This is a genomic window from Nonomuraea sp. B12E4 (genome assembly GCF_039871825.1).
In the GTDB taxonomy this organism is placed as follows: Bacteria; Actinomycetota; Actinomycetes; order Streptosporangiales; family Streptosporangiaceae; genus Nonomuraea.
The window spans coordinates 1-112,577 of the sequence record NZ_JBDPME010000007.1 but is presented as its reverse complement, the minus strand read 5'-3'; the positions used below and the strand labels follow the sequence as shown (position 1 = coordinate 112,577).

General features: G+C 71.2%; 108 protein-coding genes, 1 rRNA gene and 2 pseudogenes (1 of these 111 running past the window's edge). 42 read left to right on the top strand and 69 right to left on the bottom strand.

Features of this window, described 5'->3' with window-relative positions; all coding sequences use genetic code 11:
• The 11 genes from ABGB18_RS18295 to ABGB18_RS18245 all read right to left on the bottom strand — a co-directional run.
• Positions 1-1,811: the 5' portion of a DEAD/DEAH box helicase gene (locus ABGB18_RS18295; protein ID WP_347696713.1), read on the bottom strand. The gene continues 55 nt to the left of window position 1, outside the view; 1,811 of the gene's 1,866 nt are visible here — the first part of the coding sequence; the start codon lies at positions 1,809-1,811; its stop codon lies beyond the left edge, outside the window.
• Between the two features lie 303 nt (positions 1,812-2,114).
• Positions 2,115-2,477 (bottom strand): metal-sulfur cluster assembly factor, encoded by a 363-nt coding sequence (locus ABGB18_RS18290; RefSeq protein WP_347696712.1) that lies wholly within the window; start codon positions 2,475-2,477, stop codon positions 2,115-2,117.
• Entirely contained in the window at positions 2,474-2,914 is a 441-nt protein-coding gene (gene sufU / locus ABGB18_RS18285; protein WP_347696711.1) for a Fe-S cluster assembly sulfur transfer protein SufU, read from the bottom strand. The genes ABGB18_RS18290 and sufU overlap by 4 nt, the downstream gene beginning before the upstream one ends.
• Before the next feature lie 2 nt (positions 2,915-2,916).
• Complete coding sequence (locus ABGB18_RS18280; protein ID WP_347696710.1) at positions 2,917-4,173, bottom strand: cysteine desulfurase; 1,257 nt, start codon at positions 4,171-4,173, stop codon at positions 2,917-2,919.
• Entirely contained in the window at positions 4,170-4,916 is a 747-nt protein-coding gene (gene sufC / locus ABGB18_RS18275; protein WP_347696709.1) for a Fe-S cluster assembly ATPase SufC, read from the bottom strand. Before sufC ends, ABGB18_RS18280 begins: the two co-directional genes overlap by 4 nt.
• Positions 4,917-4,922: 6 nt before the next feature.
• A complete protein-coding gene (locus ABGB18_RS18270) occupies positions 4,923-5,240 on the bottom strand; it encodes a non-heme iron oxygenase ferredoxin subunit (protein ID WP_347696708.1) in 318 nt (105 codons plus the stop codon).
• A gap of 66 nt (positions 5,241-5,306) precedes the next feature.
• Complete coding sequence (gene sufD / locus ABGB18_RS18265) at positions 5,307-6,428, bottom strand: Fe-S cluster assembly protein SufD (RefSeq protein ID WP_347696707.1); 1,122 nt, start codon at positions 6,426-6,428, stop codon at positions 5,307-5,309.
• Positions 6,428-7,840, bottom strand: coding sequence for a Fe-S cluster assembly protein SufB (gene sufB, locus ABGB18_RS18260; protein WP_347696706.1), 1,413 nt, complete (start codon positions 7,838-7,840; stop codon positions 6,428-6,430). Before sufB ends, sufD begins: the two co-directional genes overlap by 1 nt.
• On the bottom strand, positions 7,837-8,535 hold the full coding sequence (locus ABGB18_RS18255; protein WP_347696705.1) for a metalloregulator ArsR/SmtB family transcription factor: 699 nt from the start codon (positions 8,533-8,535) through the stop codon (positions 7,837-7,839). Before ABGB18_RS18255 ends, sufB begins: the two co-directional genes overlap by 4 nt.
• A gap of 91 nt (positions 8,536-8,626) precedes the next feature.
• Complete coding sequence (locus tag ABGB18_RS18250) at positions 8,627-9,859, bottom strand: multidrug effflux MFS transporter (protein ID WP_347696704.1); 1,233 nt, start codon at positions 9,857-9,859, stop codon at positions 8,627-8,629.
• Positions 9,860-9,952: 93 nt separating this feature from the next.
• The gene (locus ABGB18_RS18245) at positions 9,953-10,729 is read right to left on the bottom strand and encodes a VOC family protein (protein ID WP_347696703.1); all 777 of its coding nucleotides are present in this window, start codon (positions 10,727-10,729) and stop codon (positions 9,953-9,955) included.
• 146 nt (positions 10,730-10,875) lie between these two features.
• On the opposite strand from ABGB18_RS18245, the gene ABGB18_RS18240 reads away from it, so the two are divergent.
• Positions 10,876-11,784 carry an ABC transporter ATP-binding protein gene (locus ABGB18_RS18240; RefSeq protein ID WP_347696702.1) on the top strand — a complete coding sequence of 303 codons (909 nt, stop codon included), beginning with the start codon at positions 10,876-10,878 and terminating at the stop codon, positions 11,782-11,784.
• The gene (locus ABGB18_RS18235) at positions 11,781-12,563 is read left to right on the top strand and encodes an ABC transporter permease (protein WP_347696701.1); all 783 of its coding nucleotides are present in this window, start codon (positions 11,781-11,783) and stop codon (positions 12,561-12,563) included. Before ABGB18_RS18240 ends, ABGB18_RS18235 begins: the two co-directional genes overlap by 4 nt.
• Positions 12,564-12,576: 13 nt before the next feature.
• Here the strand turns inward: ABGB18_RS18235 and ABGB18_RS18230 are convergent, their stop codons facing one another.
• Positions 12,577-13,755, bottom strand: a complete 1,179-nt coding sequence (locus ABGB18_RS18230; protein WP_347696700.1) for an MFS transporter — start codon at positions 13,753-13,755, stop codon at positions 12,577-12,579.
• A gap of 143 nt (positions 13,756-13,898) precedes the next feature.
• On the opposite strand from ABGB18_RS18230, the gene ABGB18_RS18225 reads away from it, so the two are divergent.
• The gene (locus tag ABGB18_RS18225) at positions 13,899-14,858 is read left to right on the top strand and encodes an EamA family transporter (RefSeq protein WP_347696699.1); all 960 of its coding nucleotides are present in this window, start codon (positions 13,899-13,901) and stop codon (positions 14,856-14,858) included.
• Between the two features lie 254 nt (positions 14,859-15,112).
• Here the strand turns inward: ABGB18_RS18225 and ABGB18_RS18220 are convergent, their stop codons facing one another.
• From ABGB18_RS18220 to ABGB18_RS18185, 8 genes are read right to left on the bottom strand one after another with little or no spacing between them, the layout of a single operon-like run.
• Positions 15,113-15,781 (bottom strand): GntR family transcriptional regulator, encoded by a 669-nt coding sequence (locus tag ABGB18_RS18220; RefSeq protein WP_347696698.1) that lies wholly within the window; start codon positions 15,779-15,781, stop codon positions 15,113-15,115.
• Between the two features lie 15 nt (positions 15,782-15,796).
• A complete protein-coding gene (locus ABGB18_RS18215; RefSeq protein WP_347696697.1) occupies positions 15,797-16,825 on the bottom strand; it encodes an ornithine cyclodeaminase family protein in 1,029 nt (342 codons plus the stop codon).
• Positions 16,822-17,823: a proline racemase family protein gene (locus tag ABGB18_RS18210; protein WP_347696696.1), complete on the bottom strand. Its 1,002-nt coding sequence runs from the start codon at positions 17,821-17,823 to the stop codon at positions 16,822-16,824. Before ABGB18_RS18210 ends, ABGB18_RS18215 begins: the two co-directional genes overlap by 4 nt.
• Before the next feature lie 13 nt (positions 17,824-17,836).
• Complete coding sequence (locus ABGB18_RS18205; protein WP_347696695.1) at positions 17,837-18,838, bottom strand: proline racemase family protein; 1,002 nt, start codon at positions 18,836-18,838, stop codon at positions 17,837-17,839.
• Positions 18,835-19,728 carry a dihydrodipicolinate synthase family protein gene (locus ABGB18_RS18200; RefSeq protein WP_347696694.1) on the bottom strand — a complete coding sequence of 298 codons (894 nt, stop codon included), beginning with the start codon at positions 19,726-19,728 and terminating at the stop codon, positions 18,835-18,837. Before ABGB18_RS18200 ends, ABGB18_RS18205 begins: the two co-directional genes overlap by 4 nt.
• A gap of 25 nt (positions 19,729-19,753) precedes the next feature.
• Positions 19,754-21,172: an NAD(P)/FAD-dependent oxidoreductase gene (locus ABGB18_RS18195; RefSeq protein ID WP_347696693.1), complete on the bottom strand. Its 1,419-nt coding sequence runs from the start codon at positions 21,170-21,172 to the stop codon at positions 19,754-19,756.
• Positions 21,169-21,411: a (2Fe-2S)-binding protein gene (locus tag ABGB18_RS18190; RefSeq protein WP_347696692.1), complete on the bottom strand. Its 243-nt coding sequence runs from the start codon at positions 21,409-21,411 to the stop codon at positions 21,169-21,171. The genes ABGB18_RS18195 and ABGB18_RS18190 overlap by 4 nt, the downstream gene beginning before the upstream one ends.
• Positions 21,408-22,580 (bottom strand): FAD-binding oxidoreductase, encoded by a 1,173-nt coding sequence (locus ABGB18_RS18185; protein ID WP_347696691.1) that lies wholly within the window; start codon positions 22,578-22,580, stop codon positions 21,408-21,410. The genes ABGB18_RS18190 and ABGB18_RS18185 overlap by 4 nt, the downstream gene beginning before the upstream one ends.
• A 99-nt stretch (positions 22,581-22,679) precedes the next feature.
• Between ABGB18_RS18185 and ABGB18_RS18180 the strand changes: the two genes are divergently transcribed.
• Together ABGB18_RS18180 and ABGB18_RS18175 are read left to right on the top strand one after the other, a co-directional pair.
• Positions 22,680-23,657 (top strand): COX15/CtaA family protein, encoded by a 978-nt coding sequence (locus ABGB18_RS18180; RefSeq protein ID WP_347696690.1) that lies wholly within the window; start codon positions 22,680-22,682, stop codon positions 23,655-23,657.
• A 61-nt stretch (positions 23,658-23,718) separates the two neighbouring features.
• A complete protein-coding gene (locus tag ABGB18_RS18175) occupies positions 23,719-24,417 on the top strand; it encodes an ElyC/SanA/YdcF family protein (protein WP_347696689.1) in 699 nt (232 codons plus the stop codon).
• On the opposite strand, the gene ABGB18_RS18170 is transcribed toward ABGB18_RS18175, so the two are convergent.
• Together ABGB18_RS18170 and ABGB18_RS18165 are read right to left on the bottom strand one after the other, a co-directional pair.
• On the bottom strand, positions 24,405-25,586 hold the full coding sequence (locus ABGB18_RS18170) for a PrsW family intramembrane metalloprotease (protein ID WP_347696688.1): 1,182 nt from the start codon (positions 25,584-25,586) through the stop codon (positions 24,405-24,407). The two genes, ABGB18_RS18175 and ABGB18_RS18170, sit on opposite strands and share 13 nt — an antisense overlap.
• Before the next feature lie 287 nt (positions 25,587-25,873).
• Complete coding sequence (locus ABGB18_RS18165) at positions 25,874-26,815, bottom strand: heme o synthase (protein WP_347696687.1); 942 nt, start codon at positions 26,813-26,815, stop codon at positions 25,874-25,876.
• Positions 26,816-27,071: 256 nt separating this feature from the next.
• Here ABGB18_RS18165 and tkt point away from each other — a divergent pair, with 256 nt between their 5' ends.
• The 6 genes from tkt (at position 27,072) to pgl (ending at position 35,263) form a co-directional block, all read left to right on the top strand.
• Entirely contained in the window at positions 27,072-29,180 is a 2,109-nt protein-coding gene (tkt, locus tag ABGB18_RS18160; RefSeq protein ID WP_347696686.1) for a transketolase, read from the top strand.
• A 5-nt stretch (positions 29,181-29,185) separates the two neighbouring features.
• A complete protein-coding gene (gene tal / locus ABGB18_RS18155; protein WP_347696685.1) occupies positions 29,186-30,277 on the top strand; it encodes a transaldolase in 1,092 nt (363 codons plus the stop codon).
• Complete coding sequence (locus ABGB18_RS18150) at positions 30,277-31,890, top strand: glucose-6-phosphate isomerase (RefSeq protein WP_347696951.1); 1,614 nt, start codon at positions 30,277-30,279, stop codon at positions 31,888-31,890. Before tal ends, ABGB18_RS18150 begins: the two co-directional genes overlap by 1 nt.
• A 1-nt stretch (position 31,891) precedes the next feature.
• Positions 31,892-33,493, top strand: coding sequence for a glucose-6-phosphate dehydrogenase (zwf, locus tag ABGB18_RS18145; protein WP_347696684.1), 1,602 nt, complete (start codon positions 31,892-31,894; stop codon positions 33,491-33,493).
• A 79-nt stretch (positions 33,494-33,572) separates the two neighbouring features.
• Positions 33,573-34,487 (top strand): glucose-6-phosphate dehydrogenase assembly protein OpcA, encoded by a 915-nt coding sequence (gene opcA, locus ABGB18_RS18140; RefSeq protein WP_347696683.1) that lies wholly within the window; start codon positions 33,573-33,575, stop codon positions 34,485-34,487.
• A gap of 2 nt (positions 34,488-34,489) precedes the next feature.
• The gene (gene pgl, locus ABGB18_RS18135) at positions 34,490-35,263 is read left to right on the top strand and encodes a 6-phosphogluconolactonase (RefSeq protein WP_347696682.1); all 774 of its coding nucleotides are present in this window, start codon (positions 34,490-34,492) and stop codon (positions 35,261-35,263) included.
• Positions 35,264-35,356: 93 nt separating this feature from the next.
• Here the strand turns inward: pgl and add are convergent, their stop codons facing one another.
• A complete protein-coding gene (add, locus tag ABGB18_RS18130; protein WP_347696681.1) occupies positions 35,357-36,379 on the bottom strand; it encodes an adenosine deaminase in 1,023 nt (340 codons plus the stop codon).
• A gap of 98 nt (positions 36,380-36,477) precedes the next feature.
• On the opposite strand from add, the gene ABGB18_RS18125 reads away from it, so the two are divergent.
• A complete protein-coding gene (locus tag ABGB18_RS18125; RefSeq protein ID WP_347696680.1) occupies positions 36,478-37,224 on the top strand; it encodes a class I SAM-dependent methyltransferase in 747 nt (248 codons plus the stop codon).
• Here ABGB18_RS18125 and ABGB18_RS18120 read toward each other — a convergent pair.
• From ABGB18_RS18120 to ABGB18_RS18110, 3 genes are read right to left on the bottom strand one after another with little or no spacing between them, the layout of a single operon-like run.
• On the bottom strand, positions 37,204-37,860 hold the full coding sequence (locus ABGB18_RS18120) for a TetR/AcrR family transcriptional regulator (RefSeq protein ID WP_347696679.1): 657 nt from the start codon (positions 37,858-37,860) through the stop codon (positions 37,204-37,206). The genes ABGB18_RS18125 and ABGB18_RS18120 overlap by 21 nt on opposite strands.
• 12 nt (positions 37,861-37,872) lie before the next feature.
• Positions 37,873-38,745 carry an oxidoreductase gene (locus ABGB18_RS18115; protein ID WP_347696678.1) on the bottom strand — a complete coding sequence of 291 codons (873 nt, stop codon included), beginning with the start codon at positions 38,743-38,745 and terminating at the stop codon, positions 37,873-37,875.
• A gap of 33 nt (positions 38,746-38,778) precedes the next feature.
• A complete protein-coding gene (locus ABGB18_RS18110; protein WP_347696677.1) occupies positions 38,779-39,543 on the bottom strand; it encodes a hypothetical protein in 765 nt (254 codons plus the stop codon).
• Between the two features lie 75 nt (positions 39,544-39,618).
• Here ABGB18_RS18110 and ABGB18_RS18105 point away from each other — a divergent pair.
• A pseudogene (locus ABGB18_RS18105) lies at positions 39,619-40,035 on the top strand (Clp protease N-terminal domain-containing protein); the annotation flags it as partial.
• A 165-nt stretch (positions 40,036-40,200) separates the two neighbouring features.
• On the opposite strand, the gene ABGB18_RS18100 reads toward ABGB18_RS18105, so the two are convergent.
• Both ABGB18_RS18100 and ABGB18_RS18095 read right to left on the bottom strand, forming a co-directional pair.
• Positions 40,201-41,226 (bottom strand): GNAT family N-acetyltransferase, encoded by a 1,026-nt coding sequence (locus ABGB18_RS18100; protein ID WP_347696676.1) that lies wholly within the window; start codon positions 41,224-41,226, stop codon positions 40,201-40,203.
• Positions 41,227-41,325: 99 nt separating this feature from the next.
• Positions 41,326-41,805 carry an anthrone oxygenase family protein gene (locus tag ABGB18_RS18095; RefSeq protein WP_347696675.1) on the bottom strand — a complete coding sequence of 160 codons (480 nt, stop codon included), beginning with the start codon at positions 41,803-41,805 and terminating at the stop codon, positions 41,326-41,328.
• 84 nt (positions 41,806-41,889) lie between these two features.
• On the opposite strand from ABGB18_RS18095, the gene ABGB18_RS18090 reads away from it, so the two are divergent.
• Positions 41,890-42,888, top strand: coding sequence for an AraC family transcriptional regulator (locus tag ABGB18_RS18090; RefSeq protein WP_347696674.1), 999 nt, complete (start codon positions 41,890-41,892; stop codon positions 42,886-42,888).
• A gap of 26 nt (positions 42,889-42,914) precedes the next feature.
• Here ABGB18_RS18090 and ABGB18_RS18085 read toward each other — a convergent pair whose 3' ends face one another.
• The 8 genes from ABGB18_RS18085 to ABGB18_RS18050 all read right to left on the bottom strand — a co-directional run bounded on the left by ABGB18_RS18085 (position 42,915) and on the right by ABGB18_RS18050 (position 50,479).
• Positions 42,915-43,442: an anthrone oxygenase family protein gene (locus ABGB18_RS18085; protein WP_347696673.1), complete on the bottom strand. Its 528-nt coding sequence runs from the start codon at positions 43,440-43,442 to the stop codon at positions 42,915-42,917.
• Between the two features lie 17 nt (positions 43,443-43,459).
• Positions 43,460-44,230 carry an ATP-binding cassette domain-containing protein gene (locus ABGB18_RS18080; RefSeq protein ID WP_347696672.1) on the bottom strand — a complete coding sequence of 257 codons (771 nt, stop codon included), beginning with the start codon at positions 44,228-44,230 and terminating at the stop codon, positions 43,460-43,462.
• Positions 44,231-44,250: 20 nt separating this feature from the next.
• A complete protein-coding gene (locus ABGB18_RS18075; RefSeq protein WP_347696671.1) occupies positions 44,251-44,892 on the bottom strand; it encodes a hemerythrin domain-containing protein in 642 nt (213 codons plus the stop codon).
• A 216-nt stretch (positions 44,893-45,108) separates the two neighbouring features.
• Positions 45,109-46,011 carry an alpha/beta hydrolase gene (locus ABGB18_RS18070; protein ID WP_347696670.1) on the bottom strand — a complete coding sequence of 301 codons (903 nt, stop codon included), beginning with the start codon at positions 46,009-46,011 and terminating at the stop codon, positions 45,109-45,111.
• Entirely contained in the window at positions 46,008-46,484 is a 477-nt protein-coding gene (locus ABGB18_RS18065; RefSeq protein WP_347696669.1) for an SRPBCC family protein, read from the bottom strand. Before ABGB18_RS18065 ends, ABGB18_RS18070 begins: the two co-directional genes overlap by 4 nt.
• A 70-nt stretch (positions 46,485-46,554) precedes the next feature.
• On the bottom strand, positions 46,555-48,045 hold the full coding sequence (locus ABGB18_RS18060) for an FAD-binding protein (RefSeq protein ID WP_347696668.1): 1,491 nt from the start codon (positions 48,043-48,045) through the stop codon (positions 46,555-46,557).
• Positions 48,042-49,586, bottom strand: coding sequence for an NAD(P)/FAD-dependent oxidoreductase (locus ABGB18_RS18055; RefSeq protein WP_347696667.1), 1,545 nt, complete (start codon positions 49,584-49,586; stop codon positions 48,042-48,044). Before ABGB18_RS18055 ends, ABGB18_RS18060 begins: the two co-directional genes overlap by 4 nt.
• Positions 49,583-50,479 carry a class I SAM-dependent methyltransferase gene (locus tag ABGB18_RS18050; RefSeq protein WP_347696666.1) on the bottom strand — a complete coding sequence of 299 codons (897 nt, stop codon included), beginning with the start codon at positions 50,477-50,479 and terminating at the stop codon, positions 49,583-49,585. The genes ABGB18_RS18055 and ABGB18_RS18050 overlap by 4 nt, the downstream gene beginning before the upstream one ends.
• 187 nt (positions 50,480-50,666) lie before the next feature.
• Between ABGB18_RS18050 and ABGB18_RS18045 the strand changes: the two genes are divergently transcribed.
• The 5 genes from ABGB18_RS18045 (at position 50,667) to ABGB18_RS18025 (ending at position 54,619) form a co-directional block, all read left to right on the top strand.
• The gene (locus ABGB18_RS18045) at positions 50,667-50,924 is read left to right on the top strand and encodes a hypothetical protein (RefSeq protein WP_347696665.1); all 258 of its coding nucleotides are present in this window, start codon (positions 50,667-50,669) and stop codon (positions 50,922-50,924) included.
• Positions 50,925-50,929: 5 nt separating this feature from the next.
• Positions 50,930-51,913 (top strand): beta-ketoacyl-ACP synthase 3, encoded by a 984-nt coding sequence (locus ABGB18_RS18040; protein WP_347696664.1) that lies wholly within the window; start codon positions 50,930-50,932, stop codon positions 51,911-51,913.
• Positions 51,910-52,656 carry an SDR family NAD(P)-dependent oxidoreductase gene (locus tag ABGB18_RS18035; protein WP_347696663.1) on the top strand — a complete coding sequence of 249 codons (747 nt, stop codon included), beginning with the start codon at positions 51,910-51,912 and terminating at the stop codon, positions 52,654-52,656. The genes ABGB18_RS18040 and ABGB18_RS18035 overlap by 4 nt, the downstream gene beginning before the upstream one ends.
• 45 nt (positions 52,657-52,701) lie before the next feature.
• On the top strand, positions 52,702-52,917 hold the full coding sequence (locus ABGB18_RS18030; RefSeq protein WP_347696950.1) for a carboxyl transferase domain-containing protein: 216 nt from the start codon (positions 52,702-52,704) through the stop codon (positions 52,915-52,917).
• 565 nt (positions 52,918-53,482) lie between these two features.
• On the top strand, positions 53,483-54,619 hold the full coding sequence (locus tag ABGB18_RS18025) for an ATP-binding protein (RefSeq protein WP_347696662.1): 1,137 nt from the start codon (positions 53,483-53,485) through the stop codon (positions 54,617-54,619).
• A gap of 81 nt (positions 54,620-54,700) precedes the next feature.
• Here the strand turns inward: ABGB18_RS18025 and ABGB18_RS18020 are convergent, their stop codons facing one another.
• Positions 54,701-58,045, bottom strand: a complete 3,345-nt coding sequence (locus ABGB18_RS18020) for a BTAD domain-containing putative transcriptional regulator (protein ID WP_347696661.1) — start codon at positions 58,043-58,045, stop codon at positions 54,701-54,703.
• A 350-nt stretch (positions 58,046-58,395) separates the two neighbouring features.
• On the opposite strand from ABGB18_RS18020, the gene ABGB18_RS18015 reads away from it, so the two are divergent.
• The 12 genes from ABGB18_RS18015 to ABGB18_RS17960 all read left to right on the top strand — a co-directional run bounded on the left by ABGB18_RS18015 (position 58,396) and on the right by ABGB18_RS17960 (position 69,120).
• Positions 58,396-59,607 (top strand): aminotransferase class I/II-fold pyridoxal phosphate-dependent enzyme, encoded by a 1,212-nt coding sequence (locus tag ABGB18_RS18015; RefSeq protein WP_347696660.1) that lies wholly within the window; start codon positions 58,396-58,398, stop codon positions 59,605-59,607.
• Positions 59,607-60,824: a beta-ketoacyl-[acyl-carrier-protein] synthase family protein gene (locus ABGB18_RS18010; RefSeq protein WP_347696659.1), complete on the top strand. Its 1,218-nt coding sequence runs from the start codon at positions 59,607-59,609 to the stop codon at positions 60,822-60,824. Before ABGB18_RS18015 ends, ABGB18_RS18010 begins: the two co-directional genes overlap by 1 nt.
• Positions 60,821-61,729, top strand: a complete 909-nt coding sequence (locus ABGB18_RS18005) for a MaoC/PaaZ C-terminal domain-containing protein (protein WP_347696658.1) — start codon at positions 60,821-60,823, stop codon at positions 61,727-61,729. The genes ABGB18_RS18010 and ABGB18_RS18005 overlap by 4 nt, the downstream gene beginning before the upstream one ends.
• Positions 61,722-63,317 (top strand): AMP-binding protein, encoded by a 1,596-nt coding sequence (locus ABGB18_RS18000; RefSeq protein WP_347696657.1) that lies wholly within the window; start codon positions 61,722-61,724, stop codon positions 63,315-63,317. The genes ABGB18_RS18005 and ABGB18_RS18000 overlap by 8 nt, the downstream gene beginning before the upstream one ends.
• Complete coding sequence (locus ABGB18_RS17995) at positions 63,314-63,577, top strand: acyl carrier protein (protein ID WP_347696656.1); 264 nt, start codon at positions 63,314-63,316, stop codon at positions 63,575-63,577. Before ABGB18_RS18000 ends, ABGB18_RS17995 begins: the two co-directional genes overlap by 4 nt.
• Positions 63,578-63,580: 3 nt before the next feature.
• Positions 63,581-64,597, top strand: a complete 1,017-nt coding sequence (locus ABGB18_RS17990; protein WP_347696655.1) for a hypothetical protein — start codon at positions 63,581-63,583, stop codon at positions 64,595-64,597.
• Positions 64,590-65,402, top strand: a complete 813-nt coding sequence (trpA, locus tag ABGB18_RS17985; protein ID WP_347696654.1) for a tryptophan synthase subunit alpha — start codon at positions 64,590-64,592, stop codon at positions 65,400-65,402. Before ABGB18_RS17990 ends, trpA begins: the two co-directional genes overlap by 8 nt.
• Positions 65,399-65,773, top strand: coding sequence for an ectoine synthase (locus ABGB18_RS17980; protein WP_347696653.1), 375 nt, complete (start codon positions 65,399-65,401; stop codon positions 65,771-65,773). The genes trpA and ABGB18_RS17980 overlap by 4 nt, the downstream gene beginning before the upstream one ends.
• Before the next feature lie 27 nt (positions 65,774-65,800).
• Positions 65,801-66,940: an acyl-CoA dehydrogenase family protein gene (locus tag ABGB18_RS17975; RefSeq protein ID WP_347696652.1), complete on the top strand. Its 1,140-nt coding sequence runs from the start codon at positions 65,801-65,803 to the stop codon at positions 66,938-66,940.
• Positions 66,937-67,623, top strand: a complete 687-nt coding sequence (locus ABGB18_RS17970; protein WP_347696651.1) for an N-(5'-phosphoribosyl)anthranilate isomerase — start codon at positions 66,937-66,939, stop codon at positions 67,621-67,623. The genes ABGB18_RS17975 and ABGB18_RS17970 overlap by 4 nt, the downstream gene beginning before the upstream one ends.
• Positions 67,620-68,309, top strand: a complete 690-nt coding sequence (locus tag ABGB18_RS17965; protein WP_347696650.1) for an indole-3-glycerol-phosphate synthase — start codon at positions 67,620-67,622, stop codon at positions 68,307-68,309. Before ABGB18_RS17970 ends, ABGB18_RS17965 begins: the two co-directional genes overlap by 4 nt.
• Positions 68,310-68,415: 106 nt before the next feature.
• Positions 68,416-69,120, top strand: coding sequence for an alpha/beta fold hydrolase (locus tag ABGB18_RS17960; protein ID WP_347696649.1), 705 nt, complete (start codon positions 68,416-68,418; stop codon positions 69,118-69,120).
• Here ABGB18_RS17960 and ABGB18_RS17955 read toward each other — a convergent pair.
• Complete coding sequence (locus ABGB18_RS17955) at positions 69,095-69,730, bottom strand: 4'-phosphopantetheinyl transferase superfamily protein (protein WP_347696648.1); 636 nt, start codon at positions 69,728-69,730, stop codon at positions 69,095-69,097. The two genes, ABGB18_RS17960 and ABGB18_RS17955, sit on opposite strands and share 26 nt — an antisense overlap.
• Positions 69,731-69,803: 73 nt before the next feature.
• On the opposite strand from ABGB18_RS17955, the gene ABGB18_RS17950 reads away from it, so the two are divergent.
• The gene (locus ABGB18_RS17950) at positions 69,804-71,405 is read left to right on the top strand and encodes an amidohydrolase (protein WP_347696647.1); all 1,602 of its coding nucleotides are present in this window, start codon (positions 69,804-69,806) and stop codon (positions 71,403-71,405) included.
• Positions 71,406-71,641: 236 nt separating this feature from the next.
• On the opposite strand, the gene ABGB18_RS17945 is transcribed toward ABGB18_RS17950, so the two are convergent.
• From ABGB18_RS17945 to gap, 5 genes are all read right to left on the bottom strand, one after another.
• The gene (locus tag ABGB18_RS17945; protein WP_090942943.1) at positions 71,642-71,986 is read right to left on the bottom strand and encodes an RNA polymerase-binding protein RbpA; all 345 of its coding nucleotides are present in this window, start codon (positions 71,984-71,986) and stop codon (positions 71,642-71,644) included.
• A gap of 74 nt (positions 71,987-72,060) precedes the next feature.
• Positions 72,061-72,291 carry a preprotein translocase subunit SecG gene (gene secG / locus ABGB18_RS17940; RefSeq protein WP_090942947.1) on the bottom strand — a complete coding sequence of 77 codons (231 nt, stop codon included), beginning with the start codon at positions 72,289-72,291 and terminating at the stop codon, positions 72,061-72,063.
• Between the two features lie 99 nt (positions 72,292-72,390).
• Complete coding sequence (gene tpiA / locus ABGB18_RS17935; protein WP_347696646.1) at positions 72,391-73,173, bottom strand: triose-phosphate isomerase; 783 nt, start codon at positions 73,171-73,173, stop codon at positions 72,391-72,393.
• Positions 73,174-73,253: 80 nt separating this feature from the next.
• Complete coding sequence (locus ABGB18_RS17930) at positions 73,254-74,453, bottom strand: phosphoglycerate kinase (protein ID WP_347696645.1); 1,200 nt, start codon at positions 74,451-74,453, stop codon at positions 73,254-73,256.
• A 76-nt stretch (positions 74,454-74,529) separates the two neighbouring features.
• Positions 74,530-75,534 (bottom strand): type I glyceraldehyde-3-phosphate dehydrogenase, encoded by a 1,005-nt coding sequence (gene gap, locus ABGB18_RS17925; RefSeq protein ID WP_347696644.1) that lies wholly within the window; start codon positions 75,532-75,534, stop codon positions 74,530-74,532.
• A gap of 231 nt (positions 75,535-75,765) precedes the next feature.
• Between gap and ABGB18_RS17920 the strand changes: the two genes are divergently transcribed.
• Positions 75,766-76,341, top strand: coding sequence for a hypothetical protein (locus tag ABGB18_RS17920; RefSeq protein ID WP_347696643.1), 576 nt, complete (start codon positions 75,766-75,768; stop codon positions 76,339-76,341).
• Positions 76,342-76,698: 357 nt separating this feature from the next.
• Here ABGB18_RS17920 and whiA read toward each other — a convergent pair whose 3' ends face one another.
• From whiA to ABGB18_RS17885, 7 genes are all read right to left on the bottom strand, one after another.
• Positions 76,699-77,679 carry a DNA-binding protein WhiA gene (gene whiA / locus ABGB18_RS17915; RefSeq protein ID WP_185103354.1) on the bottom strand — a complete coding sequence of 327 codons (981 nt, stop codon included), beginning with the start codon at positions 77,677-77,679 and terminating at the stop codon, positions 76,699-76,701.
• A gap of 71 nt (positions 77,680-77,750) precedes the next feature.
• The gene (gene yvcK / locus ABGB18_RS17910; protein WP_347696949.1) at positions 77,751-78,695 is read right to left on the bottom strand and encodes a uridine diphosphate-N-acetylglucosamine-binding protein YvcK; all 945 of its coding nucleotides are present in this window, start codon (positions 78,693-78,695) and stop codon (positions 77,751-77,753) included.
• Between the two features lie 116 nt (positions 78,696-78,811).
• Positions 78,812-79,723 (bottom strand): RNase adapter RapZ, encoded by a 912-nt coding sequence (rapZ, locus tag ABGB18_RS17905; RefSeq protein ID WP_347696642.1) that lies wholly within the window; start codon positions 79,721-79,723, stop codon positions 78,812-78,814.
• Between the two features lie 31 nt (positions 79,724-79,754).
• A complete protein-coding gene (uvrC, locus tag ABGB18_RS17900; protein ID WP_347696641.1) occupies positions 79,755-81,683 on the bottom strand; it encodes an excinuclease ABC subunit UvrC in 1,929 nt (642 codons plus the stop codon).
• A gap of 292 nt (positions 81,684-81,975) precedes the next feature.
• Complete coding sequence (locus ABGB18_RS17895; RefSeq protein WP_347696640.1) at positions 81,976-82,449, bottom strand: Rieske (2Fe-2S) protein; 474 nt, start codon at positions 82,447-82,449, stop codon at positions 81,976-81,978.
• Positions 82,450-82,521: 72 nt separating this feature from the next.
• Positions 82,522-82,983, bottom strand: coding sequence for a Rieske (2Fe-2S) protein (locus ABGB18_RS17890; protein WP_347696639.1), 462 nt, complete (start codon positions 82,981-82,983; stop codon positions 82,522-82,524).
• A 111-nt stretch (positions 82,984-83,094) separates the two neighbouring features.
• Complete coding sequence (locus ABGB18_RS17885; protein WP_347696638.1) at positions 83,095-83,502, bottom strand: Rieske (2Fe-2S) protein; 408 nt, start codon at positions 83,500-83,502, stop codon at positions 83,095-83,097.
• Positions 83,503-83,876: 374 nt separating this feature from the next.
• On the opposite strand from ABGB18_RS17885, the gene ABGB18_RS17880 reads away from it, so the two are divergent.
• Positions 83,877-84,533 carry a DUF2306 domain-containing protein gene (locus tag ABGB18_RS17880; protein WP_347696637.1) on the top strand — a complete coding sequence of 219 codons (657 nt, stop codon included), beginning with the start codon at positions 83,877-83,879 and terminating at the stop codon, positions 84,531-84,533.
• A gap of 136 nt (positions 84,534-84,669) precedes the next feature.
• Here ABGB18_RS17880 and uvrA read toward each other — a convergent pair whose 3' ends face one another.
• Complete coding sequence (gene uvrA, locus ABGB18_RS17875; protein WP_347696636.1) at positions 84,670-87,510, bottom strand: excinuclease ABC subunit UvrA; 2,841 nt, start codon at positions 87,508-87,510, stop codon at positions 84,670-84,672.
• A gap of 216 nt (positions 87,511-87,726) precedes the next feature.
• On the opposite strand from uvrA, the gene ABGB18_RS17870 reads away from it, so the two are divergent.
• The 3 genes from ABGB18_RS17870 to ABGB18_RS17860 all read left to right on the top strand — a co-directional run bounded on the left by ABGB18_RS17870 (position 87,727) and on the right by ABGB18_RS17860 (position 89,169).
• Entirely contained in the window at positions 87,727-88,014 is a 288-nt protein-coding gene (locus ABGB18_RS17870; protein ID WP_347696635.1) for a maleylpyruvate isomerase N-terminal domain-containing protein, read from the top strand.
• A gap of 133 nt (positions 88,015-88,147) precedes the next feature.
• A complete protein-coding gene (locus ABGB18_RS17865) occupies positions 88,148-88,516 on the top strand; it encodes a hypothetical protein (RefSeq protein ID WP_347696634.1) in 369 nt (122 codons plus the stop codon).
• Complete coding sequence (locus ABGB18_RS17860) at positions 88,513-89,169, top strand: MBL fold metallo-hydrolase (protein ID WP_347696633.1); 657 nt, start codon at positions 88,513-88,515, stop codon at positions 89,167-89,169. The genes ABGB18_RS17865 and ABGB18_RS17860 overlap by 4 nt, the downstream gene beginning before the upstream one ends.
• Before the next feature lie 84 nt (positions 89,170-89,253).
• On the opposite strand, the gene ABGB18_RS17855 is transcribed toward ABGB18_RS17860, so the two are convergent.
• From ABGB18_RS17855 to ABGB18_RS17795, 13 genes are all read right to left on the bottom strand, one after another.
• A complete protein-coding gene (locus ABGB18_RS17855; protein WP_347696632.1) occupies positions 89,254-89,529 on the bottom strand; it encodes a hypothetical protein in 276 nt (91 codons plus the stop codon).
• 36 nt (positions 89,530-89,565) lie between these two features.
• Complete coding sequence (gene pssA / locus ABGB18_RS17850; RefSeq protein WP_347696631.1) at positions 89,566-90,390, bottom strand: CDP-diacylglycerol--serine O-phosphatidyltransferase; 825 nt, start codon at positions 90,388-90,390, stop codon at positions 89,566-89,568.
• The gene (locus ABGB18_RS17845; RefSeq protein WP_347696630.1) at positions 90,377-91,018 is read right to left on the bottom strand and encodes a phosphatidylserine decarboxylase; all 642 of its coding nucleotides are present in this window, start codon (positions 91,016-91,018) and stop codon (positions 90,377-90,379) included. The genes pssA and ABGB18_RS17845 overlap by 14 nt, the downstream gene beginning before the upstream one ends.
• Before the next feature lie 107 nt (positions 91,019-91,125).
• Positions 91,126-92,109 carry a TerC family protein gene (locus ABGB18_RS17840; RefSeq protein WP_347696629.1) on the bottom strand — a complete coding sequence of 328 codons (984 nt, stop codon included), beginning with the start codon at positions 92,107-92,109 and terminating at the stop codon, positions 91,126-91,128.
• A 198-nt stretch (positions 92,110-92,307) separates the two neighbouring features.
• Positions 92,308-93,438, bottom strand: a complete 1,131-nt coding sequence (locus tag ABGB18_RS17835; protein WP_347696628.1) for a glycosyltransferase family 4 protein — start codon at positions 93,436-93,438, stop codon at positions 92,308-92,310.
• A 213-nt stretch (positions 93,439-93,651) separates the two neighbouring features.
• Positions 93,652-95,274, bottom strand: a complete 1,623-nt coding sequence (locus tag ABGB18_RS17830) for a lipid II flippase MurJ (protein WP_347696627.1) — start codon at positions 95,272-95,274, stop codon at positions 93,652-93,654.
• A 340-nt stretch (positions 95,275-95,614) separates the two neighbouring features.
• Entirely contained in the window at positions 95,615-96,472 is an 858-nt protein-coding gene (locus ABGB18_RS17825) for a hypothetical protein (RefSeq protein ID WP_347696626.1), read from the bottom strand.
• Positions 96,473-96,475: 3 nt separating this feature from the next.
• Complete coding sequence (locus ABGB18_RS17820; RefSeq protein ID WP_347696625.1) at positions 96,476-97,453, bottom strand: copper transporter; 978 nt, start codon at positions 97,451-97,453, stop codon at positions 96,476-96,478.
• Positions 97,450-98,646, bottom strand: a complete 1,197-nt coding sequence (gene steA / locus ABGB18_RS17815; protein ID WP_347696624.1) for a putative cytokinetic ring protein SteA — start codon at positions 98,644-98,646, stop codon at positions 97,450-97,452. The genes ABGB18_RS17820 and steA overlap by 4 nt, the downstream gene beginning before the upstream one ends.
• A 73-nt stretch (positions 98,647-98,719) precedes the next feature.
• Positions 98,720-100,429: a DNA repair protein RecN gene (gene recN / locus ABGB18_RS17810; protein WP_347696623.1), complete on the bottom strand. Its 1,710-nt coding sequence runs from the start codon at positions 100,427-100,429 to the stop codon at positions 98,720-98,722.
• A 94-nt stretch (positions 100,430-100,523) separates the two neighbouring features.
• Entirely contained in the window at positions 100,524-101,423 is a 900-nt protein-coding gene (locus ABGB18_RS17805; RefSeq protein ID WP_347696622.1) for an NAD kinase, read from the bottom strand.
• Positions 101,420-102,229, bottom strand: coding sequence for a TlyA family RNA methyltransferase (locus ABGB18_RS17800; protein ID WP_347696621.1), 810 nt, complete (start codon positions 102,227-102,229; stop codon positions 101,420-101,422). The genes ABGB18_RS17805 and ABGB18_RS17800 overlap by 4 nt, the downstream gene beginning before the upstream one ends.
• Positions 102,226-102,495 carry a hypothetical protein gene (locus tag ABGB18_RS17795; protein WP_347696620.1) on the bottom strand — a complete coding sequence of 90 codons (270 nt, stop codon included), beginning with the start codon at positions 102,493-102,495 and terminating at the stop codon, positions 102,226-102,228. The genes ABGB18_RS17800 and ABGB18_RS17795 overlap by 4 nt, the downstream gene beginning before the upstream one ends.
• A 127-nt stretch (positions 102,496-102,622) precedes the next feature.
• Between ABGB18_RS17795 and ABGB18_RS17790 the strand changes: the two genes are divergently transcribed.
• The gene (locus ABGB18_RS17790; RefSeq protein ID WP_347696619.1) at positions 102,623-102,970 is read left to right on the top strand and encodes an SCP2 sterol-binding domain-containing protein; all 348 of its coding nucleotides are present in this window, start codon (positions 102,623-102,625) and stop codon (positions 102,968-102,970) included.
• Positions 102,971-103,163: 193 nt separating this feature from the next.
• Positions 103,164-103,685 (top strand): annotated as a pseudogene (locus ABGB18_RS17785) (ATP-binding cassette domain-containing protein); the annotation flags it as partial.
• A 39-nt stretch (positions 103,686-103,724) separates the two neighbouring features.
• Here ABGB18_RS17785 and ABGB18_RS17780 read toward each other — a convergent pair.
• Entirely contained in the window at positions 103,725-104,696 is a 972-nt protein-coding gene (locus ABGB18_RS17780) for an HAD-IIA family hydrolase (protein WP_347696618.1), read from the bottom strand.
• Between the two features lie 152 nt (positions 104,697-104,848).
• A complete protein-coding gene (locus tag ABGB18_RS17775) occupies positions 104,849-105,271 on the bottom strand; it encodes a tetratricopeptide repeat protein (protein WP_347696617.1) in 423 nt (140 codons plus the stop codon).
• Between the two features lie 110 nt (positions 105,272-105,381).
• Here ABGB18_RS17775 and ABGB18_RS17770 point away from each other — a divergent pair, with 110 nt between their 5' ends.
• Positions 105,382-106,893 (top strand): DUF1015 domain-containing protein, encoded by a 1,512-nt coding sequence (locus ABGB18_RS17770; RefSeq protein ID WP_347696616.1) that lies wholly within the window; start codon positions 105,382-105,384, stop codon positions 106,891-106,893.
• A gap of 477 nt (positions 106,894-107,370) precedes the next feature.
• On the opposite strand, the gene ABGB18_RS17765 is transcribed toward ABGB18_RS17770, so the two are convergent.
• The gene (locus ABGB18_RS17765) at positions 107,371-107,820 is read right to left on the bottom strand and encodes a single-stranded DNA-binding protein (protein WP_347696615.1); all 450 of its coding nucleotides are present in this window, start codon (positions 107,818-107,820) and stop codon (positions 107,371-107,373) included.
• Positions 107,821-107,930: 110 nt separating this feature from the next.
• Between ABGB18_RS17765 and ABGB18_RS17760 the strand changes: the two genes are divergently transcribed.
• Positions 107,931-108,857 (top strand): MBL fold metallo-hydrolase, encoded by a 927-nt coding sequence (locus ABGB18_RS17760; protein WP_347696614.1) that lies wholly within the window; start codon positions 107,931-107,933, stop codon positions 108,855-108,857.
• Positions 108,858-109,137: 280 nt separating this feature from the next.
• Here ABGB18_RS17760 and ABGB18_RS17755 read toward each other — a convergent pair whose 3' ends face one another.
• Positions 109,138-110,283: a hypothetical protein gene (locus ABGB18_RS17755; RefSeq protein WP_347696613.1), complete on the bottom strand. Its 1,146-nt coding sequence runs from the start codon at positions 110,281-110,283 to the stop codon at positions 109,138-109,140.
• 1,347 nt (positions 110,284-111,630) lie between these two features.
• Between ABGB18_RS17755 and ABGB18_RS17750 the strand changes: the two genes are divergently transcribed.
• Complete coding sequence (locus tag ABGB18_RS17750; protein ID WP_347696612.1) at positions 111,631-112,407, top strand: class I SAM-dependent methyltransferase; 777 nt, start codon at positions 111,631-111,633, stop codon at positions 112,405-112,407.
• Positions 112,408-112,458: 51 nt separating this feature from the next.
• Here ABGB18_RS17750 and rrf read toward each other — a convergent pair.
• Positions 112,459-112,575: ribosomal RNA gene (gene rrf / locus ABGB18_RS17745) — 5S ribosomal RNA — on the bottom strand.
• Positions 112,576-112,577: the final 2 nt, after the last annotated feature.

The window sequence follows — 112,577 nt, the reverse complement described above, 5'->3', positions numbered from 1 at the left end:
TCGTCCGTACGGCCGCCGCCGGAACGGTAGCCATCGCGGGGCGCGCGGTCGTCGGAGCGGTAGCCGCGGTCGTTGGGGCGGTCGCGGTCACCCGAGAACGGGCGGCCACGGTCGCCGGCGAAACGGCCGCCGCGCCGGTCGTCCTGCCGGTAGGGGCGCTCGTCGGAGCGGTAACCGCCCCGCTGGTCGTCCTGCCGGTACGGCCGCTCGTCGGAGCGGTAACCGCCGCGCGGCCGGCTGTCCCGGCGGCGGTCGTCGCCGACCGGGCGCGGCTCCTGCCCGGAGCGCCCGAACGGCCGCTCGCCCTCGGCGTGCCGCCGCGCCCCGAACCCGTGCTCCCCGTCCTCGTGCCGCCGGGGACGGCGCTCGCCGTCGAACTCGCGACGCGGCCGCCGCTCCTCACCGGAACCGGAACCGGAACCGGACCCGGACCCGGAGCCCGACCCGAACGGCCGCTCACCGCCCTCGTGACGGCGCGGACGCCGCTCGCCGTCGAAGTCGCGGCGCCCGCGGCGACCACCGCGGCGCTCGGAGGACCCGCCGTCGCGGCGCGGCCGCAGCGGCTTGCGGACGTCCGGCTCCCAGACGGGGATGGCCTCGCCGCTCGGCATGCGGGCCCCCGTCACCTCGGCGACCCGCGGGTGACCGGGGGTGGCCTTCAGCCGGAACGGGTGGATCCCGGCGCGCCGGGTGAGCGCGTCGGTCGAGCGGCGCTCGTTGGGCAGCACCAGCGTGACGACGGTGCCCTTCTCCCCGGCGCGGGCCGTACGCCCGCCCCGGTGCAGGTAGCTCTTGTGGTCCTGGGGCGGGTCCACGTGCAGCACCAGGCTGATGTTGTCCACGTGGATGCCGCGGGCCGCGACGTCGGTGCAGACCAGCACGTTGATCGCGCCCTCGCGGAACTCCGCGAGGATGCGGGTGCGCTGGTTCTGGCGCTTGCCGCCGTGCAGGCCGCCCGACTTCACGCCGACCCTGGCCAGTTGCTTGCACAGCCGGTCCACGCCGTGCTGGGTGCGCACGAAGATGATCGTACGGCCCTCGCGGTTGGCGATCTCGGCCGCGACGTCGAACTTGTCGTCGCGCGAGACCTGCATCACGTGGTGCTCCATGGTGTCGACCGGCGAGGTCGCCGGGGCCACGGAGTGCGTGATCGGGTCCTTGAGGAAGCGCTGCACCAGCTTGTCCACGTCGCCGTCGAGCGTGGCGGAGAACAGCAGCCGCTGCCCGTCGGCCGGGGTCTGCGCGAGCAGGTCGGTGACGACGGGGAAGAAGCCGAGGTCGCACATGTGGTCGGCCTCGTCCAGGACGCTGATCTCGACCTCGGCCAGCGAGCACTCGCCCTGCCTGATGAGGTCGCCGAGGCGGCCGGGGGTGGCGATGACGAGGTCGACACCACGCCGCAGGGCCTCGATCTGCTTGCCCATGGACATGCCGCCGACGACGACCTTCATACGCAGCCCCAGGCCGCGGCCCAGCGGCTCCAGCGCGTCGTGCACCTGGAGCGCGAGCTCGCGGGTGGGCACGAGAATCATCGCGCGGGGCCGTCCCGGGGCGGGCTTCACGCCCGCGAGGCGGGCCAGCGTGGGCAGGCCGAAGGCGAGGGTCTTGCCGGAGCCGGTCTGGCCGCGGCCGAGCACGTCGCCGCCGGCCAGCACGTCGGGGATGGTCGCGCTCTGGATCGGGAAGGGGCTGTCGATGCCCTGCCTGGCCAGTCCGTTGACGAGCGGCTTGGGCAGGCCCAGCAGCTCGAACTCGGAGGGGCCCGGTTCGGGGGAGACCTCGCTGAGCGAGGGCAGGACAGCGTCAAGCATGGTCACGAAAGTCGTGCCTTTCCGTCGAAGTGGCGCGTCACTTCTGCGAAAGGACGAGCCGGAACGTACGGCGCGCGCCGTACACGTGCAGGGGCACCCGCCGTCGGGGCGGGATCAAAAAATGAGGGGGATGCACCGGGCACCGGCCGCAGGCGGCGCGTGACGCGCGATGAGACGTCAGGTGCATCAACTGCCAACTCGGGGATGTTATCGGATATTCCCCGGACAGGTCCGGACCTTCCGAGACCCTCGCTGGCACGCTGAAACGGCCGACGTCTTACGCCAGCCGTACAGCGGAAAAGATCAGACGTTGAATCCTAGCATACGGAGCTGGTCACGGCCCTCGTCGGTGATCTTGTCCGGGCCCCACGGCGGCAGCCACACCCAGTTGATCTTGACATCGGACACCATGCCGTCGAGCGCGGAGTGCGCCTGGTCCTCGATGACATCGGTCAGCGGGCAGGCCGCGCTGGTCAGCGTCATGTCGATGGTGGCCACGGGCTGGGCGCCGTCGGCCGGGTCGAGGTTGAGCCCGTAGATCAGGCCGAGGTCCACGACGTTGATGCCGAGCTCGGGGTCGACGACGTCCTTGAGCGCCTCCATGACCTCCTCGACGCTCGTCTCACCGTCGAAGCCCGCGGTCGGGGTCTCCACTGGCTTGCTCATCGGACTGCACTCCTCACAACAGCGTCCTTGTAGGCCATCCAAGAAAGCAACGCGCATTTCACGCGCGCCGGGAACTTGGCCACGCCCGCGAACGCGACCGCGTCGCCGAGCACCTCCTCGTCGGCCGCCACCTGGCCCCTGCCCTGCATGAGCCGGGTGAACTCGTCCACCACGGAGAGCGTCTGCTCGACCGTCGAGCCGGTGGTCAGCTCGTGCAGCACCGAGGCGGCGGCCTGGCTGATCGAACAGCCCTGGCCTTCGTAGGAGACGTCGAGAACCTTGCCGGCGTCGTCCACCTTGACCCTGAGCGTGATCTCGTCGCCGCACGTCGGGTTCACGTGGTGGACCTCGGCGTCGTACGGCTCGCGCAGCCCCCGCCCCTGCGGGTGCTTGTAGTGCTCCAGGATCAGCTCCTGGTACATCGACTCGCCGATCATGGCTATGCGAACACCTTCTGAACGTGGTGGAGACCGCGCACCAGGGCATCGATCTCGCCCGTGGTGTTGTACAGATAGAACGACGCCCGGGTTGTCGCCGGTATTCCGAAACGCAGGTGCAGCGGGCGCGCGCAGTGGTGCCCGACGCGTACGGCGACGCCGAACTGGTCGTCCAGGATCTGCCCCACGTCGTGCGGATGTATGCCCTCCAGCGTGAACGACAGCGTGCCCCCGCGCCCCTCCAGGGAGTCCGGGCCGATGATCCGCAGGGTGGGCACCTCGCGCAGGGCCTCCAGCGCGTAGGCCGTCAGCGTGCGCTCGTGCGCCTCGATGACCTCCATGCCGACGTCGTTGAGGTAGTCGACGGCCGCGCCGAGCCCGATGGCCTCGACGATGGGCGGCGTGCCCGCCTCGAACTTGTGCGGCACCGGCGCGTACGTCGAGTGGTCCATCCAGACCGCCTCGATCATCTCGCCGCCGCCCAGGAAGGGAGGCATGGCCTCCAGCAGCTCGGCCCTGCCCCACAGGACGCCGATGCCGGACGGGCCGAGCATCTTGTGACCGGTGAAGGCCACGAAATCGGCGCCCAGCTCGGCCACGTTGACCGGGTGGTGCGGCACCGACTGGGACGCGTCGAGCATGATCAGCGCGCCCACCCGGTGGGCCAGGGCGGCCACCTCGGTGACCGGGTTGACGGTGCCGAGCACGTTGGACTGGTGGGCGATCGAGACGATCTTCGTCCGCTCGGTGATCATCGCCGGGTCGAGGTCGAGCCGGCCCTCCTCGGTGACGCCGTACCACTTCAGCGTCGCGCCCGTGCGCTGCGCGAGCAGCTGCCAGGGGACCAGGTTGGAGTGGTGCTCCATCTCGGAGATGACGATCTCGTCGCCGGGCCCGAGGGTGAAGCGCGGGTCAGTGTTGGCTGGGTTGCCGAAGGAGTAGGCGACCAGGTTGAGCGCCTCGGAGGCGTTCTTCGTGAAGACGATCTCGTCGCGCGACGGCGCCCCGACGAAGGTCGCGATCCTGTCACGGGCGCTCTCGTAGGCCTCGGTCGATTCGGCGCCGAGCACGTGCATGGCCCGTCCGACGTTGCTGTAGTGCAGCGCCAGGTGCTCGCGCATGGTCTCGATGACCTGGCTGGGCTTCTGCGAGGAGTTGCCCGAGTCGAGATAGACGAGCGGACGCCCGTCGGGCAGCTCGCGAGAGAAGACCGGGAAATCCTTCCTGATCTTCTCCACGTCCAAGCTGGAGGAAGTCATGCAGTCGCCTTCGTGTACTGCTCGTAGCCCTCGGCCTCGAGCTTCTCGGCCAATTCGGGCCCGCCCTCCTCGACGATCCGCCCGCCCGCGAAGACATGCACGAAGTCGGGCTTCACGTAGCGCAGGATGCGGGTGTAGTGCGTGATCAGCAGCACGCCGGTCTCGCCGGAGGCGCGGAAGCGGTTGATGCCCTCCGACACCACGCGCAGCGCGTCGACGTCGAGGCCGGAGTCGGTCTCGTCGAGCACCGCGATCTTCGGCTTGAGCAATTCGAGCTGGAGGATCTCGTGACGCTTCTTCTCGCCGCCGGAGAACCCCTCGTTGAGGTTGCGCTGGGCGAAGGCGGAGTCGATGGACAGCGCGTCCATGCCGTTCTTGAGGTCCTTGGCGAACTCGCGCAGCTTGGGCGCCTCGCCGCGGACGGACGTGACGGCCGAGCGCAGGAAGTTCGAGACCGACACGCCGGGGACCTCGACCGGATACTGCATGGCCAGGAACAGGCCCGCGCGGGCCCGCTCGTCCACGGACAGCTCCAGCAGGTCCACGCCGTCGAGCAGCACCTGGCCGCCGGTGATCGTGTATTTGGGGTGGCCGGCGACGGCGTAGGCGAGGGTCGACTTGCCCGAGCCGTTCGGGCCCATGATGGCGTGGGTCTGGCCGGACCGCACGGTCAGGTCGACGCCGCGCAGGATTTCCTTGTCCTCGACGGCGACGTGCAGGTCACGGATCTCTAGAGTGGACATGATTGCTTACGACTCCTTCGAGAGCGAGACGAGGACGTCGTCGCCGTCGATCTTGACTGTGTAGACGTTCACGGGCCTGGTCGCGGGCGGTCCGGTGGGCTTGCCGGAGCGGATGTCGAAGCACGAGCCGTGCAGCCAGCACTCCAGGGTGCCGTCGTAGACCTCGCCCTCGCTCAGCTTCACCTCGGCGTGGGAGCACACGTCGTGCAGCGCGAACACCTCGTCGCCCTTGCGGACGAGGGCCACGGGCGTCTCGCCGATCTCCACCCCGAGCGCTCCACCGTCGGGGATGTCGGCGAGACGGCACACTTTCTCGTAGGTCATGAGTCGCTCACCACTCCTCAATCGCCACGCGGGCCGCCGCGCTCACCGCGTCGAGTTCTGTCCTGGTCATCGTGCGAGTTCAGCCTCCACCGCGCTCAGCACGCGCTCGCGGATCTCCTCGATCTGGATCTTCTCGATGAGCTGGCCGAGGAAGCCCCTGATGACCAGGCGGCGGGCCTCGTCGTAGGGGATGCCGCGGGCCTGGAGGTAGAAGATGTGCTCGTCGTCGAGGCGGCCCGAGGCGGAGGCGTGCCCCGCGCCCGCGACCTCGCCGGTGAGGATCTCCAGGTTGGGCACCGAGTCGGCGCGGGCGCCGTCGGTGAGGATGAGGTTGCGGTTGAGCTCGTAGGTGTCGGTGCCCTCGGCCTCGACCCTGATGATCACGTCGCCGATCCAGACGGCGTGCGCCTCCTCGCCCTGCAGGGCGCCGCGGTAGTCGACGTTGCTCTTGCAGTTGGGCTGCGAGTGGTCGACCAGCAGGCGGTGCTCCAGGTGCTGCCCGGCGTCCACGAAGTAGACGCCCGACATGTCGGCGTCGCCGCCGGGGGCGGTGTAGGAGACGTTGGGCGACAGGCGTACGAGGTCGCCGCCGAGCGTCACCACGAAGCTGCGGAACGTCGCGTCCTTGGCGAGCTCGGCGTGGTGGTGCGAGACGTGGACGGCGTCGTCCTCCCAGTCCTGCAGGCTCACGACCCGGAGCGTGGCGCCCTCGCCGACCACGAACTCGATGTTGTCGGCGTAGACCGCGCTGCCCCGGTGGTCGAGCACGAGCACGGCCTCGGCCAGCGGCTCCACCTTGACCACGATGTGCCCGTAGGCGGCACCCGCGCCGGAACCGGTCAGCGTCAGGACGGTCGGCTTGGACGTGACGGCCTCGCGCGGCACCGTCACGACGGTGGCCTTCTCGAAGCTCTGCCACGCCTGGGCGCTCACCCGGTCGGTCGGCACGAACGCCTTGCCGAGGCGGGCGTCGTCGCGGCCCACCGTCTCGACGGTGACCTCGGGGGCCGCGTCGACATCGAGCCGGACGCTGCCCGCCGGCTCGGCCTTGCCGTTGTGCAGGCCCTTCAGGCGCGAGAGCGGCGTGAACCGCCACGCCTCCTCGCGCCCGGTCGGGACCTCGAAGTCGCCCAGGTCGAAGGAGGCCTTCTCGTGCAGGGTCGAGAGGGGCTTCTCGTTCAGGCCCATCAGCCGACGGCTCCTTCCATCTGCAGCTCGATCAGCCGGTTGAGCTCAAGGGCGTATTCCATGGGCAGCTCGCGCGCGATCGGCTCCACGAAGCCGCGCACGATCATCGCCATCGCCTCGTCCTCGTCGAGCCCGCGGCTCATGAGGTAGAAGAGCTGGTCCTCGCTGACCTTGGAGACCGTGGCCTCGTGCCCCATCTTGACGTCGTCCTCGCGGACGTCGACGTAGGGGTAGGTGTCGGAGCGGCTGACCTGGTCGACCAGCAGGGCGTCGCACTTGACGGTGCTGGCGCTGCCGTGGGCGCCCTCCTCGATCTGCACGAGACCGCGGTAGGAGGTGCGACCGCCGCCGCGCGCCACCGACTTGGAGATGACGCTGGAGCTGGTGTGCGGGGCCAGGTGCACCATCTTGGAGCCGGCGTCCTGGTGCTGGCCCTCGCCCGCGAACGCGACGCTCAGCGTCTCGCCCTTGGCGTGCGGGCCCATCAGGTAGACGGCCGGGTATTTCATCGTGACCTTGGAACCGATGTTGCCGTCGATCCACTCCATGGTCGCGCCCTCGTAGGCCACGGCGCGCTTGGTGACCAGGTTGTAGACATTGTTGGACCAGTTTTGGATGGTCGTGTAGCGGCAGCGGGCGTTCTTCTTCACGATGATCTCGACGACGGCGCTGTGCAGCGAGTCGCTGGAGTAGATCGGCGCGGTGCAGCCCTCGACGTAATGGACGTAGCTGTTCTCGTCCACGATGATCAGGGTCCGCTCGAACTGGCCCATGTTCTCGGTGTTGATCCGGAAGTAGGCCTGCAGCGGGATCTCGACCTCGACGTTCGGCGGCACGTAGATGAACGAGCCACCGGACCACACGGAAGTGTTGAGCGCGGCGAACTTGTTGTCGCCGACCGGGATGACGGAGCCGAAGTATTCCTTGAAGATCTCCTCGTGCTCCTTCAGGCCCGTGTCGGTGTCGACGAAGATGACACCCTTCTCCTCGAGGTCCTCACGGATCTTGTGGTAGACGACCTCGGACTCGTACTGGGCCGCGACGCCGGCGATGAGGCGCTGCTTCTCCGCCTCCGGGATGCCGAGCTTGTCGTAGGTGCTCTTGATGTCCGCGGGCAGCTCGTCCCAGGAAGCGGCCTGCTTCTCGGTGGAGCGCACGAAGTATTTGATGTTGTCGAAGTCGATGCCGGTGAGGTCGGAGCCCCAGGTGGGCAGCGGCTTGCGGTCGAACAGGCGGAGGCCCTTCAGGCGAAGGTCGAGCATCCACTCCGGCTCGTTCTTGAGCGCGGAGATGTTGCGGACGACCTCCTCGGACAGGCCTCGCTGGGCCGCCGCACCCGCGGCGTCCGGGTCGGCCCAGCCGAACTTGTAATTTCCCAGGCCTTCCAGCTCCGGGCGGTCGGTGACAGTCACCTTCCGGTCTCCTTGCTCTTGTCTCTATGTGCGGATTCGCCCAAACTCTGCGGGCTCACATGTGTCGTGCAGACCCCGTCGCCGTGGGCGATCGTGGCCAGGCGCTGCACCGGGGTGCCGAGCAGTTGCGCGAACGCCTCCGTCTCGGCCTCGCAGAGCTGCGGGAACTCCGCAGCCGCGTGGGCCACCGGGCAGTGGTGCTGGCAGAGCTGGTCGCCGCCCGACTTGGCCTTGCTGGCCGAGGCGGCATACCCCTCCGCCGACAGCGCCTGCGCCAGCACCTGCACGCGCTGGTCCGCGGGCACCGTCCGCATGACCGGCTCCAGCCGCCGCGACAGGCTGGAGACCTGCTCGCGGGCGAAGTCGGACACCGCTTCTCGCCCCATGCGCTCGGCCAGGAACCGCAGCGCGCTCCCGGCCAGGTCGTCATAGGCGTGCTCGAAGGCACTGCGGCCCGCATCGGTGATCGCGAACAGCTTGGCGGGCCGCCCGCGTCCGCGCTGACCGCGCGGGCGCACCGTGCGAGGCTCTATCATCCCGTCAGCCAGCAGCGCGTCGAGATGGCGGCGGACGGCGGCGGACGTCAGCCCGAGCCGCTCGCCCAGCGCGGCGGCCGCGACGGGACCATGCTCAAGGATCAGCCTGGCCACGCGGGCGCGGGTGCTGCGCTCGCTACCAGGATCGATCGACGGCATGTTTTTCACAACATCAGTGTGCCGTAATTCCTTCCCGGACCACAAACGGTTCGGAGCAGGGACGGAATGGAATTCATCACGCAGGCAAGCCTTACCTAAGTTGCGCCCTGCCCAGCAGGGCGAAGGTCAAGGCCGAGCAAAGGATGAGCCCGAGCATGAGACAGGCCATGGGCACGGCACTGGCCGATCCGACCAGCCCGACCAGCGGCGCCGCGGCGGCGCCCAGGGCGAACTGGAGCACGCCGAGCAGGGCGGAGGCGCTGCCCGCCACCTGCGCGGGCTGCGAGGCCAGCGCCAGCGCGCCGGTGCCGGGCAGCACCAGGCCCTGCCCGAGCATGATGACGAACAGCCCGCCCACGATGCCCCACAGGCCGAGCCCGATGAGCGCGGCCGACAGCAGCAGCCCGGCGCCCGCCATGCCGGCGACCAGCCCGGCGCGCACCAGCAGGGCCGGCGGCACCCGCCCCGACAGCCGCCCGCCGAGTTGCGCCATGGCGGTCAGGGCGAGCGCGTTGAGGCCGAAGATGAGCGAGTACTGCTGGGGCGTGGCACCGTACACCTGCTGGAGCACGAACGGGGAGCCGGAGATGTAGCCGAACATCGCCGCGAAGGCCAGCCCCGCGGTGAGCGCGCAGCCCATGAAAGAGCGGTCGCGCAGGAGCCGCCAGAACGTGGCCGCGGTGTGCTTGAGCCCGCCGCTCTCCCGCTGCCCGGGCGGCAGCGTCTCGCGTACGCCCGGCAGCGCCGCCAGCAGCAGGACGAGCCCGGCGGCGCTGAGCGCCACGAACACGCCCCGCCACGAGGTGAACTCCAGCAGTTGGGCCCCGGCGATCGGCGCGAGGATCGGCGCCAGCCCGCTGACCAGCATGAGCGTGGCGAAGATGCGGGCGATGGCGGCGCCGTCGTACAGGTCGCGGACCACGGCGCGGACGATCACCAGGGCGGCGCCGCCCAGGATGCCCTGGAGCAGGCGGCAGGCGATGAGCACCGGCACGGTGGGGGCGAACGCGCACAGCAGCGAGGCCGCCATGAACCCGGCCACGCCCACGAGCAGGGGCACCCGCCGGCCGCGTACGTCGCTCACCGGCCCGGCGATCACCTGGCCCACGGAGACGCCGATGAGGCAGGCGGTGAGGGTGAGCTGGACCTGGGCGGGGGCGCTGCCCATCTCCGCGGTGATGGCGGGCAGCGACGGGAGGTACATGTCGATGGACAGCGGGCCGATCGCCGACAGCGCGCCGAGGATCAGGAGTAACAGCCGACGGCGGGTCCTCCTCTGCTCGTCGGGCTCGACGGCGGCGGACGTGGCTGCTGCCACGGTCATCAGGGGCCCCTCTCCCTCGCAGGCTCGTTGGCCCACGAGGGCCGAGGGGAAAACTACTGTTTGGGTCTCCCTAATTCCCGGTTATCAGATATTTCAGTCGGATTGGTGGAGCTGGATGATGGAGAAGGCGGCGCCCTGCGGGTCGGTGAGTATGGAGAAGCGGCCGGGCGGCGCCTCCGCCCCGCAGACGGCCATGTCCGCGCCGGCCCGCTCGGCCGCGGCGGCGGTGGCGTCGAGGTCGGCGACCGCGAAGTAGGTCATCCAGAAGGACGGGGTCGACGGCGGGTAGTCGGCGGACATCTCCATCATGCCCGCGACGGTCCGGTCGCCCGCGCGCCACTCGGTGTACTTGGAGCCCTCGATCTCCAGCAGGTTGGGGGTCCAGCCGAAGACGGCCGCGTAGAAGCCCTCGGCGGTGGCCAGGTCGCGGGTGACCAGCTCGTTCCAGCAGAAGGAGACGGGCTCGTTGACCAGCTCGGCGCCGTGGTGGTCACCCGCCTGCCAGGCCGAGCAGAACGAGCCGTCGGGGCTCTGGAAGACCGTCATGGTGCCCTCGGCGAAGACCGGCGCCGGCTCCATGACGACGGTCCCGCCGGCCTTCCCGACCCGCTCGGCGAGGGCGACGGCGTCGTCGGTGGCGACGTACATGTTCCAGGACGAGGCGCCCGGCGCCCCCATGACCGGTCCGAGGCCCGCGACCCGCCTGCCCTGGTGGACGAACATGCCGTAGCCGCCGGCCTGCGGATCGCCGGCCATGTCGGCCTGCCAGCCGAAGATCTCGCCGTAGAAGCGGGCTGCAGCGCTGACGTTGGTGCTGGACAGGTCCACCCAGCACGGAACTCCGGGGTCGTACCCACTGCGTTGCGACATTGCCACCTCCTGTGACGTGGACTCACCCGCCAGAGTTTCACTGTTGACGCGGACTTTCCCGTGAATCTCCGGGTCATGGCCTGTCCATATCCGGCCATCGTCACCTGCGGGCCGGACCGGCCACCGGGGTCCCTAAACTCGTGACCATGGGATCCCCAGCCGTCGAGATCATCGACCTGGTCAAACGTTACGGCGGCAACACCGCCGTGGACGGCCTCACGCTCCGCGCCGGACGCGGGGCGGTCACCGCGGTGCTCGGGCCCAACGGCGCTGGCAAGACGTCCACGGTCGAGATCTGCGAGGGATTCCGCCGGGCCGATTCCGGCACGGTCCGGGTGCTCGGGCTCGCGCCCACGGCGGCCGAGCTGCGCCCGCGCGTGGGCGTCATGCCGCAGGGCGGCGGCGTTCCGCCCGCCATGCGCTGCGCCGAGTGGCTGCGGCTGGTCGCGCGCTTCTACGCCCACCCGCTCGACTCCCGGGCCCTGCTCCTCCGGCTGGGGCTCGCCGAGCACGCCCGCACCCCGTGCCGGCGGTTGTCGGGCGGGCAGCAGCAGCGCCTGTCGCTGGCCGCGGCCGTCATCGGGCGGCCGGAGCTGGTCTTCCTCGACGAGCCGACCGCCGGGCTCGACCCCCAGGCCAGGCACGCCTGCTGGGACCTGGTGGCCGAGCTGCGCGGGGCGGGCGTGTCGGTGGTGCTGACCACGCACCACATGGACGAGGCCGAGCGGCTGGCCGACCACGTCGTGATCCTCGACGGGGGGCGGGTGGTGGCCGAGGGCACCCCGGCCTCGCTGACCGGGGCCGAGCGGCAGCTCAGGTTCCGGGCCCGGCCCGGGCTGGCGCTGGAGGAGCTGCTCAACGCGCTCCCGGCGGGCAGCGCGGCCAAGGAGTCGCCCGCCGGGCACTACATCATCGAGGGCCTGGTGGCTCCCGAGCTGCTGGCGACGGTGACGGCCTGGTGTGCGGCCGAGGGCGTCACGGCCGACGACCTGCGGATCGAGCGGCGCACCCTCGAAGACGTCTTCCTGGAGCTGACGGGCAGGGAGCTGCGATGACGACGACCGGCGGCACCGCGCTGGACTTCACCCCCGCGCCCGGTGCGGCGCCCTTCCCGCGGATGGTGCTCGCGCAGGCGGGCGCGGAGGTCCGCGCGATGCTGCGCAACGGCGAGCAACTGCTGCTCACGCTGATCATCCCGGTGCTGCTGCTGGTCGGCTTCTCGCTGGCGCCGCTGATCGACATCGGGGCCGGCCGGCGGGTCGACTTCCTGGTCCCCGGCGTGCTGGCGCTGGCCGTCATGTCCACCGCCTTCACCGGGCAGGCCATCGCGACGGGCTTCGAGCGCCGGTACGGGGTGCTGCGGCGGCTCGGCGCCACCCCGCTGTCCAGGGCCGGGCTCATGCTGGCCAAGACGGCGGCCGTGGTGGCCGTGGAGGTCATCCAGGCGGCCGTCATCGTGGGCGTGGGCCTGGCGCTGGGGTGGCGGCCGCACGGGTCGTTCCTGAGCGCGGCCCTGCTCGTCGTGCTGGGCACGGCCGCGTTCAGCGGGCTGGGGCTGCTCATGGCGGGCACCCTGCGGGCGGAGGCGACGCTGGCCGCGGCCAACCTGGTCTACCTGGTGCTGCTGGGGGCGGGCGGGGTGGTGTTCCCGCTGTCGAAATACCCGGCGGGGGCGCAGCCCGTCCTGGAGGCGCTGCCCATCTCGGCGCTGACCGGCGGGCTGCGTACGGTGCTCGCCCACGGCGGGGCGCCGCCGCTCGGCTCCCTGGCGGTGCTGGCCGCCTGGGCGGTCGTGACGCTGGCCCTGGTCTCCCGCACCTTCCGGTGGGAGTGACGGCCGCTCGCCCTCACCCGGGCAGCGGCTGGGGGTCCTCGTCCTTGCCGTAGCGGCGCCGGGTGAGGGCGGCGACCACGGTCAGCGGGACCACGGCGGCCGCCGCCAGCCCGAACAGCAGGGCATACCGGCCGGACTCGGCCAGCGGGCCCGCCGCCCACGACGAGACCGCGCTGCCCACGAACAGCGCCGAGGCGAAGAACGCGATGGTGGTGCCCCGGGCGCCGGGGACCACCGAGGTGGCCCAGGTCTGCAGAGAGGAGTGCAGGAACGACCAGCCGCTGCCGAGCACCAGCGCCGTCACGGTCACGGTGGCCAGGTTCACCTGCACCATGACGATCACGAACCCGGCGCACAGCTGGGCCCCGCCCGCGGCCATCAGCACGGGCGTGGACCAGCGGCTCGTCAGCCGCTTGACGACCTTGGAGACGAGCCACAGGCCCAGCCCGTACGCGGTGATGCCGAGGCCCGCGACGGCGGCGGCCACCCCGGTGTGCTGCAGCGCGGTGGCCAGGAACGGCAGGCAGCCCAGCATGATCGCCCCCTCGGTGAAGGCCAGCCCGAACACCAGCAGGGCCCACCGGTGCCCGAGCACCATGCCCAGGAAGCGGCGCACCCCGGCGTTCCGCTCGGCCTCGGCGCGGGGCGGCTCGGGCAGCGAGCGCAGCGGGAGCGCGCAGGCCAGCGCGCACAGGGCCGGGACCATGAAGGCCACCCGCCAGTCCAGCAGGTCGGCCACCACTCCCCCGAGTCCCGTGGCCATGGCGGTGCCGAGGGCGGAGACGCCCATCAGGTCCGTCAGGGCGCGCTGCCGCACGGAGGCGTGGAAGGTGTCGCCGACGTAGGTGAGGCTGGTGGGGATGACGGCGCCGAAGCAGGCTCCCGTCACGACCCTGGCCACCACCAGCGCCCCCAGGGCCGGCATGAGGGCCGAGGCCAGGCCGGCCAGCGCCGCACCGTACAGCGCGCCGCGCATCACGCGTACGCGGCCGTAGCGGTCGGACAGCAGCCCCCACAGCGGCTGGGTGAGCCCGTAGGCCAGGTAGTAGCCGCTGGCGGCGGTGACGGAGGCGGCCAGCGAGACCTTCAGGTCCATGGCGATCAGTACGAGCATGGGGCTGACGGCGAAGCGGTCGAAGGTGCTGACGAATGAGGCCACGGACAGGGCCGGCGGCGGGCGGGTGAGACTCACGGGAGGGGCGGGGGCTTTCATACGTCCTGGTGCGACTCGTCGAAGCGAATGATCTGATCAGAAGTAGTACCACTCTAAATCCGGACATGTCGCCCAGCTTGAGTAGGCTGTGCCGGTTGCCCTCACCTCAACAGAGGAGTTCCGTGACCGCCTTCGCCCTGGACGACCCCCTCGACCGCGGCCCCGGCCTGCCCCGGCCGGGAAGCCTCCTGCGCACCGCCGCCGACTCGATCCCGCCCTCCGGGCTCGTCCTGCTGGGAATCCTGTCGGTGCAGCTCGGCGCCGGGTTCGCCAAGGAGTTGTTCGCGGCGCTGCCGCCGAGCGCGGTGGTGTTCCTGCGCATCGTGGCCGGGGCGCTGATCATGGGGGCCGTCGCCCGGCCGCGGCTGCGGGGCCTGTCGTGGCGTTCCTGCGCGGTGGGGCTCGGCTTCGGCGTGACGCTCGCCGTGATGAACCTGTCCTTCTACGAGGCCCTGTCTCGGCTGCCGATGGGGATCGCGACGGCGATCGAGTTCCTGGGGCCGCTGGGCGTGGCGGTGGCGGCCTCGCGGCGCAGGATCGACCTGTTGTGGGTGGCGCTCGCCGCGTCGGGCGTGGCCCTGCTCACACCGTGGGGCCAGTCCGGCGGCACGGCGGCGGCGGTGAGCTGGGCCGGGATCGGGTTCGCGATGCTGGCGGGGGCCTGCTGGGCGGGCTACATCCTGCTGGCCGCGGCTGCCGGGCAGCGCTTCCCCGGGACGACGGGGCTGTCGTTCGCGATGATCGTGTCGGCCGTGCTCATCGCGCCGGTCGGGATCACGACGGGCGGGACGGACCTGCTGCGGCCGGAAACGCTGCTGATCGGGCTCGGGGTGGGGCTGCTGTCGTCGGTGATCCCGTACACGCTGGAGTTGCAGGCGCTGCGCAGGATGCCCAAGCACGCGTTCGGCATCCTGATGAGCCTGGAGCCGGCCGCGGCGGCGCTGATCGGGGTGCTGCTGCTGAGCGAGGTCCTGCACCTGCGGCAGTGGGCGGCGGTCGTCTGCATCGTGGCCGCCAGCCTGGGCTCGACCCGGATGGGCAGGCGGCGCAGGCGGCGCGCGGCCGGCGAGACGCCGGAATAACCGCCGCGCGCCCGTGGGATGGGGTCTCGGGCGCGCGGCGGGGGGCTCGGCCCTTGCGGTGGGCGGTGAGCCGAGCCCCGCGGAGGTCAGCGGAGTGCGGGTGTCCGTCTGACCAGGCTGCTGCCGCCACCGCGGTCGGGGGGGCGGCCGGTCCGATGAAGGACCAGGAGGTCCGGGGCCGCCGGCGGTCACCAGATCGGGCCCGCAAAGAGAGTATCGCTCCCGGAGAGTGTGTGATCCCGAAATATCGGAACTTAGTGCTCGGCCCAGATGCCGCGGACGTGGCCGATGTGCTCCGCCATGATGCGCCCCGCGGCCGCGCTGTCGCCGCCCTTGAGCGCGTCGAGCAGGGCGAGGTGCTCCCTGGCCGAGTCGCCCAGGGTGCCGCGCTGGGAGAGCTGCGACAGCCCGTAGAGCCTGGCCCTGTTGCGTAGATCACGCACCACCGTGACCAGGTGGGCGTTGCCGGACAGGGCCAGCAGCTCGACGTGGAAGCGCAGGTCGGCGTCCACGTGCGCGAGCAGGTCGCCGCGCTCGCTGGCGGAGACGATCTCCTCGGCGATCGGCCGCAGCCGCTCGAACTGCTCCGCCCGCGAGCTGTCGGCCAGCCGGGCGACCGTGGGCACCTCGATGAGATGGCGGATCTCGGTGAGCTCGTCGAGGTCGCGGTCGGACAGCTCGGTCACCCGGAAGCCCTTGTTGCGCACCGCCTCGACCAGGCCCTCCTTGGCCAGGTCGAGCATGGCCTCGCGGACGGGCGTGGCCGAGACGCCGAACTGCGCCGCCAGCACGGGCGCGGAATAGACCACCCCGGGGCGCATCTCACCGGTGATCAGCGCGGCCCGCAACGCGTGCGCGACCTGCTCGCGCAGACTCTGCCGCTCGCCCACCATCGGCAGGTCGAGCCGGTCCTCGGCAGCCATCCGCCCATTCCTTCCCTAAGTCCACGCCTCGAAAGCGGTGGCCGCGACCACCAGGTCCTCCCACGCCATGCCCGTGCTCTTGAACACCCGCGGCCCGGAACCGGTCGCCACCCCGCCGGAGATCAGCTCGGCGAGGTTGCCGGCGAGATGGCCAGTGGGGATCGTACCGTGACGCATCGGGATGATCACGTCACCGGCCTCCCGCATGGCCGTCGCCCTGGCCTCGACGACCACGGTGGCGCGGGCGACGAGGTCATCGTCGAGCTCGCGGGCGTCGGCCTCGTGGGAGCCGACCGCGACGACGGTGGCGCCGTCGCGGGCGAGCTTACCGGGGAACAGCGGTTCTCTCGCGGTCGTGCAGCACGCGACGAGATCCGCCCCTGCCACCGCCTCCGCCACCGCGTCGCTCAGCGGGCCTGCCGCCGCCCCTGCCGCCGCGTCCGTCGTCCTGCCGGTCGCCGCCCCTGCCGCCGGGTCCGGGCCGGCGGTCAGGGACCGGGCGGTCAGGCCCAGCGCGCGACAGCGTTCGGCGAGCGCCGCCGCCCGGCCCGGGTCGCGGCCGACGACCGTCACGTCGTCCACCGGCCGTACCGCCGCCAACGCGAGCACGTGCCCCCACGCCTGCGGCCCGCTGCCGAACACCACCAGCTTCCTGGCCGCCGGGTCGGCCAGGTGCCGGACGGCGAGCGCCGACACGGCGGGGGTGCGCAGCGAGGTGAGCGCGATCCCGTCCAGCGCGGCCAGCGGCGTCAGGGTGTCCCCGTCGAACAGCAGGTACGTCCCCTGGATCCGGGGCAGCCCGCGCCCCGGGTTGCCGGGGGCGATGGTGACCGCCTTCACCCCCGCGTACCGCCCGCCGCCGGGCCGGCCGACCGACGCGGGCATCAGCAGGAGCTGCCCGGCGGGCAGGTCCACGATGGGCCGCTGGGGCGTGTCCTCCGGGTCGAGCCCGGCCCGCAGCGCCTCCTCCAGGAGGTCCACGGCCCGCTCGACCGGCACCAGCCGCTCCACCGTGGCGGCGTCGAGGTAAGGCAACCCGGTCATCGCAGCGTGAACCCCGTCCCGATCGGGTCCTCCGGGTCGAGCTCGAAGGAGTGCCGCCCGGTGCGGTAGGCCATGCCCTCGATCTCGGGGACGATCCCGCCCGCGACGACCTCGGCCACCCGGGCGCGGAACACGCTGCCCACAATGCCGCTGTGCAGCAGCGGCCCGCGCAGCCCCGAGTCGTGCAGCAGCGCCAGCCGGGCCGAGGTGCCGGACCCGCAGGGTGAGCGGTCCACCTCCCCGTCGGCGAACACCGTGACGTTGCGCTGGTGGGCCATGCCGTCGGTGTCCGGCAGCTCGTCGTGGAAGATCACGCCGTAGACGCCGGACAGCCGGTCGTCGGCGGGATGCAGGGTGGCCGGGTGGCCCGCCAGGTCGGCCTTGATCCGGCGGGCGTGGCCGATGAGCTCGGTCAGGTGCACGGGCTCCACGGACAGCCCCAGGGACGCGGCCGGCACGGAGGCGTAGATCGCCCCGCCGTAGGCGAGATCGACCTTGACCCCGCCGGCCGGGACGTCGCGGGCGATGACGTACGACGGCACGTTGACGAACGTCACCGCCCGGACCCGGCCCCCGGAGCAGCGCACCCGGGCCGTGACGCGCCCGGACGGCACGTCCACGACCACGTCCGTCTCCCCGTCGGGGCCGGCTTCGATCAGGCCCTCGTGCACGGCGTAGGCGCCCAGCGCGATGGTCCCGTGGCCGCAGGCGGTGGAGAAGCCGTCCTTGTGCCAGAACAGCGCCCCGAACGCCGCCTGGGCGGTACCGTCCGGGGGGCCGCCGGATGGGTCGTCGGGCGGGACGAGGAAGCACCCGTACATGTCGGCGTGACCGCGCGGCTCGTGGCAGAGCAGCCGCCGCACGTCGTCCAGCTCGGCCATGGCGGTGACGCGGCGCGCCGCCACGTCGGCGCCGCGGATCTCGGGCACGCCGCCGGTCACGATCCGGAACGGCTCCCCGCCCGTGTGGTAGTCGACGGTCGTGATCACGGTGGTCATGTACGGGGCTCCCTCACAGCTCGAACCCGGCCGGGAACGGGTCGGTCGGGTCGAGGAAGTACTGGGCGGTCCCGGTGACCCAGGCGCGCCCGGTGATCGACGGCACGACCGCGGTCGCGCCGCCCACCGTGGTCTCCTCCAGCAGCCGGCCGATGAACCGGGTGCCGATGAACGACTCGTTGACGAAGTCCCGGCCGAGCGGCAGCTCCCCGCGGGCGTGCAACTGGGCCATCCGGGCGCTGGTGCCGGTCCCGCACGGCGAGCGGTCGAACCAGCCCGGGAAGATCGCCATGGCGTGCCGGGAGTGCTGGGCGTCGGAGCCGGGCGCGGCGAAATAGACGTGGTGACAGCCGCGGATGCGGTCGTCCTCACGGTGCACCGGCTCGTCGGTGGCGTTGATGGCGTCCATGGTGGCCAGGCCGGCGGCGATGATCTCGTTCTTCGCCTTGCGGTCGAAGGGCAGGCCGTAGGAGTCGAGGTCGACGATGGCGTAGAAGTTGCCGCCGTAGGCCAGGTCGTACGGGATCTCCCCGAACCCGGGCACCGTCACGGAGGCGTCGAGCCGGTCGCAGTAGGAGGGCACGTTGCGCAGCGTCACCGCCGTCGCGTGGCCGTCCTCGACGGCCACGTCCACCTCGACCAGCCCGGCGGGCACCTCCAGGCGCACGGTCGTGACCGGCTCCACGACCTCCACCATGCCGGTCTCGACGAGCACGGTGGCCACGCCGATCGTGCCGTGCCCGCACATCGGCAGCAGCCCCGACACCTCGATGAACAGCACGCCCCAGTCCGCGTCCGGCCGGGTGGGCGGCTGCAGGATGGCGCCGCTCATGGACGCGTGGCCGCGCGGCTCGGTCACGAGCAGGGTGCGGATGTGGTCGAGATGGTCACGGAAGTAGAGCCGCCGCTCGGCCATGGTCGCGCCGGGGATCACCCCGACGCCGCCGGTGATCACGCGGGTGGGCATGCCCTCGGTGTGGGAGTCAACCGCATGAAATACCCGCTTTGTCCTCATCGCAGCCCTTCTACCAGTGCCTTCTCCGTGGCAGCCCGCACGATCGCCGCCTGCTCGCCGGTCAGCGGCTGCCTGGGCTGCCTGCAGGGGCCACCGTAGCGGCCCGCGAGATCCATGGACAGCTTGATCGCCTGCACGAACTCGGTCTTGGAGTCCCAGCGCAGCAGCGGGTGCAGCTTGCGGTACAGCGGCAGCGCGGTGTCCAGGTCACCGGCAACCGCGGCCCGGTAGAGCGCGACGCTGGATTCGGGCAGCGCGTTGGGGTAGCCGGCGATCCAGCCCACCGCCCCGCCCACGGCGAGTTCGAGCAGCACGTCGTCGGAGCCGATCAGCACGTCCAGCCCGGGCGCGAGCTCGGCGATCTCGTACGCCCTGCGCACGTCCCCGCTGAACTCCTTGATCGCCACGATCAGCCCCTCCTCGTGCAGCCGGGCCAGCAGCGCGGGAGTCAGGTCCACCTTGGTGTCGTAGGGGTTGTTGTAGGCCACGATCGGCACGCCCGCGCGAGCGACCTCGCGATAGTGCTCGACGACGGCCCGCTCGTCGGCCCGGTAGGCGTTGGGCGGCAGCAGCAGCACCGAACCGCAGCCCGCCTCGCCCGCCTGCTCGGCCCACCGGCGCGACTCGGCCGCGCCGTACGCGCCGACCCCGGCCATCACGTTGGCGCCGCCGACGGTCGCGACGGCGGTCTCGATCACCTTGCTCCGCTCCTCCGGCGTGAGCGTCTGGTATTCGCCGAGCGAGCCGTTGGGCACGACGCCGTCGCAGCCGTGCTCGACCAGCCAGCGGCAGTGCTCCGCGTAGCCGTCGAGGTCGACCGACAGGTCCTCGTGCAGGGGCAGCGCGGTGGCCACCATGACGCCGTGCCAGGGTTTGCTGCGGGTGTCCATGAGAAAGTCCTCCAGGTCGTGAGGGTCAGTGAGCGGTCTTGTCGGTGGTGTCGCCTGCGGTGCCGCCCAAGGTGCCGTTCTGGGCGCCCGGGGTGCCGTGGCCCGAAGAGCTGCCTGGGGTGCCGTTCGCGGCGCCCGCGAGGTCGCTGAGGGCGCCCAGGGCGACGGGCTGGGCGATGGGCCGCCGGGGCGGCCGTTCGGGCTCGCCGGCCAGGCAGGAGACGGCGTAGCCGCAGATGCGGCCCTGGCACCAGCCCATGCCGGGCCTGGCCAGCAGCTTGATCGAGCGGGCGTCGGTGGCGCCGAGGTCGCGGGCCTCGCGTACCCGCGCCAGCGGCACCTCCTCGCACCGGCACACCAGGGTGTCGGCGCGCAGCCAGCCCTGCCAGCCGGCCTTGACGGGGTAGGCCCGCTGCAGGGCCGCGCCGAAGGCCCGGCCCCGGTCGCGCCGCCGGGTCAGCACGCCCGCGGCCGGGCGGCCGGCGATGGAGCGGCCGGCGAGGCGGCCCTCCAGCTCGGACTGCTCCCAGCCGCCCACCCCGGTGGGCTCGCCGGCGGCCCAGACCCCCGGCACGGTCGTGCGCTGGGCGGCGTCGACGCTCAGCACGGGGCTGCCGTCCACGTCCTGGCGGGTGCCGCAGCCGAGTTGCACCCCGAGCTCGATCTGGGGCACGAAGCCGTAGCCGACGGCCACGGTGTCGCACTCGACGACGCGGGTGGCGAGAACGTTCCAGTCCTGGTCGAGGCGGGCCACGGTGACGGCCTCGACCTCGCGCTCGCCGTGCGCGGCGACCACCGCCCGCCTCGTCCGATACGGCACCCGGTGCCGGACCAGCGAGGCCGCGTAGCCCGCCGCCTCGCCGGCCTTGCCCAGGGCCAGCAGCGGATGCCCGGCCAGGCCGAGGCCGCCGCCCGCCTCGTACACGCCGAGCACCCGCGCGCCCGCCCCGGCCAGGCCGGTCGCCACGGGCAGCAGGAACGGGCCGGTGCCGCCGACCACGACGCGCCTGCCGGGCACCACGCCGTTGCCCTTGAGCAGCGCCTGCGCGCCGCCCGCGGTGAACACGCCGGGCAGGTCCCAGCCGGGGAAGGGCAGCGGCCGGTCGTGCGCGCCGGTCGCGATCAGCAGCCGCCGCGCCCGTACGGCCACCGGCCCGCCGCCGGGGGCGTTGCAGTGCACGGTGAAGTCCCCCTCGCCGTCACGGGAGACATGCCACGCCTGGTGCCGCAGCAGCAGGTCGGCCCGCTCGCCGAGCATCCGCCCGAGCCGCAGGAACCGCGCCAGCCCGGATTCCGCGCTGGGTGCGGCCGTGTGCCGGAAGTACTGGCCGCCGAGCCGCGCGCCGGAGTCGACGAGCGCCACCCGCAGCCCGGCCAGGGCCGCCGTGAGCGCGCCCGCCACCCCCGCGGGACCGCCGCCGATCACCACCAGGTCGTACGTCACGACGTCGTCACCTCGTCACCGGGCGCGGCCTCCAGCATGCAGGCGCGTTCGGGAGCCCGCCCGTTGACGGAGATCAGGCAGTCGAAGCAGACGCCGATCCCGCAGAACAGCCCGCGCGGCCGCCCGCCGAACCGGGTGGTACGCCACGAGCGCACGCCGGCCGCGTGCAGGGCCGCGCCGATGGTCTGGCCGGGCACCACGGCCACCCGCCGCCCGTCGATCGTGATGTGGAACGTCAAAGGGACTCCTCCGAGAAACGATCCGGCCGGAAGGGTTGCAGGTCCAGGTCGGGCGCCTGATCGGTGAGGACCTGCGCGAGCAGGTGCCCGGTCGCCGGGGCGAGCCCGATCCCGGCCCCCTCGTGCCCGCACGCGTGGTAGAGGCCGGGCCGGCGCGGATCGGCGCCGATGACGGGCAGATGGTCCGGGCAGTACGGCCGGAACCCGCAGTAGGACCGGATGGCCCGCACGTCGCGCAGTGCGGGGAAGAGCGCGACCGCCTGCTCGGCCAGCCGGGCGAGCACCGGCACCGACGTCGTCCGGTCGAACCCGACCCGCTCCCTGCTGGCCCCGATGAGCACGGTCCCCGCGGGGGTGCCCTCGACGACGGCGGAGGTCTCCAGGCCCGCCGAGTCGCTGGCCACGTTCGTCACGTAGGCGGCGGTGTAGACCTTGTGCTTGATGAGCGGCTCGGGCAGGGGCTCGGTGACCAGGATGAACCCGCGCCTGGGCAGGACGGGCAGGGTCACGCCCGCCAGCGCGGCCACCTCGCCGCCCCAGGTGCCCGCCGCGTTGATCACCGCGCCGCCGAGCACGTCGCCGTGGGAGGTGCGCACGCCCGTCACCCGCTCGCCCGAGCGGAGGAAACCGGTCACGGAGACCCCCAGGCGCAGGTGCAGCGTGCCCCGGCCGAAGCTGTCCGCGCCGTCCCTCAGCAGGCGGGCGGCGGCCAGCATGGGCTGCACCTGCGCGTCCTGCGGGTAGTGGACGCCGCCGGCGAGCCCCTCGGCCAGGTTCGGCTCGTAGTCGCGCAGCTCGGACTCGGACACCAGACTGTGCTCCAGGCCCTGCTTGCCGGCCAGCTCCACGAGCGCTCGCTGGATCTCGCCGGTCTCGGCGACGACCAGCCCGCCCTTGGGCTCGAACTCGAACCCTCCGTGCCGCCCGGCCCCGGCCCGCCTGTCGTGCCGCTCGGCGAGCGAGCGCCACAGCCGGTTGGACAGCACCGCCAGCTCCAGCTCCGGCCCCGGCTCCTTGTCGGACACCAGTACGTTGCCCTCGCCGGAACCGGTCGTGCCGCCCGCCACCGGCCCCCGGTCGACCACGGTCACGTCCAGGCCCGCGCGCGCGGCGTAGTAGGCGCACGCCGCCCCCACCACTCCGGCGCCGACGACGATCACGTCGGACATCAACACCTCCCAACAGTAATATGTCACATACCTTGACGGCTTGGAAGCCCCGGGACGACCAGTGACGAGACCGGCTGCTCCCGCACGTACCATCGATGCGTGAAGCTACCCACCGACCACCCCAGCCCTCTCGTGCGTGGCCTGTTGTCCTTCTGGGCACCCACCGCGGCGTCGATGCGGGGCTGGGCCCTGGCCTCCGTGGTGGTCAACGCGGGCATCGCGGTGACCGGCGCGGGCGTGCGCGTCACCGGCTCCGGGCTCGGCTGCCCGAGCTGGCCGAGATGCACGCCGGACAGCTTCATCCCGGTCGCGCACCCCGAGGTGTCGATGCTCAACATGCTCGTGGAGTTCGGCAACCGGCTGCTGACGTTCCTGGTGCTGGCGGTCGGGGTGGGCTGCGTGCTCTCGGCGCTGCGGCTGGCGCCGCGCCGTCGCTCGCTGGTGCTGCTGGCGTGGCTGCAGCCGGTCGGCATCCTGGCGCAGGCGCTGTGGGGCGGGCTCGTGGTCAACACGATGCTCAACCCGTTCACGGTCGGCATGCACTTCCTGATCTCCACCGGCCTGATCGCCGCCTGCTGGATGCTCTACTCCCGGTCGGGCGAGGGCGACGGCCCGGTCCGGCGGGTCACCCACCGCGACATCCGCAGGCTCGGCCACGTGCTGCTGGCGGCGGTGTTCGTGCTGCTGGTGGCCGGGGTGACGGTGAGCGGCACCGGCCCGCACTCGGGCGACGACCGCGCCTCCCGCTTCGACCTGGACATCGAGGCCATGGCACGGCTGCACGCCGACCTGGTCTACATCGTGGTGGGGCTGACGTTCGCGCTGGTGTTCGCCCTGCACATCGGCAACTCGAAGGGGCCGGCCAGGCGGGCGGCGGCGACGCTGCTCGGGGTGGAGCTGGTCCAGGGCGTGATCGGCTACACGCAATACTTCCTGGCCGTGCCCGCCGCCCTGGTCCTGCTGCACGTGCTCGGCTCCACCCTGGTCTGGATCGCGGCCCTGCGGGTGGTCACCTCGTTGCGCACCCGGGCCCCGCAGCCCGACCACTCCCCCACCGAAGTTCCCGCCACCGTCTGACAAGATATGCCAGGGTATGGGGTGTTAAGTCGGCCACTCCCCCACCGTAAAGGTGTGTAATTTGCCCAAGATCGTCCGCCCCGATCGGAAGACGCTGCGCAGGGCCTACCAGGGACTGGTGGCACTCAGCGTGCTCACGCTCGCACCCATGACCTGGGCCTGGCTGGGCAGCACGGCCCACCGGGTGACGGCCGGGGCGGCGGGCTGGCTGAGCCGCGTCCCCGGCACGCAGGCCGCGCTGGTGCTCGGCGCGGGCCTGTACGACGGCACACATCCCTCGCCGATGCTGGTCAGCAGGCTCGACCTGGCCGCCGAGCTCTACCGGGCGGGCAAGGTGCACGCCCTGCTGCTGTCGGGCGACAACAGCCGCAAGGACTACGACGAGCCCACGGCCATGCGTGACTACCTGCGCGGCAAGGGCGTGCCCGACGCGATGATGGTGCTGGACTACGCCGGGTTCGACACGTGGGACTCCTGCGTACGGGCGCGCGAGGTGTTCGGGGCCGAGCGGATCACCGTGGTGACGCAGGAGTTCCACCTGCCCAGGGCCGTGACGTTGTGCCGGACGGCCGGGCTGGAGGCGTTCGGGGTGGGTGACGACTCGACCGTCAGGTTCGCCGCGGCCACCTACGTCTACGCCGCCCGCGAGTTCCTCGCCGCCGCCAAGGGCTTCGCCGACGCGCTGATCCTCCACTCCGACCCGGTCTACCCGGGACCACGCGAGGTCTCGCTCAGAAGGATCCTCGATCAGTCCGCGTAGCCGGGCGGCGGGGCGCCGGGGACGGCCCTGGCGTTGATGATCGGCATCGGGAAGTCGGCACGGGCGGTGCTCATGCACTCCAGCAGGGCCCGCTGCTCCTCGTGGAAGAGCTGCTCGTCGACCATGTGGCGGGCAGCCCGCTCGTGCAGCAGGCCCAGCTCGGTGGCGGCGAGCTGGTAGTCGCGCATCGCGCGCAGCCCGCGCTTGCCGCCGTAGGCCCGGGCCCACTGCCTGGCCTGGCGGCGCCGCGGGAACGCCGACAGCATGAAGATGTCGGCCTGGGTGACCAGCTTGGTCGGCTCGTAGGGCGGCAGGTAGCGCTGGATGAGCGCGACGATGCGGCGCCGGTCCCTGAACACCACGCCGATGAGCACGATCAGCACGACCAGCAGCACCAGGTAGGCCACGACCAGTCCGGGGAAGCCGCCGTAGGAGGCCAGGCCGTTCCACAGGCCGTGCAGGATCATCGCGCCCGACCAGCCGGCCAGCACGTAGAACACCCGCTCGGAGCCGCCGCGCTGGGCCGCGTAGGCCACCCCGACCCCGATCATGGAGCTGAACAGCGGATGGGCCAGCGGCGACAGGATGCCGCGCAGCACCACGGTGACGGCCAGGCCCTTGACCCCGGCCTCGGAGTTGAGCGCGGCGATGTAGTAGCTGACATTCTCGCTCATGGCGAAGCCGAGGCCGACCATGCTGGCGTAGATGACGCCGTCGGTCGGCCCGTCCAGCTCCGCCCGGCGGAACTTGAGCAGCCCCAGCAGCACCAGCCCCTTCATCGTCTCCTCCACCACGGGCGCGCCGAACGTGGCCGCGATGTTGCGGGCGCTGGCCTCCGAGAGCTTGGCGGTGTCGATGATGTAGTGCAGGTTGAGCGAGTTGATCACACCGGCGACCAGGACCGCGATGCCCGCGCCCCAGGCGAAGGCGAAGATCAGGTTGCTGCGCGGCTCCGGCTCCAGCCGGTCGAGCGTCAGCACCGCCGCCAGCAGCAGCGGCACCGGCGCCAGCGCCAGCATGAGGGCGATGAAGAACTGCACCGGGGCGCCGTTGAACAGGACGTCGAAGGAGAAGGAGACCAACGCGCACATGCCGGTGAGGACCAGCCCGAGGATCAACACGGAAGACGGGCGGTCCTTCAACACCCAGCGTGGATCACGGGTCGCCATAGGGTGACTTTAACGGATCAGAGTGCCGGGGTCCGTGTGGGTCTTCGCAGTGCCGGTCGACGCCGGGAATGCCGTGATCGACCTGCGGTGTCCTGTGCCCGACGGCGAAGCGCTCGTGCAGCAGGCCGGCGAGGCGGGTGCGCACGCCGTGGCAGTCGGGTAACGCCGGTCGGACCCGGCGGCCGGCCCGTGCCCGTGGCCCGCGCTCATACCGCCTCCCTGAGGTGCTCCCGGCTCAGGTCGAGCAGCATCCGGACGTGGGCGTCGCCCCCCGGCCAAGGGGACGATCAGGACAGCAGCGGGTCGATCGCCACGGCGAGGAAGAGCAGCGCCAGATAGGCGTTGGACCAGTGGAAGAAGCGCATGGGCCGCAGCGCGAGGCCGGTCTTGCCGGCGTTGAGCCGGGCCAGCAGCCGGTGCACCTCCCACAGGCACACGGCGCCGAGCACGGCCGCCACGATCGGGTAGAACATCGTGGTGCCCGCCACCGGCCACAGCGCCAGCGAGCACAGCACGGTCGCCCAGGTGTAGGCGATCGACTCCAGGACGACCCGCCGCTCGGTGGCCACCACCGGCAGCATCGGCACCTTGGCCGCCGCGTAGTCCTCCTTGTAGCGCATGGCCAGCGTCCAGGTGTGCGGCGGCGTCCAGAAGAACACCACCCCGAACAGCACCAGCGGCGCCCAGTCGAGCCGGTCGGTGATGCCCGCCCAGCCGATCATCACCGGCATGCAGCCCGCGATGCCGCCCCACACGATGTTCTGAGCCGTACGGCGCTTGAGGATCATCGAGTAGACCAGCACGTAGAACAGGATCGCCGCGGTGGACAGCGACGCGGCCAGGCCGTTGGTGGTCACCCACAGCCCGGCGGTGGACAACGCGCCGAGCACGATCCCGAAGATCAGCGCGCCACGCGGCGACACCTGATGCCTGGCCAGCGGCCTGCGGCGGGTGCGGCGCATCTTCTGGTCGATGTCGCGATCCACGTAGCAGTTGAGCGCGTTGGCGCTGCCCGCCGATAGGGTGCCGAACACCATGACCGAGATGGACGTCCACAGCGGCGGCAGGCCACCTGCCGCGAGGAACATCACCGGCAGCGTCGTGATCAGCAGCAGCTCGATGATCCGCGGCTTGGTGAGCGCGATGTAGGCCTTGATGATCATGCCTACCGAGCGCGGCGCCTCGGGCGGAGCGGGCGCCGTCGCCTGCCTGTTGGTCAGCACCGTCAAGGCGCTTCCAGCCTGTGCGGAGTCAACGCGTAACCTCTGATAAGAGCGGATCCATGGGCGGGCGCCGTGACGCCCCTGCGAACAAACAAACTGTAGTCGCAGGGTCGGCCGGTCCGGCCAATGGGGGGCTTGCGCCATACATGGACCCGCACGGGTGGAATGGGAATCGACGCCACGTCCACTCGGTTAGGGTCCCGTGTTGGGCGGGACCGCCGACCGGCGAAACAATGACAACTAGATTCCGGAGACCGAGCACTTGAGCACCGAACTCGTGCCAGCCCTCGAATGGGGCGACCTCGACAAGAAGGCCGTCGACGTCATTCGGGCCCTGGCGATGGACGCAGTGGAGAAGGCGGGCTCGGGGCACCCCGGCACCGCCATGAGTCTGGCACCCGCCGCCTACCTGCTGTTCCAACGCGTGATGCGCCATGATCCGACGGACCCGAACTGGCTCGGCCGCGACCGTTTCGTGCTGTCGTGCGGCCACACCAGCCTGACGCTCTACATCCAGCTCTACCTGTCCGGCTACGGCCTGACGCTGGACGACCTGCGGCGGCTGCGCCAGTGGGACAGTCTCACCCCCGGTCACCCCGAGCACGGGCACACGGCGGGCGTGGAGACCACGACGGGCCCGCTGGGCCAGGGCCTCGGCAACGCGGTCGGCATGGCGATGGCCGCCCGCCGCGAGCGGGGCCTGTTCGACCCCGACGCCGCGCCCGGCGCCTCCCCGTTCGACCACTTCATCTGGTGCTTCGTCAGCGACGGCGACATCGAGGAGGGCATCAGCCACGAGGCCAGCTCCCTGGCCGGCCACCAGAAGCTGGGCAACCTCATCGTCCTGTACGACGACAACCACATCTCCATCGAGGACGACACCCTGATCGCCAAGTCGGAGGACGTCGTCGCGCGCTACGAGGCCTACGGCTGGCACACCCAGAGCGTCGACTGGACGGCCACCGGCGACTACGTCGAGGACGTCGAGGCCCTCCTCGCCGCGCTGGAGGCGGCCAAGGCAGAGACCGACCGGCCCTCCTTCATCCGGCTGCGCACGATCATCGGCTGGCCCGCGCCCAACAAGCAGAACACCGGCAAGATCCACGGCTCGGCCCTGGGCGAGCCGGAGGTCGCCGCCACCAAGGAAGTCCTGGGCATGGACCCGGCCAAGACCTTCGACGTGCCGGACGCGGTGCTGGAGCACGCCCGCGACATCGCCCGGCGCGGCCGCGCCCTGCACGCCGAATGGGAGAAGGGCTACGCCGAATGGCGTCTGGCCAACCCCGAGCGGGCCGCCGAGCTCGACCGCATCTCCCGCCGCGAGCTGCCCAACGGCTGGGCCAAGGCGCTGCCGTCGTTCGAGGCCGGCGCGTCGATCGCCACCCGCAAGGCCTCCGGCGAGGTGCTGGGCGCGCTGGCGCCGGTGCTGCCCGAGCTGTGGGGCGGCTCGGCCGACCTCGCCGAGTCCAACCTGACCACGATGAAGGGCGAGCCGTCCTTCATCCCGGAGGAATACCAGACCAAGGACTTCCCCGGTAACCGCTACGGCCGCACGCTGCACTTCGGCATCCGTGAGCATGCCATGGGCGCCATCCTCAACGGCATCGCCCTGCACGGCGGCACCCGCCCGTACGGCGGCACGTTCCTGGTCTTCTCCGACTACATGCGCCCGTCGGTGCGGCTGGCCGCGCTGATGAAACTGCCGGTCACGTACGTGTGGACGCACGACTCCATCGGCCTGGGCGAGGACGGCCCGACCCACCAGCCGATCGAGCACCTGTGGGCGCTGCGCGCGATCCCCGGCCTGGACGTGGTGCGCCCGGCCGACGCCAACGAGACCGCCTACGCCTGGAAGGCCGTGCTGCAGCACACCGACCGGCCCGCGGCCCTGGCGCTGACCAGGCAGGGCCTGCCGGTCCAGGACGGCACCAGCGCCGAGGGCGTGGCCCGCGGCGGCTACGTGCTGCGCGAGGCCTCCGACGGCCAGCCCCGGGTCATCCTCATCGCCACCGGCAGCGAGGTGGAGATCGCGGTGAACGGCCGGGAACTGCTGGAGGCGCGCGGCATCCCGACCCGGGTGGTGTCGATGCCGTGTGTCGAATGGTTCAAGGGGCAGGACTCCGCATACAGGCAGACCGTGCTGCCGTCGTCGATCCGGGCTCGGGTGGCGGTCGAGGCGGGCATCTCGCTCGGCTGGCACGAGTTCGTCGGCGAGTGCGGTGAAGTGGTCGGTCTCGAACACTTCGGTGCCTCCGCCCCGTACAGGACGTTGTACGAGCAGTTCGGCCTGACGGCCGAGCGCGTGGCGGCGGCGGCGAAGGCGAGCCTGGCCAAGCTGGGGCAGGAAAAGGGCGAGACGACGGGAAACTGACAAAGATGAGTGAGATCCTGAACAAGCTGTCCGGCCAGGGCGTTTCCATCTGGCTCGATGACATCAGCCGCGAGCGCCTGCGCAGCGGCAACCTGGAGCAGCTGATCCGCGACAAGAACGTGGTCGGGGTGACCTCCAACCCGACGATCTTCGCCAACGCGCTCAGCAAGGGCGACGCCTACAACGCCCAGCTCCACGACCTCGCCGTGCGCGGCGTGGACGTGGGCGAGGCCGTGCGCGCCATCACCACCTACGACATCCGCTGGGCCGCCGACGTGCTGCGCCCGGCCTTCGACGCCACCGGCGGCGTGGACGGCCGCGTCTCGCTGGAGGTGGACCCGCGCCTGGCCCGCGAGAGCGAGAAGACGGTCGCCGAGGCGCGGTCGCTGTGGTGGATGGTGGACCGGCCCAACCTGTTCATCAAGATCCCGGCGACCCTGGAGGGGCTGCCCGCGATCACGCAGGCCCTGTCGGAGGGCATCAGCATCAACGTCACGCTGATCTTCTCCCTGGAGCGCTACCGCGCGGTCATGGACGCCTGGCTGGCCGGCCTCGAGGCGGCCCAGGCCAAGGGCCTCAACCTGGCCACGATCGACTCGGTGGCCTCCTTCTTCGTCAGCCGGGTGGACACCGAGATCGACAAGCGGCTCGACAAGCTGGGCAAGCCGGAGCTGAAGGGCAAGGCGGGCGTGGCCAACGCCCGGCTGGCGTACGCGGCCTACGAGGACGTGATGAACTCCGAGCGCTGGCAGCGCCTGCGCGCCGCGGGCGCCCGCCCGCAGCGGCCGCTGTGGGCCTCGACCGGCGTGAAGAACCCGGAATACTCCGACACGCTCTACATCGACCAGCTCGTGGCCCCCGGCACCGTCAACACGATGCCGGAGAAGACACTCGACGCGACGGCCGACCACGCCAACGTCACCGGCGACACCGTGCGCCCGTACTACGAGCAGGCCTGGAACACCATGGCCGCGCTCAAGGACGCCGGCGTCGACTACGACGACGTGGTGAAGGTGCTGGAGGACGAGGGCGTCGAGAAGTTCGAGGCCTCCTGGAACGAGCTGCTGGAGAGCGTCACCAAGAACCTGGTCCCGTGATGGACGTCTCCTACCGCGACGAGGCGGTGGCCTCGGCCGCCGCCTCCGTCGCGGGGCGCCTCATCGCCGACGGCGTGCCCGCGCGGCTCGCCGGCGGCGACCCCACGCTGTGGGGCGAGGACGCCGAGGCGGAGGCGGCGCTCAGGCTCGGCTGGCTGACGCTGCCCCGCCGCTCCCGCGAGCTGCTGCCCGAGCTGGGCAAGCTCGCCGGGCAGGCCCGCGCGCAGGGCCTGACGAACGTGGTGCTGGCCGGGATGGGCGGCTCGTCGCTGGCGGCGGAGGTCATCTGCGCCACCGCCGACGTGCCGCTCACCGTGCTCGACACCTCTGACCCCGAGCAGGTGCGCCGCGCGCTGGACGAGCGGCTCGACGCCACGCTCGTGGTCGTGGCCGGCAAGAGCGGCACGACCGTGGAGACCGACTGCCAGTTGCGGATCTACGAGCGGCTGTTCGCGGAGGCGGGCATCGAGCCCGCCGGCCGTGTCGTGGTCGTCACCGACCCGGGCTCGCCGCTGGCGCGCCGGGCGGCCGAGGCCGGCCACCACCTGGTGCTCGCCGTGCCCGACGTGGGCGGGCGCTACTCGGCGCTGTCGGCTTACGGGCTGGTGCCCGCCGCGCTGGCCGGCGCCGACGTGGAGCGGCTGCTGGACGACGCCGAGGAGATCCTGCCGCTGCTGTCGCGCGACACCGGCAACCCCGGGCTCGACCTGGGCGCGGCGCTCGGCGGCTCGGCGCTGGGCGGGCGCGACAAGCTGGTGCTCGAAGACCGGCTCTCGGCCGTCAACGGGCTGCCCGACTGGATCGAGCAGCTCGTCGCCGAGTCCACCGGCAAGCAGGGCAGGGGCATCCTGCCCGTGGTGGCCGCCGACCCCAACGGCACGAGCGACGAGCTGGTCGTGGCGATCGAGTCAGATCCGGGCGACGTGCGGGTGGACGGGCCGCTGGGCGCGCAGTTCCTGGTGTGGGAGTACGCCACCGCCGTGGCCGGGCTGCTGCTCGGGATCAACCCCTTCGACCAGCCGAACGTGACCGAGTCCAAGGACAACACCGCTGCCCTGCTGGCCCTGCCCGACCTGCCGACCGGCGCGCCGGCCTTCGTGGACGGCCCCGTCGAGGTCTACGGCTCGCCGACGGCCAAGGACCTGCCCGGGGTGTTCGCCGAGGTGCTGCACGCCATACCCGCCACCGGTTACCTGTCGATCATGGCCTACCTGGACCGGGTGGCGGCGTTCGACGCCCCGGTGCCGGAGGGGGCCGACTTCGAGCAGATGACCGACGCCTGGATGATGGCCGACGCGGCGACGCTGCGGGCGCTGCTCGCGTTGCGTACCGACCGGCCCGTGACGTTCGGGTGGGGGCCGAGATTCCTGCACTCGACCGGGCAATATCACAAGGGCGGGCCGCAGAACGGGGTGTTCCTGCAGATCACCGGTGCGGTGACGGAGGACGTGCCGGTTCCCGGCAGGCCCTACACGCTGGGGCGGCTCCAGCTCGCCCAGGCGCTCGGCGACCTGGAGGCGCTCGAAACCCGCGGGCGGCCGACCGTACGCCTGCACCTGACCGACCGCGCGGCGGGAGTCGCGCATCTGCTCGCAGCCGCACAGGAGGCTTGAGATGACAGAACCTGCAGCACCCGCGGAGGACGCCGTCACCGCCGCGGCCGCCGTCGCGGGCACCGCCACCACCGCGGAGGTGCTGGCCGCCAACCCGCTGCGCGACCCGCGCGACAAGCGGCTGCCCCGGGTGGCGGGGCCGTGCGTGATGGTGTTGTTCGGCGTGACGGGCGACCTGGCCAAGCGCAAGTTGTTGCCGGCGATTTACGACCTGGGCAACCGGGGGCTGCTGCCGCCCGGCTTCTCCCTGGTCGGCTTCGCCCGGCGGGATTGGAAGGACCAGGACTTCGCGCAGTTGACGCACGACGCCGTCAAGGCGCACGCCCGGACGCCGTTCCGCGAGGAGGTCTGGAAGCAGCTTCGCGAGGGCATCCACTTCGTGCCCGGCGAGTTCAGCGACGACGGCGCGTTCGACGCGCTGGCCATGGCTCTGGCCGAGATCGACGAGACCCGGGGCACGGGCGGAAACTACGCTTTCTACCTGTCGGTGCCACCGAAGTTCTTCCCCGTGGTGGTCGAGCAGCTCAAGCGCACCGGCCTGGCCGACGCGCCGGAGGGCTCGTGGCGGCGGGTGGTCATCGAGAAGCCGTTCGGCCACGACCTGCGCTCCGCGCACGAGCTGAACGAGATCACCACCTCGGCCTTCCCGGAGAGCTCGATCTTCCGGATCGACCACTACCTGGGCAAGGAGACCGTCCAGAACATCATGGCGCTGCGGTTCGCCAACAACCTCTATGAGCCCATCTGGAACCGCGGCTATGTCGACCACGTGCAGATCACCATGGCCGAGGACATCGGCATCGGCGGGCGCGCGGGCTACTACGACGGCATCGGCGCGGCCCGCGACGTGATCCAGAACCACCTGCTCCAGCTCCTCGCCCTGGTCGCGATGGAGGACCCCACCTCCTTCGACGCCTCGGCGCTGCGGCGGGAGAAGGAAAAGGTGCTCAAGGCCGTGCGACTGCCGGCCAACCTGGGGCTCAACACGGCGCGCGGCCAGTACTCCGCGGGGTGGCAGGGCGGCGAGAAGGTCGTCGGCTACCTTCAGGAAGAGGGCATCTCGGGTGACTCCACCACCGAGACCTACGCCGCCGTCAAGCTGGAGATCGCCAACCGGCGCTGGGCGGGCGTGCCGTTCTACCTGCGCACCGGCAAGCGCCTCGGCCGCCGGGTGACCGAGGTGGCGGTGGTGTTCCAGCGGGCGCCGCACCTGCCCTTCAGCAAGGACGACACCGAGATCCTGGGCCAGAACGCGCTGGTGATCAGGGTGCAGCCGGACGAGGGCATCACGGTGCGGTTCGGCTCCAAGGTGCCCGGCACGGCCATGGAGGTACGCGACGTCTCGATGGACTTCGCCTACGGGGAGTCGTTCCTGGAGTCGTCGCCGGAAGCCTACGAACGGCTGCTGCTGGACGTGATGATCGGCGACCCGCCGCTCTTCCCCCACCAGCGGGAGGTCGAGCTGTCGTGGAAGATCCTCGACCCGATCGAGGAGTTCTGGGCCACGCAGGGCCAGCCCGAGCCGTACGAGTCCGGGTCGTGGGGGCCGCCGTCGGCCGACGCGATGATGGCCCGCGACGGGCGCGTGTGGAGGAGGCTCTAGTGAGCGAGCGCCCGAGACCCACTGGTTTCACACCGGCCGGCACGCGATCGACTGGCCCGCGAACGACGAAGGAGGGGTCGTGACGACGTTCATGTTGTCGGACACGACGGCCGGGAAGATCTCGGCGCAGTTCACGCACCTGCGCCACCAGATGGGCGCGCCCGCCATCGGCATGGTGCTCACGCTCGTCGTGGTGTCCGAGGAGCGCCACCAGTACGACGCCCTGCGCGCGGCCACCGACGCCGCCCGCGAGCACCCCTCGCGCATCATCGTGGTGATCACCCGCGAGGCGGAGGAGCCGGTCCGGCTCGACGCGGAGCTGCGCATCGGCGAGTCCACCCCCGGCGAGGTCGTGGTGCTGCGGCTCTACGGCGAGCTCACCCAGCACGCCGACTCCGTGGTCAGCCCGCTGCTGCTGCCCGACACGCCGGTCGTGGTGTGGTGGCCGGGCGCCGCCCCGGACGCGCCGGCCAAGGACGCCATCGGCGCCCTCGCGCAGCGGCGGATCACCGACGCCAGGGGCTTCGACCACGGCGGCGTCAAGTCGCTGGTGACCAGGGCCAGGGGCTACGCCCCCGGCGACACCGACCTGGCCTGGTCCCGGCTGACGCCGTGGCGCAGCCTGCTGGCCGCCGCGTTCGACCAGCCGGTGGGCAAGGTCCGCAAGGGCGTGGTGGAGGCCGCCGCCGGCAACCCGAGCGCCTCGCTGCTGGCCGCCTGGCTGTCCGACCGCCTCGGGGCGCCGATCAAGGTCACCGAGTCGGCCGGGCCCGGCCTCACGGCCGTGCGGCTGCAGCTCAGCGACGGCGAGCTGGCCGTGACCAGGACCGACTCCCGGCTGGCCACCCTGTCGCGGCCCGGCCAGCCGGACCGGAACGTGGCCCTGGCCCGGCGGCAGACCTCGGAGCTGATGGCCGAGGAACTGCGTAGACTCGACAGTGACGAGATCTACGAAGCGGCGGTCAAGCGTTTCGCCAGGACGTACAAAGGATGACCGTGAGCGTTCCCACCGTGGTCGTGCACCGCGATGCCGACGTCCTGGCCAAGGCCGTGGCGGCCCGGATCATCACGCGCCTGGTCGATGTGCAGTCGGCCAAGGGCTCGGCGTCGATCGTGCTGACCGGTGGCACGGTCGGCCTCGCCACGCTCGCGGCCATCGCGGCGACACCCGCCCGCGACGCCGTGGACTGGCGGCGCCTGGACGTCTGGTGGGGTGACGAGCGCTTCCTGCCCACCGGCGACGAGGAGCGCAACGAGACCGGTGCCCGCCAGGCCCTGCTGGACCACGTGGACGTGGACCCGGAGCGGGTGCACGTCATGTCAGGCCCCGACGCGGGCATGACGGCCGAGGAGTCCGCCGACGCCTACGCCACCGAGCTGCGCAAGGCCGCCCGGCCGGAGGACCACGGGCCGGTGCCGAGGTTCGACGTGATGCTGCTCGGCCTGGGGCCGGACACGCACGTGGCCTCGCTGTTCCCGGGCATGCCCGCGCTCTACGACACGCGGCCGGTGGTGGCGGTGCACGGCTCCCCCAAGCCGCCGCCGACCCGCATCTCACTGACCCTGCCCACCATCCAGGCCGCGCGCGAGGTCTGGGTGGTGGCGGCCGGCGCGGAGAAGTCGGGTGCCGTACGCATGGCGCTGTCGGACTCCGGTCCCTTCCAGGTGCCCGCGGCGGGGGCGCGGGGCCGGGGGCGGACGCTGTTCCTGCTGGACCGGGCCGCGGCCGCCAAGATCCCCCTGGAGCTGGGCCGTCCGTCCTCCCCCTGAGTCGCCTTGACGCGGCTGGGCGAGCGGCGGGCGGCTCCCGGCCGGTCGCCGGGTTCGCTTGGGCGCCCGTCGTCCGGCCGTGGCCGTGGGTTCTCAGGCGCCGGTCGCGAGGAGATCGTCGATCTCCTTGAGCAGCGCCTGCTTGCGCTCTCCGGGCAGGTAGGAGGCCTGGACGCCGTTCCTGGCCAGGTCGGCCAGCTCCTTCCGGCCGAAGCCGAAGACGCCGGCCGCCACGCGGTACTCCTGGGCCAGCGTGGTGCCGAACATGGGCGGGTCGTCGCTGTTGAGCGTGACGTACAGGCCCGCCTCCAGCATCCGGGGCAGCGGGTGGTCGCCGATGGCGGCGACCTGGCCGGTGCAGACGTTGGAGGTGGGGCAGACGTCCAGGGGGAGCTGGGTGTCGCGCAGGTGGGCGACCAGGCGCTCGTCGGCCAGGCAGTTGATGCCGTGGCCGATGCGCTCGGCGCCGTAGCCCTCGATCACCTCCCAGATCGTCTCGGGGCCGGACATCTCGCCGCCGTGCGGGACGCTGTGCAGCCCGGCCGCGCGGGCGGCGGCGAAGGCGTCCCGGTAGGCGGCCTGGTACTTCACGCGTTCCTGCTCGATGCCGCCGATGCCGAAACCTACCAGCGCGGCGGGAGGTTCCTGGAGGGCGTGCTCGACGGTGATCCTGGCGGCCTCCTCGCCGTACTCGCCGGGGATGTCGAAGATGTAGGTCATCTCGACGCCGTGCTCGTCCAGGGAGCGGCGGGCGGCCAGGTCCAGCGCCTCGGTCACCTCGCGCATCGGCATCCCGACGATGTGGTGGGCGTAGGGGGTGACCTGGAGCTCGGCGTACCGGCCGCCCTGCCCGGACAGGTCCCTGGCCAGGCCGAGGACCAGGGTGGCCACGTCCTCGGGCTCGCGCACCAGGCTGTTGACGGTCCGGTAGATCTGGGCGAAGTGCGGGAAGTCGCGGAAGGTGTAGTAGCGCCGCAGTTCCTCCTCGCTCGTGGGGACCTCGCTGCCGGGGTGGCGGCGCGAGAGTTCCAGCACGGTCGGGATCGAGGCCGAGCCCACCAGGTGGACGTGCAGCTCGACCTTGGGCAGCGCATCGATGAAGGCGTCGAGGGTCATGGCGACGACCTTACGAGCGATATTTCCCGAAAAACCAGCTTTTGAGGCGTAATTTCACATCGAATTGTTAGGTTCTTGGGCTGGGTTACGCTAGGCGGGTGACCAACGCCGAAGCTTACGACCGCGGCTTCGCCCATCTCAGCTCCCACACCGTCGGCCCGCTCCTGGCCATCGCCCGAGACAGTCTCGCCCCCCGCCTGCTCGATGTCGGTTGCGGCACCGGCGTGGTCACGGCGGCGGCGCTCGCCCTGGGCGCCGAGGTCACCGCCGTGGACGCCGACCCCGTCATGCTGGAGCTGACCGCCCGGCGCCACCCGTACGCGACGATCCGGCCGGCCGTGCTGCCCGACCTGCCGTTCGAGAACGAGGTTTTTGACGCCATAGCCGGAAATTTCGTCATCAACCACGTGCCGGACACCGGCAAGGCGCTCAAGGAGCTGCGCCGCGTGCTGCGCCCGGGCGGGACGATCGCCCTGACCTGGTGGAAGGCCGACGAGATGACCGCCACCAACGTCTTCGCCGAGGCCATCGCCGCCGCCCGGATCCCCTATGAGCCGCCCTCCCGCCCGTTCACCGCCAACGACACGCCGCGACGTTTCATCGCCCTGCTGGAGGAGGCGGGCTTCACGCGGGCGGCCGTCGACACCGTGCGCTGGCGCCACCACGTGGACCTGGCGACCTGGTGGACCGACGTCGTGCAGGCGGGCGGCCCGCGCTTCGGGATGATCGGCAGGCAGCCGCCGGAGACCGTGGAGCTCATCAGAGCCCACTACACCCGCCTGGCCGCGCCCTACGCGCGGGAGGGCTTCCCGGTCTGCGCCTACTTAGCGCACGCCGTTCGCTGACCCATCCGGCGACCCGTCCGCCGGCCCCTTCACCGACCCATCCGGCGACCCAACCGCCGGCCCCTTCACCGACCACGCCTCGGTCAGCGGCATCAGCACGTCGTTCACGGACCGCTCGACGAAACCCACGTCGAACGGCGGCCCGGCGAAGATCATCTGGTGCCACACCAGCGCCTCGGCCACCGCGAAGAGCCGCCCGGGATCGACCGGCCCGGCCAGCTCCCCGCGGGCCAGGGCCCGCTCCAGCAGGGCCCGCACCCCGCCGAGATCCCTGGTCGGCATGTGCGCGCGCAGCGTCCGCGCCAGCTCCTGGTGGGACACCAGCGTCGAGGACAGCCCCATGATCAGCGTATGCTTGCGCTCCACCAGCTCGCACAGCCCGTGGAAGACCGAGGTCAGGTCGCCGCGGAGCGAGCCGGTGTCCGCCACCGGCGGCGTGTCCATGTCGAACCGCCGGCAGATGACGTCCACCACCAGCTCCGGCTTGCCCGCCCAGCGCCGGTAGATCGTGGCCTTGCTGGCCCTGGCCCGCTTGGCGATCTGGTCGACCGACATCCGGTCGTAGCCGACCTCCGACAGCAGCTCCAGCGTGGCATCGAGAATGGCCCTGTCGCGCTCGGGGTCGAGTGAAGCCAACGTGCGAATCCTTCAGTGGTAGGCGATCTCCTCGAATCGTACGCCCGTCAGCTCGGTGGACACCTCCCAGAGCCGCCGGGCGACCTCCTCGGAGCGGGCCTCGGCGGAGGGTGTCATCAGGTTGAGCTTGGGGCCGACGAACTCGCCGCCGTGGATGTCGGGTGAGGTCGCGGCGTAGAGCGAGGACACCGCCGCGGCCTCCGCCGACCTCAGGAACAGGCCCGCGAGGGGCCGCAGGATGCCCAGGTTGAAGAAATTGGTGGCGGTCGCGCCGGGGTGGGTCGCCGCGGTGGTCAGGTCCGCGCCGGCCCGCCGGGCGCGCCGCTGCAGCTCGAAGGTGAACAGCAGGTTGGCCAGCTTGGAGCGCCCGTACGAGCTCACCTTGCCGTAGCCGCGCTCCATGCCCAGGTCGTCGAAGTCGAGCCGGCCCATCCGGTGCGCGTCGCTGGAGACGTTGACCACGCGGGCGCCGGGGGCGGCGAGCAGCCGGGGCAGCAGCAGTCCCGTGAGCGCGAAGTGCCCCAGGTGGTTGGTGCCGAACTGCAGCTCGAAGCCGTCCTTCGTGAGCCGTCTGGGGATCATGCCGACGCCGGCGTTGTTGACCAGCAGGTCGACCCGGTCCACACCGGCGGCGAAGCGCCGGACGGAGTCCAGGTCGGCCAGGTCGAGCTCGCCGAACTCCACCTGCGCGCCGGGCACCGCCCGCCGGATCTCCTCGACCGCGGCGCGGCCCTTGCCGGGGTTGCGCGCGGCCACGACGACGCGGGCGCCGTGCCTGGCCAGCTCCAGTGCGGTGGGCAGGCCGATGCCGCTGTTGGCGCCGGTCACGATGGCCGCCTTGCCTGTCAGGTCGGCCATGTCGGCGGGGGTCCAGGATGCCATCATCACTCCCAGGTGTACGAAACCGTTTCGTACACTCTAGACCTCCAGCCGCCGCCGCGCGTGCCTTTCCTCGCGCTGCGTGACCTCCAGCCGCTGCCTGCTCTCGTCGAGCCGCTTACGCGCCTCGGCGAGCCGCCGCTCCAAACCGGCGACCTCCTCCGCGCGCTCGTCGTGCTCCTTCGTGGCCGCCGCCAGCGCCTCGCGCCACTCCCGGTGGGCGGCCTCGGCCTCGCGGCGTTCCCGCGCCCGCGCCTCCTCACGCGCCTCCTCGCGCCTCCTGGCCTCCTCCGCCGACTCCTCGGCGGACTTCCTGGCCGCCGCGGGCCGCCGCCGGGTCACCGGAGCCGGGGTGAAGCCGCTGTAGCTGAGCGGCTTGACCAGGCGCCCGGCGCGGACCTGCGCGGCCGCCTCGGCGTCCACCACGGCCGCCTCCAGGGTCTGGTCCACCTCGGCGCCCACCGCCGCCGACAGGTCGCCTGCCTGCCGCACGAGCCGGCCCAGCCTGGCCGTGACCTCCCCTCGGCGCCGGGTCAGCTCGGCCAGCGCCGCGGCGTCCTGCTCCTCCCAGGCCGCGCGCAGCCGCTCGCCCACCTCCAGCAGCCGGGCCAGCTCCTCGGGCTGTTCGCGGGCGACCCGGTTGACCGCCGCGGCGGACACCGTGGGCCTGCGGAGTTTCGCGATGTCGCGCGACAGCCGTACGTCGCCCGTCTCCTTGGCCGCGCGGGCCTCCGCCGCACGTGCGGCGGTGAAGTCCGACGGCGGCAGCGAGTAGAGCCTGTCGGCCACCTCGTCAAGATCCACACAGGACAAATACCCCACACAGCCGATTTTCTAGCGCATAGTGGAGGCAGCCCCCCAGTCGAACGGAGGCCCCTGGTGTTCGAACGTTTCACCGACCGTGCTCGGCGGGTCGTCGTCCTCGCCCAGGAGGAGGCGCGGACGATGAACCACAACTACATCGGCACGGAACACATATTGCTCGGCCTCATCCACGAGGGAGAGGGACTGGCCTCGCTGGTCCTGGAAAACTGCGGGGTGCGGCTCGACCACGTACGCGGGTTCGTCGCGCGCGAGGTGGGCAGCGGCGCCAAGTCGCCCGGCGGGCACATCCCGTTCACGCCGCGCGCCAAGAAGGTCCTGGAGCTGTCGCTGCGCGAGGCGCTGCAGATGCGCCACAACTACATCGGGACCGAGCACATCCTGCTGGGACTGATCAGAGAGGGCGAGGGCCTGGCCGCCCAGGCGCTCGCCGACGCCGGCGCGGACCTGGCCGACGTACGGCAGCGCCTGCTCGACCGCGTGGGCCACGGCTCGAAGGAACGACCGGCCACCGAGATGTTCTTCGGCGGCGGCGCCGGGCTGAACGAGCGCCTCGCGCAGATCCAGGAGAGCCTGGAACGCATCGAGCGCCACCTGGGCACCCTTCCGAGCAAGGGGGACGAGGAGCGGGACGAGGGCCTAGGCTGAGGCCATCGCGCCCACCGGCAGCCTGGCCTCGACCACGCCGGGGTCGTCGGTGTAGCCGAGTGTGGCGCCCAGGGAGACCAGCAGCCTGCGCATCGTCGCGTTGTCGGCCAGCATGGTGGCCTTGACCTCGGCGTATCCCAGGTCGCGGGCCGCCCGTACGACCATCCTGGCCAGCGCGGTGCCGAGCCCGCGCCCCTGCCAGCGGTCCTCGACGAGCAAGGCCATCTCGGCGATGCCGGGATCCGGGGTGAACACCAGGTTCGCCATCGCCACGACCTGCCCGTCGTGCCCGGCGACCAGCGAGTGCCCCCGGCTCCGGTCACAGAGCCGGTCGAACATCCGCGGCGGCAGCGCCGGCATCGAGGTGAAGTAGCGGAACCTGCGCGACTCGGGCGAGCACCTGTCGTGCAGGTCGCGGACGGCCTCGCGGTAGATCGCGGTGAGCGGGCGGATCGTGACCTCCACCCCGTCGGAGAGCTTGATCCCGCGCTCCGCCGCGGCGCCCTGGTCGAGGGCCGGCCGGGCGAGGCGGGTGAAGGCGGCCGCCCGGGCCGCCTCGGTCAGCGTGAACGGCAGCTCCGCGCGGCGCAGCCGCACCGCGCGGCGGGCCGCCACGGGCACGACGAGCTGGGTGGGGTCGGGAAGATCACTCACCGCCTCACCATAGATCCACCGGGCGTCGTCCGCGCGTAGCAACTCGGCCAGCAGCTCGGGCAGCCGCCACGGCATCGCCCGGAGCCGGGCGGCCAGCAGCAGCGCCCTGGTGGGCTCGTCGGTCAGCTCGTGTGCGGTGGCCGCCACCACCTGGACCCGGCGCCCGCCGGCAGCCTCCAGGGCCTCTCGCACGGTCTCGGCGCCGGCGGGGATGTCGGCGACGAACTCGTCCACGGTGCCGTCATGGTCGGACTGCACGCTCAGGCCGAGGATGTTGCCGCCCCTGGCGGCCAGGGCCGAGGCGAGTGAGGCCAGCCGCCCGGGCCGCTCGTCCACTGTGGTCCGGATGCGCAAGAATCCCATGGCTCCGAGCATGCCTGGCGGCTGTTACGGGACCACTAACGGCGTGTTTCCCGAGCCTATTTATCCTGATTTTTCACTTAAAACCAACATATTTCCGGTTCACTCCACCGTGAGCAGCGCCCAGCACAGGCAGGCGAACGCGGCCACGGACGTCAGCGTACGCAGCAGGTTCCAGCGCACCCATGGCCCCTCGAAACGGCGGCGCACCACCGCCCCGTCGGCCATGCGATCTGGCTGCCCGGCCGCGTCGAGGCGGTTGTTGAGCGGGATGTTCGCGCCGAACGTGATGAGCAGCGTCACCACGTACAGCACTCCCCCGGCCACCACGCCGGGAGCGAAGCCCCGCCCCGCCCGCCAGTCCAGCATCAGGACCACGCCGAGGAACACCGGGGCGCCGAGGAAGGCCAGGGCGAACCAGCCGTTCTGGATCGCGGCGTTGATCCGCTGCATGACCTCGATGAAGACGCGGTCGCCCGTGCGGCGCAGCGCGAGCATGACGCAGATGGTGAATGCGTAGAACAGCCCGGCGATCAGCCCCGTGGCGACGGTGGCGAGCACCAGCGTCACGTCGTACAGCATTGCGGGGTCCTTCCCTGAATCAAACACTTAGACGATTATTGCCAATATATGGCTATTCTATACGCAAGCGTCTACGATCAGATCATGGGCACACTGACTGACGACACGTTGACGGGCATGCTGCAACGGCCGCGGGCGCAGGGCGCCTTCCTGCTCAGGACGGTCATGGACCCGCCGTGGTCGTTGCGCATCGAGGACCGCGCGCCGCTGTCCCTGATCACGATGATCCGGGGTGAGGCCTGGCTGGTTCCGGCCGGCGGTGAGCCCGTGCCGCTGCGGCCGGGTGAGGTGGCCATCGCGCGGGGGCCGGAGCCGTACACGATCGGCGACTCGCCCGGCACGCCGCCGCACATCGTGATCCATCCCGGCCAGCGCTGCACCACGCTGCGCGGCGAGGAGCTGCGGGAGTCGATGAACCTCGGGGTGCGCACCTGGGGCGAGCGGCCCGACGGGGCGGCGCTGATGCTGAGCGGGACGTACCAGATGCACAGCGAGATCGGCAAGCGGCTGCTGGCCGCGCTCCCTCCCCTGCTGGTCAGGCCCGCGGAGGCCGGTGACACGGCGCTCATCTCGCTGCTGGCCGAGGAGACCGGCAAGGGCGAGCCGGGGCAGGCGCTGGTGCTGGACCGCATTCTCGACCTGATCCTGATCAGGATGCTGCGGTCGTGGCTGGCCAGCCCGGGCGCGGGCGCCCCCGCCTGGTACCGCGCACAGCACGACCCGGTGGTCGGGCCCGCGCTGCGCCTGATGCACGAGGGGCCGGACCACCCCTGGACGGTGGCGGAGCTGGCGGCCCGCACCGGGGTCTCGCGCGCCGGGCTGGCCCGTCGCTTCACCGAGCTGGTGGGCGAGCCGCCCATGAGCTACCTCACGGGATGGCGGCTCGCCCTGGCCGCCGACCTGCTGTGCGAGTCGGACACGACGATCTCGACGGTGGCCAGGAAGGTGGGCTACGGCAGCTCGTTCGCCCTGAGCGCGGCCTTCAAGCGGGTGCGCGGGATCAGCCCGCAGGACTACCGCAGGCGGATGCTCGCCGGCCCGCTCGGGGCGGGCGAACCCGACCGCCTGCTGGCCTACGCCTGACCCCGCGGGGCGGCCGGGCCGCTCGGTCACGCCCGCTCGCCCCGGCCCTGCAGCGTCAGGGAGCGGGCCAGGCAGGCCAGGGCCAGGGTGCAGGCCAGGCCGCGGACGTTGTTCGTGACGTTCCAGAGGCCCTCGAAGTTGTCGCGGGCGGCCGTGAAGTCCTCGGCGGCCTTGGCCAGCTCGTCGTTGAGCGGCACGTTGACGCCCATCGTGATGGCCAGCGCCACGATGTACAGGGCCAGAGCCGCCAAGGTCCAGCGGGCGGCGGCCCGCAGGCCCATCCGATACTGGGCGATGGCGGCGGCAACAGTGAGGACGAAAGCCCCGGAGAACGTCAGGCCGAAGAGGGGGTTCTCGATCGCCTGGTTGATCCGGTTCATCACCAGCACGAACGCACGATCGTCAGCCTGGGCCAGCCCCGGCATCACCGACACCGAGAAGGCATAGAACAATCCGGCCATCAACCCCATCGCCACCGTGGCCAGCCACAACAGAGGTGAGGCCCAGCCACGCTTGGGAGGAGCGGCCACCGGGCGCCGAGCAGTGTATGTCATGACGTCAGCCCTCTTTCTCATCGCAAGGTTTCTCGTTGCAAGGTTTCTCGTTGCAAGGTTTCTCGTTGCAAGGTTTCCCGGCGCAAGGTTTCCCGGCGCAGGGTTTCCCGGCGCAAGGTTTCCCGGCGCAGGGTTTCGCGTCGTGAGGGAAGGACGTTCACGTGGTCGCAGAGGGAGGCCACTTCGGCGCGGTCGCGTCCGGCGTAGATGAGGGCCAGGCCGTCGTCGCGCAGCCGGGCCAGGGTGAGCAGCAGGCGCTCCCTGCTGTGTGGGTCGATGCCGCGCCCGGGCTCGTCCAGGACGAGCAGCCGCGGCCGGCCGAGCAACGCGACGGCGAGGCTGAGCTGGCGCAGGACGCCGCCCGGGCAGGCGCCCACCGGGGTGTCGGCGTGGCGTTGCAGCCCGGTCAGGGCCAGGACCTCGCCGACGTGGTCCTCGCGCTGCTCCTGGGGGACGCGCGCCAGCCTGGCCCAGAAGCGGACGGTCTGGGCGACGGTGAGCGAGGGGACCGTGGCCACGTTCTGGGCGACGTAGCCGATGGACCTCCGCAGCGGGTGGATCTCGTCGATCGGGCGGCCGTCCAGCAGCACGCTGCCGCGATCGGCCGCCATGAGCCCGCTGGCGATCCGGATGGCGGTGGTCTTGCCCGACTGGTCGTCGCCGGTGAGGCCGTGGGCCTGGCCGGCGTGCACGTCGAAGGACATGTCGTCGATCACCAGTTGCGTGCCGAAGCTGTGGCGGATCCTGCGGCAGGACAGAACGAGGTCACTGTTGGGCGCGGTGCGCATGCGTCCTCCATGATCGGATGTCACCACCAGCGCCTCGTGTGGTAATAGCGCCAGTGCAGCACCGTGGAGCCGAGCAGCCGGACCGGCGGCGGCACGGTGGCCGAGACCTTGGCCGCGGCCGCGGGGTCGGCCTCGTCGAGCATCCACGGATACAGGAAGGTCAGGACCCCGAACGGGGCGCGGGCGAGCACGCGCCGCTCGATGGACAGGTATTCGGGGGCGCCGATCCGGCCGAAGGCCGGGAACACCAGGGCCTCCTCCAGCCGCAGGTGCTCCAGGACGAGGTCCTCGAACCAGCGGGCGGCCGGCAGCAGCGAGGGGCGGTGCCCGCCGGGGGCCAGGACGCCCGTCATGGCCTCCATGGCCTGGTCGAGTGCCACGTGGTCATGGGCCATCGCCTTCTCGTCGGCGGCGAATCCCGGTACGCGGCGGCGCAGCTCCGGCCAGACCACGTTGTCCTCGCTGCGGTGATGCCAGTCGATGACCTCGCGGACCTGCCGCCACCAGTCGGCGACCCGGGGAAGCGCCTCCTCCGGCAGGGTCGGGGCGAGAGTGACGAGCCTGCGGGCGTCGCGCCGCATCGCCACGTGCATGAGAGCGAAGCCGAGCAGGTGGTCGGGCAGCCCCGCCACACCGTGCTCGCTTGACGTCGGGATGTTCACGTCAGCATCTCCCTGGTGTCCGTAAGCGGTCCGGCCCCTTTCTGTCATGATGATCAGTCAAGCCCGGCGGCCCGAGATGATCCATAGTCAGGAGGCTCAGCCGCATGCGCGGTCGTCTCAGGCCCGGTCTCAGGCCCGGTCCCAGACCCCCGTCTCCGGCCCCATCTCAGGCCCTGTCTCAGGCCCTGTCTCAGCGCCCTGTCTCAGCGCCCTGTCTCAGCGGTCCGCGAGTTCGGTGACCGCCATGACGATCCGGCCGGGGGCCTCCAGCGGCAGGGTGTGCCCCGCGCCCGGCACCCGTTCGAACCGGGCGTACGGCAGCGCGGCGGCGACCGCCTCACCCAGCTCCGGATCGATGATCTTGTCGGCGTCACCGGCCAGGACGAGCGCGGGAACGGTCACCGAGGCCAGCTCCCGCCGCAGGTCCATCCCTCGCGAGCAGGCGAAGCAGGCGGCGCGCACCTCTCCGGGAAGGTCGGCGAACATCCGCCGGTTGGCCTCCGCCGCGGCCTTGGGCGCCCCGGGCGCCATGGTCTGGCGGAGCAGGAGCCTGCCGAGCGCGGGCCGCTTCAGCGCCCAGCCGAACAGCGGGTTGCCCATCATCTTGACCTCGCCGTCGGGCGTGTCCTGGCCGTGCGCGGCGGTGCCGAGCAGCACCAGGCCGCGCAGCCGGGCGGCGGCCCGCTCCGGGTCGGCCGCCGCGTACGCCATGGCCGCGAATCCTCCGCCGGAGTGCCCGGCGACGACGACGTCTTCGGCGTCGCCGCCGGGCGGCGCGGCGGACAGCACCGTGGCGAGGTCCTCGGCGAGCCTGCGCACGCCGATGGGCTCGCGGCCCAGGGTGGAGGCGCCGTGGCCGCGCTGGTCATAGGTGACCACCGCGTGGCCCTGCCTGACCAGGCGCTCGGCCACCGGCCGCCACATCGGGCGGGCGGCCGCCCAGCCGTGGGCGAGCACGACCGTCACGCGGCTCGGCCCCTCCTGGGGGAGGAACACGCTGGTGGCGAGCCTGGCGCCGTCATCGGTGGCGACGAACCGAACGGCGGCCCCAGCGGTCCTGGCGCTCCCGGGGGCTCCGGCGGTCCCGGTTCCGGAGGTCCCAGCGGTCCCGGCGCTCACCGGGGGCTCCCGGCGAGCAGGGCGTTGAGGTTGGCGAAGGCGTCCTGGGTGGCCTTGGAGTGCTGCAGCCCGATGTCGGCGACCTTGGCCAGCAGCCGCAGCCCACCCTGGGGGGCGGCGCTGAAGCGCAGGGACAGGCGGGTGCGCCGCCCGCCGTCCACCGGGTCGAGGACGAACTCCGCGCTGCCGCGGAAGGCGCCGTCCACGTACTCGGTGGCCAGACGCCTGCCGGGGTCGACCGCGCGGGTGCGGCTGGTGAAGCGGAGCTTCATGCCGCCCTTGTCCACGCCCTTGGTGTGGACGGTCCACTGTGTCTCGCCGCCCACCTGGTCGGGCGGCACCGCGCCGGGCGCGAAGGTGTTGTGCGGGACCCACCAGCGGGCCGCGCCGCGCAGCTCCGCCACGAGCGCGGCCCACACGGCGTCGGGTGTGGTGTCGATGAACGCGTCGTCAATGAGGTCGTAGCCGTTCATGGGGCCTCCCTGCGGCCGGGCCCCGGCTGTCCGGTCACAGCGATGGCCCGGCCGGGTGTGAGAAGGACGGTCAGGCGAAGAAGCCCTGGCCGGGGGTGAGCACCCCGGCGGGGTCGTAGAGGCGCTTGGCCATGGCGAGCCGGTCCCAGTTCGCGCCGAAGTGGCGGCGCCACTCCGCGGCGGTCATGCCGGGGATCGCGCCGACGAGGTAGCGCTTGCCGCCGAGCGCGACCGCCCTGTCGTACAGGCGGCGGTTCTGCTCAAGCATGCGCTGGATGCCCTGCTCGCCGGGGTTCGGGAAGCGCAGCAGGTCGAACAGGTACGCCACCGGCTCCGACGGCATGGCGAACATCGGCCGGGTGAGCTTGCTCTTGAAGAACGGATAGAAGAGCAGGAACCCCCCGCCCAGGTCGGCGGCGGTCAGCTCGGCGGCCGCCGACTCGACGAACTCGCGCACCCGCGAGGCCGGGAGCACCAGGCTCAGCCAGGGCTTGGGCCCCTCCCAGTAGCCGCCCTCCTTCAGGAACGCCTCGAAGGGGTCGAGGCGGAAGGCGTAGTCGCGGTAGGCGTAGTCGTCGGCCGTGAGCGAGGCCCGGTCGTCACGCAGGCCCGCCAGCAGGGCGTCGCGGTCCGGCGTCTCGGAGGCCGCGTGGTAGGCCACCGCCTCGATCTTGTAGCGCCAGCCGGAGTCGTCGGCCTTGCGCACGATCTCCCCGGCCTGCCCGTCGAAGGTCCCCTCGGCCAGGATCTTCTCCCCGTCGGCGAGGTAGGTGGCCAGGTCGTCGTAGTAGAGGCCGAGCACCAGGGCCCGCTCGGGGGCGCGGACCAGCTTGACCTTCGCCCGCACGATGATCCCGACCTGGCCGCCGCCCGCGAGCGCGGCGTTGAACAGGTCCGGCCGGAGCGAGGCGGAGCACGTCAGGAGGCTGCCGTCGCCGACGACGATCGTGAGCTCCTCGACGAGGTCGCACTGCAGGCCGTACTTGGCCACCTGGCCGCCGATGCCGCCGACGCTGATGGTGCCGCCGACGGACAGGTGCAGGTAGTCGGTCAGCGCGGGCGGCGTCTTGCCCTTGGCCAGGGCGGCGTCGGTGAGCTGGGCCCAGGTGACGCCGGCGTCCACGTCCGCGCTGCGGTCGTCGATGCTGTGGATCGTGGACAGGGACTTGGCGTCGATCGCGATGCCGCCGTTGACGCCGGCCTGACCGTAGGAGGAGTGCGACTCGATGTCCGCGCCGCTGCCGGCCTGCCCGTTCATGGCGATCTTGATGCGGTTCTCGGTGGCGTAGGCCACCATCTTCTGCACGTCGCGGACCGAGCCGGGCCGGAACACGGCCTTGGGCGAGGTGGTGACCAGGCCGCCGAAGTCCTTGCCGAAGCTGCCGAGCACGTCGGCCGAGCTCTCCAGGGTGCCGTCCAGCCTCGGCACGCGGGCCAGGCCGGAGGCGTCCATGGTGGCGGCGCCGGCCTCGGTGACCCATAAGCCGCCGGCGACGCTCCAGCCGACCACGGCGGCCGCGCCGCCCTTGAGCAGGCCGCGCCTTGTCACCGCACCGGTCATCGAACTTCTCCTCTCATCGCCGGCGCCCCCGCGGAGGTCGCCAGCCGGTACGAAGCGGCGTCGAACCTCTTGGTCAGGCCGCGGAAACGCCAGGTGTAGGTGGGCCAGATGGAGGGGTTGGCGCCCTTGTCGTCGAGATACCAGCTACGGCACTGGCCGGCGTTCCAGACGGTGCCGGACAGGCGCTCCTCCAGCCGGTCGTTGAAGCCCTGCTGGGCGGCGGCACGTACCTCGACGCTGGCCAGGCCGCGCTTGTCCATCTGCCGCAGCGCGTCGATCACGTATCCGATCTGCGCCTCGATCATCACGGTCTGGGACGAGTGGCCCAGCGTGGTGTTGGGGCCCAGCAGCATGAACAGGTTCGGGAACCCGGCCACCGTGGTGCCCACGTAGGCCGACATGCGCACGCTCCACGCCTCGGCCAGCCGCACCCCGTTCACGCCCTGGACGCGCCGGGCGATCGGGCGGTCGGTCGCGCGGAACCCGGTGCCCAGGATGATGGCGTCGACCGGGCGCGCGTGGCCGTCCTCGGTGATGACGGCCCCGTCCTTGATCTCGCGGATGCCGTCGGTGACGACCTCGACGTTGGGCTGGGTGATGGCGGGATACCAGTGGTTGGAGAACAGCAGGCGCTTGCACGCCACCGAGTAGTCAGGGGTGAGGCGGGCGCGCAGCTCGGGGTCCTTGACGTGCTGCTGGAGGTTCTTGATCGCCATCCCCTTGATCGTCTTTTCGGCGATCTTGGGGCTGGACATCATGAAGGCCAGCACCTCGCGGCCCCACTTGTTGAAGTTGCGCCGGAAATTCTGGTAACCGGGCAGGGAACGCCGCCTCCACCGCTCGCCGGGTCCGATGACCTTGTCGGCCTTGGGCGCCACCCACGGCGGGGTGCGCTGGTAGAGGTCCAGGTGGGCGACCTCGGGCTGGATCTTCGGCACGAACTGGATGGCCGAGGCGCCCGTGCCGATCACGGCCACCCGCTTGCCGGTCAGGTCGTAGTCGTGATCCCAGGTGGAGGAGTGGAACACCCTGCCTTCGAAGTCCTTCAGGCCCGGGATGTCGGGGATCGCCGGGTCGCTGAGGTAGCCGGTGCCTGTGACGAGGACCTGGGCGGTGTACTCGCCCTGGCTGGTCTCGATGTGCCAGCACCGCCGCAGGTCGTCCCAGCGCGCGGCCAGCAGGTCGTGGCCGAAGCGGATGTAGGGCCGCACCCCGAACCGGTCGGCGCAGTCCCGCAGGTAGGCGAGGACCTCGTCGCGCTTGCCGAACGTCGTCGACCAGTTGGGGTTCTGGGCGAAGGAGAAGGAGTAGAGCAGTGACATGACGTCGCAGGCGCAGCCCGGGTAGGAGTTGTCCCGCCAGGTGCCGCCCACGTCGTCGGCCCGCTCGAAGACCAGGAAGTCGTCCATGCCCTCCTGCAGCAGCCGGATGGCCGTGCCGAGCCCGGAGAAGCCGGCGCCGATGACCGCGACCTTGACGTGGCGCAGGTCCCCGCCTCCGCCCGCCGCCCGCGCGGGGCGCTCGGAGTCGATCGTCGTCACCGGGTCTCTCCCTCCCGGCGCGTCAGCACCATCCGGAAGTTGTTGAAGATCCCGTCTTCGAGGGTGTAGGCGAAGATGTCGAGATACCGCTCGAAGCGCGCCACCACCTCCTCGTTCTCCAGCTCCACGGCCTCCGCGCGGCGCTCGGCCAGGTTCTCCAGCCAGGCCCGGCAGGCCCTGCTGAACGACTCCCGCTCGTTGCGGATCTCGGTGACCTCGAACAGCCCCTCGCAGGTGGCGGTGAGGTGGTGCAGGTGGGGGATGTAGCAGCCGGGGAACTCCTCCCGCTGCAGGAACTTCAGGTCATCGATGATCTGGCGGGTCAGCGGCGGGTTCTCGACCGTCATGACGTGCATGACCAGGCGGCCGCCCGGTTTGATCAGCCGATGGCACTGGGTGAAGAATTCGCGGAAGCGGGCCACCCGCTCGCGCGGGGTCAGGCTGGACAGCACGAAGTGCTCGAGCGCGTTGACGCAGAACGCCGCGTCGTAGGGCTCCTCGGCGCGGTGGTCCTCCCAGCTCTCGACCCGTACGTCGATCTTGGGGTTGCCGAGGCCGTCCACGAACTCCTTCTGCGTACGGCTCAGCGTGACGCCGACCGCCCGGTCGACGCCGTGCACGGTGGTCAGCCGGTCGAGCATGGTGCCCCAGCCGCTGCCGATGTCGAGCACCCTGGCCGCGCCCGCGGCGCCGGCGAGCTCGACGAAGGTGTCGAGCTTGCGCTCCTGCGCCGTCTCGTGCGCGGCGCGGAGGTCCTCGCCGTCCTCCCAGTACCCGCCGGAGTACATCATGGCCGGGCCGAGCAGGAGGCGATAGAACGCGTTGCTCACCTCGTAGTGGTGCCTGATCGCCTCGACCTCGGGGTTCACCGGCCTGTTCATGACCGTCGTCATCTCTCGCTCCGTCTCATCGCACGTCCGCTCCGTCTCGCGAGTCGGTTACGAGGTAAGCGGGACGTTCGCAACAGATCCGCAACACGGCCCGGCGTTGCGCGTTCGTTGCGCCGCCCGGGTTTTCATCCGATGGCGGGGCCGCGGCGAGGCCCGGCTTAGCGCAACACCAGTGAAGGAGCGAAAGCTGATGGAACTGCCCACCGTCGAAGACCTGGCGACCCAGCTGCAGGCCGTGTCGGGCGCCGAGGCCGTGGACGTCGACGCCGCCCTGCTGCAACTCGCGGACGTCGACTCCCTGGACCTGATGGAATGGCTGTACGCCTTCCAGAACCAGTACCCGCACATCCCGGCCGACGAGTCCCTGTTCAAGGACATGGACGACACCGTCACCCTGCGGACCCTGCACGGGCGACTGGTGGCGCTGACCGCTCAGCCGACCGGCTGAGCGCCATGAGCGGATTCGAGATCGCCGGCTGGGGCATGTCCGTGCCCGAGCAGGTGCTCACCAGCGTCGAACTGGCCGGACGGTTCGGCGTGGACGAGGAGTGGATCGTCAGCCGCTGCGGCATCCGCGAGCGGCGGATCGTGGGCGAGGGACAGACCACGGCCTCGCTGGCGGTGGAGGCGGGGCGGCGGGCGCTGGAACAGGCCGGGCTGACCGGCGCTGACATCGCCCACCTCGTCGTCGCGACCGCCACGCCCGAGCAGCCCTCCCCCGCGACCTCGGCGTTCGTCCACCACGACCTGGGCATCGCGGGCAGCGCGCACGACGTCAACGCCGAGTGCTCGGGCTTCGTGTACGCCTTCGTCCACGCGGTCGCGCTGATGGCCATGGACCCCAGGCCCATCCTGATCGTCGGCTCCGACACCCACTCGCTGACCGTCCGCCCGGACGACCGCGACCTGGGCATCCTGGTCGGCGACGGGGCGGGCGCGATCGTCCTCGTGCCGGGTCCCGACAACCCGCTGCTGTCGTGGAACCTCGGCGCGGACGGCTCGCGGGCGTCGAGCCTGAAGGTCCTGGCGGGCGGCAGCCGGATGCCCACCACGATGGAGACCGTCCAGAAGGGCCTGCACTACGCCGAGATCAACGGCAACGAGATCTACCTCAACGCCGTGCGGTTCTCGGTGCGGACCGTACGGGCCACGCTGGAGTCGGCCAAGGTCACGGCCGAGGAGCTGGACGCCTTCGTGCCGCACCAGGCCAACATCCGGATCATCAACTCGATCATGAGCCACTCCGGCATCGACCCCCGTTCGCTGGTCACCAACCTGGACCGGTACGGCAACACCGCCTCGGCCTCGATCCCGATCGCGCTGACCGAGGCGCTGGACGCGGGCCGCGTCCGCCGGGGCGACCTGGTGCTGCTCGCCGGGTTCGGCGCCGGCATGACCTGGGGCTCGGCGCTGCTCAGGTGGGGAGGCGCGGCGTGAACGGTGCCGGCAGCCGCCCCGAGAGCCCGATCGCCCTGGTCACCGGGGCGTCGGGCGGGCTCGGTCAGGACCTGGCGATCGAGCTGGACGCGCTCGGGTGCCGGGTCGCCGTCCACTACAACCGCTCCGAGGCCGAGGCCAGGGCCGTGGCGGACAAGCTGGGCAACGACTCGATGGTCGTGACCGGGGACGTGGCGTCCTGGGACGCGGTCAGCGAGATGTACCGGCAGATCAGCGACCGGCTCGGCCCGGTGGACGTGCTGGTCAACAACGGCGCGATCCGCCGGGACGGGCTCATGGCCATGCAGCGGCCCGTGGAGTGGAAGCAGGTCATCGACACCAACCTGGTCGGGACGTTCCACACCTGCCGGGTGGCCGTGCCCCACATGCTGCGGCAGCGGTGGGGGCGGATCGTCAACGTCGTCTCGCCGTCGGGCCTGATCGCCACGGCCGGGCAGACCGCGTACTCCGCGTCCAAGGCCGGCGTGATCGGCCTGACGCGGACCCTGGCCGCCGAGTGCGGGCGGCGCGGGGTGACGGTGAACGCGCTGTCGCCCGGATTCATGATCACGGCGATGACCAGGGACCTGTCCGCCACGGTCATGGACAACATCCGGGACAAGTCGCCGATCCCGCGCTTCGGCACCACGCAGGAGGTGGCGCGGGGCATCGGCTTCTTCCTGGACAGCGACTTCATGACCGGTCAGGTGGTCAGCATCGACGGAGGTGTCTCCGTCACGTGAACCCAGGGCGGCCCGCGCCCGCCGGGCCGCCCTTTCCGCAGGGAGATCGAGAACGCGGCCGACCCCGCGGGGGTGCGGGCGGCCAGGATCGCCGAGTACCGCGAGGAGTTGACGCATCCGTACTACGCCGCCGAGCACGGTCTCGTGGACGGCGTGATCGACCCGGCCGCGACGCGGGCCACGCTGGTGACGGCCCTGGGGATGCTGCGCACCAAGCGGGCGGAGCTGCCGTTGGGCAAGCACGGGAACCCGCCGCTGTGACCGCCCCCGCGGCCAGCCCGTGACCAGCCCGTGGCCACCGCTGTGACCGGTGCTGTCCTCGTCCTGCGGGGGGCGCCGGACGATGAGGAGCTGGCGGCGCTGGTGGCGGCGCTGGCGGCCGTGCGGGCGCGACCGGCGCCGGAGGCGGGGCGGGCGGAGGCCCGTCCGGTACAGACCGCGCGCCGGCCCGCCTACCGTCCGCCGACGTCCTGGGACTCCAACTGCCGGATTTACCCGCCCTTACGGGGCCGTGAATTCTGGCGTCGATAATCGACCCCGGGGCCGCGAAAGGCTCCGCCCTGCGGCTCTGGTAGCGTGTTTTACCACTTGCCCGGCGTTTCTTTACAACCCCTCCCGACTCGTTCCTGACCAGGCATGTCATATCGTCCCGACCCATGGACGCGTCTTCCGTGCACCGCCCCGGCATGCGTATGATCCGATCTTGGTAGGCCGGTATCACCAAACGTTCGCGTAACGGGGGACGGAATTGAGGAGTGATCGAAAAGCTTGCCGGCCATCTCGCCTCTCTGAGCCTCCGGCGGAGGCCGTTCCCGAGCGGTTCAGCATGCTGGCGTGCGAGCTGGACCCGCGGTTCGGCGACGGCGACGCGGAGCGCGCCCATGACGTGGCCCTCCAGTTCGGCGGCGTGCAGGTGGAGGTCGAGCTCGCACCCACCGGCCGGATCATCAGCGCGGTCTTCCCCAGCGTGGTGGACGCCGCGCTCGCCGCTCTGGAGACGGCCGCCGCGATGCCCCGCGCCGCGGCGGCGGGCATGCGCATCGCCGTGTGCACGACGGAGACCGTGGGCGGTGGCCTGCCCTCCCGGGCCGCGGCCCTCGCCTACGCCACCCGGTTGCTCGCGCAGGCCGAGCCGGGGCGGATGCTCCTGACCGCGCCGGCCGCCGTACTGGCGGGACCCGCGCTGCCGCCCGGCGTCGAGCTGCTCGACCAGGGGCTGCGGACGCTGGAGCCGGGTGGGCGGCCCGAGCGCGTCTACGTGATGGCCCGGGCCGGCGCGGGGTCACCCGACGAGGTGGCCGTATCCAATCTGGGCTGGGCCAGGCGGGCGGCGGCCGCGGCGGGCGGGGAGACGTACCAGATGGACAGCGTGCGCAAGGTGTGGCAGCACACGCAGGACGGCAGCGCCGGGATGGTGCTCGTCTCCGGCTCGTCGGCGGCCGTCAGGAGCGCCTTCGTCGCCGAGCTGGCGCTGCGGGTCCACGCCGAGGGCGCACTCGTCATGAACGGCCAGTGGGCGGAGCGGGCGCGGGCCCCGTACGGCGCCTTCCGGGAGGCGCTCGGCTTCTACGCCGCCGGCTCCAGCACCCGCCAGCTCGTCGCCGACCTGGAGGGCAGGGCCGACGACGTGGCCTTACTCCTGCCCGAGGTGGGAGCGCGGGTGGGCGGCTCCCACCTGGCCCGCTCCGGCGGCCACGCGGAGCGGGCGCGGGTGTTCGACGCGGTGGGGGCCTGGGTGCTGGCCATCGCCAAGCGCTCGCCCACCGCCATGATCCTTGAGGACCTGCACTGGGCCGAGTCCACCTCGGTGCTGCTGCTGGCCCACCTGTGGCACACGTGCCGCAGGCACCGCCTGATGCTGGTGGTCACGGGGGAGTCCGCGCCCGGCAACGCCATCGACCGCCTGGCGGACCTGGCCGCCTACATCGACGCCGACGCCCTGGAACGCGTCCGCCTCCCCTGACACCGCTCCGTGCAGACGGACCACACCGCTCCGTGCAGACGGACCACACCGCTCCGTGCAGACGGACCACACCGCTCCGGCTCAGGCGCTGCGTTTCACCCCCAGGCTGGTGAGCGTCCCGTCGGCCTCCGAGCGCAGCGCCTGCGCCCAGCGCCGGTCGCCGGTGCGGGCCCGGGCCTCCAGCGCCCGCGCCAGGTCGTGCTGGGCGATCGCCGTCCACGGGCGGGCGCGGTGCCCGGAAAGCTGCGACAGGGCGAACATCAGGTGCCGCTCGGCCTCGTCCCAGTCGCCCGTGACCACGGCCAGGCGACCCAGGTGGAAGGAGGCGGGACCGACGAAGCTGCGATACCCGACACCGCAGGTCAGATGGGCGTACGGGGTCAGCAGGCCGCGCAGCGCGTCGGCCGTGTCCGGGTCGCCGAGCTCGGCGGCGCACAGGGCGAGCAGTCCGACGTGGTGCAGCCACTCGCCGCCGGCGGGCAGGGGCTCGGCCCCGATGGCCAGCGCCCGCACGGTGAGCCGGCCGACACCCTTGTCGCCCTCCATCAGGGAGGCCAGCGACAGCTCCACCCCCTTCAGCGGCCCGTGGTGAATGGCCGGCCAGCAGCTCTTGCGCAGCCAGCGGGCGATCAGCAACTGCCGATGGGCCAGGCTCCCGGGTGCGGGGGTGATGCCGTGCGAGTCCGCCGCCGTGAACGGGGCGTCGTCCGGGCCGGGCCCGAGCCGGGTGCCGATGGCCGCCGCGTCCGTGAAGCGGCCCTGGGCGACGGCGGTGGCCACGGCGTGGTCGAGGAGCAGCGCGTCCCCGAGCGCGATCTCGTCCCCGTCGATCACCGCGGACGCCAGCGCGGCCAGCGCCTCCTGGCACGCCTGCGTCTCGCCGGCCATCTGGGCGGCCGCGGCCCGGTGGTGGGCGGCCACGACCCGGGCGCTGTGCTCGCCGGCGGCGGTGGCCAGCCGCAGCGCCTCCCCGGCCAGGACGAACCGCCGCGAGACGTGGTCGGGGCCCTCCAGCCGGCGCAGCTCGACGGCCATCGCGTCCAGCGCCCTGGTCACGGACGGGCCCGGCGTGGGCCTTTCGCCCAGCAGGTGCCGGCGGGCCAGGAGCCGGCCGCGTACCAGGTCGTCGATGGCGCCGGGCCGGGCCGCCTGCAGCAGCATCTCGATGAGCGCCGCGGACTCCGAGCGGAAGCGGGGGCGCAGGCCCGCGGCGTCGGCCAGGCCGAGCACGGCCTCGGCGGCGATGTCGAGGCGGCCCACGCGCATGGCCTGGATGGTGCCGTCGATGAGGTTCTGCTCGCAGCCGTCGTGTCCGGCGGCCAGTTGGGCGAGCCCGAGCCGGATCAGCGCCTCGGCGCCGAGCTCCTGGCTGGAGGCGGGCACGTGGTCGAGCGCCTGCTGGTGGAGGCGTACGGCCTCGGTCTGCGCGCCGTCCAGGCTGGCCCGCGCGGCGGCCCGCCAGCTCGACGTGACCGCACGCTGGTCGCCGCGCGGGGTGGCGCCGGCGGCGCGGTGGTGGGCGAGCGCCCGGCTGTAGGCGCCCAGGCGCAGGGGGCGCAGGTGCTCGATGGCGTCGGCCAGCCTGGCGTGCAGCCAGCGCCGCCGGGTGGGGCTGAGCTGCTCGTACACCGCCCGGCGCAGCACCTCGTGGGTGAAGCGGTACTCGTCGCCCTGCCAGCCGGGGACGACCTCGGTGAGGATGCCGCCGGCGACGAGCGCGTCCAGGCAGTCCATGGCGGCTTCGAGGTCGAGCGCGGCGGCCTCGGCGGCCAGATCCAGCTCGAACGAGCGCCCGGCGACCGCCGCGGCCCGCAGCAACTGCCGGGCCGGCCCGCCGAGCGGGGCCAGGCGGGTGGCGGTGTGCGTCAGGATGCTGGGCGGGAGCCCGTCGCGCCGCTCGCGGTGCCAGCGCAGCAGCTCCAGCAGCAGGTACGCGTTCCCGCCCGTCTCGTGGATCAGCTGGTACGGCAGCGGCACGTCCCCCGCCGGCAGGATCGCCCGGGACAGCGCGAGCACGTCCGACTCCCCCAGCCCGCCGATCCCCATCCGGCGCAGGAACCGCGCCTGCTCAAGATCCTGCACCAGGTCCGTGAACTCTCCCGCGTGCCGCGGCCGGCCGGTCGCGGTGGCCACGACCAGCAGCGGCAGCCCGTCCCCCGCGCGCATGAACGCGTGGCGGAGCACCTCCAGCACGTCCGGCCCGGACAGGTCCACGTCGTCCACGACCGCGAACACGGGCCGGTCGCGGGCCACCTCCACGAGCAGATCGGCGACCGCGAGGTACATCTTGTGCCGTTCCGCCGGGTCGAGCCCGGGATGCGCGGAGTCCGCCACCAGCGCGGCCAGTGTGGCGCGGGACCGCCGGCCGAGCTGGGGCAGTTGCTCGGCCGGGGTGGCGGCCAGGAAGTCCAGCAGTGCCTGCCGGAACGGCCGGCCCGGCGCCGAGCCGCGGTCGCACCGGACGTAGATCACGGTGGCCCCGGTCATGCCGGCCTGGCGGGCGGCCTGGCCGACCAGGCGGCTCTTGCCCGCGCCCGGCTCCCCCGTGACGAGCACCACGTGACCGGCTCCCTCCCTGGCCGCCGTCCACGCCTCGGCCAGGCACTTGAGCTCGGCGCGGCGGCCGGTGAAGGGCACGTCGGGGGCGGTCCTGCCACGCGACCTGCCGGACGGGTCCGGGGCGCCGAGCAGGTCCATGTAGACGGCCTGGGTCTCGGGCGCGGGATCGACGCCGAGCTCCTCGGCCAGGGCGCGGCGCAGGTGCTGGTAACAGCGCAGGGCCTCGCCGCGGTTGCCCGCCGCGGCGAAGGCGAGCATGAGGGCGCGGTACGCGCTCTCCCGCAGGGGCGCGGCCTTGACCGCCTCGTCGGCGAAGCGCAGCGCGTTGTGCTCGTCGTGCAGCGCGGAGGCGGCCAGGCTGGCGGTCTCCAGGGCCGAGACGAGCAGGTCGTGCAGGCGCTCGCGGACGGTGGTGACCCACTCCCCCTCGTGGTCGGGCAGGAACGGCTGACGCAGGACGGTGACGGCCTCGCCGGCCAGGCTCTGCGCCGCGGCGTGCCGGCCGGCCGCGTACGCCTCCACCGCCGCGTCGGCGGCCCGCTCGGCCTGTTCGACGTCCACGACGGCGTCGTCGGGGAGGCCGAGCACGTATCGCCCGCCCTGGGCCACCAGCGGGACGGCGTCGGGCCGCATGCTGCCGGCCACGAACGCCCGCACCCTGCTCACCACGCTGCGCAAGGCCGAGGCCCAGGTGTCGGGCAGGCCGCCCGGCCAGACGGTGTCGGCGAGCTGGTCGCGGCCGGTGCCGGACGAGCGTTCCAAGATCAGGCGGGCGAAGGCGATCTGGGCTTGCGCGCTGGACAGGTGCCTGGGCGCGGAACCGTCGCCGTCTTCGATGCTGACGAGACCGGCGAGCCTGATGAGCACGCGCGTCCCAGAAACATGAGCACTATTCAGGTCAGGTTTGTGAATATTCAACAGATTACGCACGACGGCCGGCCCCCATGACCAGTAGCGAGTGAGCCGCGCGGCTTCGTGGCGGCTCATGGCACGCGAAAACCCGTCCACGGCGGGATCACCGCCGCGGAAGGGGTGAGGTATTCGCGCCTTTACAGATGGAATCACCCGTTACCAGATGCATCAAGAGAAATTTCGATCTTTGATTGCCATTCATCATCTCTTTGCGCTCCCGTCCCGATGTTGCGCCTGCCTTGCGGTGGTTTGCGTACAAATCAACTGCCCAGCGCACCGCAGGAACCTGAATGAGGAGACGTACGGTGAACGCTTCTGGAGGATGGCACCGTCTTGAGCCGAAGCTGGCGGCGACCCGCCGGCGCGTGCGATCGCTGGAGTCGGAGCCCGATCGCCGCAACAGCTTCATGCCCTACCGGCCCGAGCAGTCCAGCCCGTACGTCACCCTCGACGGCGAGCGCCTGCTGATGATGTCCGGCTACAGCTACCTGGGCCTGAACGGGGACGAGCGGGTGGCCGGTGCGGCCAGGGCCGCCGTGGACACCTATGGCACCGGCGCGCACGGCGTGCGGGCCCTGGCGGGCTCGCTGCCGCTGCACGAGGAGCTGGAGGCGGAGGTGGCCGCGTTCGCCGGCCGGGAATCGGCGATGGTCTTCGGCTCCGGCTACGCCGCCAACGTCGGCACGATCGGCGGGCTGGTCGGCCCCGGCGACACGGTGTTCATCGACAAGTACGACCACGCCAGCATCGTCGACGGCTGCCAGCTCAGCGGCGCCACGGTCACCCGGTTCCGGCACAACGACCCCGGCCACCTCGACCGGCGGCTCCAGGCCGCCGACCCCTCGGGCGTGCGGCTGGTCGTGGTGGACAGCGTGTACTCGATGGACGGCGACATCGCGCCGCTGCCAGAGCTGCGCGAGGTGTGCGACCGCCACGAGGCGCTGCTCATGGTGGACGAGGCGCACGCGCTCGGCGTGGTCGGCGCCACCGGGCGGGGCGTCGAGGAGCACTTCGGCGGCCAGGTCAAGGTGGACGTCAAGCTGGGCACCCTGTCGAAGGCGATCCCCTCGATGGGCGGCTGGGTGGCCGGCCCCGCCGAGCTGATCGCCCACCTCCGGTACGCCGCGCGTCCCTTCCTGTTCTCGGCCGCCCTCGCGCCCGCGCAGGCCGGTGCCGCCCTGGAGGCCCTGCGCATCCTGGCCCGCGAGCCGGAACGCGTCGCCCACATCCAGCGGGAGTCCGCCCGGCTGCGCGAGACGCTCACCGCGGCCGGCATGAACACCGGAGACAGCCAGACCGCGATCGTCCCGCTCATCGCGGGCTCCGACGAACGCGCCTACGACTACGCCACCGCCTGCCGCAAGGCCGGGGTGGTCGGCCTGCCCGTCGTGTCGCCCGCCGTGCCCAACACGCTGGCCCGCCTGCGCATCGCCATCACCGCTCGCCACTCCGGCGCTGACCTCGACGTAGCCGTCGAGGCGTTCCTGCTGGCCGCCCGGCAGTGCCGGTTGATCTGATGAAGACCACGATCGTGATCACCGGTATGGGGGTGGTGACCCCCGCCGGGTGCACGCTGACCGACTTCTGGACCGGGCTGCTGGCCGGCCGGTCCACGGCGGCGCCGCTCGACCACTTCGACACGGGCCGGCACGCGGTGCGGTTCGGCTGCCGGGCGCAGGAGCCCGCCGGAGTGCTCGACGCCAAGCAGGCCCGCAGGATGGACCCGTTCGCGAGGTTCGGGGTGTCGGCCGCCCTGTCGGCCCACCGCGACGCGGGCGCCCCCGAGGCCGCTCCTGGGCGGGCGGCGATCGTGGTCGGCACCGCGGTCGGCGGGCGCTGGACGAGCGATGAGGAGAGCCGCAAGTACACCGAGCTGGGACCGCGCGGTGTGAACCCGCTGATGCCCCTCATGACCATGCCGAACGCGGCGGCCGCGCTGATCTCGATGCGGCTCGGCTGGCGGGGCCCCGCCCTGTCGCTCGCGAACACCTGCGCCAGCGGCGCCGACGCCGTCGGCCACGGCATGCTGCTGCTGGCCACCGGACGGGCCGACGTCGTGCTGGCGGGCGGCTGCGAGTCCACGCTCACCCCGGTCACGATGGCGGCCTTCGGCAACCTGAGCGCCGTCTCGACCCGCAACGACGCTCCCGAGCTCGCATCCCGGCCGTTCGACGCCGACCGGGACGGGTTCGTCATGGGCGAGGGAGCCGCGTTCGTGGTGCTGGAGCGGCAGGAGGACGCGCTGGCGCGCGGGGCGCGCGTGTACGCCGCCGTGACCGGCTACGCCGCCTCCTCCGACGCCTTCCACCTGAGCATGCCGGCCGAGGACGGCTCCGGCGCCATCGCCGCCATGACCGGCGCCATCGCCGACGCCGGGCTGAGTCCTTCTGACATCGTCCACGTCAACGCGCACGGCACCTCCACCCGGCAGAACGACCGGATCGAGGCCGCCGCGCTGGTGAAGGCGTTCCCCGCCGGGCCGCCGCCGGTGACCTCGACCAAGGGGGTGACCGGGCACCTCATGGGGGCGGCCGGGGCCGTGGAGCTGGTCGCGACCGTGCTGGCCGCGCGGGAGTCCACGGTGCCTCCGACGGCCAACCACGACAGGACGGAGCCCGGGATGGAGATCGACGTGGTCCATCGCGCGCCCCGGCCGATCGCCTCCGGCCCGGCGCTGAGCAACTCCTTCGGCTTCGGCGGCCACAACGCCTGCCTGGTGGTGGAGCCCCGATGAGCGCCCCGACCGTCACCCGGGCGATCACCGACACGGTGAGCGTCACCGCCGGCTCCCTGGCCGCCTACCGCGCCGCGGTCCGGGCCATGATCACCGGGGCGCCCGGCGCCGATCCGGCGTCGCCTGTTCACGCGTTCGTGCTCTGCCACGGTCCGGCGCAGCGCTTCATCGCCGGGCTGGCCGCCGCGTCGTCCGAGCCGCCCTCGGTGGTCCACCTGGCCCAGGAGATCCGCCTACGCCGGCCCGTGCCCGCAGCCGAGCCGATCACGGTGGGGATCGACCTGCTGGCGGCCCGCCGCGAGGCCCGTGGCACCCGGCTGGTCCTGCGCAGCACGCTCGCCGGCGGGACGGGCGCGCCGCTGTCGGAGCTGGCGACCACGGTGCTCCTGGTGGGAGCGGACGCGCCGGAGCCGTTCGGGGACCTGCCCCCGGCGCCGGCCCCGAAGCCCGGCCCGGGAGCCGGGGAGCGGGTGAGCGTCACCCACCACCTCACCACCGCCATGATCAGCCGCTACGCCGAGGTCTCCGGCGACCACAATCCCATCCACCTCGACCCGGAGGCGGCCGGGCGAGCCGGGTTCCCCGGTGTCATCGCCCACGGCATGAGCGTGCTGGCGCTGGCCTGCGAGGAGGCGATCGACCGCTACGCGGGCGGCGACCCGGCCCGCGTGCGCGGGATCGGCGGCCGGTTCTCGGCGCCGGTGCTGCCCGGGGAGCCGGTCGAGTTCGGGTTCCAGCCGGACGGCGAGGTGATCGGCTTCACCGTCAAGAGCCCGCGCGGGGTCGCGGTGAAGGCGGGCTTCGTCGAGCTCGCGGCGGAAGGGGATTTCGAAGGGCCCGCTGTGAGGGAGCCCGGGGCGGACTTCAGGGAGCCGGCGGTGGAGGGAGGTGCCTCCCATGCATGAGCCCCTGGGTCTCACCGCGGGCTTCCGGTGGCACGCCACGCACCGGCCGGACGCCCCCGCGATGGTCTGGCACGGCCGGGAGACCTCCTACGGCGAGCTGAGCGCCATGGCCGGGCGCGCCATGGCCGGCCTGGAGGAGCTGGAGCTGGGCGAGGGCGAGCCGGTCGGCCTGCTGGCGGCCAAGTCACCGGCAGCGGTCGCGCTGGTCCTGGCCTGCCTGCTGGGCCGCCGCCCGTTCCTGCTCCCCTCGCCCGCGCTGGCCGGGGAGACGCTGACGGAGCTGTTCGCCGCGGCGGGCTGCGCACACGTGCTGTCGCCCGACGCCGAGTCGGGCTTCACGCGGGCCGCCGACGCCGCCATGTCGCCCGGACCCGTGTCGCCCGGAACCGCGACCCCGGGAACCGTGGCCCCGGGAACCGTGCCCGCCGACGTGTGCTTCATGCTCACCACGTCGGGCTCCACCGGCCTGCCCAAGATCGTGCCGCTGCCCCGCGACGCGGTGGACCGCTTCGTGGCGTGGGCGGGCCCGGCGTTCGGCATCGGCCCCGGCAGGAACGTCCTCAACTACGCCCCGCTCAACTTCGACCTGTGCCTGCTCGACGTGTGGACGACGCTGGCGCACGGAGGCTGCGTCGTCCTGGTCGACCCGGAGCGCGCGGCCGACGGCCGCCGCCTGGCGGACCTGCTCGCCGCCCATCCGGTCCACGTGTTCCAGGCCGTGCCGATGTGCTTCGGGCTGCTGCCGGAGAACGCGGTGTTCGGCGAGGTCGAGCACGTGATGTTCACCGGCGACGCGATCCCCGAGCGCACGCTGGAACGGCTCCCCGGCCTGTTCCCCAAGGCCCGCCTGTACAACATCTACGGCTGCACCGAGACCAACGACAGCTTCGTCCACGAACTCGACGGCATCGGCTCCCCCGTGCCGCTCGGCGAGCCGCTGCCGGGGGTGAGCGTCCTCGTCGTGGACCAGGACGGCGGCCTGGTCGACGGCCCGGGTGCCGGGGAGCTGTACGTGTCCACCCCGTTCCAGACCCGCGGCTACCTGGGCCGCGCCGGCCGGTTCGGCCCCCACCCGCGGGGGCTGGACGACCGCGTCTACTTCCGCTCCGGCGACCTCGTACGGCGCGACCCCGACGGGCGGATCTTCCTCGTGGGACGCGCCGACTTCCAGGTCAAGGTACGCGGCGTCGCCGTCAATACCGCCGAGATCGAACAGGCCCTGCTGGAGCACCCGAGCGTGCTCGAAGCGGCGGTGGTCGCCGAGCCCGATGCGGTGGCGGGGCGCCGCCTGGTGTGCGTCGTGCGCCGCGCCCCCGCCAGCGGGCTCAACAGCCTGCGCCTGCGCGAGCACTGTGCGCGGCGCCTGCCCAAGGCCGCCATCCCGGCGGTGACGCGGATCATCGACGAGCCGCTGCCGAAGACCTCCACCGGAAAGGTCGACCGCAACGCGGCCGGCCGCCTGTATCAGTCATTCGAACGCCTGCCGGGCGACGGCACCACACGCCTGCCGGGCGACGGCACCACACCCCTGCCAGGCGACGGTGCCGACCACCTGCCGGGCGACGGCACTGAAGGAAGGGCGTCATGAACCACACCGACACGATCAAGCAGTTCCTCATCAAGGAGTTCCTCCCCGACATCACCCCCGACGAGCTCGACGCCGACCACGACCTGCTGACCGGCGGCGTGATCGACAGTCTCGGCCTGCTGAAGCTCATCGCCTGGATCGAGGGCGAGTTCGGCGTGGCGGTGGGCGACACCGACCTCGACCCGGACAACTTCCGCACGGTCGCGGCCATCGCCGCCTTCGCCGACTCCGCTCAGCGGCAGAGGCTCGCGGGGATCTAGGCCGTGCACGAAGCCATTGCCGCGCTGCTGGACGGGCGGGCCGAGGTGGACCTGGCGACCTGGCGGTCGCTGTGGGACCGGTTGGAGGCCGGCGCCCTCGACCAGGGGGAGGCCGTCGCCCTGCTGGCCTCGCTGGCCACCCGGCTGCCCGGCCACGAGACGCTGCGCGCCCTGCTGGACTCGATGCGCGAGCGGCGGCCCGCCCCCGCCGTGTCCTGGGCGGGCTCGGTGAACGTCGTGGGCACCGGCGGCGGGCCGAAGACGTTCAACGTCTCCACCGCGGCGGCGTTCGTCGCCGCGGCGGCCGGGGTGCAGGTGGTGAAGACGGGCTCGCGGGCGTACACGAGCGGGGTCGGCTCCATCGACCTGCTGGAACGGCTCGGCGTGCCCCTGACACGCTCGTACGAGCAGACCGGCGAGCTCCTGGAGCGCCGCGGAATCGCCTTCGCCGGCCCCTTCGTCTATCCCCCGGTCCTGACCAGGCTGGCCAGGACGATCGTGCCGCTCGGCATGCGCCCGTTCGGCGGCTTCCTGAACGCGCTCGGCCCGCTCCTGCCCGCGCTGCCGGTGACCGCGCAGGTGACCGGCGTGTCGCGGCGTGTCCCGCTGGACGCGCTGCGGCGGCTGGCGGGTCCCGGAATCTGGCTGTGCTCCAACGACGCCGGGGCCGACGAGCTGCTCCCGTTCGCCGACAACGTCGTCCACGCGGGCGGGAGAGAGATCCGGCTGGCGCGGGGCGAGCTGGTCCCGGGCGCGGGATCGCTCGCCGATCTCAGCCCCGCGCCGGACGTGGTGTCGCACTTCCTGCGGGTGATCTCGGGGACGGCCGGTGACGTCGCCACGCGTACGGTGTGCCTGAACGCGGCGGCGCTGGCGGTCGCGTCCGGGCACATCCCCGACTGGCGTACCGCCGTGGAGGCCGCCGAGGACGCGGTCGCGAGCGGAGCGGCCCGCGCGCTGGCCGACAGCATGCGGATCCGCCGCCAGAGCCTGCTGGTGGGGGCGAGCACCCGTGCCTGAGTTCTTCCCCCGGCGTGGGGATGGGCTGGCGGTGTTCCTCAACGCCGGAGACCCGCCGCTGGACGTCCTGCCCGAGCTGGTGACGATGCTGGACGAGAGCGGCGTGGACTGCCTGGAACTGGCCGTGCCCTTCCCGGACTCGGTCACCGACGGGCCGGTCGTGCGGCGGTCGGCCGACCGGGCGCTGGCGGCGGGCGTCGGCCTGGAGGAGACCCTGGCGGCGGTGGCGGCCGTGCGGCCGGGACTGGCCCGGCTGCGGATCGCCCTGCTGGCGGACTGGAGCCACTCCATCAGGGACACCGGCCTGGCCCCGGTCACCCGCCGGATCGCCGCGTCGGGCGCCGACGGGCTGCTCGTCCACGGGCTGCCGCCCCGGCTGCGCCCCGCCTACTACGAAGCCGCCGCCGAGGCGGGGCTGCCCATCGTCACCACCTGTTACCACGGCGTCTCGTCACCCGAGGTGCTGGCCGAGGCGGCCGCCCACGCCACCGCCTACGTCTATCTGGTCGCCGCCTACGGCCGCAGCGGCACCGGCCCCCGCACCGGGTACGCGGGCCTGGCGCCCACCGTTGCCGCGCTGCGACAGGCCACGTCCGCGCCGGTCGCCGTGGGTTTCGGGGTCCGTACCCGGGAGGACGTCAGCGCCGTGCACGCCTGCGGCGCCGACGCCGCCATCGTGGGCTCCGCCGTGGTGTCCCGCGTGGAGTCCGCGCTCGCCGGCGGCCAGGACGTGGTCGCCGCGGTAGCCGGCCTGATCAGCTCCCTGAATCCGTCCGAGGCAGTCACCCGAAGGAGACAGAAATGATCGTCCGCCATCTGGAGAACGTGCACACCGTCGACTGGGGCAACGGCCTGAGCCGCCGCTTTCTCGTCGAGTCCGACGGCGTGGGCTACAGCGTGACCGACACGATCGTGCGCGCGGGCACCAAGTCCCGCCTGGAGTACCGCAACCACCTGGAGACCTGCTACTGCATCGGGGGATCCGGCGAGGTGATCGACATGGACGGCAACTCCCACCCCATGAAGCCGGGCACCCTGTACTCCCTCGACGAGCACGACGCGCACTTCCTCGTGGCCAGCCCGCACGAGGACCTCAGGCTGGTGTGCGTGTTCACGCCGGCGTTGAAGGGCGACGAGGTGCACAGCCTCGACGGGAACGACTTCTCCCACTACTGATCCCCCCACCCACTGAGGAGCCAGGCGATGATCGAGTGGACCGCGGAGCAGGACGAGCTGCGCGAGGCGATGACCCGGTGGGGCGACGGCCTCAACGACGGCCACGTGGCCCAGGACGAGGAGGCGGTCTTCCCCTGGGACAAGTGGAAGCTCATCCAGCGTTCCGGCCTGCTCGGCCTGCCGTTCGACGAGCGGTGGGGCGGGCTCGGGCAGGACCTGCTCACCACCATGTACGTGCTGGAGGGACTCGGCGAGACCTGCAGGGACGGCGGGTTGAGCTTCTCGGTCACCACCAGCATGTGCAGCACCGGGGTGGCGCTGGCGGGCTGCGGCTCGGAGGAGCTGAAGGAGCGGTACCTGCCGGGGATCTGCTCCGGCGACCTGATCGGGGCGCACGCCATCACCGAGAGCGGCAGCGGCTCCGACGCCCTCCAGATGCTCACGACCGCCGAACGCGACGGCGACCACTTCATCCTGAGCGGGAGCAAGACGTTCGTGAGCAACGGGCCGGTCGCGGACGTGTTCGTGATCTACGCTCGTACGCATCCCGCCCGCGGTCCGCTCGGCGTCACCGCCTTCCTCCTCGAACGCGACACCCCCGGCCTCTCCCTGGGCACGCCGATCAAGAAGATGGGCCTGCGCACGTCGCCGATGTGCGAGGTCTTCCTGGACGGCTGCCGGGTGCCCGCGTCCCGGGTGGTCGGCCGGGTCGGAGGCGGGTTCCTGGTCCTGGACCACGTCATGAAGCGGGAGATCCTGCTGTCGTTCATCGTCAACGCCGGCGAGATGCGGCACAGGCTCGACCGCTGCCTCGACTACGCCAGGACCCGGGAGCAGTTCGGCAAGCCGATCGGCTCCCACCAGGCGATCGCCAACAAGATCGTCGACATGAAGATCGGCCTGGAGAACTCCCGCAAGTGGCTCTACGACACCGGCGAACGGCTCATGCGCGGCCACAACGTCACGGCCGACCTGGCCATCGCCAAACTCGTCACCAGCGAGAGCAACCTGGCCTCCAGCCTCGCCGCCGTGCAGATCTTCGGCGGCAACGGCTACATGTCCGAGTACGGGCTCGAGAAGGACGTACGCGCCGCCGTGGCGGGCACGATCTACTCGGGCACCAACGAGATCCAGTACAACCGCGTCGCCTCGCTGCTGGGCCTGTGAACACCGTGCTCAAGGTGTGCGGGGCCACCACGCCGCGGGAGGTCGGGCTGCTCGCCGCGGCGGGCGCCGACCTGGTCGGTCTGTGGCACGGCATCCCGGGCGGCCCCGCCGACCTGCCAGGGCGGCAGGTCGGCGCCCTGGCCGCGGCGGCGCGGGAGACCGGGCGCGCCCAGCCGGTGCTCGTGACGTTCCTGCACGGGGCGGGCGCGCTCGCCGCCGTCCTGGCGGAGTCCGGCATCGGCTGGGTGCAACTGCACGCCTTCCAGCCGCCCGCGGCGGTCCGCGCCCTGCGCGCGGCCGTCCCCGGGAGCGTGCGCATCGTCAAGGTCCTGCACGTACGCGACGGAAGCTGCCTGGAACGCCCCCTCATCCCCGCCTACGAGCGCGCGGGCACGGACCTGTTCCTGCTGGACGCCGTCACCGAGGACGGCCGGGTCGGCAGCACGGGGCACCGGCTCGCCCAGGAGGACGTCATCGCCGTGGCCGACCGGCTGACCAGGCCGTTCCTGCTGGCGGGCGGCATCACCGCGGACAGCCGGCCCGGCTATGACCTGGTCGCCGCCCATCCCCTCTTCCGGGGGATCGACGTGGACACGGCCGCCCGCGACCCGCATGGCGCGTTCCTGGCCTCCTCGGTACGGGAGATCGCGCGGCGCTGGCGAACCCGGGAGGAGAGCACATGAGCTTCATCGACACCCTGCTGGCCGCCGAGCGGCCCCTGATCATGGAGGTCAAGCGGCGCGACGCCGACGGCGGCGACCTGCTCGGCGGCAGGCCGGTCGGTGACGTCGTGGCCGCGTACGAGGCGGCGGGCGCGCCCTGCCTGTCGGTCGTCACGGGACGCTGGTTCGGCGGCGACCTCGACCTGCTGCGCGAGGTGGCGGACCTGACCGGCCGCCCGCTGCTGCAGAAGGACTTCGTCACCAGGCACGACCAGGTGCCGCGCGCGGCCCGGCTGGGCGCCTCCGCCGTGCTGCTCACCGCCGCGCTGCTGCCCCGCTCCAGCCTGCGTTCGCTGGTGGCCGTGTGCCTGGAGGAGGGGCTGACGCCGTTCGTCGAGGTGACCACCGAGGAGGAGATCGCGGCGGTGCCCGACGCCGACCGGTGCGTGATCGCCGTCAACAACAAGGACATCAAGGTGCGGGAACGCGACCAGGGGGACGTCGAGCGTTCCCTGAAGCTGCTGCCCGCGCTGGCCCGTAGTGGCACCCGCTGTCCGGTGAGCGCGAGCGGCATCGACGGCCCGCCCGTCGCCGCCCGGCTGCTCGACCACGGCTACGCGGGCCTGCTGGTGGCCACCGCGCTGCTGCGTGCCACCTCACCCCGGGCCTGGTCGGACGACGTGCACGCCCTGCGTACGACGTCTTGACGCCCCGAAGCCGGGAGATTTCAGATCTCCCGGCACGAAAGCAGGGCACGTACCGCGTTTCCTCCCCAAGGTCACGAACCTGGGTCTCCACGTTCAAGGAGGTTCGATGAAGCTGGTGTGCTTCCCGCCGGCCGGTGGCTCGGCGGCCTCGTTCCGGGCCTGGCGGGATCGGCTGGGGCTGCCGGTCCACGTGATCGACCGGCGCGGGCGGGGCGACGGCTCGCTCCTCGGCCTGGCCGCCGAGCTGGCCCCGGAGGTCGCATCCGGGCAGCCGTACGCGCTGGTCGGCCACAGCCTGGGCGGCCTGCTGGCGTACGAGATCGCCGCCCGTGTCGGCCTGGACGGGAGCCTGCCCCGGCCGGACTTCGTGCTGGTGGTGGGATCACGGCCGCCGCACCACTCCTCGGCGGCGGTGTTCGCCCCGCTGCTCGCGCTGGACGACGACGCCATGCTCGACGCGCTGGCCCGGATGGGCGCGGTCCACCCGATGCTGCGTACGAGCCCGCTGCGCCATCTGTTCACGCCCTCGCTCCGCGCGGACCTGCGGCTCATCGCGGGCTATCACCCCGACCTGGACGCCGGCCCGCTGCCGGTCGACCTGGTGGCCTGGCACGGCACCGAGGACCGCCTGGCCACGCCCGCCCTCGGCCGGGAGTGGAGCCGTTACACGAGGGCGGGCTTCGAGCTGGTCGAGTTCGCGGGCGGCCACTTCTTCCCCCAGGACCGGCTCACCGAGGTCGCCACAGCGCTCCACGCCCGGCTGTCGCCAGGGGGGAGCACCACGCTCAACGCGCCACCGTCACGACGGTGAGGATCAGTCCCTCACGCACCGACCACCGGCCACGGAAGACCTCGGGAGCGCGGCCGGAGGCGTCGAGCAGCATGCGGGCGGCGAAACCGCCCCCGGGCTCGATCTCGACGGCCGCGTCCCTGAAACCGGCCCACGTCTGCGTGAGCGGGAACCACGCCTTGTAGAGGGCCTCCTTGGCGCAGAACAGCACCCGGTCCAGCGGGGCCCGGCCCGGGAGCCGCGCCAGCATGTCGCGCTCCTCGGGGCCGGTGACGAGGCCGAGCACGCCCTCGGGGAGCGGCAGCGCGGGCTCGGCGTCGATGCCGACCGCCGCCAGGTGCTCCGCCCTCGCCACCACGGCCGCGCGATAGCCCCGGCAGTGCGTCATGCTGCCCACCACGCCCTCCGGCCACCGGGGGGCGCCGTTCTTCCCGCGCAGCAACGGCACCGGCGCCACGCCCAGCTCACCGAGCGCCCGGCGCGCGCACCCCCGCACGCTGGCGAACTGCCTGCGCCGCCGCTCCGAGGAGCCGGCCATCAGCGCCGCCTCCTCGGGAAACAGCTCGACGGGCAGCTCGTCGTCGAAGACCTCGGCCGCGCGCACCCCCGCAGGCAGCAGCTCCTCGATCACCGGCACACTTTAACGGAAGGATCCGCCCGCGAGATCACGCCGGCGGCGAGCGACCGCAGAAAGAGAGGCCCCGATGAACATCCTCTTCCGGGGAGGGCACGTCTTCACCCCGAAAGGTGTCCTGGCCGAGGCCGTGCTCGTCCGGGACGGCGTGATCGCGGAGGTGGGGCCGGAGCGCGAGCTCGCGCGCCTGCCGCACGAGACGGTGGACCTGAACGGGGGTTTGCTGGCGCCGGGGTTCGTGGACGCGCATGTGCATCCGGTTCAGGCGGGATTGGAACGCGCAAAGTGCGATTTGTCAGAGGATTTCGGCCTAGATGCATATCTGGCGAAGATCGCCGACTATGCCGCGAAAAATCGCGATAAAGAGTGGATAGATGGCGGTGGCTGGGACATGTCCGCCTTTCCTGACGGCCTCCCCCATCGTGACCACCTCGACTTCCTCGACCGGCCCGCCTACCTGATCCAGCGCGACCACCACGCCGCCTGGGTCAACACCCGCGCCCTCGAACGGGCCGGCATCACCAGGGACACCCCCGACCCGGCCGACGGCAGGATCGAGCGCGACGCCACCGGCGCCGCGACCGGCGTGCTGCACGAGGGCGCGATGGACCTCGTCGGCCTGCTCACCCCCCGCCCGACCCCGCAGGACCTCCTGGACGCCCTGGCAGACGCCCAGGCCCACCTGTTCTCCCTGGGCATCACCGGGTGGCAGGACGCCATCGTGGGCTCGTACGCGGGCTCGGACGACCAGTTGCCCACCTACCTGGCGGCGGCCCGCTCGGGCAGCCTGCGGGCGCGCGTGGTGGGCGCCCTGTGGTGGGACCGGACCCGGGGGTCGGACCAGATCGACGACCTGATCGCGCGCCGGGCCGCCGCCGAGGGCCTGGACCGCTTCCGCGCCGGATCCGTCAAGATCATGCAGGACGGCATCACGGAGAACTTCACCGCCGCCACGCTGGAGCCCTACTGCCTGTGCGGCGGCACGGGCCTGTCGTACGTGGATCCCGCCAAGCTCAAGCAGTACGTGGCCGAGCTCGACCGGCTCGGCTTCCAGGTGCACTTCCACGCCATCGGCGAGCGGGCCGTACGCGAGGCCCTGGACAGCTTCGAGGGCACCGATCCGGCCAACCGCCACCACATCGCCCACCTGCAGATCATCGAACCCTCCGACGTGCCGCGCTTCGCCGCGCTGGGCGTCACGGCCAACCTGCAGCCGCTGTGGGCCACGCACCACGCGCAGATGGACGAGCTGACGCTGCCGTTCCTGGGCGAGCCGCGCTCGTCGTGGCAGTATCCCTTCGCGGACCTGCTGGCGCACGGCACCCGCTGCTGCGCGGGCAGCGACTGGCCGGTCTCCAGCGCGGACCCGCTGCAGGGCATGCACGTCGCGGTCAACCGCACGGAGCCGGGCGGCTCGGTGCACGCCGGCTACCCGACCGCGCAGACCCCGTTCCTGCCCGGCCAGCGCATCGACCTGACCACGGCCATGACCGCGTACACGGCGGGCTCGGCCTGGATCAACCACTCGCCGGCCGGCACCATCGAGCCCGGCCGCCCAGCCGACCTGGCAGTACTGGACCGCAATCCGTTCGACCTACCACCGGCCGAAATCTGGACAACCCAGGTACGCATGACCTTCATAGACGGCAACCCAGTCCACGAACGCCCCTGACTCCCCCTGGGCCCACCCGGCCCTGGACCGGCCGACACGCCGCCACCGTCCGCACCGCCGCCACCCTCCGTGGCGGCACCGTCCATACCGGCGACACGCCCGGCCGGCACCCTTCGCCGGACCCTTCGATCCGCGCACCTGGTAAGGCCCCACCCGCGAAGACGCGCCCGGAACGGCCCCAGGCACGGCGAAGGGCCCCGGAGACGAGCACCCGGGACCCTTGGCCGACTTCCGAACTACCAGGGGGACTTGTTGTTGCGCAGGCGCTCCAGTGCCTCCTCGAGGATCGCCTTGCCGTCTTTGTCGCTCCTGCGCTCCTTCACGTAAGCCAGGTGCGTCTTGTACGGCTCGTTCTTAGGCGGGGCAGGCGGGGCCTCCTCGTCCTGTCCGGCTGGGAGGCCGCAGCGCGGGCAGTCCCACAGCTCGGGGACCGCCGCGTCACTGGCGAAACTGGGGCGCGTCTCGTGCATGTTGGCGCACCAGAACGAGACCCGCACTCTCGGAGCTGCCTCGCCGCGCTCGGCCTCCCCCATCGGGCCGGCGCCGACACGGCTGCCACGGATCGCGTTGCCACTACCCACGGATGAACTCCTCGCTAGATCGCCCCGCGTACGGACACGGGGGGAGAATCACTGTCACGCGTTAACTTGTTTGCTCAGGGCCTCATGAGAAGGCCGAGAGCGATGATGCAGACGAACCAGACGGTGCCCGTGATGACGGTCAGCCGGTCGAGGTTGCGCTCCACCACCGAGGAACCACCGAAGTTCGACGAGAATCCGCCGCCGAACATGTCAGACAGGCCGCCACCCTTGCCCTTGTGGAGCAGCACGAGCAGGATCATGAGACCGCTCGCCAGGATGAGGGCGATGGAGATTCCGATTTCCACGGTATGCCTGTTCCTTCAATGCTCTGTTACGCGTGACGATTCAGACTTGCCTTCTGAGGGTACGGCCTGTTGTCAAGTCGCACCCCCAGAACGACTCAGTTAGCCGGGCATATCGGAGAAACGGCAGATCTTGGTGAACTCCCCGGCGTCGATACTGGCACCGCCCACGAGCGCGCCATCCACATCGGGTTGAGCCATGATCCCTGCGATATTGCCTGACTTCACCGAGCCTCCGTAAAGGATACGGACCGCCGAGGCCACTTCGGCGTCGTAGAGCTCGGCGAGTCTGGCTCGCAGTGCCCCACAGACCTCCTGGGCGTCCTCGGGGGTGGCCACTTCGCCGGTGCCGATCGCCCACACCGGCTCGTAGGCCACTACAATCGATTTTGCCTGCTCGGCGGTGATTTTGCGCAGCGCGCCGTCGAGTTGTCCAAGACAGTGCGCGATGTGTCCGTCCGCTTGACGCACCAGCAGCCCCTCACCCACGCACAGGATCGGGGTCAGGGAGTTGCGCACGGCGGCCTGCACCTTGGCGTTGACCAGATCGTCGTCCTCGCCGTGGTATTGCCGGCGCTCGGAGTGGCCGACCACTACGTAGGTGCAGTCGAGCTTGGCCAGCATGACGCCCGATATCTCACCGGTGTAAGCACCGGCGTCGTGCTGGGAGAGGTCCTGGGCGCCGTAGGCGATCCTGAGCCGGTCGCCGTCGACCAGCGTCTGGACGCTGCGCAGGTCGGTGAACGGCGGCAGGACCGCCACGTCCACCTTGTCGAAGTCCTTGTCGTTGAGCGCGAAGGCGAGCTTCTGCACCAGCGCGATGGCCTCAAGGTGGTTGAGGTTCATCTTCCAGTTGCCGGCGATGAGCGGCTTGCGGGTGCTCACTGGTCGCTCACCACTCCTCGCTCGTGCCACGGAACGCCTCGTCCCTCGGTCTTCCGCGTCGGATCCGCTCCGTGCCCACTTCACTCCTCCAGCGCCGCGAGTCCAGGCAGGGTCTTGCCCTCAAGGTATTCGAGGCTGGCCCCGCCACCGGTGGAAATGTGCGAGAAACCGTCTTCGGAGAGCCCCAGCTTCCGTACGGCGGCCGCCGAGTCGCCGCCGCCGACCACGGTGAAGGCTCCCCCGTCGGCGGTCTGCGAGATCAGCGCCTCGGCCACCGCCCTGGTGCCGCCGGAGAACGCGTCGAACTCGAACACGCCCATGGGCCCGTTCCAGAACACGGTCTTGGCGTCGGCCAGCTTGGTCGCGAACAGCTCGCGCGTCCTGGGCCCGATGTCGAGCCCCTCCCGGTCGGCCGGGATCGCGGTCGCCTCGACCACCTCGTGCTCGGCGTCGGCGGCGAACGTGACCGCCGCCAGCACGTCCACGGGCAGCACGAGCTCCACGCCCCGCCGCACCGCCTCGGCGAGGAAGCCGCGCACCTGGTCGAGCTGGTCCTCCTGGAGCAGCGACTTGCCGACCTCGTGCCCCTGAGCCTTCAGGAAGGTGTAGGCCATGCCGCCGCCGATCAGGAGTCTGTCCACCCTGGTCAGCAGGTTGGCGATGACGCCGAGCTTGTCGGAGACCTTGGCGCCGCCCAGCACCACGACGTAGGGCCGCTCGGTCTCCTCGGTCAGCCTTTTCAGCACCTCGACCTCGGCCACGACCAGCCCGCCCGCCGCGTGCGGCAGCAGCTTGGGCACGTCGTAGACGCTGGCGTGGCGGCGGTGCACCGCGCCGAAGCCGTCACCCACGTAGAGCTCGGCCAGCCCGGCCAGCCGCCGCGCGAAGGCGCCGCGCACGGCGTCGTCCTTGGACTCCTCGCCCGGCTCGAAGCGCAGGTTTTCCAGCAGGGCCACCTGGCCGTCCTGCAGGGAGTCCACGGTGTCACGGGCACTGTCGCCGACCACGTCGGCGGCGCCGGACACGTCCTGGCCGAGCAGCTCGCCCAGGCGCCGGGCCACCGGCTTGAGCGAGTATTTCGGATTGGCCTCGCCCTTGGGCCGGCCCAGGTGGGCGCAGACGACGACCTTGGCGCCCTTGTCGATCAGCGCCTTGATCGTCGGCACCGACGCCCGGATGCGGCCGTCGTCGGTGATCGTCTCCCCGTCAAGCGGGACGTTGAGGTCGGCGCGCACGAGCACGCGCCGGCCCTTCACGTCAAGATCGTCGAGCGTGCGCATGCTCATGCTCCTGTTTCGGCGGGGCACGCGCCCCGAGAAGTCAGCCGGTGCGTTGTCCGCTCAATGCATGGCTGCATCAGAGGTCGCGGCCCACCAACTGGATCAGGTCGGCCAGGCGGTTGGAGTAGCCCCACTCGTTGTCGTACCAGCCGACGACCTTGACCTGGTTGCCGATGACCTTGGTGAGGCCGGCGTCGAAGATGCAGGAGGCCGGGTCGGTGACGATGTCGGAGGAGACGATCTCGTCCTCGGTGTAGCTGAGGATGCCCTTGAGCGGGCCCTCGGCGGCGGCCTTGACGGCGGCGTTGACCTCCTCGACGGTGACCTCGCGGCTGACGTCGACGGTGAGGTCGGTGGCCGAGCCGGTGGGGATCGGCACACGCATGGCGAAGCCGTCGAGCTTGCCCTTGAGTTCGGGCAGCACCAGGCCGATGGCCTTGGCCGCGCCGGTGGAGGTGGGCACCACGTTGAGGGCGGCGGCGCGGGCGCGGCGCATGTCCTTGTGCGGGCCGTCCTGCAGGTTCTGGTCCTGCGTGTAGGCGTGGATGGTGGTCATCAGGCCCTTTTCGATGGTGAAGGTGTCGTGCAGGACCTTGGCCATCGGCGCCAGGCAGTTGGTGGTGCAGGAGGCGTTGGAGACGATCGTGTGGCTGGACGGGTCGTAGGCGCCCTCGTTGACGCCCATCACGATGGTGACGTCCTCGTTCTTCGCCGGGGCGGAGATGATGACCTTCTTGGCGCCGTTCTCGGCGTGCACCTTGGCCTTGGTGGCGTCGGTGAACAGGCCGGTGGACTCCAGGACCACGTCGACGCCGAGGTCACCCCAGGGCAGCTTGCCCGGGTCGCGCTCGGCGAAGACCTTGATGGCCTTGCCGTCGACGGTGATCTCATCGCTCGCTGCCTTCACCTCGTAAGGGAGGCGGCCCAGGATGCTGTCGTACTTCAGCAGGTGCGCGAGCGTCGCCGTGTCGGTCAGGTCGTTGACCGCGACGATCTCGATGTCCTTGCCACTGGCGGCGACAGCGCGCCAGAAGTTGCGGCCGATGCGGCCGAAGCCGTTGACGCCTACGCGGATGCTCACAGGAACCGATCCCCTCGTTACCAGATCGCGGGCTGAAACCTCAACCACGAACCTTATCGGACCTGAATTGGTTTAGACCACTTCGGCCCCGTGCTGTGAATGACAGTTCACGAGACACGTTTTGCCCGATTCGAGTAAAGTGCCCGACTCGTCGTAGTAAGTTCAAGCAAATCTCTGGGGGCTGAGATGTCGCATAACAGGTCCGGCTTGCTTCCCGGACTACTCGTAGGCTTGCTCGCCGCGCTCATCTGCGCGGCCGCGCTGGGGGCTGCGGTCCTGTTCCAGGACCGCCTGCCGGGTGCCGCCACGTCGTTCGGCAACGGCCTGCCCCTCTCCCTCGCGCTGTCTCTCGTGATCGCCCTGGTGATCGCGTTCGCGATGGGCGCGGTACGCCCGCGCAGCATCGTCCTTCCTCCCCTGTCGGCGCTGTACGCGGGCGGCGCCGTGATCGCGGGCCAGATCGCCGGCTCGTCGATCATGACCGGCACGGCCCTGCGCACCCCACCCACCCAGCGCGCCCCGGCCGAGCTGACCGATGTCACGGTGCCCAACTTCACCGAGGGCCTCCCCACCGCCCTGTCCCGCTACCAGGCTCCCCTGACCGAGACCTGGGCGGCCTGGCTCTACATCGCGGTGGCCGCCCTGGCGGCGCTGGTCCTGCTCACGCTCCGCGTGGCCCGCGTACGCCGCACCCAGTCACCCCCGGCCGACCCGGAGCCCCCAGATCCCGAATACCGGGCCCCCTTCGAGCCCGCCCAACCACCGAAGACCGATCTCTTCACCCCCCGCAGACCCGCCCGCGACTAGCCCACGGCGGGGCGCGGCCAACATCACCAACTGGCCATACCCCACCCATCGCCGCGCCCACCCCCGCCCAAACCCGGCGCTCCCAGGTCCGGATGGCGCCACCGGTCCGATGCCTCTGTGGTCAACGAGTCACGGAACACCCGGCCCACAGTGCGCTCGTCACGGCGAGCGCCCCGTGAGCCTTCACGACCGGCCAGGACGGACGGCCACCCACGTCGGCGCGTGCGGCCCACCGTGCCCTGCCGTAAAAGACAGGTTTTGACAGCACCACGAAACCGTCGCCAGCCATCGGCGATCACGCGCCGGCACCAGAAACGGTTGCCCGCCATCGGCGATCAGCCCTCGAGGAACCGCCGATCAAGGAGCCAGCATGTCCACGGTGAGGTTGGCCTCGGTGTTGGGGATGCCCAGGTCGGAGGCCCGCTTGTCGGCCATGGCGAGCAGCCGCCGGATGCGCCCCGCGATGGCGTCCTTGGTCAGCGGCGGATCGGCGATCTGCCCCAGCTCCTCCAGCGATGCCTGCTTGTGCTCCACCCGCAACCGCCCGGCCACCACCAGATGCTCGGGCGCCTCCTCCCCGAGGATCTCCAGGGCGCGCTGCACCCGCGCTCCCGCCGCCACCGCGGCACGAGCCGAACGCCGCAGGTTGGCGTCGTCGAAGTTGGCCAGCCGGTTGGCGGTGGCCCGCACCTCGCGGCGCATCCGCCGCTCCTCCCAGGCCAGCACGCTGTCGTGCGCCCCGAGCCGGGTGAGCAGCGCGCTGATCGCGTCGCCGTCGCGCACCACGACCCGGTCGACGCCGCGCACCTCACGCGCCTTGGCGTGGATCTTGAGCCGCCGCGCCGAGCCCACCAGGGCCAGCGCCGCCTCCGGCCCCGGGCAGGTGACCTCGAGCGACATCGACCGCCCCGGCTCGGTCAGCGACCCGTGCGCCAGGAACGCCCCGCGCCAGGCCGCCTCCGCGTCGCAGGCGGCCCCCGCCACCACCTGGCGGGGCAGCCCGCGCACCGGGCGGCCGTGGTTGTCGATCAGGCCCGTCTGACGGGCCAGCGCCTCGCCGTCACGGTAGACCCGTACGACGTAGCGCGAGCCCTTGCGCAGCCCTGCGGGCGCGAGCACCAGCACCTCCGCCTTGTGCCCGAACACCTCGCCGATGTCCTTGATCAGTCGCCGTGCGGTGGCGTTGGTGTCGAGCTCGGCCTCGATCACGATCCGGCCGCCCACCAGGTGCAGACCGCTGGCGAACCGCAGCAGCGTCGAAACCTCCGCCTTGCGGCAGCACGGCTTCAGCACCGGCAGGCGGCTCAGCTCGTCTTTCACCACACCTGTCATGGCCATGCGTAAGTCCTCTCCCCCATTCAGACCGGCTCACGTCAGTCTCTCGCACCTTCGCGCCACGCCGACCAGGATCAACGCTTCTGGAGGAAAATCTCGTCCAGGACGGAGGCAAGACGTCGTGGGTCATGCTTGGGCGAGCCGTCGGCGGCGGCCACGTCCGCCATGACGAGCCGCGCGCCGAGCGCCGCCGCCGCCTTCTCCAGGGCTCCGGGATCGTCGACGATCCCGGTGTCGGCGAGTATGACGTCGATGGCCAGATCAGGAGCGTGCTGCCGGAGCACCTCCAGGTGTTGCTGGGGGGAGAAATCGTCGGTCTCGCCCGGCTGGGGCGCCAGATTGAGGGTGACGAGCCGCTTGGCCTTGGTCTCATGGAGGGCCCGGGCCAGTTCGGGCACCTTGAGGTGAGGCAGCACGCTGGTGAACCACGACCCCGGGCCGAACACCACCCAGTCGGCGTCCAGCACCGCCGCGACCGCCTCGGGCCGCGCCGGCGGGTCCTCGGGCACCAGCGAGATCGCCTGCACCCGGCCGGGCGTCAGCGCGCAGGCGACCTGCCCGCGCACGATCGAGATGACGCCGTCGAGCTCCACCTCGGCCACGATGTCGAGCGGCACCGAGGCCATCGGCAGCACCCGCCCGTGCGCGCCGAGCAGCCGCCCGACCCAGTCGAGCCCGGTCACGGGGTCGCCGAGCAACTCCCACAGCGCCACGATCAGCAGGTTGCCGACGGCGTGCCCGTGCAGCTCGCCCTCGCTGCGGAAGCGGTGCTGCACGACCTCGCTCCAGGTGCTGCCCCACTCGTCGTCACCGCACAGCGCGGCCAGCGCCATGCGCAGGTCGCCCGGCGGCAGCACGCCGAGCTCGCGCCGTAGCCGCCCGCTGGACCCGCCGTCGTCGGCGACGGTCACCACGGCGGTCAGCCGGTCGGTGACGACTCGTAAGGCGGACAGCGAGGCGAACAGCCCATGCCCGCCACCCAGCGCCACCACACGCGGCCCGATCCCCCCATCCAACAGGTACGACCCCTCAAGACGCGCCTGTTCAACGGACGACCCGCCATGATGCAGTCGTGCGCCGGGTGGGCCGTCGTTTAGCGGATGCGCCGACGCCGATGCCGAGAAGTGCTCATCCGTCACTCCCGCCCCACATCCCGGTGACTCACCTGGACCTCCATTTCGCGGTCGCGCAATCGGGCGGCGACCTGCTCGGCCATGGCCACGCTGCGGTGCTTGCCGCCCGTGCAGCCCACCGCGAGCGTCGCATAGCTCTTGCCCTCGCGCGCGTATCCGGCGGCGACCACCCGCAGGACCTCCTCATAGGCGTCGAGGAACTCCTTGGCCCCCGGCTGTCCGAGCACGTAGTCGCGGACCTGGGCGTCGAGCCCGTTCATCGGCCGCAGTTCGGGCACCCAGTGCGGATTGGGCAGGAACCGGCAGTCGACCACGAGGTCCGCATCCACCGGCAGCCCGTATTTGAACCCGAACGACACCACGTTGACCCGCAATCCCGGCCGGTCCTCCCCACCGAAGTACGCGACGATCTTGTTACGTAGATCATGCACGTTGTGGGACGAGGTGTCGATCACAAGATCGGCGTTGGCGCGTACTTCGCGCAGAATCCCCCGCTCGCGGGTGATCCCGTCGACCAGGCGGCCCTCGCCCTGCAGCGGGTGCGGCCTGCGGACATTCTCGAACCTGCGCACCAACTCCTCGTCGCTGGCCTCCAGGAACACCACCCGCACCCGCACGCCGCGCGCCTCGAGCTCCTCGATGGCGGCGTTGAGGTCGGTGGTGAAGGCCAGGCTGCGTACGTCGACGACGGCGGCCACCTTGTCGGCGGCCAGCTTGACCTTGCCCGCCTCCTCCGCCATGGCGAACAGCAGCCCGGGTGGCAGGTTGTCGATGACGAACCAACCCAGGTCCTCCAGCGCCTTGGCGGCGGTGCTCCGCCCCGCTCCGGACATGCCGGTGACGATGACGAACGCCCGCTCGCTGCTCGTCGTCTCGCTCTGCCCGCCCGGCTCGGCCGCCTCACTGGTGTTCATTTCAGTGCCCTCCCCGGGCCTCCTGGCGAGATCAAGGTGCCTCTCCCTTCAGCGTCGACACGATGACCTCGGCTATGGACGGACCGATGCCGGGGACCTCGCAGATCTCCGCGGCAGTGGCCTCGCGCAGTTTTTTCACGGAACCGAAGTGCTTGAGCAACGCCTGCCTGCGTGCCGGGCCGAGGCCGGGCACGTTGTCGAGCGCGCTCTCCTTCACCGTCTTCGACCTCTTGGATCGATGGTAGGTGATGGCGAACCTGTGTGCTTCGTCTCGCACGCGTTGCAGCAGGTAGAGGCCCTCGCTTGAACGTGGCATGATCACTGGCTGGTCGTCGCCCGGCAGCCAGACCTCCTCCAGCCGCTTGGCCAGCCCGCACACCGCCACGTCGTCGATGCCGAGCTCGTCGAGCGCCCGCTGCGCCGCCGCCGCCTGCGGCCCCGCGCCGTCGACCACGACGAGGTTGGGGGGGTAGGCGAACTTACGTGGTTTGCCCGTCTCGGGGTCGATCGGCCCGCTGGCGGCATCGTCGTCGGGGGCGAGTTCGCCGGTGGCGGAACGTTCTTCCAGGTAGCGGCGGAACCGGCGGAGGATCACCTCGTGGATCGAGGCGACGTCGCCCTCCTTGGTCTTGACGGCGAAGCGCCGGTATTCGCTCTTGCGGGCCAGGCCGTCCTCGAACACCACCATCGAGGCCACCACATTCTCGCCCTGCAGGTGGGAGACGTCGTAACACTCGATGCGCAGCGGCGCCTGGTCGAGGTCGAGGGCGTCAGCGATCTCCTGCAGCGCCCTGCTGCGGGTGGTCAGGTCGCTGGCGCGGCGGATCTTGTGCTGTGCCAGCGACTCCTTGGCGTTGCGCTCGACGGTCTCCATCAGCGCCTTCTTGTCGCCGCGCTGTGGCACGCGCACCTCGACGCGGGCCTGGCGCTGCTCGGTCAGCAGTTCGGCGACCGCCTCACTGTCGGGCGGCAGCGCGCCGACGAGCACCTCGCGGGGCATCGACTCGGGGCTGGCCTCGGCGTAGATCTGCAGCAGGAACTGCTCGACCAGGGCGCCGGGCGAGGTCTCCTCGACCTTGTCGACCACCCAGCCGCGCTGCCCGCGGATGCGGCCGCCGCGCACGTAGAAGACCTGTACGGCGGCTTCGAGCGGATCCTCGGCCAGCGCGATCACGTCGGCGTCGGTGGCCTCGCCGAGCACGACCGCCTGCTTCTCCAGGGCACGCTGCAGGGCCTGGACATCGTCACGGAGCCGGGCCGCCCGCTCGTATTCCTGCTCGCCGGCGGCCTCGCGCATCTCCTTTTCCAGCCGCCTGATGAACCGGCTGGTGTTGCCCGCCATGAAGTCGCAGAAGTCCTCGGCCAGCGCGCGGTGCTCCTCCGGGGTGACCCGGCCGACGCACGGCGCCGAGCACTTGTCGATGTAGCCGAGCAGGCACGGCCGGCCGATCTGCCCCGCCCGCTTGAACACCCCCGCGCTGCACGTACGCACCGGAAACACCCGCAACAGCAGGTCAACGGTCTCCCGAATGGCCCACGCGTGCGAATAGGGCCCGAAATAGCGGGTGCCCTTGCGTTTGGCGCCGCGCAGGACCTGCACCCGCGGGAAGTCCTCGCCCATGGTGACCGCGAGATAGGGATAGGACTTGTCGTCGCGGTATTTCACGTTGAAGCGCGGGTCGAACTCCTTGATCCAGGAGTATTCGAGCTGCAGCGCCTCGACCTCGGTGCCGACCACGGTCCAGTCGACGTCGGCGGCGGTGTCGAGCATGGACCGGGTGCGCGGGTGCAGCGCGGCGAAATCGGCGAAGTAGGAGTTGAGCCGCTGACGCAGGCTCTTGGCCTTGCCCACGTAGATCACCCGGCCGTGCGCGTCGCGGAACCGGTAGACCCCCGGAGACTCGGGAATCGACCCCGGCTTGGGCCGGAAACTCAAGGTGTTACCTGCTGATCTCCCCACGCCCAAAGCCTAGTAGCCCCCACCGACAAGCCGGCCCGCCACAACTTCCCCGGCATGATGGGCCTCTCAATCCGGCACGACGGCCGACCTCCACCGCCCCGTACCGCGCGCCGGCCCACCTCCCCAGCCAGATACCAACCTCGACGCGACCACACCCTCCTGCCCAAACCGAGCGATCCGGCCATGCTGCGCCGGCAAGGGCCCGGCATGACCGGATCACGCTACGGCCGGCTCCACCCTGACTCGGGCTCAGACCCAGCCCCAGCCCCGGGCTCGATCCCCGGGCTCAGGCTCAGGCCAGTGTGATCTGGTCTCCGTCCACCTTGATCTGCTGCTCCGCCAGCGGCTTGTCGGCCGGCCCGTTCGCGACCGCCCCATCGGCGATGTTGAACTTGCTGCCGTGACAGGGACAGTTGATCGTCCCGTCCGCGACGTCGGCGACCGTGCAGCCCTGATGAGTGCAGACAGCGGTGAACGCCTTGAACTCTCCGTCCGTCGGCTGCGTGACCACGATCTTCTGATCCTTGAAGACCGCACCTCCGCCGACCGGGATGTCGGCGGTCTTGGCCAGTGCCGCGCCACCCGCCTCCGGCACGCTGGACGCAGGAGCGCTCGACGCCGGGCTGGATGCCGGGCTGGATGCCGGGGCGCTGCCGGCCGGCTGTGCGGTGTCGGTCCCGCCGCCACAAGCCGAGATCGCCAGCGCCAGGCCACCCGCTCCCACGCTCGCGATCATCACTCGGCGGCTCTGAAGGTCATCTCCCATGCGACTCACCCAACCGCACCCAGGTGAGAAATTCATGAGACGCGGGCTAAGCAAACCTTCATGAAGTGCGGGCTAAGCCAGTCTGATCTTGTCACCGTCCACGGTGATCTTCTTCTCCTCGAGCGGTTCGCTCGCGGGCCCGTTGGCGACGGATCCGTCCTCGATCGAGAACTTGCTGCCGTGGCACGGGCAGTTGATGGTCCCGTTCGAGACGCTGGCGACCGTACAACCCTGATGGGTGCAAATGGCCGTGAACGCCTTGAACTCCCCGTCCGTCGGCTGCGTGACCACGATCTTCTGCCCTTCGAAGACCTTGCCGCCGCCCGAGGGGATGTCCGCGGTGTCGGCCAGCGCCTTCTTCGCGGCCTTCTTCTTCGGAGCGTCGGACGACGCCGTCTCTTCCTCCGCCGCCGCCGGGCTCTCCACGGCCACGTCCGTCGTCGGCACGCCGTAACTCGCGCACGCCGTCAGAATCGCTGCGAGCCCGGTGCCTCCGGCACTGAGCATCATCGCCCGGCGCGTTGTTTCCGTCATCGTACGTCCTCCCAATGTGGTGCTTACTTCAGGTACGGCCGGCGCCCTCGCGCCGGTTCAGCCTGCCCGCACCCAATCGGGGTGACTACGCACAATTACCCATTGGCCTGCTCAGACGACCACGATGCCGTCGCCTTCCGCCTTGACCTGGAACGAAGCCAGCGGCGCGGTGGCGGGCCCCTTGGTGGGCTTGCCACTGTCGGCGGCGAACTCGCTGCCGTGACAAGGACAGCGGATCACGTTGTCCTTCGGCGTGCCGACCTTGCAGCCCTTGTGCGTGCAGGTCGCGCTGAACGCCTTGTAGACACCCTGCGTGGGCTGCGTCACCACGACATTCAGGTCCTCGACCAGCTTCCCGCCGCCCACGGGCACGTCGGCCACCTTGGCGATGACCTTGCCCTTGATGTTCGGCCGAGCCTTGGCATCATCCGTGCCGCATCCCGCCAGCGCCACCCCGCACACCGCGACCCCGGCCGCCCCCAGCATCTCGCGCCGCCCGTACGATCCGTCTCCGGGCATGGCTCCGCCCCGCTCCGTCACCGTCATCGTGTTGCCGACCCTCCACGTCGCCGCTGACCCCCTGCAGGTCAAGCCACTGCCACACCCCCAACTTTATGACCGCCACCCCTCGGTCCCCCGATCGGGTACACCGCCCGACAGCCCCGGCGAACCCGCCGTCCCGCTGACCGTTCGCAACGCCGTCGCACGGCGCGGCGTCACGCCCGTCAGCGCATGGTGCGTGGACGGTCAGCGGCGCACCCCAGGCTACGATCATGACTTCTGCGACGACCCCTGCCTCCGTCACCCCTCCCCCAGCCTCCCCGGACCGGCCGGCCCGAGGCCGAACCGGCCCTCGATGGTGGCGTCGCCCGTGGATCGCGCCGCTGGCGGTGGTGGCCGCCGTTTTCATCGCGTTCTCGTTGCCGCCATACCTGTCGATGGATCCGGCCCAGTCACGGGTGCCCGCCCCCGACTTCTTCCCGCCGCACTTCGTGATGCTCTCCCTGCACGTCGTCTTCGGCTCGATCGCGATGATCACGTGCTGCCTGCAGATCTGGCCGTGGTTCCGCCAGCGTTATCCGCGGGCCCACCGCATGATCGGCCGCGTGTACGTCTTCGGCGGCTGCCTCCCCGCCGGCCTGATGGGCCTGGTGGTGGGTGCGGCCACCCCGTTCGGCCCGGTCACGATGATCAGCGACGTCATGCTGGCGCTTCTCTGGCTGGGCTGCACGCTGGCGGGCTGGCGGATGGCCAGGCAGCGCAGGTTCGTCGACCACCGCCGCTGGATGGTGCGCAGCTTCGCCCTGACCATGTCGATCATCACCAACCGCCTCTGGGGTGTCGTGTTCATGATCACGCTGTCGCCGCAGCTGGACACGACGTTCCATGGCGACCAGGCCCTGATGACCTCCACGGTGTCGGCGATGGGCGCCTGGCTGGGCTGGGTCCTGCCGCTGCTGGTGGCGGAGTGGTGGCTCGAGCGCGGCGAGGCCGCCAAGCGCCGCCGCCGCGCGGCCCCGCTGACCGCCGCCAGCCGCGCCACCCGCTGACCACCGCCACCCGAGGCGCTCCAGAAACCCCGCCGAGCGGCCCGCCACCCACCTCACCCGACGGGCCGCCACCCCCACGCCCGCCCAGCGCGGGGGTGTACCTCTCAGGCCTCAGAACGCGCAGACCTCACAACGCTCAGAACGCCAGGATCTTCCGCAGGAACCGCCCCGTGTGGCTCCCCTCCACCAGCGCCACCTCTTCCGGTGTCCCGTTGGCGACGAGCGTCCCGCCCCGGGACCCACCCTCGGGCCCCATGTCGATGATCCAGTCAGCGGTCTTGATGACGTCGAGGTTGTGCTCGATGACGATCACCGTGTTACCGCTGTCCACCAGCCGCCCGAGCACCCCCAGCAACCGCCGGATGTCCTCGAAGTGCAGCCCGGTGGTCGGCTCGTCGAGCACGTAGATCGTCCGCCCCGTCTGCCGCCGCTGCAGCTCGGAGGCCAGCTTCACGCGCTGCGCCTCACCGCCCGACAACGTGGTGGCGGGCTGCCCCAGCCGTACGTATCCGAGCCCCACATCGTTGAGCGTCTGCAGGTGCCGCTTGATCGCCGGGATCGCCTCGAAGAAGCCCAGGGCCTCCTCGATCGGCATGTCGAGCACCTCGGCGATGGTCTTGCCCTTGTAGTGGACCTCCAGCGTCTCCCGGTTGTAACGGGCGCCCTGGCAGACCTCGCAGGGGACGTAGACGTCGGGCAGGAAGTTCATCTCGATCTTGATGGTGCCGTCGCCGGCGCACGCCTCGCAGCGCCCGCCCTTGACGTTGAAACTGAACCGCCCCGGCTGGTAGCCGCGCACCTTCGCCTCGGACGTCGCCGCGAACAGCTTGCGTACGTGGTCGAAGACCCCGGTGTAGGTGGCCGGGTTGGAGCGCGGGGTCCGCCCGATGGGCGACTGGTCGACGTGGACGACCTTGTCCACCTGGTCCATGCCGTTGATCCGCGAATGCCGCCCCGGCACCGTGCGCGCCCCGTTGAGCTCCTTGGCCAGCGCGCTGTAGAGGATGTCGTTGACCAGCGTGGACTTCCCTGACCCGGACACCCCGGTGACCGCCGTGAACACGCCCAGCGGGAAGTCGATGTCGACCCCCTGCAGGTTGTGCTGCCTCGCCCCCTTGACCGTGATCTGCCGTTTCTTGTCGCGCTTGCGGCGCTTGGCGGGGACGGCGATGCTCCTGCGCCCGGACAGGTATTGCCCGGTCAGCGAATCCTCGTTGGTCAGCAGGTCCTGCACGGTGCCGGACACGACGACCTGGCCGCCGTGCTCACCGGCGCCGGGCCCGATGTCGACCACCCAGTCGGCGGCCGCGATGGTGTCCTCGTCGTGCTCGACCACGATCAGCGTGTTGCCCATGTCGCGCAGCCGGATCAGCGTGTCCAGCAGCCGCATGTTGTCGCGCTGGTGCAGGCCGATGGACGGCTCGTCCAGCACATACAGGACGCCGACCAGGCCGGAGCCGATCTGCGTGGCCAGCCTGATCCGCTGCGCCTCGCCGCCCGCCAGCGTCGCCGCCGCGCGGTCCATGCTCAGGTAGTCGAGGCCGACGTCGAGCAGGAACCCCAGGCGGGCGTTGATCTCCTTGACCACCCGCTCGGCGATCTGCATGTCGCGGTCGGACAGCTTGAGCGCGGCCAGGAACTTCGCGCACTCGCCGATCGACATGTGCGACACCTCGGCGATCGACTTTCCGGCGACCGTCACGGCCAGGGTGACCGGCTTGAGCCTGGCCCCCTTGCAGGCGGGGCACGGGATCTCCCGCATGTAGCCCTCGAACCGCTCCCGGGCCGCGTCGCTCTCCGCCTCCGCGTGCCGGCGCTGCACCCAGGGGATGACCCCGTCGTAGTTGGTGTAGTAGGAGCGCTGCCTGCCGAAACGGTTGCTGTAGCGCACGTGCACCTGCTCGTCGTGGCCGTACAGCAGGGACTTCTGCGCCTTCTTCGGCAGTTTCTCCCACGGCGTGGCGAGCGTGAACCCGACCGCGTGGCCGAGCGCCTCGATCAGCCTGACGAAGTATTCGCTGGTGTGGCCGCCCGACCAGGGGTGGATCGCGCCGTCGCCGAGCGTGCGCTCGGGGTCGGGCACCACCAGGTCCGGGTCGACCTCCATCTTGGTGCCCAGGCCGGTGCACTCGGGGCAGGCCCCGAACGGCGAGTTGAACGAGAACGAGCGCGGCTCCAGCTCCTCGAACGACAGGTCGTCGTAGGGGCAGTAGAGGTGCTCGGAGTAGAAGCGCTCGCGGTTGGGGTCGGTCTCGGGCAGGTCGACGAACTCCAGCGTGATCGTGCCGCCGGAGAGCTGCAACGCGGTCTCGACCGAGTCGGTGAGCCGGCGCCGCGCCGAGTCCTTGACCGACAGGCGGTCGACGATGACCTCGATGTCGTGCTTCTCGTACTTCTTCAGCGTCGGCGGGTCCTCCAGCCGCACGACGGTGCCGTCGACCCGGGCCCGGGCGAACCCCTTGGTCTGCATCTCGCGGAACAACTCGGCGTATTCGCCCTTGCGCCCGCGCACCACCGGCGCCAGCACCTGGAAGCGGGTGCCCTCCTCCAGGTCCATCACCCGGTCGACGATCTGCTGTGGCGTCTGCCTGGCGATCGGCCGCGCGCACACCGGGCAGTGCGGCTTGCCGATGCGTGCCCACAGCAGGCGCAGGTAGTCGTAGACCTCGGTGATGGTGCCGACGGTCGAGCGGGGGTTTTTGCTGGTGGCCTTCTGGTCGATGGACACCGCGGGCGACAGGCCCTCGATGAAGTCGACGTCGGGCTTGTCCATCTGCCCGAGGAACTGGCGCGCGTAGGCCGAAAGCGACTCCACGTAGCGCCGCTGGCCCTCAGCGAAGATCGTGTCGAAGGCCAGACTCGACTTGCCGGAGCCGGACAGGCCGGTGAAGACGATCAGCGAGTCTCGCGGCAGGTCCAGCGAGACGTCCTTGAGGTTGTGTTCTCGTGCTCCACGCACGACCAAGCGGTCTGCCACGGCGATCCCGGAAGTCGAAAGGCGGATAGGTCCACGGGGGATGGTAGACGGGGGCTCCGACAATTTCGGTGGCCGGCCTTGCGGCCCCCGAAAATCCGTCCCCCACAGGTTACGGCCATCTGCCACCCAGGTAGGCGCCCTTCCCCAGGGAACCAGCTGGCCTGCGGCTTTATGCCCACCTCCTGTTGCAGGCCCCAAATAGGGAAATATCCATATATGAGCGTCCTACCCGAGCTGCGGGCCGAGCTCGCCTCCGCCACCAACCGGCTCCTGGCCACGGCCGCCACCCTGTCCGACGCCGACATCGCCGCCCCCTCCCGCCTGCCCGGCTGGACGCGGGGCCACGTGCTCAGCCACGTCGCCCAGAACGCCGGCTCCCACCTCAACCTCCTGACCTGGGCCAGAACCGGCATCAGAACCCCCAGTACGCCTCGTACGCGGCCAGGGCCGCCGCCGTCGAGGCCACGGCCGCCCAGCCGGCCGCCCGGCACCTGGCCGACCTGACGGACAGCGCCGCCCGCCTGGCCGCCGCCATCCGCGACCTGCCCGAGCACGCCTGGTCGGCGCCGGTGGAGGGGCTCCGCCCACCCGTGCATCCGGCCTGGTACGCCGGCTACGCGAGATCGGCCTGCACCACGTGGACCTCGACGCCGGATACGGCCCCGCGGACTGGCCGGAGCCGTTCGTCCGGCGCGAACTCCACGACTGCCGCGCCTGCTGGCCGCACACCCGCAGCACGGTGAGCGAGATCGTGCTCACGCACCCGCCGGCCGAGGTCGCCGGCCGGTGGCGCGACCTCGGCACGGGGCCCGTCGTCGCGGGAAACCCGGCCGACCTGCTGGCATGGCTCACCGGAAGATCACACGGTGAGGGCGTTACGCTGGTCCCCATGAGACAGTCGTTCACGCCGGAGGCGGAGGCCGGCGCTCTTCCGGAGCCGCCGCCGTGGCTGACGATGCCCGCCCCGGCCGATCTGCCCACGACGCCCCCGAAGGACTATCCATGACCTACACAGGTGACGTCCAGGTCGGCGGCCCCGCCGACGTCCGCGAGCTGCCCGGACTCACCATCCGCAAGCTCGCCGTGGGGCCGTATGACAACAACGCCTACCTGCTGCGTTCCACCGAGACCGGCGAAGGGCTGCTCATCGACGCGGCGGCCGAGCCCGACCGGCTGCTCGCCCTGATAGCCGACCAGCCGATCGGCTCGATCGTCACGACCCACCAGCACGGAGACCACTGGCAGGCGCTGCCGCAGGTGACGAAGGTCACCGGCGCCCAGGTGATCGCCCACCCGCTCGACGCCGATCCCCTGCCGCTGCCGGTGGACCGCCTGGTGGAAAACGGCGACACCGTCACCGTCGGCCCGGTCAGCCTGGAGGTCATCCACCTGCGCGGGCACACGCCGGGCTCGATCGCCCTGCTCTACGACGCCGGGGAGGCGGGGTGGCACCTGTTCACCGGCGACTCGCTGTTCCCCGGCGGTGTCGGCAACACCTGGAAGGACCCGGAGCGCTTCACCCAGCTCTACAACGACGTGGTCGAGCGCATCTTCGACCGCCTGCCCGACGACACCTGGGTCTACCCGGGCCACGGCAAGGACACCACCTTGGGCGCCGAGCGCCCCTCCCTGCCGGAGTGGAAAGCCCGGGGCTGGTAGCCGCCCCAGGCCCCCAATGACGCGCGGCCAGGACGCGTACGATCCTGGCCGCCGCCCACGTACGCCGACGACGACCCACCGCGTTCACTGACGAGCGGTGAGGACGTGCACGATCCGCTCGGCCGCCAGGGCGGGATCGTCGGCCAGGCCGACGAGCTCGCCCCAGGACCACCGGTAGAACCACCCTTCGGAGAGCGGCACGCAGTCCACGGTCTCGGCCAGCATGAGAGTGTCCGGATCGCTGATCCGCAGGACGAGCGGATAGGACCGGAGCGTGGCCGTCAGCCCGCGCCGCTCCAGCTCCTCTGCCAGTTTGCCGAGGAAGTACGTGCGCGTGTGCTCGCGGGGCATAACCGACATGGCTCCATCAAAGCCGAAGTACGGCGAAAAATCCCGTTAGTGGTTGATGCGATCGGCTTCCCGGCGCTGCTCACGCTTGTAGAAGAGCATCCGCAGCGGAATCGCCGCCACGAGCGCGATCTGCATGGACGCGCCGATCTTGATCGGCAGGTCGCCGCCCTCGGGCCAGGCCACCCATACGGCCAGGAACGCCACGTTCACCATGATCCAGCCCAGCACGATCGCCGCGAGCTGCCCCTTCGGCTTGGGGTATTCGATCCGGCTGACCATCAGCCAGGCCACGCCGAGCACGGCCAGCAGCGACCAGAAGCTCGGCTGGAACAGCAGCACGATGGAGATCACCGACATGGCGCCCATCGGAATGGGCAGCCCCATGAAGTCGCCGCTCTTGGTCTTGACACAGGCGAACCTGGCCAGCCGCACGACCCCGGCGACCAGCACGGCCGCCGCCGCGGCGAGCACGGCCATGAACGGCACCTGCTTGGTGAACCCGCCCCAGATCACGATCATGAACGCGGGCGCGAACCCGAAGCTGATCACATCGGCCAGGTTGTCGAGCTCGGCGCCCATCGCGGAGGCACGGAACCGCCGCGCCACCAAGCCGTCGAACAGATCGCACGTCGCGCCGATGAGCAGCAGCACGATGGCGGTGGCGAAGTAGCTCGGAACGGGCGTGAAGCGACCGCCGTCGACCTGGAGCTGCTGGATGGCGGAGTTGGCCAGCACGCACACGGCGAGAAAGCCGCATACCGCATTGCCCAGCGAGAGCGAGTCCGCGGCGGACAGGCGGAACGCCTTGCCCACGGGACCGCGAGGTTCTTCCTCGTCCGCCTGCCAGCCGCCGGCGTCAGCCGCGGTCAATTCTGGTCACCCCCGCAACCGTCTTGTCCCCCACGGACACCGCGGGGGACATGCCTTCCGGAAGATAGATGTCGACCCTCGAACCGAGCCTGATGAGCCCGATCCGCTCGCCCTGCGCGACCTTGGCGCCGGCACTCAGGTACGGCACGATCCTGCGCGCCACGGCGCCCGCGATCTGCACCATCTCGATATCACCGAGCGCGGTCTCGAAATGCCACACCACGCGTTCGTTCTGGTCGCTGTCCTTGTTGAAAGCCGGCACGAACCCACCTGGCACATGCTGCACGGATGCGACATTTCCCGCAAGAGGGGCACGGTTGACGTGCACGTTCAGCGGGCTCATGAAGATCGCCACCCTGGTACGGCCGTCCGGCCACGGGTCGATGCTCTGCACCACGCCGTCGGCGGGTGACAGGACCCGTCCCTCACCGGGAATGCGATCGGGGTCGCGGAAGAACCAGAGCATGCCACCGGTCAGGGCGCTCAGCGGCACCGCCGCGAGTGCCCATCGCCGGTCCTTGCGCGTCAGCAGCGCGGTGGCGGCGGCCGCGGCCGCGGTCGGGAAGAGCCACGGGGAGACCCCGCGCGCGAGCCTCAGGCGGCTCGGCTTAGCAGAATCGTCTGACACGTACAACCTTTGGTGGTGACGGACTGGGCGCTTTGCCGTAATGTTACAGAACTACCCACTATTACACGGCACAACTGGACAAGCAAAGCGCCTCGAAGCCCCTTTCGCTAGACCTGCTCGGGGTGCGGCTCCTCGCCCTTGCGCGCGATGGTACGGGCCTTGATCAAGCTCGCCACAGTGGTGATGACCATGGTGGCACCGATGACCGAGAGCGAGACCCAGATGGGAATTTCGGGCGCCCAGGAGACATGGCTGGCATGCAACGCCTCCAGAACCAGCTTAACCCCGATGAATCCGAGGATGAACGCCAAACCGTAGCTGATGTAGACGAGCCGCTGCAGCAGGCCGCCCAGCAGGAAGTAGAGCTGACGTAGCCCCATCAGGGCGAACGCGTTCGCGGTGAAGACGATGAAGGGGTCCTTGGTAAGTCCGAAGATCGCCGGAATCGAGTCGAGCGCGAACAACAAGTCGGTGCTCCCGATCGCCACCATCACGATCAGCATCGGAGTGACCATGCGCCTGCCGTCGATCTTCACGGTCACCTTGGAGCCGACGAAGCCGTCGGTGGTGGGGAAGGCCCGGCGCACCCACCTGAGCACGACGTTCTCGGGGACCTTTTCCTCCGTGCCCTTGAGGTGGTCGCGGACGATGTTGATCGCGGTGTAGACGAGGAAGGCGCCGAAGACGTAGAACAGCCAGCTGAACCGCTCGAGCGCCGCCGCCCCGAGCGCGATGAAGATGCCGCGCATGACCAGCGCGAGCAGGATGCCGACGAGCAAAACCTTGTGCTGATAGGCCCGCGGCACCGCGAACCTGCTCATGATGATGAGGAAAACGAACAGGTTGTCAACGCTGAGGCTGTATTCGGTGATGTAGCCGGCGAAGAACTCACCGGCTTTCTCCCCTCCGAAGGTGGCCCACATGAGCACCCCGAAGATCACGGCAAGGATGACGTAGAACGTCACCCAGAATCCCGCCTGCCGCATGGAGAACTCTCGGGCCTCACCCCGATCGACGATCCACAGGTCAATGGCGATCACAACGAGCAGGCCGCCGATGACGGCGATCCAGGCCCACACAGGTACGGTCACTCAAACCTCCGGCATGCACGAAATCACTGCCGGAGGTCTCTCCCGCCCGCACGCCTTGCCTGCGGACCGACAGCCCCGGGGGCCCCGTGGAGCGGGGCTGCACCGTGATGACGAGGCTGTCGCGAAGGGATACTCCCCTCCCCTAACCCACGCAGTATATGAGAACGCTCAGGGCCCACCTAGCCATCCCGTGGATCATCATCTGGGGTAGGCGGCGAGCGCGCCCTCCACGACGTCGTCGTCGCCGGGCATCTCCCGTCCCCGCCGCGCGGCCGCCGCCGCGAGCCTTTCCGCAGTTCCCGGCGTCACGAGCAGCTCGCGTACGGCCTCACGCAGCCCGGCGACGTCCCCGTACCGGACCAGGATCCCGGCATCTCCCAAAATTTCTGAGATTCCCCCCACATCGGTGGCAATAGCTGGAGTCCCTGCCATGAGCGCCTCACGCAACGTCAGCGGCTGCCCCTCCCACCGGCTCGGCATCACCAGGGCCTCGGCCGCCCCCAGCAGGTCGGGCACATCGTCCCGGTAGCCGAGCAGCCGCACGGGCAGCCCCTCGGCGTCGATCCTGGCCTGCAACGCCCCCCGCAGGGGCCCGTCCCCCGCGATCACGAACAACGGCTCCGCATGCCCCTCCCACGGCCCCGCCGCGGCGTCCAGCAGCGTCTCCAGCCCTTTTTGCTGCGCGAGCCTCGCGAGGGTCACCAGCAGCGGCCGGTCCCCCGCCCCCAGCTCGTCCCTGACCTCCTGAGGGGTCCGCTTGGCCGGCGGCAGCGCAGGCGCCCCCACCAAGGCCCCCGTCACCTCCCTGGCCCCCAACGCGGCCATCCGCTCCCCAAGGTCAGGCGACACCACGAGCACCCGGTCGGCCCCCCGCGCCACGATCCGCTCCAGCACCCCATAGACGACCCCCACGAACCCCCCGGCCGTCAACGCGTTGTGCAACGTCACCACCAGCCTCTGCCCCCGGCCGGGGCGCCCTCGCGTTCGGCCGGGCTGTGACCGCGCCCCGGCAGGCCCACCGCGCCCAAGCCTCCTCCCGAGCGCCACCAGCGCCCCGGCCCGCAACCCATGCGCGTGCACGACGTCGGCGCCGCGCGTCAACCGCCGGATGGCGAGCACGGCCCGCAGATCCCGCCCGGGATTCGGCCGATCGGAAACGGCCACCGCCACGAACCGGGCCCCGGCCCCGGCGAAGCCGATCAGCTCCTCCACGCTCCCCGGCCCGACGACGAGCACCTGATGCCCCCGCCGCACCAGCCCCTCCACCAGAGTCCGCACATGCCGTCCCGTCCCACCGGACGTGGTCCCCAGCACGAAGGCCACCCGCACAACCAGCTCCTTCTCCCACACCCGCCCGATCGAACGCGCCCCCGCCCGCAGAGCAGCCGCAACACCCTCCCAGCGGCCACAGCACACGCCCGCGGCACCCACTCAGACGCCGCACCACCTATCACTAGCACTCTTCCAACGACCAGGTGACGCGATCACAGCACCAGGGCCCAGCCTCACACCACGGCCCGGCGGCCGTCCCCCACGCACGGCTCAGCCGCCGCCCGCACCCCGACGCGACAGCCCGGCCACAGCACCGGCGTCCTCCCGGTCCACCAGCGCCACGACCGCCACCCCCACCGCCAGCGCCACCACGACAGCCACCACGCCGGCCGCCACGTTCGGCCAGATGCCAGTGAGCCCGAGCCACCCCACCACACCGGCCCCGGCCAGGTATCCCAGCACCCCTCCGGCCGCCGCCGCGCCCGCGGCCCGCGGCAACCCTGCCACGGCTCCGCTCCCCCGCGCCCGCACCACGGACGCGAGCAGCATTCCCCCGCCCACGCTCATGCCCACGCTCATCCCGAGCGCCATGCCCCCCACCTTCCATCCGTCGGGGAACACCGGCACGAACACGGTCTGCGCGACGATCACCACGAGCCACCCCCCCACGGTCCCGGTGGCCGCCTGCCGCCCCCGCCCGGCCGCGTAGAGCACCCGGCTCAGATGCGCGATGAGCCCGTAACCCGCCAACCCCGGCGCGAACAGCGCGATGGCCACCGCCAGGTCCGGCGCGGGCACCTCGCTCTTGAACCCGAGGAACACCACAGCACCGGGCCCCGAAGCCGCGGCCAGCACCCCGGCGGCCAGCCCCGACACCAGCACCACGGCCCGCGTCGTCCGCGCCGCGAGCGCCGAGAAAGCCACCGGGTCGTCGGCCTGCGCCGACAGCCGGGGAAACGCGCTGGTGGCGATGGGCACGGCCAGCACCGCGTAGGGCACCAGATAGATCGCCCACGCGTAGTTGTAGACGGTGATGGCCCCGATGCCGATCAGGTTGTTGGACAACATCAGCACCACGATCATGGCGGCCTGCTGCGCCAGGAGCGCCGCCATCCCGGCCGCGGCGAGCCGGCGCACCTGCCCGGCCACCCCGTCGGGAAACCGTAACGTGGGCCGCCAGCGGAGCCCGAGCCGGGACGTCGGCCCGATCACGGCCAGCACCAGGGACAGCACCCCCAGGCTGGTGCCCACCGACAGGGCCAGCTCGGCCGGTCCCGGCACCGCGGCGGGATCCGTCACCCCACCGCTGAGCGGCACGAACAGCAGGTAGGCCACGATGACCACGATGCTGGACACCAGGGGAGCGGCCGCCGGCCCGGCGAACCGCTTGTGCGCCTGCAGCACGCCGTAGAGCACGACGGCGACGCCGTAAAGCGGGATCTGGGGGGCGAAGACGACCAGCATGCGGGTGGCGACCGCCGTCACCGCGGCCGCGTCCTGGCAGCCGTCGATGGCCGTGCCGAAGAACAGCCCGATGATCGGCCCGGCGAACAGCGCGGTCAGCACGGCCGGCGGCACCAGCACGACGACCACCCAGGTCAGCAGCGCCGAGCTGATCCGTCCCGCCCGCTCGCCCGGGACGACGGCGTCCTCGGCGGCCGAACGCCCGGCCAGCACGGGAACGACCATCCCCGCCAGGGCCCCGCCGACGACCACCTCGAACACGATGTTGGGCAGCTGGTTGGCCGTCATGTAGGCCGTGGACAGGCAGTTGGTGCCGACCGTCTGGGCGAAGGCATATTGCTTGGCGAAGCCGGCGACGCGCGCCAGGACGGTGATCGCTCCGATGAGCATGGCGCCACCCGCCACGCCCCGCGTCGTCACGATCCCCACCCGGCCTCCCCGGCACCGTCCTCGAACACGCTTACGCAGACATCCTGGCAGGCCACACCGACAGTCCGCGACCGGCGCTCCACCCGGGAACGCCCGCAAGGCCACCGGCGGCCTGCCGGGTCACAGCACGAAGCCCCTGGGGGCGGCACCGACCGCCTGCCGGGCGACCACACCAAATCCCCGCCCGGCGACCGGACCAACCGCTCGCCAGACGACCGCACAGAACCCTCGCAGGGCAACCCCGCCAACCGCTCGCCAGACAACCGAACAGAACCCGCCGAACGACCGTACAAACCCCACCAGACGTCGGAACCAGAACGCCTGCCAGGTGACGACGGCACTAATCGACCGGGCGGCGCCCGAGCATGTCGAGGCGGTTGAGCACCGGGTTTCCGGCGATGACCTTGGTGAAGCTGACCTTCTCCGCAGCGGCGGTCAGCGCCATGACGGTGCCCAGCACGGCGTAGCGGCCGGGCCGGCCAAGTTGAGTGACGGCGGCGAGCCCGAGCAGCGCGCCGAGGGCGTTGGCACCGGCGTCGCCGAGCATGGCGCGCTCGCCGAGGTCCTCGGGCAGCAGCGCCGCCGCGGCCCCCAGCGGGACGGCGGCCAGCGCGGCGGAGGCCGGCGAGCCGCGGAACAGCGACGCGGCGAGCAGCGGCCCACCGGTGAGCAGGCCCACCTTGATGGCACGGCCGGGCCGCAGGTCGAAGAGGTTGGCGAGGTTGGCGGCGCCGGCGATGGTCGCGCCGTTGACCAGGGTGTCGACCGGCCCCCGGGAGACGAGGGCGGCGGCGGCGAGCCCGGTGGCGCCGATGCCGAGGATCTTCACGGCCCCGCTGGTGACCTCGCCGCGGGTGAGCGCGGTCAGATGGCCCTTGAAGCCCTTGGTGGAGGTGGTGCCGTAGAGGTCGTCGTAGGCGCCGAGCGCGCCGCTGCCGACCCCCGCGACCAGGGTGGCCAGGCGCAGCCGGCCGGGCAGTCCGGGCGTGAGCGCGGCGGCGGCGCCGGTGCCGGCCACGAACGCGGGCCCTTCGAGCAGCGTGATGGGCTCGCCCCGGTGGTTCTTACGCGTCCAGCGGCCGCTCAGCTCGGCCGGCCTGTTGCGGGTGAACGCCGTGTAGGCGGCCCGGGCGGCCACAGCGCCGATCGCGGCACCGGCGAGCGCGTAGAGCAGGCCTCGGGCCCGGCTGGCAGGCATGTGTCAGCTCCCTGACTGGGTGGTGGGGGACGGGGTGGCGGACGTCATCGCGGGCACGGTCGCGGAGGCTCCCTTGCCGATGCCGTACTGGCCGGCCCGCCCATCCAGTTGCTCCCGGAGAGCGTAGACGGTCGCGATGCGGCCCATGGGCATGTCGATGGTGTCGACGGTGGACACCCGTTTGGAGATGTCGCTGTCGTCGCGTACGACGCCGATCGCGTCGCCGGGGGCGGCGGTGGTGGGGACGGTCCCGGCGAGCACCGTGCCTTTGCCCGCCACGTCGAAGCCGTTGATCAGGGAGGCGAGCGCACCCGCCTGCGTCTCGGCGTTCTCGCCCTCGTAGGGCCGCTCGGGAGCGATCATCACGGCGAGCGTGGCCCGCTTGTCAGGCTCTTCCTCGCTGCTGAGCAGCCCGCCCGTCTCGAAGGCGGTGGTGACGCCGGCGGTGGTGGTGTTGGGTGTCCCCGCCTGGGCCTGGTCGGTGGTGAGGTAGGTGGCGGCGAGCAGCGTGGCGGCTCTGTCCCAGGCGGTGGCGGTGGCAGGGAACGTCATGTTGGCCGGTTTGAGCTGGTTGACCAGGCCGTCGATGACGCCTGTGCCCTTCGGGTCGAGGAGCTTCTCCGTGAAGGTGACGCGTCCGGAGAACTCCGCGCCCGCCTGGCTGAGCGCCTGCTGCACCGCCTCCCGGTAAGTGGTGCTGGAGCCGGGCGTCTCGATCAGCAGCACGCGCTGGCCCGTCAGCTCGCCTGCCACCAGGTCCGGCTGCGCGGCGGCGATGAACGTGTCGTTGCCCGCCTCCCTGCCGCTCAGGGTGTCGAGCTCGGACCGGAGGTCGTTGTTGGCATTGGTCAGCTCGTCGCTGGTCCGTTTGGCCAGCTCGATGGCGGGCTCCTGGAGCAGCGTGGTGCCCATGACGATGCCCACCGCCAGCGCCAGGAAGATCGCGACGATGGAGACGAGGTGATAACGGAAATCGATCACGAGAAGAGTCCGACCAGCCAGAAGATGAACGCGTTCCAGACGTCTTGCAAGCCGTTGAGCCAGGTGCGGCCGATGTCCGAGGAGAACAGCGCCACACCCATCGTGATCAGCGCGGTGATCACGAGCAACAGCAGCTGCGGTGTGGAGATGCGACTACGGTAGAGCCTGCTCACGCCCTTGGCATCGACGAGCTTGCTGCCGATGATCAAACGGGTGAGAAAGGTGCTGGCCATGCCGGAGCGCCCCTTGTCGAGAAACTCCTCCAGCGTGCCGTGGGTGCCGACCGCGACGATCAGCCCGGCGCCCTTGTCGTCGGCGAGGATCATCGCGATGTCCTCGCTGGTGCCGGTGGCCGGGAAGATCACCGCCTCACGGCCGAGCTGGTGCACGCGCTCGAGCCCGGGCGCCCTGCCGTCCCGGTAGGCGTGTACGACGAGCTCGGCGCCGCAGGTCAGGGCCTTGGTGGAGACCGAGTCGAAGTCGCCCACGATCACGTCGGGCAGGTAGCCGGCCTCCAGCAGCGCGTCGGCCCCGCCATCGACGCCGATGAGGACGGGACGGTATTCGCGGATGTAGGGCCGCAGGGTGGCGATGTCTTCCTTGTAGTGGTAGCCGCGCACCACGATGAGAGCGTGCCGGCCTTCCAGGGGGGTGCGGATCTCCGGCACCCCGACGCCGTCGATGAGCAGCCGCCCCTCGCCACGCACGTATTCCATCGTGTTGACGGCGAAGGCCTCGATCTGGACGGCGAGCCCGGCCCGGGCCTCGGCCATGGCCGCCTCGACGGCCTCGACACTCTGCGGGTCGCCCTTGCCGACGATGTCGTCGCCGAGGTAGACGACCCCGTCGTAGAGCCGGATGACGTCGCCGTCCCTGACCCGTTCGAACAGCTCCTGGCTGGCGTTGTCGACGAACGGCACGCCGGCTTCCAGCAGGATCTGCGGCCCCAGGTTGGGATAGCGCCCACTGATGCCGGCGGCCACATTGATCACGGCCGCCGCTCCGCACGCGACAAGCGCCTCCGCGCTCACCCGGTCGACGTCGACGTGGTCGATGATCGCTATCTCACCGGGCTGGAGGCGTTTGGTAAGCCTCTTCGTGCGCCGGTCGACTCTCGCCACTGCCGTTACACCGGGAAGGTCACTGACCTTCCGACTGCGGAGGCCCGGCATCTTGCTTCCCGGAACCTTCATCAAGACCATCCTGCCAGAGCGAAACACCGCGAGGGCCACGCATTACGCGGCGTGTCCGCTATGTCACACAGGATCACCTGTCCGCGGCCGCCAGCCCCAGCAGTTCTTCCGCGTGCGCACGGCCCAGCTCGGAGTCCTCCAGCCCGGCCAGCATGCGGGAGAGCTCGCGTACGCGTCCCTCGTGGTTGAGGGTGACGACACCGCTGCGCACGACGCTGCCGTCGCTCGCCTTCTCCACCACCAGATGCTGGTCGGCGAACGCCGCGACCTGCGGCAGGTGGGTGACCACGATCACCTGCGCGGTGCGGGCCAGCCGGGCCAGGCGGCGCCCGATCTCGACCGCCGCCTTGCCGCCGACACCCGCGTCGACCTCGTCGAACACGAAGGTCGGCACCGGGTCCGCGCCGGCGAACACCACTTCGATCGCGAGCATCACCCGGCTCAGCTCACCGCCGGAGGCGCCCTTGTTGAGCGGCAGCGGCGGCGCGGCGGGATGCGCGGCCATGCGCAGCTCCACCTCGTCGACGCCCTCGGGGCCGAACTCCTCGCTGCGGCTGAGCTCCACCACGACCCGGGCGTGTGGCATGGCCAGGGCCGTCAGCTCCTCGGTCACCGCCTCGCCGAACCGCTCGGCGGCCGCCTCGCGCACCGCGGTGAGCTCGCCGGCCAGCTCGGTGAGCCGGACCGTCAGCTCCTCATGCTCGCGGGTCAGCTCCTCGATGCGCTCGTCGTCACCGTCGAGCTCGGTCAGGCGGGCGGCGGCCTGTTGCGCCCAGGCCAGCACCCCGGCGCTGTCCTCGGCATATTTCCTGATCAGTCCGGAGAGCACCGAGCGGCGCTCCTGCACCGCCGCCAGCCGGGCGGGGTCGGCCTCGATCGACTCGGCGTACGCCGCCAGGTCCGTGGCCACGTCGGAGATCAGGTAACCGGCCTCGGCCAGCCGGTCGGCCACCCCGGCGAGCTGGGTGTCGAAGTCGCGTACGGCCTCCACGGCCGCCCGGGCCTCGCCGAGCAGGGAGATCACGTCGTGCGGGCTGCCGGCCGCCTCCATCGGGTCGCCGAGCAGCGCGGTGTGCGCGCTGGTCGCGGCGCTGCGCAGGGCGTCGGCGTGGGAGAGCCGCTCCTCCTCACCACGCAGGTCGGCGTCCTCGCCGGCCTTGGGATCGACCTTCTCGATCTCCTCCAGCCCGAAGCGCAGCCGGTCGGCCTCCTGCGAGCGCTCCCTGGCCTTGGTGGTCAGCTCGTCGAGCAGCGCGCCGACCTGCTTGTGCCGCTTGTACGCCTGCGAGTACGCCCGCAACGGCTTGACCAGGTCGTTTCCCGCGTATCTGTCGAGCGCCGCGCGCTGCCTGGCAGGCTGCAGCAGCCGCTGCTGGTCCATCTGCCCGTGCACCGCCACCAGGTCGTCGGCCAGGTAGGTCAGGGTGCCGACGGGCACCGTGCGCCCGCCGAGCCAGGCCCGGGACCGGCCCTCCGCCGAGACCGTACGGGAGATGATCAGCTCGCCGTCATCGACCTCGCCGCCGATGTCCTCGACCTGCTGGTAGACGCGCCCGCCGGGCTCGATGACCAGGGTGCCCTCGACGGCCGCCCGGTCGGCCCCCGGTCTGACGCGCGAGGGATCGGCCCGGCCGCCGAACAGCAGCCCGAGCCCGGTGACGACCATCGTCTTGCCCGCGCCGGTCTCGCCGGTGACCACGTTGAAGCCCGGCGAAAGCTCGAGGACGGCCTCGTCGATGACGCCGAGCCCCTGGATGCGGACCTCCTCGACCCTTGGTCGCACTGCCCACTCCCGTTCCTGCCGTGTCTATGGTCACACGGATCGTTTTCCGAACACCTGCGCCCAGGTGATCCTACGCGTTCTCCCCTCCATTGACTCAGGGTCGCACCCTTCCGCGCCACCCCTGCACGGGAAGCTCGAACTTGGCCACCAGCCGGTCCGTGAAGGGCGCGCCCGTGCTCTCCACGCCGTGCAGACGCGCCAGGCGTACCGGCTCGGCGCCCCTGCGGACCTCGACCCGCGCACCCGCGGGAAGGTCGAAGCGGCGGCGGCCGTCGCACCACAGCACCCCGCCGGGCGTGTCGGGCAGGATCTCCACGGCCAGCGTGGAACGCGGCGAGACCACCATCGGCCGGGCGAACAGCGCGTGCGCGCTGATGGGCACCATGAGCAGCGCCTCGACCTCCGGCCACACGACCGGGCCGCCGGCGGAGAACGCGTAGGCCGTCGATCCCGTCGGGGTGGCGCAGATCACGCCGTCGCACCCCCACCGGGACAGCGGCCGGCCGTCGATCTCGGCGACCACCTCCAGCATGCGCTCCTGCTTCTCCACGGTGGCCTCGTTGAGCGCCCACGTGTCGGCCAGCACCCGGCCGTTCTGCCGGGCGAGCACATCGATCGTCATGCGCTCCTCGACGTCGTAGCGGCCCGCGACGACGCTGTCCACCGCCGCGGCCAGGTCGGCGACCTCGGCCTCGGCCAGGAAACCGACGTGCCCGAGGTTGACCGCGAGCAGCGGGGTGCCGGCGGGCTTGGCCAGCTCGGCCGCCCGCAGCAGCGACCCGTCGCCGCCGAGCACCATCATGACCTCGGCGTCCTTGGCCGCGCTCGGGTCGCCGGGCACGGCGTCGGCTCCGGCGCAGCCGATCTCCCCGGCCTCTGTGTCGAGCACTCTGACGCTGATACCGGCGTCGACCAGCCGGTTGATGACCAGGCGGGCGCTTTCTACCGCGGCGTCACGCCCGGTGTGTACGGCGACCAGAACGGTCCGGTTCATTGCGGCCCTTCCGCGACGGCACGCTGGATCTCGGTTTCGAGGTCGGCGACCGGCGGCTCGCCCTCTCCCTTGCCCAGCCAAAGTAGATATTCCACATTTCCGGAGGGTCCAGGCAACGGGCTGGCGGTCACACCGCGCACGGACAGGCCCAGCTCCTGTGCCTTGGCGGCCGCCTCGCGCACGGACCCCGCGCGCAACTCGGGGTCGCGCACCACACCACCCGCTCCCACAAGCTCCTTGCCCACCTCGAACTGCGGTTTCACCAGCAGCACGAAGTCGGCCCTGGGCGCGGCGACCGCGGCCAGGGCGGGCAGCACGAGCCGCAGGGAGATGAACGACAGGTCGCCCACGACCAGCGTGGGCGGCTCGCCGACCAGGTCGGGGGTGAGATCGCGCACGTTGAGGCGTTCCATGACCGTCACCCGCTCGTCGTTGCGCAGCGACCAGGCGAGCTGGCCGTAGCCGACGTCCACGGCGAGCACGTGGGCGGCGCCGCGGCGCAGCAGCACGTCGGTGAACCCGCCGGTGGAGGCGCCGGCGTCGAGGCAGCGGCGGCCCGCCACCGGCAGCTTCTCGAACGTGTCGAGCGCGCCGAGCAGTTTGTGCGCTCCCCGCGAAACGTAGTCGGGCCCGTCGCCGGCGGCGACGACGATGGCGGAGGCGGTGTCGACCTGGGTGGCGGACTTGTGCGCCCGCTGGCCCCCGACGCTGACCCGGCCGGCGTCGATGAGCTGGGCGGCCTGCTCGCGCGACCTGGCCAGCCCGCGCCGCACCAGCTCGCTGTCGAGGCGTAGTCTGCGGCTCACGGGTGTCCCATGGCCTGCTCGGGGGGCTCGCCCGGGCCGTGCCAGGTCCGTCCGGGCGTGGGAGGTCTGGAGGTGGGAGGTCCCGGCACGGGGGGTCCGGGTGTGGCCTGTTCGAGCGGGGCGCGTTCGAGTGCGGCTTCGAGCCCTGAGAACGCCTCGCCGAAAACCGTCACGTGCTCGGCCACGGGCATCTCGCCCAAACGACCGAGACCGGCCACGATGGCATCGACCCCCTCGTCGCCGGTCCCCTCCGGCAGCTCACTCATGACTCGACCGTAACGCGTCCCGGGAGCACCCGGGACCTTGGCAGGCGTGTTACGCGTTGAAGGGCATACGAGGGTGCTACTGATGTGGAACGCTACCGTCCGCAAAGGGAAAGAAGGGATGCGCATCATGGCAAGCGTCGAGGAGTGCCGGGCGGCACTGGTCAAGCTCGTCGCCCAGTTCGACGAGGTCGGCGAGGAGGACCGGGCCAAGCATGTGGTGGAGCGCACGGTGAGCTGCCGGGTTCCCGACCTCGACGTGACCTTCTACGGCCGGCTGCACCACGGGGGGCTCGACCCGTTCACGGAGTTGCCGCCGCCGGACGGGAAAGCCACCGACGTCAAGCTCACGATCGTGAGCGACGACCTGATCGCGCTCGTCGACGGGAAGCTCGAGCTGGCGCGGGCGCTGCTCGGCGGGCGGGTGAAGATCGACGCGAGCTTCGGCGACCTGCTGCGGCTGCGCAAGCTGATCTGAACGGCCGTTGACCCGTTCCATCGCCAAGTTACTCAATGGCTTCGTTAGCCATTTGGCGATGGGCGAACAATGGGTCTGATCATCGACACCACGGCTCTCAGCCGCTCCTACGGCAACCGGCCCGCCGTGGCCGGCCTGGCGCCGGCGGTCCCGGCCGGCGAGGTCTTCGGCCTGCTCGGCCCCAACGGGGCCAGGCAAGACGACCACCATCAGGATGCTGTCCACGCTGCTGCCGCCGAGCGGCGGCACCGCACGGGTGTGCGGGTTCGACGTGGTGCGGGCGGCCGGAGAGGTGCACCGGCGCATCGGCCACGGCGCCCAGCGGGCCTCGACCAGGGGCTCCTCCATACTCACCGGCCGGGAGAAGGCCGAGATCGAGGCCGCTCTCTCCCACGTACCGAAGCGGCGGCCGAAGGCCGGGGCCGGCGAGGTGCTGGAGTCGGTGGGGCTGTCGGAGAGCGCCGACCGGCCCGTACAGGAACGCTCGGGCGGCATGCAGAAGCGCCTCGACCTGGCGTGCGGGCTGCCGCACCGGCCCGAACATGCTCATCCTCGACGAGCCGACACCGGGCCTGGACGTACGTTCGCGCCGCCACATGTGGGAGCACATCCGCCCGCTCCGCGCCGAGGGGATGACCGTGCTGCTGGCGACCAACTACATGGACGAGGCCCCTCAGCGGCAGCGGCAGCCCCAGCCATCGACGGCAACAAGTAACGAGCGAGGCGCGAGGAGCACCATCCCACCCGGACGGCGCTATCCCACCCGATCGAGCACGGGCTTGACGGCGTCTTCCTCCACCCGCCCCTCCCCGGCCACGGCCCAGGCCACGTCACAGGCGGCCCGCAACCCGTCGATCCGGCTGCCGTCCCCCTCCAACCGCAACACTCCGTCTGTCCACCGGGCTCGCCACCCCCCGCAGACACCGTCCCGCACCTCGGGATAGTCCAGCAACAGCGCGCCCAGGTCCTCTCCGACAAACGTGGGCCGATGCCGAGGACCGGCCGTCAGCACATCGACCGGCGCCGCGACACCCGTCAGCACCAACAGGCTCTCCACCCCGGCGTTCGAGGCCCCTTCGATGTCGGTGTCCAGCCGATCCCCCACGACCAGCGGTCGCCGAGCCCCCGTACGGATCATCGACTCCCGATGCAACGGCGGATCAGGCTTACCCGCATAAACCGGCTCAACCCCTGTGGCCGTGGCGATCACCCGAACCATGGCCCCGTTCCCCGGCACGATCCCTCGCTGGATGGGCATCGTGGTGTCCGCGTTGGACGCCACGAACAAGGCCCCCTGCCGCACCGCCAACGCCCCTTCCGACAACAGCCCGTACGACAGCCCCGGCGCGATCCCCTGCACCACGGCGACAGGCGACTCGGCGGCCGTCGTGACAGGCCGGAGCCCGCGATCCCGCATCGCCAGCCGCAGCCCGGACCCGCCCACGACGAGCACGTTGGAACCCGCCGGCACCCTCTCCGCCACCAGCCGGGCCGCCGCCTGCGCCGAGGTCACCACGTCGGCGACCGTGGCAGGCGCCCCCAGCTCACGCAGGTGAGCGGCGATCGCGGCGGGCGTCCGCGAGGAGTTGTTGGTCACGTACGCCAGCCGCACCCCGCGTCGCTGAGCCGCCTCCAGCGCCGCCGGCGCCCCCGGCACCGCACGGCTGCCCAAATAGACCACGCCGTCAAGGTCGAGCAGCAGGGTGTCATACCCGTCGATCAGCACAGCGCCTCTTCCCGTTTGACTTCAACGCCGCGTGAGACTTTAACGCCGCCCTCGTACCCACCTACACCAGGGACGACCATGTCAGCACTTTCCCACCCAACCCCGAGCAGCCCAACCGAACCATCCACGACAAATCACAATGACCCTGTCGCCTACATTTCCCGACGCGCCCGCAACGTCGCACGAACGCTCTTCAACGCCGATACATAATGCCGCTCGTCCGGCCGCATGGCCACCGCGATCGCCAGCGGCTCCTGGGCTCCCTCAATATCCCCGGTACGCCACAACGACAGCCCCAGCCCAAAGTAGGCATAATCCTCAGCGGGATTGGCATCCACGATCTGGCGAAAACTAGCCGCCGCCTCGGCGTACTGCCGGGAATTGAACTGCGCCCGAGCCAACGCCTCCAGAATGCTGCGCGACTCGGGCTCGGCCGCGGCGGCCCGCTCAAGCAATGCGGCGGCAGCGGCGGGACTGCCCTCCTTCAGCAACCTCACCCCACGCTGATACCAGTCGTAAACGCCACCCCTCGGAGCACCCGAGGACTCATCTTGAGCGTTTCCATCTTGATCCATGCGTAAGGACTCCTTCATCGCTGAACGAGGGACCCGTACCGATCTGCCGGACCGGCCGCGACGGCAACCACCCGGGGCGGTCTCCAGAGGGGGCAAGCATTTGTGGGAGCATGCCCGGTATGGGGACTCCTGAACTGCCGGTGCCGGACGGCCTGGTGCTACAGCCCTTCCGAGGCGTACGTTTCGCTGTCGAAGATCCCGCCAAGGTGACCTCCCCACCATACGACCTGATCTCAGACGGGGACGTGGACGCCCTCCTCGACTCTCATCCGAACAACGTCGTCCGGCTCATCCTTCCCTGCGCCCCCCGCACACAACCGGCCACCGTCGACCAACCCGGCGGGCCCCCTTCAGATATCACCGCCACCCCCCAAGCGACCCTGGAGCCCCACCCGGGCACCCCCACCCCCACACCTCAGCCACCAAAGATCACATCTTCTCCACCGAGCGGAACCCCCGCTCCATTGGCAGGCCGGTATGCGGAGGCCAGAGACACACTGCGAGCCTGGCTGGACTCAGGCGTCCTGGTGGCGGACGACGGGCCGGCCCTCTATGTATACGAGCAGAGCGGACCGAACGTGCTGCAACGGGGCCTGATCGGCGACGTCGGCCTGGCCGACCCGGCGCAACACATCATCCTGCCCCACGAGGACGTCCTCCCCGGTCCCATCGCCGACCGGCTCGCCCTCATGAGCACCACCCAGGCCAACCTGGAGCCCATCTTCCTCCTCTACAACGGCGAGAACGGTTCGGCCACCAACCTGGTGGACGACGTGGCCACGAAGCGACACCCCCTCGTGACCGCCCATACGGAAGACGGCCTCACACACCGCCTTTGGGCGATCACTGAAGAGGCGGAGATCGCCGCGATAAACTCCGACCTCCACTCCCGCCAAGCGCTGATCGCCGACGGCCACCACAGGTACGCGACGTACCGCGTCCTCCAACGTCAAGAACGCGCCAGGCAACACCAGACACCACCCCCCTCGGCCACGGCAGAGCCCCGGACAGTGGACCCCCGGACAGTGGAGCCCCGGACGCTGGAGCCCGCGACCGGACCGTGGGACTTCGGGCTGGCCCTGCTCGTAGATTCCTCCGCATATCCCCCCAACCTGCAGGCCATCCACCGCGTGATCCCCGGACTGCCCCTGACCGAGGCAGTCTCCAAGGCCAGGGGCTCATGGCGTGTACGCGACTATGACGACCTGGCCCAGGGCTTGGCAGCGCTGGAAGCGGCCGCGAACCCCTCCTTCCTGCTCGCCGGCGCAACCGGCACCCATCTGCTCACCGACCCCGATCCTCTGCAGCTCGCCCGCGCCATGCCGGCCGACCACTCCGACCGGTGGAACTCCCTGAACACCTCCGTCCTCTCAGAGTTCGTCCTGCCCATGGTGTGGGGCATGCGTGACGACGAGCAGACCGTACGCATCGTCCACCACGACACGGACGCCGCAGTGCGCCTGGCCATCCGCACCGGCGGCACCGCCGTGATCCTCCAGCCGCTCGCGGTCGATGACGTCCTGGCCGTCGCCGCAGGCGGCGAACGTGTCCCCCGCAAGTCCACCTCCTTCGGCCCCAAACCGAGGACGGGCCTGGTCCTGCGCACATTCGCAATCAACTAAGCCGCCCACAAGCCCTGTCCGGCCACGACACACTCACCCACCAGCGTCCCCACGTGTGTCAGGCGTCAGGGAGGCGGCGGTAGCGGCCCATCAGGGTCCCTGCCCTCTTCTCCCACCCAACGTGCACTGGGCTTGATCCGGTCTGGACGGACATCCGAGATCTCCGTCCGGTGCAAGGGATCGTCCGTTTCCCATCGGTGGCTGCGCCACCGGCGGCAACCTGCAACAGGTCCAGCACCTGATCGCCGGGCAGCTCCCGCAGCGGCACCGGCTGCTGGGGCGCCGCCGGTGGGGGTTGTGCCCGCCATGATGAGCCGCCGCCTGCGGCAGCGCCGGGCCATCATCGTGCTCATCTCGCCCCTGCCGTGGCCAGCAGGGTCTCCCCATGTTGTCGTGGAAATGATCGAGTTCTCCCCCCCACAACGGGTTCGATCGCGATGCGTCGGGTTTGGTTGAGGCCGCTTCTCTGGGATGAAGTCAGCTGGCGGGTGCCAGGTAGTGGACCTGGGGTGGGATCAGGGTGGTGAGGGGGTCGGTGGGAGGTTGAGTGGGGTGCGGGAGGTTGGCTTCGGCCAGGGGGGTCGGGGCAGTTTGGGGTGTCGGGCTGGGGAGGTCGGCGCCCGCTGGTTGGGCGGTGTTGACTTCCACCTCATACCTCCAGATTTTGGCGGTGGACGGGCCGAAGACCCGGCAGCGGAAGGATCCGGACACCTCGATGTAGTCCCGGGGCTTGAGATTGCGGACTACCTCGGCTGTCTCCGGGTTGAAGGTGACACACGGGATGCTGTCCGTCATCGCTGCTCCTCGTCTGTGCCGGCGGCGGCGGACGATGACGCGCCACTTCGTCACGGTGTCGCCGTTGGGCAGGGGGTGCTCCTCGACCGCCGCTGACAGCCGTCCCACCAGCACGACCTCGTTTCGGTCCACTGTCGTCCTCCTATCGGTGCTCTGATGGGGATCACTCTCTACGATGAAGGGGTGGCCGGATCGGCTGGAACGCCGTTCTGGGGACAACGGACGGACGGTCGGGAGTGCCTGTGGAAAACATCACCGCCCTGGGCGGCGACGTCTACGAAATCGACACCAAGATGGCCGGATACACCGGCATCACAGCTGGTTATCTGATTTTGAGCGATCGACCATGCCTGGTGGAGACCGGCACCTCGACTTCCGCGCCCGTGGTGCGAGATGCGCTCGCCTCGCTCGGAGTGGGACCCGATGATCTGGCCACCGTCGTGGTCACCCATATCCACCTGGATCACGCCGGTGGGGTGGGGGACATCGCCAATTTCTTCCCGTCCGCGCAGATCGTGGTCCATGAGAAGGGGGCTCGTCATCTGGCTGATCCGTCGCGGCTGATGGCCAGTGCGCGGATGGTATGGGGTGACCAGCTCGACACGCTCTTCGGCGAACTGTCCCCGACCGACGCACAGCGGATCGTCGCCCTCGGTGACACCGGTGCCATCGACCTGGGCAACGGACGTACGCTGAGCAGCCACTACTCACCCGGGCACGCGAAGCACCACGTGGGGCTCGTCGACTCCGCCACCGGGGACCTGTACGTCGGTGACGCGGCCGGTGTCTATATGCCTGAGACAGGTGACCTGCGTCCCGCGACGCCCCCGCCGGACTTCGACCTGGAGACGGCGCTGAACTCGATCGCGCTGTTCGGGGCGCTTGGCCCGCAGCGGTTGTTGTTCAGCCATTATGGGCCGGTCGACGCTGTTCAGGAGACCCTTGAGCGGTCCGCCGAGGAGCTGCGCATCTGGGTGGATCTAACCCGGCAGGCTCACTCGGAGGGCATGGACCTCGACCACGCCATCGCCATGGTCAGGGATCGTACGAAGGATCGTTACAGCGTGCTGAAGTCCGATGACGCCACGGCCGAGCAGTTCGAGCTGTTGAGCGGTGCCCCGTCCAACGTCGCGGGGATTCTTCACTGGCTCAATCGTGTCTCGCCCTGACCGCCTCACACAGACACCTGACCTTGCGGAGTCCTGAGGCCACACGACCTGACCTCGCAAACGCCCATCTCACGAATGAGCTTCCCCCCGTTCTCCGGACACTTCGTCTGAGGTCACAAGCCCTGACCCCTCACAGACGCCGTCTCACGAACGTCCGACGTCGCAACCGCCCGGACACCGACCTCGCCAACGCCAGAGGTCACGGATCTGACGCACAGACGCCCCCGCTGTACCACATAGCCGGCAGCAGTACAGCGGGAGCGCCAGCGACGCCTGTTCGTCAGTCGTCAGTCGTCGGCTTGTCCTTGATGACTTCCTCGGGCTCGTCCAGCACGTCACCGAAGTTGGGCTCGATGAAGGCCGGGGTGATGCTCAGGGCCTCGGGGTGCTCCGCGGAAGCGCTCCGCTCGTCGCCCGATGTATCCGGGAGATCCGCGGGCACCTTTGATGGTCCGGCGGCAGCCGTCCGAGCAGTCTGCGACGTGTCGTCACCGGCCTCATGGCGGACACCATCCTGCACCTCGGCATCAGCATCGACCTCCGCGTCAGCGTCGGTCTCCGCCTCGACATCATCTTCCGCCTCGACCTGGTCGGCGGCATCGGCGTCAATGTCGGCCTCAGCGTCGGCGTCAGCTTCAATATCGGCACCGGTCTCAGCGTCGGCGGAGGCATCAGCGGGGGCATCGGCGTCGGCCGGGCTGCTGCCCTGTGCCGGCCCCTCATCCCCGAGATCGTCGGCGTCGGTCACCTCCGCCACATCATGAGCAGCGTAGGCGCCCACCTCCGCCTCGACATCCTCATCAGCCTCGTCCGCCTCGGAAACCGCGTCGTCCTCGAGGTCGAAGTCCTCCTCGACATCCTCGATGACCGCACCGGTCAGCTCGGCGTAGCGTTCGGCGGCGTCCGTCTCGCCGTCCTCGTCGAACGCCATCGCCCTCCCGAACCAGTCCGTGGCCGCCTCCTGATGCCCGGCATCGGCCAGTGCGTCCGCGTATGCGAACGCCAGCCGCGCCGACCAGGGCTTGGGCTGCGGGTCCCGCAGTTCGGGCAGGCGCTGCAGAGTGATCACAGCGGCGTCGTGCTGGCCAAGGTCGCGGCGGGCACCTGATTCGACGATGGTCAGCTCGATGCGGCCGGCCCGGTCGAGGCGTTCGGCCTCTGGCGAACGTACGAGGTCGATGGCCCGCTCCGGACGGCCGAGCCCGCGTTCGCAGTCGGCCATGACCGGCAGGTACGCCTCCGAACCCGTCATCCTCCTGGCCGCCCGCAGGTCGCTCAGCGCCTCCGAGAAATGCCCGGCACGGTAGGCGACGATGCCTGCGGCCTCGCGTACGACGCCGATGCGAGCCGCGAACCTGCGTGCCACCTTCGTGTGCTCGTGCGCCCGGTCGGGGTCATCGTCCTCGAGCGCCCGCTCGGCGGCCACCAGGTGCCGGCCCACCAGGTCGGCGAGGTCGCCGGGAAGGGAACGCAGCTCTTCGAGGACTTCCTTGTCGAGCTCCTCGGCGGTGATGTCTGGTGCGACGTCGGGCAGCTTCTCGCGCGGAGCAGCCTCGGCCTCCCGGTCGGACCTGCCGTACCGCGCCCGGGTCCCCTCGGCGGGGCCACCCTCACGGTCATCCCGCGAGAACGGGCGGGCGTCTCGCTGACCGCGCTCACGCCGATCATCGAAGCCGCCTTCACGCCGGGGACCACGGTCACCGTAGCCACCCTCACGCCGGGGGCCGCGATCATCCCGATCCCGGTACGGACGGCGCTCGCCACCCTCACGACGCGGACCGCGCTCGCCACCCTCACGACGCGGACCGCGCTCGTCGCGGAACCCCCCGTCCCGCCTCGGCCCACGATCCTCGAAACCACCCTCACGACGAGAGCCGTAACCCCCCTCGCGACGGTCACCAAACCCGCCCTCGCGACGCGGACCCCGATCATCCCGGAACCCACCCTCACGACGCGGACCCCGATCACCGAACCCGCCGCCCTCACGACGAGGGCCAAACCCACCCTCACGCCGAGGACCACGATCACCGTAGCCACCCTCGCGACGCGGACCACGATCGTCCCGATCCCGGTACGAGCGACGCTCGCCCTGATCGTCCCTGTCCCGATAGGTACGACGATCGTCACCCCGGGTTCCGCGATCGTCACTTTCACCGCGAGGACCGCGGTTGTCCCGGTATCCGCCGTCCTCACGACGCGGACCACGATCACCCTGGTAGCCGCCCTCACGGCGCGGGCCCCGGTCACCGTATCGGCCTTCGCGCCGATCGCCGTACCCGCCTTCACGCCGAGGACCGCGATCATCCCGATCGCGGTACGGGCGACGCTCGCCGCCCCCCTGGCGCGGACCATAGTCGTCACGGTTTCGATAGCCGTCGTCGCGCCGCGGCCCTCTGTCGCCCTGGTTGTTGGAGCGCGACCTGTCATCGGAACGGAAGGGACGGTCACCGCCGGAGTCTCGCCCGCGAGAGTTGTATCCGCCGCTCCTGCCGCCTCCGCTGGAGCGCCTGTCCCCGTGGTCGCCGCGCCCGCGCTGTCCGCCGTCCGATCCGTTATCTCTGTTCACTTCTGGTCCATTTCGTTGGCTCACCCAGCGGACCCACAACGACGGTCCACCGAGGCTGGTCGCCGCCCGATCCCGGGCCTTACGCGACGAAGGCCACCCCTGGGTGGCCCGGTACCTCCAGCCTAGCAAGTCGCAGAACGTCCACGAGCCTGAAGCGGCCCCAATATTGATTGGCCCACAAACACCCGGTCAGCAAGACTGCCTACCATGTCGCTACGCTTCCACGAAATCGCCGAGGCCCGCAACCGTGTACTCAACCCCTGCACGGACGACAAGCTCGATCTGCTCGGAAAGATCTGCCGCATCGCCCCGGATTCCCGTCATCTGGACCTGGCCTGCGGAAAAGGTGAGCTCCTTTCCCGATGGGCCGCCGAATACGGCACGGAGGGCGTGGGGGTGGACATCAGCAAAGTCTTTCTGAGCGCCGCCAGAACCCGTGCGGAAGAGCTCGGAGTGGCTCACCGGCTCGATTTCGTCGAAGCCGACGCCGCCACCTACAAAGACACTCCCGAGTCGTACGACATTGTCTCCTGCATCGGCGCGACCTGGATCGGCGACGGCCTCCAGGGCACCCTGTCACTGATGCGACGGCACCTGAGACCGAACGGCATCGCCCTGGTCGGCGAGTGCTACTGGATTTCACCACCCCCGCCCGAAGCGCTCGCCACCCTCGGCATCCAGGATGGCCTCTTCACCTCATTGTCCGGTACGGCGAACCGTGCCGAGGAGTCCGGCTTCGAGCTCCTGGAAATGGTCCTCGCCAACCAGGACAGCTGGGACAGGTACGTCGCCGGCCAGTGGTGGACGATCAGCGACTGGCTCCGCGACAATCCGGAGGATCCCGATGCCCCGGCCATGCGAGATTTCCTCACCCGGGCCCGCCGCTCGCACCTTGAGTACGGCCGCCAGTACCTGGGCTGGGGCCTCTTCGTCCTCCGCCCCCAGGACCCGCAGCCCGGAGATTCCCAACTGAAATCCCAGTGAAATAAGGAAGGCCCCGGACCAGACGGTCCAGGGCCTTCCTTATCAAAGATTGTCCGGCGGCGACCTACTCTCCCACACCCTCCCGAGTGCAGTACCATCGGCGCTGAGAAGCTTAACTTCCGGGTTCGGAATGTAACCGGGTGTTTCCTCCCCGCCATAACCGCCGTAAC

Excerpts from the sequence above, each read along its gene's own strand:
- ABGB18_RS18245 (WP_347696703.1), bottom strand. The coding sequence starts at position 10,729 with ATGTCGCAACGCAGTGGGTACGACCCCGGAGTTCCGTGCTGGGTGGAC.
- ABGB18_RS18170 (WP_347696688.1), bottom strand. The coding sequence starts at position 25,586 with ATGGCGACCCGTGATCCACGCTGGGTGTTGAAGGACCGCCCGTCTTCC.
- whiA (WP_185103354.1), bottom strand. The coding sequence starts at position 77,679 with ATGGCCATGACAGGTGTGGTGAAAGACGAGCTGAGCCGCCTGCCGGTG.
- ABGB18_RS17995 (WP_347696656.1), top strand. The coding sequence starts at position 63,314 with ATGAACCACACCGACACGATCAAGCAGTTCCTCATCAAGGAGTTCCTC.
- ABGB18_RS18025 (WP_347696662.1), top strand. The coding sequence starts at position 53,483 with ATGCTGGCGTGCGAGCTGGACCCGCGGTTCGGCGACGGCGACGCGGAG.
- ABGB18_RS18050 (WP_347696666.1), bottom strand. The coding sequence starts at position 50,479 with ATGACGACGGTCATGAACAGGCCGGTGAACCCCGAGGTCGAGGCGATC.
- ABGB18_RS18010 (WP_347696659.1), top strand. The coding sequence starts at position 59,607 with ATGAAGACCACGATCGTGATCACCGGTATGGGGGTGGTGACCCCCGCC.
- ABGB18_RS17825 (WP_347696626.1), bottom strand. The coding sequence starts at position 96,472 with ATGCCTGCCAGCCGGGCCCGAGGCCTGCTCTACGCGCTCGCCGGTGCC.
- ABGB18_RS17950 (WP_347696647.1), top strand. The coding sequence starts at position 69,804 with ATGAACATCCTCTTCCGGGGAGGGCACGTCTTCACCCCGAAAGGTGTC.
- ABGB18_RS17895 (WP_347696640.1), bottom strand. The coding sequence starts at position 82,449 with ATGGGAGATGACCTTCAGAGCCGCCGAGTGATGATCGCGAGCGTGGGA.
- ABGB18_RS18220 (WP_347696698.1), bottom strand. The coding sequence starts at position 15,781 with ATGGCTGCCGAGGACCGGCTCGACCTGCCGATGGTGGGCGAGCGGCAG.
- ABGB18_RS18040 (WP_347696664.1), top strand. The coding sequence starts at position 50,930 with ATGAGCGGATTCGAGATCGCCGGCTGGGGCATGTCCGTGCCCGAGCAG.
- ABGB18_RS17775 (WP_347696617.1), bottom strand. The coding sequence starts at position 105,271 with ATGGATCAAGATGGAAACGCTCAAGATGAGTCCTCGGGTGCTCCGAGG.
- ABGB18_RS18000 (WP_347696657.1), top strand. The coding sequence starts at position 61,722 with ATGCATGAGCCCCTGGGTCTCACCGCGGGCTTCCGGTGGCACGCCACG.
- ABGB18_RS18210 (WP_347696696.1), bottom strand. The coding sequence starts at position 17,823 with ATGACCACCGTGATCACGACCGTCGACTACCACACGGGCGGGGAGCCG.
- ABGB18_RS18250 (WP_347696704.1), bottom strand. The coding sequence starts at position 9,859 with ATGACCGTGGCAGCAGCCACGTCCGCCGCCGTCGAGCCCGACGAGCAG.
- ABGB18_RS18090 (WP_347696674.1), top strand. The coding sequence starts at position 41,890 with ATGGGCACACTGACTGACGACACGTTGACGGGCATGCTGCAACGGCCG.
- ABGB18_RS18045 (WP_347696665.1), top strand. The coding sequence starts at position 50,667 with ATGGAACTGCCCACCGTCGAAGACCTGGCGACCCAGCTGCAGGCCGTG.
- ABGB18_RS17965 (WP_347696650.1), top strand. The coding sequence starts at position 67,620 with ATGAGCTTCATCGACACCCTGCTGGCCGCCGAGCGGCCCCTGATCATG.
- ABGB18_RS18185 (WP_347696691.1), bottom strand. The coding sequence starts at position 22,580 with ATGTCCGACGTGATCGTCGTCGGCGCCGGAGTGGTGGGGGCGGCGTGC.
- sufD (WP_347696707.1), bottom strand. The coding sequence starts at position 6,428 with ATGGGCCTGAACGAGAAGCCCCTCTCGACCCTGCACGAGAAGGCCTCC.
- ABGB18_RS17890 (WP_347696639.1), bottom strand. The coding sequence starts at position 82,983 with ATGACGGAAACAACGCGCCGGGCGATGATGCTCAGTGCCGGAGGCACC.
- ABGB18_RS18100 (WP_347696676.1), bottom strand. The coding sequence starts at position 41,226 with ATGGGATTCTTGCGCATCCGGACCACAGTGGACGAGCGGCCCGGGCGG.
- ABGB18_RS17860 (WP_347696633.1), top strand. The coding sequence starts at position 88,513 with ATGACCTACACAGGTGACGTCCAGGTCGGCGGCCCCGCCGACGTCCGC.
- ABGB18_RS18280 (WP_347696710.1), bottom strand. The coding sequence starts at position 4,173 with ATGACTTCCTCCAGCTTGGACGTGGAGAAGATCAGGAAGGATTTCCCG.
- ABGB18_RS17790 (WP_347696619.1), top strand. The coding sequence starts at position 102,623 with ATGGCAAGCGTCGAGGAGTGCCGGGCGGCACTGGTCAAGCTCGTCGCC.
- rapZ (WP_347696642.1), bottom strand. The coding sequence starts at position 79,723 with ATGAACACCAGTGAGGCGGCCGAGCCGGGCGGGCAGAGCGAGACGACG.
- ABGB18_RS17975 (WP_347696652.1), top strand. The coding sequence starts at position 65,801 with ATGATCGAGTGGACCGCGGAGCAGGACGAGCTGCGCGAGGCGATGACC.
- ABGB18_RS18095 (WP_347696675.1), bottom strand. The coding sequence starts at position 41,805 with ATGCTGTACGACGTGACGCTGGTGCTCGCCACCGTCGCCACGGGGCTG.
- sufC (WP_347696709.1), bottom strand. The coding sequence starts at position 4,916 with ATGTCCACTCTAGAGATCCGTGACCTGCACGTCGCCGTCGAGGACAAG.
- ABGB18_RS18005 (WP_347696658.1), top strand. The coding sequence starts at position 60,821 with ATGAGCGCCCCGACCGTCACCCGGGCGATCACCGACACGGTGAGCGTC.
- ABGB18_RS18205 (WP_347696695.1), bottom strand. The coding sequence starts at position 18,838 with ATGAGGACAAAGCGGGTATTTCATGCGGTTGACTCCCACACCGAGGGC.
- ABGB18_RS18115 (WP_347696678.1), bottom strand. The coding sequence starts at position 38,745 with ATGATGGCATCCTGGACCCCCGCCGACATGGCCGACCTGACAGGCAAG.
- ABGB18_RS18150 (WP_347696951.1), top strand. The coding sequence starts at position 30,277 with ATGGACGTCTCCTACCGCGACGAGGCGGTGGCCTCGGCCGCCGCCTCC.
- ABGB18_RS17930 (WP_347696645.1), bottom strand. The coding sequence starts at position 74,453 with ATGCGCACGCTCGACGATCTTGACGTGAAGGGCCGGCGCGTGCTCGTG.
- zwf (WP_347696684.1), top strand. The coding sequence starts at position 31,892 with ATGACAGAACCTGCAGCACCCGCGGAGGACGCCGTCACCGCCGCGGCC.
- ABGB18_RS17805 (WP_347696622.1), bottom strand. The coding sequence starts at position 101,423 with ATGAACCGGACCGTTCTGGTCGCCGTACACACCGGGCGTGACGCCGCG.
- ABGB18_RS17980 (WP_347696653.1), top strand. The coding sequence starts at position 65,399 with ATGATCGTCCGCCATCTGGAGAACGTGCACACCGTCGACTGGGGCAAC.
- ABGB18_RS17770 (WP_347696616.1), top strand. The coding sequence starts at position 105,382 with ATGCCCGGTATGGGGACTCCTGAACTGCCGGTGCCGGACGGCCTGGTG.
- sufU (WP_347696711.1), bottom strand. The coding sequence starts at position 2,914 with ATGATCGGCGAGTCGATGTACCAGGAGCTGATCCTGGAGCACTACAAG.
- ABGB18_RS18085 (WP_347696673.1), bottom strand. The coding sequence starts at position 43,442 with ATGACATACACTGCTCGGCGCCCGGTGGCCGCTCCTCCCAAGCGTGGC.
- ABGB18_RS18240 (WP_347696702.1), top strand. The coding sequence starts at position 10,876 with ATGGGATCCCCAGCCGTCGAGATCATCGACCTGGTCAAACGTTACGGC.
- ABGB18_RS17870 (WP_347696635.1), top strand. The coding sequence starts at position 87,727 with ATGAGCGTCCTACCCGAGCTGCGGGCCGAGCTCGCCTCCGCCACCAAC.
- tal (WP_347696685.1), top strand. The coding sequence starts at position 29,186 with ATGAGTGAGATCCTGAACAAGCTGTCCGGCCAGGGCGTTTCCATCTGG.
- ABGB18_RS18270 (WP_347696708.1), bottom strand. The coding sequence starts at position 5,240 with ATGACCTACGAGAAAGTGTGCCGTCTCGCCGACATCCCCGACGGTGGA.
- steA (WP_347696624.1), bottom strand. The coding sequence starts at position 98,646 with ATGAAGGTTCCGGGAAGCAAGATGCCGGGCCTCCGCAGTCGGAAGGTC.
- ABGB18_RS17885 (WP_347696638.1), bottom strand. The coding sequence starts at position 83,502 with ATGCCCGGAGACGGATCGTACGGGCGGCGCGAGATGCTGGGGGCGGCC.
- ABGB18_RS17750 (WP_347696612.1), top strand. The coding sequence starts at position 111,631 with ATGTCGCTACGCTTCCACGAAATCGCCGAGGCCCGCAACCGTGTACTC.
- ABGB18_RS17795 (WP_347696620.1), bottom strand. The coding sequence starts at position 102,495 with ATGAGTGAGCTGCCGGAGGGGACCGGCGACGAGGGGGTCGATGCCATC.
- ABGB18_RS18200 (WP_347696694.1), bottom strand. The coding sequence starts at position 19,728 with ATGGACACCCGCAGCAAACCCTGGCACGGCGTCATGGTGGCCACCGCG.
- add (WP_347696681.1), bottom strand. The coding sequence starts at position 36,379 with ATGACCCTCGACGCCTTCATCGATGCGCTGCCCAAGGTCGAGCTGCAC.
- ABGB18_RS18080 (WP_347696672.1), bottom strand. The coding sequence starts at position 44,230 with ATGCGCACCGCGCCCAACAGTGACCTCGTTCTGTCCTGCCGCAGGATC.
- ABGB18_RS18235 (WP_347696701.1), top strand. The coding sequence starts at position 11,781 with ATGACGACGACCGGCGGCACCGCGCTGGACTTCACCCCCGCGCCCGGT.
- ABGB18_RS17960 (WP_347696649.1), top strand. The coding sequence starts at position 68,416 with ATGAAGCTGGTGTGCTTCCCGCCGGCCGGTGGCTCGGCGGCCTCGTTC.
- ABGB18_RS18215 (WP_347696697.1), bottom strand. The coding sequence starts at position 16,825 with ATGACCGGGTTGCCTTACCTCGACGCCGCCACGGTGGAGCGGCTGGTG.
- ABGB18_RS18060 (WP_347696668.1), bottom strand. The coding sequence starts at position 48,045 with ATGACCGGTGCGGTGACAAGGCGCGGCCTGCTCAAGGGCGGCGCGGCC.
- ABGB18_RS17855 (WP_347696632.1), bottom strand. The coding sequence starts at position 89,529 with ATGTCGGTTATGCCCCGCGAGCACACGCGCACGTACTTCCTCGGCAAA.
- ABGB18_RS18255 (WP_347696705.1), bottom strand. The coding sequence starts at position 8,535 with ATGCCGTCGATCGATCCTGGTAGCGAGCGCAGCACCCGCGCCCGCGTG.
- ABGB18_RS18290 (WP_347696712.1), bottom strand. The coding sequence starts at position 2,477 with ATGAGCAAGCCAGTGGAGACCCCGACCGCGGGCTTCGACGGTGAGACG.
- ABGB18_RS18065 (WP_347696669.1), bottom strand. The coding sequence starts at position 46,484 with ATGAACGGCTACGACCTCATTGACGACGCGTTCATCGACACCACACCC.